The organism is Devosia sp. CN2-171 (assembly GCF_049354815.1).
Taxonomy (GTDB): domain Bacteria; phylum Pseudomonadota; class Alphaproteobacteria; order Rhizobiales; family Devosiaceae; genus Devosia_A.
Genome location: NZ_CP186479.1, coordinates 2,024,085 through 2,138,074, shown reverse-complemented (window position 1 = coordinate 2,138,074; position 113,990 = coordinate 2,024,085). Strand labels below are relative to the sequence as shown.

The 113,990-nt window shown below is 65.5% G+C and carries 104 protein-coding genes, 2 pseudogenes and 3 riboswitches (2 of these 109 cut by a window edge); of the genes and pseudogenes, 49 read left to right on the top strand and 57 right to left on the bottom strand.

Annotated elements, in window-relative coordinates:
* The 6 genes from ACOYW5_RS10540 to ACOYW5_RS10515 form a co-directional block, all read right to left on the bottom strand.
* Positions 1-175, bottom strand: the beginning of a protein-coding gene (locus tag ACOYW5_RS10540) for an acetamidase/formamidase family protein (RefSeq protein ID WP_423069207.1). It extends 764 nt beyond the left edge of the window; the window shows 175 of its 939 coding nt (coding positions 1-175); it begins with the start codon at positions 173-175; the stop codon falls past the left edge of the window.
* 12 nt (positions 176-187) lie between these two features.
* Entirely contained in the window at positions 188-1,252 is a 1,065-nt protein-coding gene (locus ACOYW5_RS10535) for an ABC transporter ATP-binding protein (RefSeq protein WP_423069441.1), read from the bottom strand.
* 5 nt (positions 1,253-1,257) lie between these two features.
* Positions 1,258-2,367: an ABC transporter ATP-binding protein gene (locus ACOYW5_RS10530; RefSeq protein ID WP_423069206.1), complete on the bottom strand. Its 1,110-nt coding sequence runs from the start codon at positions 2,365-2,367 to the stop codon at positions 1,258-1,260.
* Positions 2,368-2,381: 14 nt separating this feature from the next.
* Positions 2,382-3,284, bottom strand: a complete 903-nt coding sequence (locus ACOYW5_RS10525) for an ABC transporter permease (RefSeq protein ID WP_423069205.1) — start codon at positions 3,282-3,284, stop codon at positions 2,382-2,384.
* A 10-nt stretch (positions 3,285-3,294) separates the two neighbouring features.
* Positions 3,295-4,251 (bottom strand): ABC transporter permease, encoded by a 957-nt coding sequence (locus ACOYW5_RS10520; RefSeq protein ID WP_423069204.1) that lies wholly within the window; start codon positions 4,249-4,251, stop codon positions 3,295-3,297.
* A gap of 69 nt (positions 4,252-4,320) precedes the next feature.
* Positions 4,321-5,910, bottom strand: coding sequence for an ABC transporter substrate-binding protein (locus ACOYW5_RS10515; RefSeq protein ID WP_423069203.1), 1,590 nt, complete (start codon positions 5,908-5,910; stop codon positions 4,321-4,323).
* A 372-nt stretch (positions 5,911-6,282) separates the two neighbouring features.
* Between ACOYW5_RS10515 and ACOYW5_RS10510 the strand changes: the two genes are divergently transcribed.
* The 12 genes and pseudogenes from ACOYW5_RS10510 to ACOYW5_RS10455 all read left to right on the top strand — a co-directional run.
* Complete coding sequence (locus tag ACOYW5_RS10510; RefSeq protein ID WP_423069202.1) at positions 6,283-7,686, top strand: amidase; 1,404 nt, start codon at positions 6,283-6,285, stop codon at positions 7,684-7,686.
* An 11-nt stretch (positions 7,687-7,697) separates the two neighbouring features.
* Positions 7,698-9,101, top strand: a complete 1,404-nt coding sequence (locus tag ACOYW5_RS10505; RefSeq protein ID WP_423069201.1) for an amidase — start codon at positions 7,698-7,700, stop codon at positions 9,099-9,101.
* Between the two features lie 20 nt (positions 9,102-9,121).
* On the top strand, positions 9,122-10,525 hold the full coding sequence (locus tag ACOYW5_RS10500; protein ID WP_423069200.1) for an amidase: 1,404 nt from the start codon (positions 9,122-9,124) through the stop codon (positions 10,523-10,525).
* A 284-nt stretch (positions 10,526-10,809) separates the two neighbouring features.
* Positions 10,810-10,917, top strand: a riboswitch (guanidine-I (ykkC/yxkD leader).
* 59 nt (positions 10,918-10,976) lie between these two features.
* Positions 10,977-12,542 carry an ABC transporter substrate-binding protein gene (locus ACOYW5_RS10495; protein ID WP_423069199.1) on the top strand — a complete coding sequence of 522 codons (1,566 nt, stop codon included), beginning with the start codon at positions 10,977-10,979 and terminating at the stop codon, positions 12,540-12,542.
* 56 nt (positions 12,543-12,598) lie between these two features.
* Positions 12,599-13,555: an MBL fold metallo-hydrolase gene (locus ACOYW5_RS10490; RefSeq protein WP_423069198.1), complete on the top strand. Its 957-nt coding sequence runs from the start codon at positions 12,599-12,601 to the stop codon at positions 13,553-13,555.
* A gap of 144 nt (positions 13,556-13,699) precedes the next feature.
* Positions 13,700-13,806: riboswitch (guanidine-I (ykkC/yxkD leader) on the top strand.
* Between the two features lie 78 nt (positions 13,807-13,884).
* Entirely contained in the window at positions 13,885-14,952 is a 1,068-nt protein-coding gene (locus tag ACOYW5_RS10485) for a putative urea ABC transporter substrate-binding protein (protein ID WP_423069197.1), read from the top strand.
* Positions 14,953-15,111: 159 nt separating this feature from the next.
* Entirely contained in the window at positions 15,112-15,930 is an 819-nt protein-coding gene (locus ACOYW5_RS10480) for an ABC transporter permease (RefSeq protein WP_423069196.1), read from the top strand.
* Entirely contained in the window at positions 15,927-16,751 is an 825-nt protein-coding gene (locus tag ACOYW5_RS10475; protein ID WP_423069195.1) for an ABC transporter ATP-binding protein, read from the top strand. The genes ACOYW5_RS10480 and ACOYW5_RS10475 overlap by 4 nt, the downstream gene beginning before the upstream one ends.
* Positions 16,748-17,563: an urea amidolyase associated protein UAAP1 gene (locus tag ACOYW5_RS10470; protein ID WP_423069194.1), complete on the top strand. Its 816-nt coding sequence runs from the start codon at positions 16,748-16,750 to the stop codon at positions 17,561-17,563. The genes ACOYW5_RS10475 and ACOYW5_RS10470 overlap by 4 nt, the downstream gene beginning before the upstream one ends.
* Positions 17,564-17,565: 2 nt before the next feature.
* Positions 17,566-18,186, top strand: a complete 621-nt coding sequence (locus tag ACOYW5_RS10465) for an urea amidolyase associated protein UAAP2 (RefSeq protein ID WP_423069193.1) — start codon at positions 17,566-17,568, stop codon at positions 18,184-18,186.
* Positions 18,186-21,707 carry an urea carboxylase gene (gene uca / locus ACOYW5_RS10460; protein ID WP_423069192.1) on the top strand — a complete coding sequence of 1,174 codons (3,522 nt, stop codon included), beginning with the start codon at positions 18,186-18,188 and terminating at the stop codon, positions 21,705-21,707. The genes ACOYW5_RS10465 and uca overlap by 1 nt, the downstream gene beginning before the upstream one ends.
* Positions 21,708-21,733: 26 nt before the next feature.
* Positions 21,734-22,123: pseudogene (locus ACOYW5_RS10455) on the top strand (allophanate hydrolase-related protein); the annotation flags it as partial.
* Positions 22,124-22,199: 76 nt separating this feature from the next.
* Here ACOYW5_RS10455 and ACOYW5_RS10450 read toward each other — a convergent pair.
* Both ACOYW5_RS10450 and ACOYW5_RS10445 read right to left on the bottom strand, forming a co-directional pair.
* Positions 22,200-23,786, bottom strand: a complete 1,587-nt coding sequence (locus ACOYW5_RS10450; RefSeq protein WP_423069191.1) for an amidase — start codon at positions 23,784-23,786, stop codon at positions 22,200-22,202.
* Between the two features lie 70 nt (positions 23,787-23,856).
* Positions 23,857-24,555 (bottom strand): cysteine hydrolase, encoded by a 699-nt coding sequence (locus ACOYW5_RS10445; RefSeq protein ID WP_423069190.1) that lies wholly within the window; start codon positions 24,553-24,555, stop codon positions 23,857-23,859.
* Positions 24,556-24,889: 334 nt separating this feature from the next.
* On the opposite strand from ACOYW5_RS10445, the gene ACOYW5_RS10440 reads away from it, so the two are divergent.
* Together ACOYW5_RS10440 and ACOYW5_RS10435 are read left to right on the top strand one after the other, a co-directional pair.
* A complete protein-coding gene (locus ACOYW5_RS10440) occupies positions 24,890-25,936 on the top strand; it encodes a substrate-binding domain-containing protein (protein ID WP_423069189.1) in 1,047 nt (348 codons plus the stop codon).
* Positions 25,937-26,153: 217 nt separating this feature from the next.
* A complete protein-coding gene (locus tag ACOYW5_RS10435) occupies positions 26,154-26,564 on the top strand; it encodes a MarR family winged helix-turn-helix transcriptional regulator (protein ID WP_423069440.1) in 411 nt (136 codons plus the stop codon).
* 41 nt (positions 26,565-26,605) lie between these two features.
* On the opposite strand, the gene ACOYW5_RS10430 is transcribed toward ACOYW5_RS10435, so the two are convergent.
* From ACOYW5_RS10430 to ACOYW5_RS10390, 9 genes are all read right to left on the bottom strand, one after another.
* Positions 26,606-27,595 (bottom strand): ABC transporter permease, encoded by a 990-nt coding sequence (locus ACOYW5_RS10430; protein WP_423069188.1) that lies wholly within the window; start codon positions 27,593-27,595, stop codon positions 26,606-26,608.
* 1 nt (position 27,596) lies between these two features.
* Positions 27,597-28,451, bottom strand: coding sequence for an ABC transporter permease (locus ACOYW5_RS10425; protein ID WP_423069187.1), 855 nt, complete (start codon positions 28,449-28,451; stop codon positions 27,597-27,599).
* A 12-nt stretch (positions 28,452-28,463) separates the two neighbouring features.
* On the bottom strand, positions 28,464-30,224 hold the full coding sequence (locus ACOYW5_RS10420) for an oligopeptide/dipeptide ABC transporter ATP-binding protein (protein ID WP_423069186.1): 1,761 nt from the start codon (positions 30,222-30,224) through the stop codon (positions 28,464-28,466).
* A gap of 74 nt (positions 30,225-30,298) precedes the next feature.
* Positions 30,299-30,402, bottom strand: a riboswitch (guanidine-I (ykkC/yxkD leader).
* Between the two features lie 119 nt (positions 30,403-30,521).
* Complete coding sequence (locus ACOYW5_RS10415) at positions 30,522-31,703, bottom strand: Gfo/Idh/MocA family protein (RefSeq protein ID WP_423069185.1); 1,182 nt, start codon at positions 31,701-31,703, stop codon at positions 30,522-30,524.
* On the bottom strand, positions 31,704-32,684 hold the full coding sequence (locus tag ACOYW5_RS10410) for an ABC transporter permease (RefSeq protein ID WP_423069184.1): 981 nt from the start codon (positions 32,682-32,684) through the stop codon (positions 31,704-31,706). It lies immediately after the preceding gene.
* A complete protein-coding gene (locus tag ACOYW5_RS10405; protein WP_423069183.1) occupies positions 32,681-33,655 on the bottom strand; it encodes an ABC transporter permease in 975 nt (324 codons plus the stop codon). The genes ACOYW5_RS10410 and ACOYW5_RS10405 overlap by 4 nt, the downstream gene beginning before the upstream one ends.
* Positions 33,652-35,175 (bottom strand): sugar ABC transporter ATP-binding protein, encoded by a 1,524-nt coding sequence (locus ACOYW5_RS10400; RefSeq protein WP_423069182.1) that lies wholly within the window; start codon positions 35,173-35,175, stop codon positions 33,652-33,654. Before ACOYW5_RS10400 ends, ACOYW5_RS10405 begins: the two co-directional genes overlap by 4 nt.
* 74 nt (positions 35,176-35,249) lie before the next feature.
* Positions 35,250-36,287 carry a substrate-binding domain-containing protein gene (locus tag ACOYW5_RS10395; protein ID WP_423069181.1) on the bottom strand — a complete coding sequence of 346 codons (1,038 nt, stop codon included), beginning with the start codon at positions 36,285-36,287 and terminating at the stop codon, positions 35,250-35,252.
* A 42-nt stretch (positions 36,288-36,329) separates the two neighbouring features.
* Positions 36,330-37,244 (bottom strand): sugar phosphate isomerase/epimerase family protein, encoded by a 915-nt coding sequence (locus ACOYW5_RS10390; protein WP_423069180.1) that lies wholly within the window; start codon positions 37,242-37,244, stop codon positions 36,330-36,332.
* Between the two features lie 230 nt (positions 37,245-37,474).
* Between ACOYW5_RS10390 and ACOYW5_RS10385 the strand changes: the two genes are divergently transcribed.
* Complete coding sequence (locus tag ACOYW5_RS10385; RefSeq protein WP_423069179.1) at positions 37,475-38,524, top strand: aldo/keto reductase; 1,050 nt, start codon at positions 37,475-37,477, stop codon at positions 38,522-38,524.
* A 6-nt stretch (positions 38,525-38,530) separates the two neighbouring features.
* Here the strand turns inward: ACOYW5_RS10385 and ACOYW5_RS10380 are convergent, their stop codons facing one another.
* The 15 genes from ACOYW5_RS10380 to ACOYW5_RS10310 form a co-directional block, all read right to left on the bottom strand.
* Positions 38,531-39,337: an alpha/beta fold hydrolase gene (locus ACOYW5_RS10380; RefSeq protein WP_423069178.1), complete on the bottom strand. Its 807-nt coding sequence runs from the start codon at positions 39,335-39,337 to the stop codon at positions 38,531-38,533.
* A 105-nt stretch (positions 39,338-39,442) separates the two neighbouring features.
* The gene (locus tag ACOYW5_RS10375) at positions 39,443-40,240 is read right to left on the bottom strand and encodes a HugZ family protein (protein ID WP_423069177.1); all 798 of its coding nucleotides are present in this window, start codon (positions 40,238-40,240) and stop codon (positions 39,443-39,445) included.
* Between the two features lie 15 nt (positions 40,241-40,255).
* Positions 40,256-41,437, bottom strand: coding sequence for a TonB family protein (locus tag ACOYW5_RS10370; RefSeq protein ID WP_423069176.1), 1,182 nt, complete (start codon positions 41,435-41,437; stop codon positions 40,256-40,258).
* A 2-nt stretch (positions 41,438-41,439) separates the two neighbouring features.
* Positions 41,440-41,874, bottom strand: a complete 435-nt coding sequence (locus ACOYW5_RS10365; protein ID WP_423069175.1) for an ExbD/TolR family protein — start codon at positions 41,872-41,874, stop codon at positions 41,440-41,442.
* On the bottom strand, positions 41,874-42,590 hold the full coding sequence (gene tolQ / locus ACOYW5_RS10360; protein WP_423069174.1) for a protein TolQ: 717 nt from the start codon (positions 42,588-42,590) through the stop codon (positions 41,874-41,876). The genes ACOYW5_RS10365 and tolQ overlap by 1 nt, the downstream gene beginning before the upstream one ends.
* A complete protein-coding gene (locus tag ACOYW5_RS10355) occupies positions 42,590-43,015 on the bottom strand; it encodes a hypothetical protein (RefSeq protein ID WP_423069173.1) in 426 nt (141 codons plus the stop codon). The genes tolQ and ACOYW5_RS10355 overlap by 1 nt, the downstream gene beginning before the upstream one ends.
* Positions 43,016-43,024: 9 nt before the next feature.
* Positions 43,025-43,225, bottom strand: a complete 201-nt coding sequence (hemP, locus tag ACOYW5_RS10350; RefSeq protein WP_423069172.1) for a hemin uptake protein HemP — start codon at positions 43,223-43,225, stop codon at positions 43,025-43,027.
* A 127-nt stretch (positions 43,226-43,352) separates the two neighbouring features.
* Positions 43,353-44,444: a VWA domain-containing protein gene (locus ACOYW5_RS10345; RefSeq protein WP_423069171.1), complete on the bottom strand. Its 1,092-nt coding sequence runs from the start codon at positions 44,442-44,444 to the stop codon at positions 43,353-43,355.
* A 15-nt stretch (positions 44,445-44,459) separates the two neighbouring features.
* Positions 44,460-45,392 carry a DUF58 domain-containing protein gene (locus ACOYW5_RS10340; RefSeq protein ID WP_423069170.1) on the bottom strand — a complete coding sequence of 311 codons (933 nt, stop codon included), beginning with the start codon at positions 45,390-45,392 and terminating at the stop codon, positions 44,460-44,462.
* Positions 45,367-46,386: an AAA family ATPase gene (locus ACOYW5_RS10335; protein ID WP_423069169.1), complete on the bottom strand. Its 1,020-nt coding sequence runs from the start codon at positions 46,384-46,386 to the stop codon at positions 45,367-45,369. Before ACOYW5_RS10335 ends, ACOYW5_RS10340 begins: the two co-directional genes overlap by 26 nt.
* Positions 46,387-46,414: 28 nt before the next feature.
* Complete coding sequence (locus tag ACOYW5_RS10330) at positions 46,415-47,440, bottom strand: S1C family serine protease (RefSeq protein WP_423069168.1); 1,026 nt, start codon at positions 47,438-47,440, stop codon at positions 46,415-46,417.
* Positions 47,441-47,575: 135 nt separating this feature from the next.
* Positions 47,576-48,817 (bottom strand): OpgC family protein, encoded by a 1,242-nt coding sequence (locus ACOYW5_RS10325; RefSeq protein ID WP_423069167.1) that lies wholly within the window; start codon positions 48,815-48,817, stop codon positions 47,576-47,578.
* Positions 48,804-50,549: a glucans biosynthesis glucosyltransferase MdoH gene (gene mdoH, locus ACOYW5_RS10320; RefSeq protein WP_423069166.1), complete on the bottom strand. Its 1,746-nt coding sequence runs from the start codon at positions 50,547-50,549 to the stop codon at positions 48,804-48,806. Before mdoH ends, ACOYW5_RS10325 begins: the two co-directional genes overlap by 14 nt.
* A 27-nt stretch (positions 50,550-50,576) precedes the next feature.
* On the bottom strand, positions 50,577-50,720 hold the full coding sequence (locus ACOYW5_RS10315; RefSeq protein ID WP_423069165.1) for a hypothetical protein: 144 nt from the start codon (positions 50,718-50,720) through the stop codon (positions 50,577-50,579).
* Complete coding sequence (locus ACOYW5_RS10310) at positions 50,717-52,315, bottom strand: glucan biosynthesis protein (RefSeq protein ID WP_423069164.1); 1,599 nt, start codon at positions 52,313-52,315, stop codon at positions 50,717-50,719. Before ACOYW5_RS10310 ends, ACOYW5_RS10315 begins: the two co-directional genes overlap by 4 nt.
* Positions 52,316-52,476: 161 nt before the next feature.
* On the opposite strand from ACOYW5_RS10310, the gene ACOYW5_RS10305 reads away from it, so the two are divergent.
* From ACOYW5_RS10305 to recQ, 10 genes and pseudogenes are all read left to right on the top strand, one after another.
* Positions 52,477-53,637: a hypothetical protein gene (locus ACOYW5_RS10305; protein WP_423069163.1), complete on the top strand. Its 1,161-nt coding sequence runs from the start codon at positions 52,477-52,479 to the stop codon at positions 53,635-53,637.
* Positions 53,630-54,229, top strand: a complete 600-nt coding sequence (locus ACOYW5_RS10300; RefSeq protein ID WP_423069162.1) for a hypothetical protein — start codon at positions 53,630-53,632, stop codon at positions 54,227-54,229. The genes ACOYW5_RS10305 and ACOYW5_RS10300 overlap by 8 nt, the downstream gene beginning before the upstream one ends.
* A gap of 80 nt (positions 54,230-54,309) precedes the next feature.
* Positions 54,310-54,855 carry an SRPBCC domain-containing protein gene (locus ACOYW5_RS10295; RefSeq protein ID WP_423069161.1) on the top strand — a complete coding sequence of 182 codons (546 nt, stop codon included), beginning with the start codon at positions 54,310-54,312 and terminating at the stop codon, positions 54,853-54,855.
* A gap of 11 nt (positions 54,856-54,866) precedes the next feature.
* Positions 54,867-55,676, top strand: coding sequence for an alpha/beta fold hydrolase (locus ACOYW5_RS10290; protein ID WP_423069160.1), 810 nt, complete (start codon positions 54,867-54,869; stop codon positions 55,674-55,676).
* The gene (locus tag ACOYW5_RS10285) at positions 55,673-56,032 is read left to right on the top strand and encodes an ArsR/SmtB family transcription factor (RefSeq protein WP_423069159.1); all 360 of its coding nucleotides are present in this window, start codon (positions 55,673-55,675) and stop codon (positions 56,030-56,032) included. Before ACOYW5_RS10290 ends, ACOYW5_RS10285 begins: the two co-directional genes overlap by 4 nt.
* 96 nt (positions 56,033-56,128) lie before the next feature.
* Complete coding sequence (locus ACOYW5_RS10280; protein WP_423069158.1) at positions 56,129-56,800, top strand: SRPBCC domain-containing protein; 672 nt, start codon at positions 56,129-56,131, stop codon at positions 56,798-56,800.
* Positions 56,801-57,301: an SRPBCC domain-containing protein gene (locus ACOYW5_RS10275; protein WP_423069157.1), complete on the top strand. Its 501-nt coding sequence runs from the start codon at positions 56,801-56,803 to the stop codon at positions 57,299-57,301.
* Positions 57,302-57,324: 23 nt separating this feature from the next.
* Positions 57,325-57,630: pseudogene (locus ACOYW5_RS10270) on the top strand (YdeI/OmpD-associated family protein); the annotation flags it as partial.
* Positions 57,631-57,875: 245 nt separating this feature from the next.
* Positions 57,876-58,763 (top strand): alpha/beta fold hydrolase, encoded by an 888-nt coding sequence (locus ACOYW5_RS10265; protein WP_423069156.1) that lies wholly within the window; start codon positions 57,876-57,878, stop codon positions 58,761-58,763.
* A gap of 316 nt (positions 58,764-59,079) precedes the next feature.
* A complete protein-coding gene (recQ, locus tag ACOYW5_RS10260) occupies positions 59,080-60,906 on the top strand; it encodes a DNA helicase RecQ (RefSeq protein WP_423069155.1) in 1,827 nt (608 codons plus the stop codon).
* Between the two features lie 194 nt (positions 60,907-61,100).
* Here the strand turns inward: recQ and hrpB are convergent, their stop codons facing one another.
* The 10 genes from hrpB to ACOYW5_RS10210 form a co-directional block, all read right to left on the bottom strand.
* A complete protein-coding gene (gene hrpB / locus ACOYW5_RS10255) occupies positions 61,101-63,545 on the bottom strand; it encodes an ATP-dependent helicase HrpB (protein ID WP_423069154.1) in 2,445 nt (814 codons plus the stop codon).
* Between the two features lie 42 nt (positions 63,546-63,587).
* A complete protein-coding gene (locus tag ACOYW5_RS10250) occupies positions 63,588-64,472 on the bottom strand; it encodes a PAS domain-containing protein (protein ID WP_423069153.1) in 885 nt (294 codons plus the stop codon).
* Positions 64,473-64,556: 84 nt separating this feature from the next.
* Positions 64,557-67,034 carry a putative bifunctional diguanylate cyclase/phosphodiesterase gene (locus tag ACOYW5_RS10245; RefSeq protein ID WP_423069152.1) on the bottom strand — a complete coding sequence of 826 codons (2,478 nt, stop codon included), beginning with the start codon at positions 67,032-67,034 and terminating at the stop codon, positions 64,557-64,559.
* A 142-nt stretch (positions 67,035-67,176) separates the two neighbouring features.
* Positions 67,177-68,421: an aminopeptidase gene (locus ACOYW5_RS10240; protein WP_423069151.1), complete on the bottom strand. Its 1,245-nt coding sequence runs from the start codon at positions 68,419-68,421 to the stop codon at positions 67,177-67,179.
* A gap of 242 nt (positions 68,422-68,663) precedes the next feature.
* Complete coding sequence (gene sthA, locus ACOYW5_RS10235; RefSeq protein ID WP_423069150.1) at positions 68,664-70,085, bottom strand: Si-specific NAD(P)(+) transhydrogenase; 1,422 nt, start codon at positions 70,083-70,085, stop codon at positions 68,664-68,666.
* Positions 70,086-70,225: 140 nt separating this feature from the next.
* Positions 70,226-71,146 (bottom strand): polyphosphate kinase 2, encoded by a 921-nt coding sequence (gene ppk2, locus ACOYW5_RS10230; protein ID WP_423069149.1) that lies wholly within the window; start codon positions 71,144-71,146, stop codon positions 70,226-70,228.
* Positions 71,147-71,284: 138 nt separating this feature from the next.
* The gene (locus ACOYW5_RS10225; RefSeq protein ID WP_423069148.1) at positions 71,285-73,048 is read right to left on the bottom strand and encodes an adenylate/guanylate cyclase domain-containing protein; all 1,764 of its coding nucleotides are present in this window, start codon (positions 73,046-73,048) and stop codon (positions 71,285-71,287) included.
* Between the two features lie 75 nt (positions 73,049-73,123).
* Positions 73,124-73,534 carry a cupin domain-containing protein gene (locus tag ACOYW5_RS10220; protein ID WP_423069147.1) on the bottom strand — a complete coding sequence of 137 codons (411 nt, stop codon included), beginning with the start codon at positions 73,532-73,534 and terminating at the stop codon, positions 73,124-73,126.
* Position 73,535: 1 nt separating this feature from the next.
* On the bottom strand, positions 73,536-74,375 hold the full coding sequence (locus tag ACOYW5_RS10215; RefSeq protein ID WP_423069146.1) for a phosphoenolpyruvate hydrolase family protein: 840 nt from the start codon (positions 74,373-74,375) through the stop codon (positions 73,536-73,538).
* Positions 74,376-74,383: 8 nt separating this feature from the next.
* Entirely contained in the window at positions 74,384-75,571 is a 1,188-nt protein-coding gene (locus tag ACOYW5_RS10210) for a Tm-1-like ATP-binding domain-containing protein (protein WP_423069145.1), read from the bottom strand.
* Between the two features lie 133 nt (positions 75,572-75,704).
* On the opposite strand from ACOYW5_RS10210, the gene ACOYW5_RS10205 reads away from it, so the two are divergent.
* The 11 genes from ACOYW5_RS10205 to ACOYW5_RS10155 all read left to right on the top strand — a co-directional run bounded on the left by ACOYW5_RS10205 (position 75,705) and on the right by ACOYW5_RS10155 (position 86,825).
* Positions 75,705-76,337: a TetR/AcrR family transcriptional regulator gene (locus tag ACOYW5_RS10205; protein ID WP_423069144.1), complete on the top strand. Its 633-nt coding sequence runs from the start codon at positions 75,705-75,707 to the stop codon at positions 76,335-76,337.
* Positions 76,338-76,669: 332 nt separating this feature from the next.
* A complete protein-coding gene (locus ACOYW5_RS10200) occupies positions 76,670-77,974 on the top strand; it encodes an ABC transporter substrate-binding protein (protein ID WP_423069143.1) in 1,305 nt (434 codons plus the stop codon).
* Between the two features lie 82 nt (positions 77,975-78,056).
* On the top strand, positions 78,057-78,947 hold the full coding sequence (locus ACOYW5_RS10195) for a carbohydrate ABC transporter permease (RefSeq protein WP_423069142.1): 891 nt from the start codon (positions 78,057-78,059) through the stop codon (positions 78,945-78,947).
* Position 78,948: 1 nt separating this feature from the next.
* Positions 78,949-79,908 (top strand): carbohydrate ABC transporter permease, encoded by a 960-nt coding sequence (locus ACOYW5_RS10190; RefSeq protein WP_423069141.1) that lies wholly within the window; start codon positions 78,949-78,951, stop codon positions 79,906-79,908.
* Positions 79,905-80,132, top strand: coding sequence for a hypothetical protein (locus tag ACOYW5_RS10185; protein ID WP_423069140.1), 228 nt, complete (start codon positions 79,905-79,907; stop codon positions 80,130-80,132). The genes ACOYW5_RS10190 and ACOYW5_RS10185 overlap by 4 nt, the downstream gene beginning before the upstream one ends.
* Complete coding sequence (locus tag ACOYW5_RS10180; protein ID WP_423069139.1) at positions 80,125-81,231, top strand: ABC transporter ATP-binding protein; 1,107 nt, start codon at positions 80,125-80,127, stop codon at positions 81,229-81,231. The genes ACOYW5_RS10185 and ACOYW5_RS10180 overlap by 8 nt, the downstream gene beginning before the upstream one ends.
* Positions 81,232-81,233: 2 nt before the next feature.
* Positions 81,234-82,307 (top strand): ABC transporter ATP-binding protein, encoded by a 1,074-nt coding sequence (locus ACOYW5_RS10175; protein ID WP_423069138.1) that lies wholly within the window; start codon positions 81,234-81,236, stop codon positions 82,305-82,307.
* Between the two features lie 104 nt (positions 82,308-82,411).
* On the top strand, positions 82,412-83,458 hold the full coding sequence (locus tag ACOYW5_RS10170; RefSeq protein WP_423069137.1) for a TIM barrel protein: 1,047 nt from the start codon (positions 82,412-82,414) through the stop codon (positions 83,456-83,458).
* Positions 83,459-83,611: 153 nt separating this feature from the next.
* A complete protein-coding gene (locus ACOYW5_RS10165; RefSeq protein ID WP_423069136.1) occupies positions 83,612-84,745 on the top strand; it encodes a Gfo/Idh/MocA family protein in 1,134 nt (377 codons plus the stop codon).
* Positions 84,730-85,593: a sugar phosphate isomerase/epimerase family protein gene (locus ACOYW5_RS10160; RefSeq protein WP_423069135.1), complete on the top strand. Its 864-nt coding sequence runs from the start codon at positions 84,730-84,732 to the stop codon at positions 85,591-85,593. The genes ACOYW5_RS10165 and ACOYW5_RS10160 overlap by 16 nt, the downstream gene beginning before the upstream one ends.
* Before the next feature lie 218 nt (positions 85,594-85,811).
* Complete coding sequence (locus ACOYW5_RS10155) at positions 85,812-86,825, top strand: lactonase family protein (protein WP_423069134.1); 1,014 nt, start codon at positions 85,812-85,814, stop codon at positions 86,823-86,825.
* Between the two features lie 215 nt (positions 86,826-87,040).
* Here ACOYW5_RS10155 and ACOYW5_RS10150 read toward each other — a convergent pair whose 3' ends face one another.
* Positions 87,041-88,243 (bottom strand): MFS transporter, encoded by a 1,203-nt coding sequence (locus ACOYW5_RS10150; RefSeq protein WP_423069133.1) that lies wholly within the window; start codon positions 88,241-88,243, stop codon positions 87,041-87,043.
* 243 nt (positions 88,244-88,486) lie between these two features.
* Between ACOYW5_RS10150 and ACOYW5_RS10145 the strand changes: the two genes are divergently transcribed.
* The gene (locus tag ACOYW5_RS10145; RefSeq protein WP_423069132.1) at positions 88,487-88,861 is read left to right on the top strand and encodes a hypothetical protein; all 375 of its coding nucleotides are present in this window, start codon (positions 88,487-88,489) and stop codon (positions 88,859-88,861) included.
* A gap of 5 nt (positions 88,862-88,866) precedes the next feature.
* Here ACOYW5_RS10145 and ACOYW5_RS10140 read toward each other — a convergent pair whose 3' ends face one another.
* From ACOYW5_RS10140 to ACOYW5_RS10120, 5 genes are all read right to left on the bottom strand, one after another.
* Positions 88,867-89,784: a catechol 1,2-dioxygenase gene (locus ACOYW5_RS10140; protein WP_423069131.1), complete on the bottom strand. Its 918-nt coding sequence runs from the start codon at positions 89,782-89,784 to the stop codon at positions 88,867-88,869.
* A 296-nt stretch (positions 89,785-90,080) separates the two neighbouring features.
* Positions 90,081-90,965 carry a hypothetical protein gene (locus ACOYW5_RS10135; RefSeq protein ID WP_423069130.1) on the bottom strand — a complete coding sequence of 295 codons (885 nt, stop codon included), beginning with the start codon at positions 90,963-90,965 and terminating at the stop codon, positions 90,081-90,083.
* Complete coding sequence (locus ACOYW5_RS10130; RefSeq protein ID WP_423069129.1) at positions 90,962-91,843, bottom strand: ABC transporter ATP-binding protein; 882 nt, start codon at positions 91,841-91,843, stop codon at positions 90,962-90,964. The genes ACOYW5_RS10135 and ACOYW5_RS10130 overlap by 4 nt, the downstream gene beginning before the upstream one ends.
* A complete protein-coding gene (locus ACOYW5_RS10125) occupies positions 91,836-92,195 on the bottom strand; it encodes a GntR family transcriptional regulator (protein WP_423069128.1) in 360 nt (119 codons plus the stop codon). Before ACOYW5_RS10125 ends, ACOYW5_RS10130 begins: the two co-directional genes overlap by 8 nt.
* Positions 92,196-92,501: 306 nt before the next feature.
* The gene (locus ACOYW5_RS10120) at positions 92,502-93,542 is read right to left on the bottom strand and encodes a threonine aldolase family protein (protein WP_423069127.1); all 1,041 of its coding nucleotides are present in this window, start codon (positions 93,540-93,542) and stop codon (positions 92,502-92,504) included.
* A 139-nt stretch (positions 93,543-93,681) separates the two neighbouring features.
* On the opposite strand from ACOYW5_RS10120, the gene ACOYW5_RS10115 reads away from it, so the two are divergent.
* Positions 93,682-94,683 (top strand): zinc-binding alcohol dehydrogenase family protein, encoded by a 1,002-nt coding sequence (locus ACOYW5_RS10115; RefSeq protein ID WP_423069126.1) that lies wholly within the window; start codon positions 93,682-93,684, stop codon positions 94,681-94,683.
* A gap of 176 nt (positions 94,684-94,859) precedes the next feature.
* Here ACOYW5_RS10115 and ACOYW5_RS10110 read toward each other — a convergent pair whose 3' ends face one another.
* Positions 94,860-95,627, bottom strand: coding sequence for an alpha/beta hydrolase (locus ACOYW5_RS10110; protein ID WP_423069125.1), 768 nt, complete (start codon positions 95,625-95,627; stop codon positions 94,860-94,862).
* Between the two features lie 112 nt (positions 95,628-95,739).
* On the opposite strand from ACOYW5_RS10110, the gene ACOYW5_RS10105 reads away from it, so the two are divergent.
* Entirely contained in the window at positions 95,740-96,021 is a 282-nt protein-coding gene (locus tag ACOYW5_RS10105) for a hypothetical protein (RefSeq protein ID WP_423069124.1), read from the top strand.
* On the top strand, positions 96,018-96,671 hold the full coding sequence (locus ACOYW5_RS10100; RefSeq protein ID WP_423069123.1) for a helix-turn-helix domain-containing protein: 654 nt from the start codon (positions 96,018-96,020) through the stop codon (positions 96,669-96,671). Before ACOYW5_RS10105 ends, ACOYW5_RS10100 begins: the two co-directional genes overlap by 4 nt.
* Here ACOYW5_RS10100 and ACOYW5_RS10095 read toward each other — a convergent pair.
* Positions 96,658-96,870 carry a hypothetical protein gene (locus ACOYW5_RS10095; protein ID WP_423069122.1) on the bottom strand — a complete coding sequence of 71 codons (213 nt, stop codon included), beginning with the start codon at positions 96,868-96,870 and terminating at the stop codon, positions 96,658-96,660. The genes ACOYW5_RS10100 and ACOYW5_RS10095 overlap by 14 nt on opposite strands.
* A 244-nt stretch (positions 96,871-97,114) precedes the next feature.
* Here ACOYW5_RS10095 and ACOYW5_RS10090 point away from each other — a divergent pair, with 244 nt between their 5' ends.
* The 4 genes from ACOYW5_RS10090 to ACOYW5_RS10075 all read left to right on the top strand — a co-directional run bounded on the left by ACOYW5_RS10090 (position 97,115) and on the right by ACOYW5_RS10075 (position 99,374).
* Positions 97,115-97,657 (top strand): DUF924 family protein, encoded by a 543-nt coding sequence (locus ACOYW5_RS10090; protein WP_423069121.1) that lies wholly within the window; start codon positions 97,115-97,117, stop codon positions 97,655-97,657.
* Positions 97,658-97,802: 145 nt separating this feature from the next.
* Complete coding sequence (locus ACOYW5_RS10085) at positions 97,803-98,153, top strand: hypothetical protein (RefSeq protein ID WP_423069120.1); 351 nt, start codon at positions 97,803-97,805, stop codon at positions 98,151-98,153.
* Positions 98,154-98,310: 157 nt separating this feature from the next.
* Entirely contained in the window at positions 98,311-98,934 is a 624-nt protein-coding gene (locus tag ACOYW5_RS10080; RefSeq protein WP_423069119.1) for a LysE family translocator, read from the top strand.
* A gap of 89 nt (positions 98,935-99,023) precedes the next feature.
* A complete protein-coding gene (locus ACOYW5_RS10075) occupies positions 99,024-99,374 on the top strand; it encodes a DUF2200 domain-containing protein (protein WP_423069118.1) in 351 nt (116 codons plus the stop codon).
* A 4-nt stretch (positions 99,375-99,378) separates the two neighbouring features.
* On the opposite strand, the gene ACOYW5_RS10070 is transcribed toward ACOYW5_RS10075, so the two are convergent.
* Complete coding sequence (locus ACOYW5_RS10070) at positions 99,379-100,296, bottom strand: sugar kinase (protein WP_423069117.1); 918 nt, start codon at positions 100,294-100,296, stop codon at positions 99,379-99,381.
* Between the two features lie 183 nt (positions 100,297-100,479).
* Here ACOYW5_RS10070 and ACOYW5_RS10065 point away from each other — a divergent pair, with 183 nt between their 5' ends.
* A complete protein-coding gene (locus ACOYW5_RS10065) occupies positions 100,480-101,958 on the top strand; it encodes a mannitol dehydrogenase family protein (RefSeq protein WP_423069116.1) in 1,479 nt (492 codons plus the stop codon).
* Between the two features lie 177 nt (positions 101,959-102,135).
* On the opposite strand, the gene ACOYW5_RS10060 is transcribed toward ACOYW5_RS10065, so the two are convergent.
* The 6 genes from ACOYW5_RS10060 to ppk2 (ACOYW5_RS10035) form a co-directional block, all read right to left on the bottom strand.
* A complete protein-coding gene (locus ACOYW5_RS10060) occupies positions 102,136-103,299 on the bottom strand; it encodes an iron-containing alcohol dehydrogenase (protein ID WP_423069115.1) in 1,164 nt (387 codons plus the stop codon).
* A complete protein-coding gene (locus tag ACOYW5_RS10055; RefSeq protein WP_423069114.1) occupies positions 103,296-104,678 on the bottom strand; it encodes an aldehyde dehydrogenase family protein in 1,383 nt (460 codons plus the stop codon). The genes ACOYW5_RS10060 and ACOYW5_RS10055 overlap by 4 nt, the downstream gene beginning before the upstream one ends.
* Positions 104,679-104,707: 29 nt before the next feature.
* Complete coding sequence (locus ACOYW5_RS10050; RefSeq protein ID WP_423069113.1) at positions 104,708-106,069, bottom strand: glutamine synthetase family protein; 1,362 nt, start codon at positions 106,067-106,069, stop codon at positions 104,708-104,710.
* A gap of 71 nt (positions 106,070-106,140) precedes the next feature.
* Positions 106,141-107,664: an amino acid permease gene (locus tag ACOYW5_RS10045; protein ID WP_423069112.1), complete on the bottom strand. Its 1,524-nt coding sequence runs from the start codon at positions 107,662-107,664 to the stop codon at positions 106,141-106,143.
* Positions 107,664-108,500 (bottom strand): N-formylglutamate amidohydrolase, encoded by an 837-nt coding sequence (locus ACOYW5_RS10040; RefSeq protein WP_423069439.1) that lies wholly within the window; start codon positions 108,498-108,500, stop codon positions 107,664-107,666. The genes ACOYW5_RS10045 and ACOYW5_RS10040 overlap by 1 nt, the downstream gene beginning before the upstream one ends.
* 123 nt (positions 108,501-108,623) lie before the next feature.
* Complete coding sequence (ppk2, locus tag ACOYW5_RS10035) at positions 108,624-109,481, bottom strand: polyphosphate kinase 2 (protein WP_423069111.1); 858 nt, start codon at positions 109,479-109,481, stop codon at positions 108,624-108,626.
* 102 nt (positions 109,482-109,583) lie between these two features.
* Between ppk2 (ACOYW5_RS10035) and ACOYW5_RS10030 the strand changes: the two genes are divergently transcribed.
* From ACOYW5_RS10030 to pstA, 4 genes are all read left to right on the top strand, one after another.
* Entirely contained in the window at positions 109,584-110,864 is a 1,281-nt protein-coding gene (locus ACOYW5_RS10030; protein ID WP_423069110.1) for an ATP-binding protein, read from the top strand.
* A gap of 208 nt (positions 110,865-111,072) precedes the next feature.
* Complete coding sequence (locus tag ACOYW5_RS10025; protein WP_423069109.1) at positions 111,073-112,095, top strand: PstS family phosphate ABC transporter substrate-binding protein; 1,023 nt, start codon at positions 111,073-111,075, stop codon at positions 112,093-112,095.
* A gap of 78 nt (positions 112,096-112,173) precedes the next feature.
* Entirely contained in the window at positions 112,174-113,643 is a 1,470-nt protein-coding gene (pstC, locus tag ACOYW5_RS10020) for a phosphate ABC transporter permease subunit PstC (RefSeq protein WP_423069108.1), read from the top strand.
* Positions 113,640-113,990, top strand: the beginning of a protein-coding gene (gene pstA / locus ACOYW5_RS10015) for a phosphate ABC transporter permease PstA (protein WP_423069107.1). It continues 969 nt past the right edge of the window; the window shows 351 of its 1,320 coding nt (coding positions 1-351); its start codon is at positions 113,640-113,642; the stop codon falls past the right edge of the window. The genes pstC and pstA overlap by 4 nt, the downstream gene beginning before the upstream one ends.

The following is a 113,990-nucleotide window of genomic DNA, read 5'->3' as shown; positions in this document are numbered from 1 at the left end:
CGAGCGCCGGCGGGACATGGAATTTCGAACGGTCCGGCACGGTGTTGGGCGTGCCGGTGACGGTGTCGATGGTGACGGTGTCGCCGCTCTTGACGACCAGCGCCGGCGCCTGCGTGGCGTCGAAATAGCCCCAGTGGACGGTGTCGACGCTGGGGAGGAGGTGGTGTTCGGTCATGGTGGTTCCGGATCAGGCGAGGACGGGGGCCGCGGGGATGCCCGGCTCAAAGGCGAGGAGCCCACGGACGACGCTGACCCTGATGCAACGGGCCATGTGGTTGCGGCCGTCGGTGATCTCGGCGGGCATTTCCTTGCTGCAATCGGGGCCGGCATATTTGCAGCGTGGCGCGAAGCTGCAGCCATCGGGCAGGGCGCGGAGATCGGGTGGGGTGCCGGCGATCGCCTCGAGCGGCTGGGACCGGTCCTGATCCTTGATGGTCGAGCTCAGCATGGCCCGCGTGTAGGGGTGCTCGGGCCGCATCAGCACGTCGCGGGCATCGCCATATTCGATGATGCGGCCGGCATACATTACCGCGACCTTGTCGGCAATCTGGGCGGCGACGCCGAGATCGTGGGTGACGAAGATCATCGACATGCCCATCTCGCGCTGGAGCTTTCTAAGCAGCACCAGCACCTGGATCTGCACCGAGGCATCGAGCGCGGTCGTGGGCTCGTCCGCGAGCAGCAGCGAGGGGCGGCACGATAGCGCCACCGCGATCATGGCGCGCTGGCGCAACCCGCCGGAGAGCTCATGCGGATAGGCCTTGAGCCGGCGCTCGGGCGAGGGGACGCGGACCAGCTCGAGCAGTTCGAGGGCGCGCTTCCAGCCAGCGTCGCGATCGACCTTTTCGTGCCGCATCACCGTTTCTGCGATCTGGTCGCCGATGGTGTAGAGCGGATCGAGCGCGGTCATCGGCTCCTGGAAGATCATCGAGACGGTCGAGCCGCGCAGTTCCGACATCTGCTTGTCGGTGGCGGCCATGATGTCGTGCTCGCCGACGCGCATTTCGCCGGAAATGCGTGTGCGCTTCTTGGGGTGGAGCTGCAGCAGCGAACGCATCATCACCGACTTGCCGGAGCCGGATTCGCCGATGACGCAGAGCACCTCGCCCTTCTTCAGCTCGAACGAGACGCCGTTGACGGCCTTGACCGTCGCCTCGCGGGAAACGAAGCGGACCTCGAGGTCCTTCACCTTCACATAGGCATCGGGCTTATCGTTCTGGGCTTCGACCTGGGAGAGGTCCGGGGAGCGCATCTCGTTCATCTCATCTCTCCTTGCCAGAGCGGGAGCTGTCTCGTGTCGGGGTTGGGGGCCTTGGAGTGGCCCGAGCCGGCATGGACCATGTGGCAGGCCGCGAGATGCTCGCCCGGATCGGCGCGCAAGGAGTCCCCGAGCGACGGCATCTTCGACATGCAGACGTCCTCGACATGGGGGCAGCGGGTGTGGAAGCGGCAGCCCGAGGGTGGGTTGACCGGGTTGGGCGGGTCTCCCGCCAGCGGCGCGGCCTCGACCCGTTCGTCCGGATCCATCGACAGCCGGCAGGCGAGCAGGGCCTGGGTATAGGGGTGCTTGGGGTCCTCGTAGATCTTGTCGACGGGACCGATCTCGACCACCTGGCCGAGATACATCACCAGCACGCGGTCGGAGATGTACTTCACCACGTGCAGGTCGTGCGAGATGAAGATGTAGGTGAGGTTGAGCTGTTCCTTGAGGTCCCCGAGTAGGTTCAGCACCTGCGCTTCGACCGATTTGTCGAGCGCCGACACGGCCTCGTCGAGGATGAGCAGGCGCGGGTCGAGCGCCAGGGCGCGGGCGATGTTGACGCGCTGCTTCTGCCCGCCCGAAAGCTCGTGCGGGTAGCGCTGGCCGAAACGCTCGGCCTTGAGGCCGACCTTTTCGAGCAGCGCCCGCGCCTGTTCCTTGGCGGCCTTCGTGCTGGCGCCCTGCACCTTGGGGCCGTAGGCGATCGAGGATTCGATGGGGAGGCGCGGGTTCAGCGACGAATAGCTGTCCTGGAACACCATCTGCAGCGAACGGCGCAGGCCATCGAGCGAGGTGCCGGTCTTTTCGCCCACCGCCTCGCCATCGAGAACCAGGTGCCCTTCGTCCTTGTCGATGAGGTACATCAGGAGCCGCGCCAGCGTGGACTTGCCGCAGCCCGATTCACCCACGATGCCGAGCGTCTCGCCCTTCAGCACATAGAAGGAGATGTCGTCGACCGCTTTTACCTCGGCGACCTTCTTGTTGAGCAGGCCCGCCCGGATCGGGAAGTACTTCTTGATGTTCTCGACGATCAGCATCGGCTGGGCCGGCCCGCCGCGATCGCGCGGGTCAGGGCCGGTCTGGGTCGCTTCGATCACGTCAGTCATGGAGCTGTCTCCCGTTACGCTTTGACGTCCATGGCCTGACGCAGGCCATCGGAGACGAGGTTGAAGGCGATCGAGGTGATGAGGATGGCGACGCCCGGAAGCGCGGTGACCAGCGGCTGCACGTAGATCGACTGGCGGAGGGTGGAGAGCATCAGGCCCCAGTCGGCGGTGGGGGGCGACACACCGAGGCCGAGGAAGCTGAGGCCGGAAGCGAGGATGATCGAGATCGAAACCAGGGTGGACGAGTAGACCAGCACCGGCGACAGCACGTTGATCAGCACGTGGGTGAAGAGGATCGAGATCGTCGACGCCCCGCTGGCGCGGGCCGCATCGACGAAATCGAGGCTGCGGACCTGGCTGGTGGCAGTCTCGGCGACCCGGCAGATCGGCGGGATCAGCACGACGGTGAGGGTGATCATCTGGTTGCCGATGCCGCCGCCGAGGCTGCCGGCAATGGCGACGGCCAGCAGCACCGAGGGGAAGGCGAAGAAGATGTCCATGGTGCGCATGATCACCATGTTGACCTTGCCGCCGTAGTAGCCGGCGACGACGCCGAAGCCGCCGCCGATCAGGGTGGCGAACAGCACCGGCAGGATGCCCATCATCAGCGACACGCGTCCGCCCCAGAGCAGGCGGCTCAGCATGTCGCGGCCCTGCTCGTCGGTACCGAGCAGGTATTTCTTGTAGCCGATCGGCCGCAGCCGGTTGGCCATGCTGGATTTCTCGGGATCCATCGGCGCCAGCCACGGCGCAAAGACCGCGAGCATCACGATGACGATGATCAGAGCGAGGCAGAACAGCGTGACATAGTCGTAGCGCAACCGGCTCCAGACATTGCCCCAGTAGCCGCGCACCTTGGAGGAGGGAGAGGCCTGGGCACCGTCGACCTTGATGCTACCAGCAGGAATATCGGTCATTGCTCTTGCCTCAGATGCGTTTGATGCGCGGGTCGACCACCGACTGGATCAAGTCGACGACGAGGTTGATGAGGACGAACACCGTGGCGAGGACGAGGATGGTGCCCTGCAGCAGCGGGATGTCGCGGGTGAGGATCGCCTTGTTGAGGAGGAACCCGGTGCCCGGCCAGGTGAACACGGTCTCCACCAGCACCGAGCCACCGATCAGGTAGCCGAGCTGGAGCCCGAGCATGGCGATCGCCGAGGGCATGATGTTGCGCACCGCATGGGTGATGATGGCGAACTCGCTCAGCCCCTTGGCGCGCAATGTCTGGATGAAATCCTGGTTGAGGATTTCGCTGAGCGAGGAGCGCGTCGTGCGGGTCATGATGGCGAGCGGCGGCAGCGCCAAGGCGATGATCGGCATCACCGCGAACTTGAAGTCGTTCCAGTCGAAATAGTTGAAGGTGTCCGAGCCGCCGGACCCCATGCCGGTCGCCGGCAGCCAGTTGAGGTTCACCGCGAACAGGATCACCAGCACCACAGCCAGCCAGAAGGTCGGGACCGAGATGCCGAAGACCGCGATGGCCGTCACCAGCCGGTCGACGACGCCGCCCTGCCGGGTCGCCGCGATGATGCCCAGCACCATCGAGAGGATGAAGGCCAGCACCACCGAGATCAGCGCCACGATGATGGTGTTGGAAAAGGCCCGGAACACCTCGCCGGCAACCGGCATGTTATTGGCGATGGACATGCCGAAATCGCCGTTCAGCACACGCCACAGCCACAGCACGTACTGGATCACCACCGGCTGATCGAGCCCGTAATAGGCGCGGAGCCGCGCTACGTCCTCGGGGTTGGCATCGGGCCGCACGAGGTTCTGGACCGGGTCGCCCGGCGCGATCTGCACGAGTGCGAAGCAGATCACCGTGACGCCGAACAGGATCGGAATGGTCATCACGAGACGACGTAGCGCGTAGAGCCACAAGGCGAAATCTCCCGGCTGGATATGGAACGGGGTGCCGCGGGCGCCATGGCGCCCGCGGACTAGTCGGGATCAGGGATTGACGACGATCGGCGTCAGGTCCTGGAACCAGCTCTGTGCCTGAACGAAGCCCGAAAGCTTGGGCGACAGGGCGCGCGGGTTGAGGTCGTGGGCGATGAACAGCTCAGGCGCATCGGCCATGATGGTGTCGTTCATCTTGGTGAGGATGACGTCGCGCTTGGCCTGGTCGAACTCGGCCATGGCCTCGTTGCCGAGCTTGTCGACTTCCTCGTTCTTGTAGAAACCCCAGTTGCAGCAGCTCGGCGGCGCGTAGGCGGTCATCCACTTCTTGAGGATGCCCTGGCTGGCATCGATCGGCGCCATCGAGAAGTTGATTCCGTCGAACTCGGACTTGTCGGCGCCGCCGAGGAACACGCCGATCAGAGCGTTCCAGTCCATCGGGATCAGCTCGACCTCGAAGCCCGCCTCGTCGAGCTGTTCCTTGACCAGCTCGTTCATCGGCAGCGGCTGCATCTGGCCCGAGCCGGAGGTGGAGATGCCGATCTTGATCTTGCACGGCATGCAGCCGGCCTCGGTCAGCAGCGCCTTGGCGCCTTCCGGATCGTACTCATAAATCGGCGGGCTGCCGTACCAGGGTTGGCTCTCGATCAGCGTGTTGTAGCCGGCCGTGGCGACGCCTTGGAGCATATCGACCATGTCCTGCCGGTTGATCGCCATGTTGGCGGCCTGCCGAACCCTGAGGTCGGCGAATGGGCCCTTGTCGACGCGCAGCAGGTAGTCCCAGTTGTGCGGGTAGGGCACGGTGACGATCTGCATTCCGGCGGCGGTGAGCGCCGGGATAGTGTCGGGCGAGGGCGCCTCGACGAAATCCACCTGGCCCGAGAGGAGGGCCGCGGCGCGGGTCGAGGCTTCCGGCATCGGCAGCAGCACCAGCCGGTCGTGCTTGGGGATACGGTCGGGGTTCCAGTACTCGGCGTTCTTGACCAGTTCGAGCCGCTCGTGCGGCACCAGCTTGTCGAACTTGTAGGGGCCTGTGCCCGCCGGGTGCTCGGCATACTTGACGTAGTCGTTGCCAGCCGCTTCGACCCCGCAATTGGAGATCATGTAGAACATGGCGAGGTCGTAGGGCAGCAGCGACGCCGGGGTCTTGGACGTGATCTTGATGGTGTAGTCGTCGACCTTCTCGACCTTGGCGACGTTTACGACGCCCGAGCCCTGCATGCCGGCATGGCGGGCATTGAACTGCGGCGCGTCGGAGTCCTGCACGCGGGCGAAATTCCACACCGCGGAGTCGGCGTTCCACGGGCAGCCGTCATGGAACTTCACGCCCTCGCGCAGGTGATAGGTCCAGAGCAGGTTGTTGGTGGGGTCCACTTCCCAGCTGGTGGCGAGGCCAGGGACGATATCGGCGGCCTTGTCGGAACTCGACAGGTCCCACAGCGCCAGCGCGTCGTACATGGTATAGCCGGCGAAACGATAGCCCTCGTAGCCTTGGTCGGGGGCGCCGGTCCAATCGGGGATATCGGCTGCCGACATGGCGACGCGCAGCACCGTCTCCTGGGCGAAGGCGGAGCCTGCAACGCCGGCCGCGACGGCCAAGGCCGCTGCCGCTAGCACGCCTCGCAGTTTGAGTGACTTCATAATGCATCCTTCCTGCATGCGGACGCGCCCTTGTTCGGGCGCTACGAAGGGAACGGTGCAAGGGGTGTGCCAGCGTTGTCAGCCATAAGGGCAATCCCGGATCGCTGACGCTTAAATATTAGAAAAACCAAGCATCTTGGCATGGTGGATGGCTGCCATGCAGATTCCGAATGTGTTCGGATCGAGTAAGAGCTTCGTTCCTGGGCAGGTTTGGAACGGTCGTAACGCTCAACAAACGGGCAGCGTGGCTAGTATTTCTACTTTTGATATTATCGTTTTCAAATATCAGAAAGGACTGTATATGTGAGTGATGCGGTTGGCGCGCTGGCCCTGGCCGCGATCGTTCTCTCACGGTAATACCAAGGCCATCCGATGTCCCAGCCCGCCGACCTTCACTATGCCTCGCTGCTAGAGGTTTCGGGGTTGCTTGCCTCGCGCGCGCTCTCGCCAGTGGAGCTGACAGAGGCGATGCTCGACCGCATCGGCAAGGTCGACAGCTCGCTCCACTCTTATCTGTCGGTGACGAGCCAGAGTGCGCTCGACGAGGCGAAGATCGCCGAGAGCGAGATCGCGGCGGGGCGCCATCGCGGCCCGCTGCACGGCGTGCCGATCGCGATCAAGGACCTGTTCTGGACCAAGGGCGTGCCCTCGACCTTCGGCTCGGTGGCCTACAAGGATTTCATCGCCAATCAGGACGCGACGATCGTCCATCGCCTGAAGATGGCGGGCGCGGTGATCCTCGGGCGGCTGCACCTGCATGAAGGGGCGTTCGGCGAGCACCATCCGGCGCTCGACAAGTGCCTCAACCCGTGGAACGCCGACTACTGGCCGGGCGGCTCGTCCTCCGGTTCCGGGGCGGCGACAGCGGCGGGGCTGTGCTTTGCCTCGCTCGGCACCGACACCGGCGGCTCGATCCGCTTCCCCTCGGCGGCCAATGGCGTCACCGGGCTGAAAGTCACCTGGGGGCGGACCAGCCGCTACGGCGTGTTCCCGCTGGCGGATTCGCTCGACACCATCGGGCCGATGGCGCGCGATGCGGCCGATACCGCCGCGATGCTCGCGGCCTTCGCCGGACCGGACCCGAGCGATCCGACGTCGCTGACGGCGCCGGTGCCCGACTATCTCGCGGCGCTCGATGGCATTCTGGGCGCCCGAGGTGTGCGGATCGGCGTCGACGAGAGCTACATCGAGACCGGCGTCGATGCCGAGACCGTGGCGGCGATCCGCGCCGCGATCGAGGTGTTCCGCGATCTCGGCGCCACCATCGTGCCGATGCGGGTGCCCGACCGGCGCGCTGCGACAGAAGGGCAGATGATGATCACCGACACCGAGAGCTTCAGCTTCCACAAGCCGGTTTACGAGGCCGATCCGAGCAAATTCGGACCGCAACTCGCCAAGGCCATGGAGCGGGGACGGAGCTACGACCCGCTGACCCTGGCCAAGGCGTACATCACCCGCGACCGCTTCAAGGGTGAACTGTTGCGGGCGTTTGAGGGCATCGATGCCATCGCCTCGCCGGTCTATCCCATGGTCGGCGCCCGCTATGACGAGATGGACGGTCACCTGGCCGACCTGGTCAACTTCCTCGGCTTTACCTCGCCCTACAACGTCTCCGGCAGCCCCTCTATCACCTTCCCGGTCGGCCTCGCCAAGGTCGGCATGCCCATCGGCATGCAGCTGATCGGCCCGCATCTGAGCGAGGCCGGCCTGCTGAAGACCGCGCACGCGTTCCAGCAGGCGACCGACTGGCATTTGAAGCGCCCGCCCCTCAACTGAGAGTTCTGCCCATGCTCGATACCAGCAACATTCCCTTCATGGCGCTGACCGACGTCGCCGCCGGCATCAAGTCCGGCGCGCTGTCGCCGGTGACGCTGACCGAGACCATGCTGGCCCGCATCGCCCAGGTGGACACGGAACTGCACAGCTTCCTCAATGTCACCTCCGAGGCGGCGCTGGTGCAGGCACGGCGGGCCGAGACCGAGATCCGGTCCGGCCGCTATCGCGGGCCGCTGCATGGCGTGCCGATCGCCATCAAGGATCTGTTTTTCACGAGGGGCGTGCCGGCGACGTTCGGCTCGCTCGCCTACAAGGATTTCGTCTCCGACTACTCGGCCACCGTCGTCGACCGGCTCGAAGCCGCGGGCGCCATCATTCTCGGGCGGCTGGCCCTGCATGAGGGGGCGCTGGCCGAGCACCATCCGCATTTCGGCGCCCCGCCGCGGCATCCCTATGTCGCCGGCTACTGGCCAGGCGGCTCGTCTTCGGGCTCCGGCGTCGCGACGGCGGCGGGGCTCTGCTTTGCCTCGCTCGGCTCCGATACCGGCGGCTCGATCCGCTTCCCTTCGGCCACCAATGGCCTGACCGGACTGAAGCCAACCTGGGGCCGGGTCAGCCGCTACGGCGTCTTCACCCTCGCCGACACCCTCGATTCCGTTGGCCCGATGTGCCGTTCAGCCGCCGATGCCGCGGCGGTGTTCGACGTGATTGCCGGCCATGACATGAACGATCCGACCAGCCTCAAGGCGCCGGTGCCCGGTTATCTCGATGCGCTCGAAGGCATCTGGGGCGCGCGCGACCTCAGGATCGGTGTCGACTGGAATTATATCGCCGACGAGGTAGACCCCGAGCTGGTTCAGGCGATCCGCGAGGCGCTCGCTGTGTTCGAGAGCATCGGTGGTCGCGTCGTGCCGATCAGGCTGCCCAAGCTGGATGCTGTCGTCCGCTCGCAACGGCTGATCATGGAAACCGAGTGCGCCCGCTATCACGAGGCGTACTATCGGGCCAACCCCGAAGGGTTCGGCAAGCTGGCCGAGGTGATCGAGCGTGGCTTCACCCATCGGGCGGTCGATGTCGCTGCCGCCTATATCGAGAAGGACCGCTTCAGGGGGGTGCTCGCTGAGATCTTCGAGCAGGTCGACGTGATTCCGGCGCCGATCATGCCGTGGGTGGGGATGAAGTACGACGAACTCGACAAACTGTTCGAGCGCATCCCGCTCTTCGGCCGCTTCGGTGGCGTCTACAACATGGCCGGCGTGCCGACCATCACCTTCCCGGTCGGCATCAACCAGATCGGCCTGCCGCTCGCGATGCAACTGATCGGCACGCATCTCAGCGAAGCCACCCTGTTCAGGGCCGCCCATGCCTACCAGCAGGCGACCGACTGGCACCTGCGCCGCCCCACGCTTTCCTGACGAACCCATAGGAGCCCGCCATGGCTTTAGACGACATCCATTTCCAGCCGCTGACCACGGTCGCCAAGCACATCGCCGACCGCGACATCTCGCCCATCGAGGTGACCGAGGCGATCCTCACCCGCATCGAGAACTACGATCAGGGGCTGAAGAGCTACACCACCGTAACGGCCGACGTGGCGATGGAGCAGGCGAAGAAGGCCGAGGTCGAGATCATGAAGGGCATCTATCGCGGGGTGATGCACGGCATCCCGATCGCGGTGAAGGATCTCTGCTATACCAAGGGCATCACCACAACCGGCGGCATGTCGATCTATCGCGACTTCAAGCCCGACCATGATGCGACCGTGGTGACCAAACTCGCCGACGCCGGCTCGGTGCTCTTGGGCAAGCTGCACATGACCGAAGGCGCGACGCTCGAACATCACCCGGAATTTCCCGAGCCGGTGAACCCGTGGAAGAAGGACCTGTGGGTGGGCGTGTCGTCGTCCGGATCGGGCGTCGCGACGGCCGCCGGCCTCACCTATGCAGCGATCGGCTCCGACACCGGCGGCTCGATCCGCTTCCCGTCGGCGGCGAACGGCCTGACGGGCGTGAAGCCGACCTGGGGCCGCATCAGCCGCTTCGGCATCTTCGACCTCGCGGCGACCTTCGATCATCTGGGGCCGATGGCCCGCTCGGCCGCTGACGCTGCGGCGATGCTGCAGACCCTGGCGGGCTGGGACCCGAAGGATTCTACCTCTCTGTCGACCCCGGTGCCGGACTACCTGGCGGAGCTGCAGGGCGTCTACGGTGCCCGTGGCGTCAAGATCGGGCTCGACTGGGACTATGTGGCCACGGATGCCGATCCAGTCACCATAGGCTTCATCAAGGATGCCGTGGCCGTGCTCGAAGAGATCGGGGCGCTGACGACGCCAGTGAAATTCCCCGACCAGGCTCCGTTACTGAAAATGAACATGGCCGCCACCATGGCCGAAACCGCGGCTCATCACGCTGCCACCTATCCGAGCCGGGCTGACGAGTACGGTCCGTCGATCAGGGCGATGATCGATCAGGGTCGCAGCGCCGACCCCGTGGCGATGGGGCAGGCCATTATCGAGCGCTACAAGTTCCGCGGCGCGGTGCTGCGCATGTTCGATGATATCGAGGTGTTCATCATGCCGGTGTTCAAGCTCGGCACCCCGACCTGGAGCGAAATGCGGGCCCAGGTGGCCGAGAGCTTCGACATCATCGGCAAGTTCACCTCGCCCTTCAACGCCACGGGCACGCCGACGGTGACCCTGCCTGTTGGCTATACCGACGATGGCCGCCCGGTCGCGATGCAGCTGGCCGGCGGCCCGGGTTCGGAAGCGCTGCTGCTCAAGGTGGCGCACGCCTACCAGATGGCGACCGACTGGCACACGCGCCGCCCGCCGGGGTTCTGAGCCCTCCCGGACCTATTCCTGACGCCGCGTCTCTCGGCGGCAAACTGGCACCCGGTGAGAGCCGGGTGTTCTTTCATCCTCAGCTGGGCGCGGCACCAAGGAGGATAAAGCCAGCTCGGCATACAACAGACCAGAACGTGCCTCACAAATGTGCAGTTTCTTGCGTGCGCATATTTACTAGCCATTTGTTGCCAGCATTGCCATCCACCTGCGTCGTAAATCCAAGCAATTCCAATCTCTTACCCGTTCCATGTCGCTGGCATGACCCTTGCATCGTCCTCCCCGAGACTGGTGGCTAGGGTTCCGGCGCTGATCGCGTGTCTGGTCCGAGAGCTGCCACCGGCGGACACCACAGTCCGCCGGACGCACGGCGGGACAAAAGCCCGGGAGACCTCGTAAGCCAAGGGATTGGCGACGATGGTCCGTCAATCCCTGTTCAAGGGAGCGACTCATGTCGTCAACAATGAAACCATTCAGCCAGAAGTCATCCGCTCAACTCACGGGCCGGCTGCTTGCCGGCGCCGCACTTCTCGCTATTGCCATGTCCGCCGGCGCGGTTCAGGCGCAGGAAACCCTGCGCCTGCCGATCGCCACAGATTTCGACTCGTTCGACCCCGACAACGCCTTCGAGATGGACGGCCTCGCCGCCATCAACAATGTCTACGAGGGTCTCGTCGAATATGTGCCGGGTAGCGCCGAAATCCGCGGCCTCCTCGCCAAGGACTGGACCATCTCGGAAGATGGCCTCACCTACACGTTCAACCTCGTCGAAGGCGCCACCTTCCACGACGGCACGCCGTTCAACGCTGCGGCGGTGAAAACCTCGTTCGAGCGCCGCCGCGACAGCGAGTTGATCCTCAGCTACTTCCTGTGGAACGTGAAGGAGATCGCCGCGCCCGACGACAAGACCGTCGTCATCACGCTCGGTATGCCGCAGCCCTCGCTGCTCGACAGCCTCGCGAGCCCGTGGGGTCCCAAGGTGATCAGCCCCAAGGCGCTGGCCGACAATGGCGGCGGCAAGGCAGCCGGCGCCTGGCTCGACACCAATGCCGCCGGCACCGGACCGTTCAAGCTCACCAGCTTCGAACGCGGCCAGGGCTATACGCTCGAGCGCTACGACGGCTACTACGGCAAGGCGCCGTACTTCTCGACCATCGAGCTGCCGCTGGTGCCCGATATCGGCCAGCAGGTGCTGAACCTCCAGGCGCAGGAAACCGACGCTGTCCCTGCCAACTACCCGTGGGCCCAGCTCGCCTCCCTTCCGCCCGATCTCGAGGCAACTGCGGCGCCGAGCACGTCGGAAATCATCGGCTTCGTGAAGCCGACCGGACCGCTCACCGACGCCGAAATCCTCAAGGCCTTCCTCACCGCCATCAACCCGGCGACCTGGGTTGCGGACGCCTTCGGCGCCTATGGCCATCCGGCCAAGTCGGTCTATCCGGAGGCGATGCTCGATCCGGTCACCCCGGTCGTGTTCCCTGACGATATCGAGGCCGCCAAGGCCACGGTCACCGCCAAGGGCCCGGTCACCCTCACCATCGGCATCAGCACCGAAGAGTCGAACGCCCTCGGCCGCGTCGGTGACCTGCTGGTGGCGCAGCTTGCCAGCATTGGCATCAACGCCACGGTCACCATCCTGCCGCAGGGCGCCGCATTCGGGCTCAAGGACAATCCGGATGGCCCCGATTTCTACATCGGCAAGCTGACCCCGGATGCACTCCATCCCGAGAACCAGTCCGGCATCTTCTTTGCCTCCGGCGCGCCGATCAACTTCTACGGCCGTGGCCTGCCGGAAGCCGATGCACTGTTGCAGGAAGCGGGCGCGCTGACCGACATCACCGCCCGCAACGCCCTCTACGAAAAGGCCGGCCACCTCTATTTCGACAATGGCCTCTTCATCCCGCTGGTCGGCGTGGACGACGTGGTGGTCGCCCCCAAGGGACTGGTCGATCTCGACCTCCGCGCCGCCTATGCCCCGGGCAACATCGACTACGGCTCGGTGCGCTGGGCGGAGTGACATTTCGGGGCGGCTGTAAACGGTCGCCCCTTTCTCATCTACCAAGCGGAGGCACCATGCCGACCAAGACGGACATCGTCCGCCAACCCTTCGTGCCGAAACTGCGCGTTTCGCACATCAACGACTATCTGATCTGCTTCTATGACGGCCGCGAGATCGCGGACTATCCGGACTGGATCAAGGGCAACATCGACATGAAGCTCGGTGTCTGCAACTACGTGCTGCATCGCGGCGACAGCGCCATCGTCTTCGACACCATGGTCTATGGCGAGCAGATGGAGGCCATCGACGCCTATATGCGCGAGATGAGGATCAAGCATGTCTCGGTGATCAACTCGCACTGGGACTGCGACCACATCGCGGGCAACTACCTCTACAAGAACGCCGACATCATCGCGACCAACCGCACCCGCTGGAAGCTGCAGGCCTATGCCCCGCAGATGCTGAGCGGCGAGATCTGGGGCGCGGGCGATCCGAACTATCCCGGTGTCAAGGAAGTGGTGCTGCCCAACCGCACGTTCGACGGGCGGATGACGGTGTGGCTGAAGGATCTGCAGATCGAGCTGATCGAGACCTTCGTCCACCAGCTCGGCCACCTGGTCGCCTATCTGCCCAAGGACAAGATCCTGCTTGCCGCCGATGCGGTGGAGGACACGGTGACGTTCAATACGCCGGCCATGACGAGCGAAATCGCGGCGCAGATCATGACCTACCGCTCGCTGCTGGCGATGGACGCCAAGGCTCTCTACCCCTGCCACGGCCGCTTCGAGGTGATCGATGGCGGCGGCTACACGCAGGAGTTCACCGAGGCGATCCTCGACTACAACATCCAGTTGCTGAAGCGGAAGGACGAGCCGGACTATCTGACCTCCCCGCTCGAGAGCTTCATCCAGCCCTGGATCGATCGCGGCGTTCTCGCCATGCATGAGCCCTATCGCTGGCTGCACGGGAACAACGTCACCCTGATCGACAAGTCCTATGGCGGCCGTTCGACGCCAGATATCCCGGAGTGACGGCCCCGCGGGCACTGCCTACCGAATAATCACCTCGCACGCCGAATCCTCAGGCGAGAAACACACCGGCAAGCGACGATCCTGCCAAGGCCATGAAATACAAGCATTTCCTCGTCTGGCACGTCGCTTGCTCAAATGTATGCAGAGATTAGGGGCTAGGGTTCCGGCGCTTGATGCGTGTCTGGTCCGAGAGCACCCACCGGAGCGGGAGACATCCCTCCGGGACACGGCGGGACAAAAGCCCGGGAGACCTCGTAAGCCAAGGGATTGGCAGGACGGGTCTTAACGCGCCCAAGCCAATCCCCAAAGTCGACAACAGGGGATTGCGTATGAAGTTCACCAGACTCGTTTCCGCCCTCGCCCTCGCGGCCCTTGCCGCCGGCTCCGCGACTTTTGCCGCGGCCGAGGAAAAGACCGATTTCAAAGTCGCTTGGTCGATCTATGTCGGCTGGATGCCCTGGGGCTACGCGGCCGACACCGGCATCGTCAAGAAGTGGGCCGACAAGTACGGCATCACCATCGAGGTCACCCAGTTCAACGACTATGTGGAGTCGATGAACCAGTACACCGCCGGCGCCTATGACGCGGTGACTCTGACCAACATGGACGGCCTCTCGATCCCCGCCGCCGGCGGCGTCGACACTACCGCCGTCATCATCGGCGATTTCTCGGCCGGCAACGACGCGGTGATTTTGAAGGACAAGACCGCGCTCGCCGACATCAAGGGCCAGCCGGTGAACCTCGTCGAGTTCTCGGTCAGCCACTACCTGCTCGCCCGGGCGCTGGAGTCGGTCGGGATGACCGAGCGCGACGTCAATGTCGTCAACACCTCCGACCCGGACATGGTCGGCGCGTTCCAGACGCCTGATGTCACCGCCATGGTCACCTGGAACCCGATGGTGTCGGAGATCCTCGACCTGCCCGGCGCGACCAGCGTCTTCGACAGCTCGATGATCCCGGGCGAGATCATCGACATGATGGTCGCCAATTCCGAGACGCTGAAGGACAACCCGAACTTCGGCAAGGCGCTGGCCGGCATCTGGTACGACACGATGGCGATCATGACCGCCAATGACGACACCGGCGCCGCCGCCCGCGCCGCCATGGGCGCCGCTTCAGGCACCGATCAGGTGGGCTTCGAAGCCCAGCTGGCGGCGACCAAGCTGTTTCCGACGCCCGCCGAGGCCGTGACCTTCACCGACAGCCCCGAACTCAAGACCACCATGGACAAGGTCCGCACCTTCCTCTTCGACAAGGGGCTCTTGGGCTCGGGCGCGCCGTCGGCCGACGTGATCGGCATCGAACTGCCATCGGGCGAAGTGCTGGGCGATGCCAACAACATCAAGCTCAGGTTCACCAGCACGTACATGAAAGAGGCTGCGGCGGGGACGCTGTAATTTTCCGCGCCAACTGCCCCACCTTCATCCGGGCTTCGCCCACGTTCTCCCATCAAGGGAGAAGGCCCGACTGTCGCCTCTCGGCGATCGCCTTCTCCCCTTGTGGGAGAAGGTGCCCGAAGGGCGGATGAGGGGTGAGCCACCCGAACGGATCTGTCGATGCGCCTGATCAACCTCAAGCCGAGCCGAATGAACCAGCTCTTGCTGGCGCTGGCGCCGTTCGTGCTGCTTGCCGTGGCCTACGCGCTAGGCTCGGCGGCGCGGCTGGCCGAGAATCCGAGCGACAAGCTGCTGCCGGCGCTGGCCTCACTCGCCGATGCGATCAACCGCATGGCCTTCGTCGCCGATCCGCGCACCGGCGAATACCTGCTCTGGTCCGATACGCTCGCGAGCCTCGGCCGCCTGTTCGCGGCCCTCGGTATCTCCACGGTGATCGCGCTCGTCTTCGGCATGATCATCGGCATGTTCCCCTATGTCCGGGCCCTGCTGGCGCCGTTCTTCGCCGCCATCTCGATGGTGCCGCCGCTGGCGCTCCTGCCGATCCTCTTCATCGTCATGGGCCTGGGCGAGTCATCGAAGATCACGCTCATCGTCATTGGCGTCGCCCCGATCATGATCCGCGACCTCGCGCTCAAGGTGATGGAGCTGCCGCGCGAGCAGACCGTCAAAGCCGAGACGCTGGGCGGCAATTCCTGGCAGATCGCGCTGCGCGTGGTGCTGCCGCAAATCCTGCCGCGGCTGATCACCTGCCTTCGCCTGCAGCTCGGCCCGGCCTGGTTGTTCCTCATCGCCGCCGAGGCCATCTCGGCCGATAGCGGGCTCGGCTACCGCATCTTCCTCGTCCGCCGCTACCTGTCGATGGACGTGATCTTCCCCTACGTCATCTGGATTACGCTGCTCGCCGTGCTCACCAACGTGGTGCTCGACTGGCTGCGCATCCGCGTCTTCCCGTGGTCCGAAGTGGGGAGGGCGTCATGATCGTCGTCGACAATGTCTGGAAAGAGTATGGCGACCAGATCGTCCTCGAGAAGGTGTCGCTCACCATCGAGGATCGCGCCTTCGTCGCTCTGGTCGGTCCGTCGGGCTGCGGCAAGACCACATTCCTGAAGCTGCTGCTCGGCGAAGAGCAGGCAACGCAGGGCTCGATCACGCTCGACGGCAAGCCGCTGGCCTCCGAGCCCGGCCCGGATCGCGGCGTCGTCTTCCAGCGCTATTCGGTGTTTCCGCACCTGACCGTCCTCGGCAACGTGCTGCTCGGCAAGGAGTTCGAAGCCTCGCGCTTCCGCGCCCGCCTGGTCGGCCCGGCCCGTCGCGAGGCCATCGAAGAAGCGCGCGGGCTGATCGCCGAAGTCGGCTTGTCCGGGTCCGAGGACAAGTACCCGGCCCAGCTCTCGGGCGGCATGCAGCAGCGGCTTGCCCTGGCGCAGGCGCTGATCATGAAGCCGCGCGTGCTGCTGCTCGATGAGCCCTTCGGCGCACTCGATCCCGGCATCCGCGCCGAAATCCACGTGCTAATGCGGCGGCTGTGGAACGAGACCAACCTCACCGTGGTGATGGTGACACACGACATGCGCGAGGCCTTCACGTTGGGCACCCGCGTCATCGCCTTCGAGCGGCCCCGCGACCGGCCCGACGAGCGCGAGCGCTATGGCGCCTCATTGAGCCGCGACATCGAGGTCTGGCCGCCGCGCCGCGCCGGCCTCGTTGACCCAGACAGCCCCGATCAGGACGACCTGATCAAACCAGCGGGCTCCCCCCAGGACGACCTGGTTCCCGTACCTCAAGGAGCCCCGGCATGAGCCGAACGCCTGAACAGATCGCCGCCGATCGCGCGCGCTACGAAGCGCACCAGCGGGCTGGCCTCGCCTTCGCCACCAAGGCCTTGCCCGAGGCGAGCCCGCTGCCCGCCGTCCCGCTGAGCGCCGACAGCATCATCGCCACCGAAACTGTCGCGGGCGGCTGGTACTGGTCGACGCCGCTGCGCAAGGGCGAGGCATTGCGCATCGCCCAGCTCCATGGCCCGGCCTCGGTAGCGCTCGTCTGCTGGAGCGCCAAGGATACGAGCGAACGGCTGAACCTACCGGACACCGTGAAGGTGCAATGGGACACCCGCGTGCAGAAGGGTCGCGTGCTCTTCTCCGACATGGGCCGCGTGCTGCTCTCGGTCACCGAGGATTCCTCGGGCGGCGCACACGACGTGCTGCTCGGCGGCTCCACCGCTGCCGCCAATGCCGCCAAGTACCCGGGCGCCACGACCCGCAACACGCGCGACAACCTCGTCCTTGCGGCTGGCAAGCTCGGGCTTTCGCGCAGGGACATTCCGATGGCGCTCACGCTCTTCGCGCCGGTCCGCGTCTCCGACGACGACGGCCACTTCGCCTGGCAGCCCGGCCTCCTCAACGGCGGCGACTATGTCGACCTGCGGGCCGAGATGGACCTGCTGGTCGCAGTATCGAACTGCCCTCACCCGCTCGATCCCAACCCCGACTATGCGCCGAACCCAGTCGAGATAACGCGTTATCGCGCCAATGTCGCCGCCGACGATCTCAGCCGCACCGCCACCGCCGAAGCCGTTCGCGGCTTCGAGAACAACGCCCGCGCGGAGGCCTGATCATGCGCAGCGCAGAGAACGCCATCCAGTCGCATTTCATCCCCGCCGAGGCCCCATGGTCGGGCGTCGTCCGCAAGGGCCAGACCATTCGCATCATCGACAGCGAGGGTCAGCAGGCCATCGACACGATCTTCTACGCGGCAGGCGATTTCGCCGAACGCTACAGCGCGCAGGACACGCTGCGCATCCAGGGATCGGCCTATGTCGGCGTCGGCACCAAGGTCGTGTCCAACGAGGGCAATGTGATGCTCACCGTGGTCGCCGATACCTGCGGCCGCCACGACACCATGGCCGGCGCCTGCTCGTGCGAGAGCAACACCGTGCGCTTCGGCCACGAGACCCGCTACCTCCACGCCTGCCGCGATAACTTCGTGCTCGAAGTCACCAAGCACGGCATGACCAAGCGGGACATCGTCCCCAACATCAACTTCTTCATGAACGTGCCGATCTCCCCCTCGGGCGAGATGACAATCGTCGATGGGCTCTCAAAGCCCGGGGACTATGTCGAGCTCGTCGCCGAAATGGACGTCCTCTGCGTCATCTCCAACTGCCCCCAGATCAACAACCCCTGCAACGGGTTCAATCCCACGCCGATCCAGGTCCTGGTCTGGGACGCTGAGTGATGTTCACAAAAGTCCTCATTGCCAACCGCGGCGAGATCGCGGTGCGGGTCATTCGTACGCTCAAGCGGATGGGCATCGCCTCGGTCGCGGTCTATTCCGACGCGGATCGCTTCACCAAGGCGGTGCAGCTCGCCGATGAAGCGGTGCGTCTCGGCCCGGCGCCGGCCGCCGAGAGCTATCTGAACGTCGACGCCGTCATCGCCGCCTGCAAGGCGACGGGCGCGCAGGCCGTGCATCCCGGCTACGGGTTCCTCTCCGAGAACACCGCATTCGCCCGCCGGCTCGAAGCCGAAGGCATCACTTTCATCGGCCCGACGCCTGAGAATATCGAGGCCTTCGGGCTGAAGCACACGGCCCGCGAGCTGGCCGAGACCAACGGCGTGCCCTTGCTGCCCGGCACCGGCCTCCTCGCCACGCTCGACGAGGCGGTGGCCGCGGCCGAAACCGTCGGCTATCCGGTGATGCTGAAATCCACCGCCGGTGGTGGTGGCATCGGCATGTCGCTCTGCGCCGATGCCCCGGCGCTCATCGCCGCCTTCGAGGGCGTGCAGCGCACTGCCCGCGCCAGCTTCGGCGATGCCCGCGTCTATCTCGAGCGCTTCGTCTCCGACGCCCGCCATGTCGAAGTGCAGCTGTTCGGCGACGGCAAGGGCAAGGTGATCGCGCTCGGCGAGCGCGATTGCTCGCTGCAGCGCCGTAACCAGAAGGTGGTCGAGGAAACACCGGCGCCCGGCCTCTCTGCCACCGTCCGCTATCGCCTCCACGAGGCGGCCACCAATCTTGGCCGCGCCGTCGGCTATCGCTCGGCGGGCACGGTCGAGTTCATCTACGATCCGGTGCGCGAGGAGTTCTACTTCCTCGAGGTCAACACCCGCCTCCAGGTCGAGCACCCGGTCACCGAAGCCGTGTTCGGCATCGACCTTGTCGAATGGATGATCCGCCAGGCCGCCGGCGAGGACGTGATCCCGGCCACGCCGCTTTCGCCACGCGGCACGGCGATGGAAGTCCGGCTCTATGCCGAAATCCCGCATGCCAACTTCCAGCCTAGCGCCGGCCTGCTCACTGAGGTGAAGTTCGGGGATGCGCGCGTCGATACGTGGGTCGAGACCGGCACCGAGGTCACCAGCTTTTACGACCCGATGCTGGCGAAAATCATCGTCGCGGCCGACGATCGCCCCGCTGCGATCGAGAAGCTGCGTTCGGCACTGGCCGAGACCAGCGTCTCCGGCATCGAGACGAACCTGCAGTATCTGCGCGCCATCGCCGCGTCTGACCTGCTGGCATCGGGCAAGGTCGCTACCACCGCGCTCCGCAGCTTCGCCTTCACCCCCGATGTCATAGAGGTCATCGTCCCCGGCGCGCAGTCCTCGCTGCAGGAACTGCCCGGGCGCCTCGGCCTCTGGCATGTCGGCGTGCCGCCATCGGGCCCGATGGATGAGCGCAGTTTCCGCCACGCCAACCGCCTGGTCGGCAATGCCGACGAAACCGCGGCGCTCGAACTCACAGTGTCCGGTCCGACGCTCCGCTTCCACGCCCCGGCCACCATCGCACTCGCCGGCGCGAATATGCCGATGAAGCTCGATGGGACGCCACTGCCGCACAACGAAGCCGTTGCGATCGGCGCCGGTCAGATCCTGAGCATCGGCACCATCGACGGCCCGGGCCAGCGATCATACCTTGCTATCTCAGGGGGCATCGCCGCCCCCGAAGTGCTCGGCTCACGGGCCACCTTCGCGCTCGGAAAGTTCGGCGGCCACGCTACCGGCACACTTCGAGCCGGTGAAGTGCTGCACCTCGCCCGCACTCCTCAGACCGCCAAAGCCACCGACGACCCCGCCCCGCTCATCCGCGAGTGGCAGGTGGGCGTTCTCTATGGTCCGCATGGCGCACCAGATTTCTTCCTCACCGAGGACATCGAGACACTGTTCTCCACGGCCTATGAGGTCCATTTCAACTCGGCCCGCACCGGCGTTCGCCTCATCGGTCCCGCGCCGAAATGGGCGCGCACCGATGGCGGCGAGGCGGGGCTGCATCCGTCCAACCTGCACGACAACGCCTATGCCATCGGCGCTATCGACTTCACCGGCGACATGCCGATCATCCTCGGTCCCGATGGCCCGAGCCTCGGCGGCTTCGTCTGCCCGGCGGTGATGGCACGCGACGAACTGTGGAAGCTCGGCCAGTTCAAGCCTGGCGACACCATCCGCTTCGTTCCCGTCGCACGCCCCGACGACGTGATCGCCGGTCCGGCGATCCACCGGCCCAGCGAAGCCGGCTCGGCGATCGTCGGACATGCCGACAATGGCCCCGTCCCGGTCGTCTACCGGCGGCAGGGCGACGACAACCTGCTGGTCGAGTACGGCCCGATGGCGCTTGATCTGGCGCTGCGGCTGCGCGTGCATCTGTTGATGCAGGCGGTCAAGGACAGTCCGGGCATCGGCGCCATCGACCTGACCCCCGGCATCCGCTCGCTGCAGATCCACTACGACGGCACGACCCTCACCCGGAACCGGTTGCTCGGACATCTCGGCGAGATCGAGCAATCTCTGCCCCGGCCGGAAGATGTCACGGTCCCCTCCCGCATCGTCCACCTGCCGCTGAGCTGGAACGATCCGGAAGCGCAGCTGGCGATGAGAAAGTACCAGGAACTGGTGCGCCCCAACGCGCCGTGGTGCCCGGACAACATCGAGTTCATCCGCCGCATCAACGGCCTGCCGGATATCGAGGCGGTCAAGGAGACCATCTTCGACGCCAGCTATCTCGTCCTCGGCCTCGGCGACGTCTATCTCGGCGCCCCGGTCGCGACCCCGATGGATCCGCGCCACCGGCTCGTCACCACCAAATACAACCCGGCCCGCACCTGGACTCCCGAGAACGCCGTCGGCATCGGCGGGGCATACATGTGCATCTACGGCATGGAAGGTCCGGGCGGCTACCAGCTGTTCGGCCGCACCATCCAGGTGTGGAACACCTGGCGGCGCACTCCGGCCTTCGACAAGTCGCCGTGGCTGCTCGATTTCTTCGACCAGATCCGCTTCTTCCCGGTCAGCCATGACGAGCTGACGGAGGCGCGCGAAAGCTTTCCGCATGGCGGCTATCCGGTGAAGATCGAGGAGACGAAACTCTCCTATGCCGACTATGCCGCCGAGCTTGCACGCAATGCCGGCAGTATCGCCGCGTTCAAACACACCCAGCAATCGGCGTTCGAGACAGAGCGCCAGCGCTGGAAGGACGAGGGGCTCGACAGCTTCGTCGCCGACGAGGGCGCAAGCGCGTCGGACACCAGCGAAATCCCCTCGGGCCATTTCGGCGTCGCCAGCACCGTGCCCGGCAATATCTGGAAGATCCTGGTCGAGGACGGCGCCCATGTCGAAGCCGGCCAGCCCGTCGCCATCATCGAATCCATGAAGATGGAAATCACCGTCACCGCCCACGCCGCCGGTGCAGTCCGCGATGTCCGCGCCGGTCCCGGCCGCAACGTCAAGACCGGCGACGTCATCATCGTACTCGAGGAGAACTGAGCATGTCCGACACGCAGACCGACCTGTTGCCGATCGTCGTGGTGGGCGCCCACCTGAGCGGCATGCCGCTGAACCCGCAGCTCACGACGCCGGGCGGGCAACTGGTGAAGAAGTGCAAGACGGCTGGGGACTACCGGCTCTTCGCACTGCCCAACACCACCCCGCCCAAGCCCGGCCTCGTGCGCGAGCCCGGCTTTGCCGGACCAGGCCTCGAAGTCGAGGTCTGGGCCCTCCCGCCCGCGGCGTTCGGCCAGTTCGTCGCCGCCATCCCGGCGCCGCTCGGCATCGGCAAGGTGTCGCTCGACGATGGGAGTTCCGTCTCGGGCTTCCTCTGCGAAGCGCACGCACTGGCCGGGGCCGAGGAGATAACCAGCTTCGGCGGCTGGCGCGCGTTCATCGCGGAGAAGGCGCGGTGAGCGTGTTTGCGTTGATCGGCTGCTTTCTCACGGCCCTGCGCGACAGACTCTATGCGCGCAGGGGAATGCGACGCCTTTAGGCGTCGTTGGCTGCCGGCACCGGGTACGGCGTCTCCACCAGTTGCGGCACGATGCGGTGGTGGGTTGCCTGCTCGTAGTCGTAGGCGAAGGCGAGGAGCTCCGCCTCGCTCCACATCTTGCCCACGAAGATCAGCGCGAACGGCGCACCGTTTGCGTATTGCCCCGCCGGCACCGTGACACCCGGCAGTCCGGCGATGTTGATCTCCGACACCGTGGTCGCGAGATACTCCGCCTTCTCGAAAATCCCCGGCAGCGGGCCTTCCGACTGCGGGAAGACCAGTCCATCAAGCTGGTTGTCGGCCATCACCTTGTTGAACAGCTTGAGGTAGGCCGTGCGAGCCGCATGGAACTCACTCAGGTCCGGCGGCAGCGTCGGATCCACGAGTGACTTCTGCACTATTGGGCTGCCCTCGGTCAGCTTGGCGAACGTTCCTTCCGGACCGAACGGATCGGACGGCAGCATGGCCGCCAGCCCCTTGAACGAGGTCGCCGCGACGCCCGGCCCCATCCGGCGCAGAAAATTCTCGAAATCGTGGATGATCGACTCCAGCCCGCGAGAATCGAACCCCGCAGCGCCCTTCGCGAGCGACGCGAATTCAGTGCCGGCGAAAGGGTCCTCGACCAGCACAGCGCCGCGCGCCTTCAGTTCCTCGATCGCAGACGCATAGAGCTTGGCCGTTTCCTCGGCCACCGGCTTCGTGCGCCAGCCGGCGCCGTAGAGGCCGAGCCGCTTGCCCTTCAGCGCCGTGTCCGAGAGCAGCGAGGCGTAGCCGCCCTCGGGCAGGTTGCCGATTGCCGCGACAGTCTTGGGGTCGGCGGGGGTGTAACCGGCGAGCACATCTAGCAGCAGCGCCGCGTCACGGACGGTGCGCGCATGCGGGCCGACCACGTCGCGGGTCGAGCCGGCGAGCGGGGCGACGCCGGTATTGGGGATCAGCGCGAAAGTCGGCTTCACCGAGATCAGGCTCTGCGCCGCGCCCGGGTTCTGGATCGAGCCGCCGGTTTCCTCCGCAAGGCCGACGACGGCGAAGCTCGCAGAGATGGCGGTGCCGGTGCCGCTGGAGCTGGCGCCCGGAGCGATGTCGCGATTGACAGCGTTATAGGTCGGGCCGTCCCAGCTGGTATTGGCGCGGGCGCCGTCATAGCTGAAAGCCGGGATATTGGTCTTGCCCAGGATCACCGCGCCCGCCGCCTTCAAGCGCGCCACCACCGGCGCATCGACACCGGGCATGAGGTCGAAGCCGCCGGCGAGGCTCGAGAGCGGGGCCCAGCCGCCGGTCGACGGCAGGCCCACCATGTCCATGGCCTCCTTCACCACCACCGGCACACCGTCCAGCGGCCCGATGACCGTCCCATTCGCCCGCCGCGCATCGGCGGCGCGTGCGTCGGCCAGCGCGTCCGGGCTCATGAAGGTGAAGGCGTTGTAGTACGGCTCATACTTCTCGATGCGCGCGAGGTGCGCTGCCGTCAGCTGCTCCGATGTGAACGTGCCCGCGGCAAAGCCGGCCTGTACGTCGGCGATGGTCAGTTCGGTGACGTCGATCTCGGCCGTGGTGACGACCGGCTGGGCGAGCGCGTTCATGCTGAAACTCCGGAAATGGGAAAAGGAGGGGCCGGCCCCGGTGGGGAGGGCCGGCCCGGGCCGCTGGGGGTCAGGCCGCGGCCTTGACGGCGGATTTCTCGATCAGGTCGAGCAGGTACGGGGTGTCCATCACGTCGGCGAAGATCGTGTACATGCTGATCAGCGTGCCGAGATGTTCTTCGTCCGACAGCGTCGCGTTGGCGTCGGACATGAAGATCACCTTGTAGCCCATCTGCAGGGCGTCACGGGCCGTGCTTTCGCAGCAGCAATTGGTCAGCGTGCCCGAAATGATCAGCGTGTCGATGCCCTTCTGCTTGAGGATCGCATCCATGTCGCAGGTCTCGGGGATCAGGGCCGAGAAGCGGGTCTTGTCGACGATGATGTCGCCCGCCTTCACCTCCATGCGCGGATCGACTTGCCAGTCCGGCTTACCGGCCGCCATCGTCTCCTGCGCGTCGCGCTGGCTCGGCGGCAGGGTGGCGAACCAGTATTCCCAGCTGTGTTTTTCGCCGAGGTCGTAGGTGTAGCGGGTGAAGACGTTCACCCCGCCCGCCTGCCGCACTGCCTCGGAGATGGTGTTGATCGTCCCATAGATCTCGCGCGTCATCGGCACTTCGATCGGCGCGCCGACCTCGACGAAGCCGACCTGCATATCGACGCAGACATGGGCCACCTTGTTCATATCGAGGGAGCTGTAGATGTGGTCGCTGCCGTTGCGCAGCTTGCGCATGCGCTCGACGATATGGCCGGGAAGGGTGACGTTGTGCATCAGAGTATCCTCTCGTGCTTCAGGAAAAGTCTCGGTTCAGGAGAGATGGAGGCCACTCTCGGCCTCTCGTCGGCTGACCGCGAGGGCGTGCGGCTCCTCGGCGTCCATCGCGAGTCTCCAATTGATATCATCGCCGATAGTCAAATATGAAAATATCAACAATGCAAGTGGAGTCTTCACGCTGGTTGTGCCTGATCCTTAGGCATGTTGACCATTCGATCAAAAAAGCATCAATCGTTTGACAAGCGGTTTACGAGCGTTCAGTGTGCCCCGTCGCCACGAACCGTATGATCGTTCGCGCGGCAAGTTTCGTGGACTGCTTGCGGAGGGGTGCATGAAAGTCGGGATGCTGCATCCGAGAAGCGGAATCGCCGGAATGTGGGCTCCGGCCATGGATGCCGCCGCCATGCTGGGCGCCGCCGAAATCAACGCCAACGGCGGGATCCTCGGCGAAGAGGTGGAGATCGTCTTCGGCGATTGCGGCTTCACCCTCGATGTCGCGCTGAACGCCGTTGATACGCTGATCGAGATGGAAGGCGTGGATGCCATCGTCGGCAGCCACACGTCGAACCTGCGCGATGCGATCAGCCGCCAGGTCAGCGCCCGTCTGCCCTACATCTACACCTCGCAATACGAGGGCATCGCGGTCGGGCCATCGACCGTCGCCATCGGCTCGACCGATGGTGAACTGCTCGGCCCATCCCTGAACTGGCTCAAGACCGAGAAGCAGGCCGACCGCTATTTCTTTGTCGGCAACGACTACATCTGGCCACGCATGGCCCTCGGCACCACCAAGCGGGTGCTGCGCCAGCAGAACTCCGACCTCGTCGGCGCAGCCCTGGTGCCGACGCAGCCGCAGGATTTCACGAATCTGATCCGCCAGATCGCCCGTTCGGGGGCGCAGGTCGTGGTGCAGGCGCTGGTCGGGCAATGTTCGGTCGAGTTCAACCGCGCCTTCGCAGCTGCCGGGCTCGATCAGAAAATGCTGCGCTTCGGTCTCATCGTCGATGAGACCGTGGTATGCAACATCGGCGCAGACGCGACGACCAATCTCTTCACGGCATCGAGCTACTTCGCCGTTCAGCACTCGCGGCGGAATGACAGTTTCCTCGAGCGCTACCACGAGGCCTTCGGCGCCCTTGCGCCGCCGGTCTCGGCCGGCAGCGTGAGTATCTACGAGGGCCTGCACGTACTGGCGGGCCTCGCGAGCGACCTCAGGACGCTGGACAGCCGCGCGCTGGCCCGCGAACTGACCCGGCCGATGTCGCGCCCGCTGGCCCGGCACATGCTCGAGGACAAGCCGATCGGCGTGAAGCCGCCGGTCTATCTCGGCGAGGCCGATGGCGCGACCCTCCAGGTGGTCGCGCAGCTGCAGCACTGACGCCGCTGCCGGATCCCGCAATTTAGTTGCATCGGCAATATTGTCAGACTGAAGTCGTAGTGATATGCACGCGCCAATGACGGCGTGCGGTGATTCCGCACGCCAGACTCGGCGCAACTCTCGCTCACCTCCTGTTCAAAGGTCGGAACGCGAGTGGCGCATCCTGCGTTACTTGAACTGAAGACTATTGAAAATACGGGAGGACGAGTTGGCACAGATGCGGATGAAGGATCAGCTGGCCTACATGATCGCCAGCATCAACCGGCAGCTCGAAGCCGAGCTCGAGGAGCGTCTGCGCCCGGGCGGCGTGCCGATCGAGCAGTATCGCATCCTCGAAGTGCTCGATGCGAGCGAGCCGGCGGCGATGGGCGAGATCGCCCAGCAATCGCTGATCGAAGCGCCGACCCTCACCAAGATCGTCGACAAGATGGTGGCCGAGGGCCTCGTCTATCGGGCGCCCGACCCGAACGACCGCCGCCGCGTCCTCATTCTCACCGCCCCGGGCGGCAAGGCCCTGTTCAAGCGCCTGCGCGGCGTCTCGACGGCCCAGGAACAGCGCATCGTCGACCTGCTGGAGGGCGACAAGGCCGCCGCGCTGCGGGATCTGCTGAAAGAGCTCATCCAGTAGGCGCAAGTCGCTCTTGATCCCCCACAACCGGGGAAGATCAGTCAGAGCGCGATCCGCGGATCGGCGACCGACTGCAGCACTTCCACCAGCATGGTGACGAGGATGTAGAACGCCCCGAACACCATGGCGATGCCGAGCACGGCCGGCAGGTCGGAGCTTCCGAAGGATTGCACGGTGTAGAGCCCAAGCCCCGGCCACGAGAAGATGCGCTCGACGATCAAGAGGTTCCCGTAGAGCAGGCCGACTTGCAGCCCGAGCATGGCGAGCGGTGCAGAGGCAGCGTTACGCAGGCCGTGGCGGAAGAAGATGCGGCCGCCGCTGAGGCCCTTGCCGCGCGCCGTGCGGATGTAAGGCTGGCGCATCACATCGACGAGCGCGGAGTTGAGCGCCCGCCCAACGCCAATGGCGATCGGCACCGATAGCGCCAGCCCGGGCAGCACCATGTGCCAGATCGCATTGAGCGAGATATCCGGCCGCCCGAGCAGCAGTCCATCGAGGACGAAGAAGCCGGTGGGTCCGGTGAAGCGGCGGATATCGAGGCGCCCGCTGCCCGGGAACCAGCCGAGCTTGAACCACAGGAAATAGGCCAGCAGCAGCGCTGTCAGGAAGATCGGGAACGAGCCCGCCGCCAGCATGCCGAGCCGTACGCCGCCCGAGCGGGCCATCGTCGTCTGCGCAAACGCAAGGAGGAAGGCGAAGCTAGTGCCGAGCAGCATGGCAAAGACGATCAGCTCGAGCGAGGCCGGGCCGTATTTCAGCACGTCGGCCGCGATGGGCTGGCGGGTGCGGATCGAGGTACCGAGATCGCCCTGGGCGAGGCGGCTCATGAACTGCCCGTATTGGACCAGCAATGGCTGGTCGAGGCCGAGTTCGGTGCGGATGCGCTCGATCGTTTCGACGGGCGCGGAAGGGCCGGCAAGGGCGCGGGCCGGGTCGGCCGGGATGATCGCTTGCAGGCAGAAGACGATGAAGCTCATCACCACGAGGACGAGGACGAGGCCGCCGAGGCGTTTGGCGAGATAGGGCAGCATGTCATGCACCTCGAAGGGCGGAGCGGATGCCGTCGCCGGCGAGGTTGGCAAGGATCGACATCACGAAGATCACCAGCGCCGGGATGATCGGCAGCCACCAGTAAGCGGTGAGGCTGTCGACCGAGCGCGAGGTCATGGCGCCAAGCTCGGGCGCCGGGGCAGGGAGGCCGAGGCCGAGGAAAGAAATCACCGACAGCGTGAGGATGATGTTGGCGACATCGAGCGTCGCCGCGACCGCCAGAGCGGGAATGGCGCCCGGCAACAGGTAGCGGAACATCAGGCGCGGGCCCTTCACCCCGGCGATACGCGCCGCCTCGACATGCGGCCGGGCGCGGATGCGGCGGACTTCGTCGCGGGCCATGCGCGCATACCAGGGCCACCAGAAGATGGTGATGGCGATCATGGTGTTGACGAGGCCGGGACCGAGCGCTGCGACCACGGCGAGCGCGATCAGCGTCGAGGGGAGGACGAGGAACAGCTCGACCACGCGCTGCAGCAACGTATCGACCCAGCCGCCGACCATCCCGGCGAAGACTCCGATCACCGTACCGATGACCAGCGCGATGCCGATGACGGCGAGGCCCGGTAGCCAGGTGTAGCGCACGCCGAGGACGACGCGCGAGAACAGGTCGCGCCCGATCTCGTCGGTGCCGAACCAGTGCGCCGCGTCCGGCGGCAGGTAGGCGGCGGCGACCCGCAACATGGGATCGTAGGGCACGAAGAACGGGCCGAAGATGGCGATGAGCGTGATGACGAGCACACCGGCAAGGCCGATGCGCTCGAGCCAGCCGACGCGGCGGAGCCAGGCGAAGGCGGGTGGGGTCGTGGGGGCGGAATGTTCGGTTGCGAGGGCCATTGTCGGTCTCGGTCAGCTGGCGAGCCGCGGCACGGCGCCGACCAGCATTTTCGTGTAGGGCGCCCGTGGTGCGGAAATCACCTGGTCTGGCTCGCCGATCTCGACGAGATGGCCCTTCTCCAGTACCGCGATGCGATCGGCGATCAGCCGGGCCGCGGCGAGGTCGTGGGTGACGAACAGCATGGCCATGCCCATGCTGCGGCGGAGACTCCCGAGGAGGTTCAGCGTCTGCGCCGCGAGCGACACGTCCATGGCGCTGATCGGCTCGTCACAGAGCAGCAGCTTTGGCGGCACGACCACCGCACGCGCCACGGTGATGCGCTGGCATTGGCCGCCCGAGAGTTCGCTCGGCAGCGCGTGCTGCAGCGCCGGATCGACACCGACCAGCTTCAGCGCCTCGGCAATCTTCTTGTCCTGCTCGTGCCGGCTGAGGCCGAGCGGGCGGAGGCGATCGCGGATCTGTTCTCCCACCGTGAGCCAGGGCGTTAGCGCGGCCACGGCGTCCTGAAACACCACTTGCGGCGGGATACCGCCGAACCACGAGACGTCGCCCTCGTCGGGGGCGAGGAGCCCCGCCGCGATGCGGAGCAGGGTCGATTTGCCCGAGCCGCTTTCGCCCACCAGCGCGACGCACTCGCCCTGCTGGATGCGGAGGTCGATGCCGGCGAGCACCTGGGTCTGACGGGCCGGACGCAGGAGCCCGCGCTTCGGGCCGAAGCTCTTCTTGATGTGGTAGAGCTCGAGGGCATTGGCTTCGCCGGCTGTCGCGGGCGGCCATGCTGGAGCTTCCCGCACCCGGGCCATCAGGTCGGGCACCCGATTGGACTGGAAGCACGCGACCTGCCGCCCATCCTGCCGGCGCACGAGGTCGGGCCGGCGCTCGGAACACTCGGCTTCGGCCAGGGGGCAGCGGGTGACGTAGCTGCAGTGCGCGCCGCTCGGCCGCGCTCGCAGCTGCTCCGAGGCGAGCGTGCCGAGCTGGCGGCTGCGATCGGAATCGAGGTCGAAGCGAGCCGAGAGCAGGCCCGCCGAGTACGGGTGCGACGGCGCGGCGATCAGCGCACGCGTATCGCCGACTTCGGCGACCCGCCCGCCATAGAGCACCATCACCCGGTCGGCGAGTTCCGCCGCGACGGCGAGATCGTGGGTGATGAACAGGGTGGCGGTGTTGTGCTCGCGGGCGAGATCGCGGAGCAGGGCGAGGATCTGCGCCTGCACGGTGACGTCGAGCGCCGTCGTCGGTTCGTCGGCGATCAGCACGCGGGGGCGGGCCGCCATGCTCATCGCAATCAACACGCGCTGGCGCTGGCCGCCGGACAGGCGGTGCGGCATGTCGGCGGCGATGCGCCTGGGGTCGGGCAGGCCGGTGCGGGCCAGCCACTCGAGCACTTCGTCGGCGCCGAGCCCGCTCTCGCGCAACTGCGCGCCGATGCTCATTGTCGGGTTGAGTGCACCCATCGGATCCTGCGGCACGGCGCGGACGAGACTGCGGCGGATATCGCGCAACTCATGCGGCTTCGCGCCGACGATCTCACGACCGGCTAGCCGGATGCTGCCGGAGACATCGGGCTGCGCCTCGTCGGGGAGGAGGCCCTGCAGGGTGAGTCCGATGGTGGATTTGCCCGAGCCGCTTTCGCCCACCAGCGCGACGACTTCGCCGGGGGCGAGATCGAAGTCGATCCCGTCGAGCACGGTGTTGGCGCGGCCGTCGCGGCTCAACCGGACGTGGAGGCCGCGGATGGAAAGAACGGGGACCTCGGATACGGTAGACATCGCTGGAAGAGTCATTGCTCCCTCAGGTTGAGGGATGACGAGACGCTGCGCTCGCCAATCCCTTGGCTAACGAGGTCTCCCGGGCTTTTGTCCCGCCGTGCACCTGGCGGGATGTCTCTCCCGGCCAGTGGCAGCTCTCGGACCAGACGCTTTCGCCGGAACCCTAGCCGCCAACTCGGAACCAGTGATGCAATCCGCGTGCCAGCGGCTTTGGCGGCGGTTTTCCGCGGCTCAACGGCTCCGACCGACAAGGATCATGCCGAGTTTATCGGCAACGCTGGTCAAAGATTGGGCGCGTCAGCTGCCGAGTTCGGTCCAGGCACCACTGGCAGCCGCCGACCGCACTGCTGCATTGACGAAGCGGACGCCGCGGGCACCGGCGCGGACATCCGGGACGAGCGCGACGAGTCTTGGGTCGGGCGTCTCGCCCGAACGGTGGGCGCGGATGATGGCGGCGGCGTCGCGGTAGTAGTTGGCGAAGGCCTCGATATAGCCCTCCGGATGCGCAGCCGGCATGCGCGAGGCGCGCTGGGCTTCGGGACCGGAACCGGCGCCGCCACGGATGATGGTGCGGCTCTCCTCGCCATAGCGCGAGAAGCGCAGTTCCTCGGGGCGGCCGCCGTACCACTCTAGCCCGGCTTTATCGCCATAGATGCGAACGGAGAGGTCGTTGTAATGGCCGGGCGAGGTCTGGCTGGCGACGAGCGTGCCGCGCACTCCATCGCTCCAGCGCATCAGCACATGGGCGTTGTCGTCGAGGCGGCGGCCCGGCACGGCGGTGAAGAGGTCGGCCGCCACCGCCTCGGCATCGAGGCCTGAGGCGAAGGCGGCGAGGTTGAAAGCGTGGACGCCGATATCGGCGAGAACTGCCGATTCGCCCGCCCGCGCCGGGTCGGTGCGCCATTCGGCCTGCTTGTTGCCATCGGCATCGACGGGGAGCGTCAGCCAGTCCTGGATGTAGCTGGCATGCACCGAGACCAGCCGACCCAATTCGCCGGCCGCAACCATCTCGCGGGCCTGCCGCACCATGGCGTAGCCGGTGTTGTTGAGCGTCACGAGCAGCTTGCGATTGAGGCGATCGGCCAGTGCCACCAGCGCCTCGGCTTCGGGCAGCGTCGCCGACAGCGGCTTGTCGCAGATGACGTCGATGCCGGCTTCGAGGAAGGTCGTGGCGATGGGCGCATGCAGGTGGTTCGGCGTCACGATCACCACCGCTTCGATGCCGTCGGCGCGCTTGGCCTCGGCTTCGGCCATCTGCCGGCAATCGGCATAGCTGCGATCGGGCGCGATACCGATTTCCGCTGCCGACACCGCTGCGTTCTCCGGGTCCGACGAAAGCGCACCGGCGACGAGGCTGATCTGGTCGTCGAGGCGCATGGCGAAGCGATGCACGGCGCCGATGAAGGCGTTGCGCCCACCGCCCACCATGCCGACGCGCAGTTTCTCGGCGGCGCGGCCGTCGGCCGTTGCGTAGACCATTCAGCGGTCCTCGATAATGCGGAGATAGGCGGCGGTGACGAAGAGGATGATCAGCCCGAAGATGATCATCCGGGCCCCCTCGGGGATCTGGAGGATCGTCAGGATCGTGGTGATCACGCGGAGGATCAGCGCCCCCACGATAGTGCCGACATAGCCGCCACGCCCACCGAAGATCGAGGTGCCGCCGATGACGGTCGCGGCAACGGCGGGCAGCAGCAGCGGCTCGGCCAGCGTCAGCGAGGCGGCCTTGATCAGCCCGATATAGAGCATGCCGGTGATGCCCGCGAGAATGCTGGAGCTGACATAGAGCGTCAGGATCACCTGCCAGTATTTGACGCCCGAGAGGCGTGATGCTTTCTCGTTGTCGCCTACCGCGTAGAGCAGGCGGCCGAAGCCGGTGTAGCGCAGGGTGAAGATGATCAGCGCCGCCAGCGGCACGAATACCAAGAGCGAATTCGGCACGCCGTAGCTGAGGCCCGTGCCGAGCCACTTCAGCCAATCCGGCACGAGGAAGCCGGTGGCGATCACGGTGCGCTGGTAGACCTGCAGGCTACCGAAGGCGACGAGCCCGGTGCCGAGCGTCATGATCAGCGGATGCACGCGGAAGATGCCGACGCCGATGCCGTTGGCGAGCCCAACAAGGATAGCCGGCAGCATGGCGAGCGCAAAGGCAACGGCCGGATCGTTGTGCACCACCTGCGTCGTCAGCACGAACGCGCTGACCGTCGCGACCGTGCCGACCGACATGTCGATACCGCCGGTCAGCATCGTCATGGTCTGGCAGCCGGCGAGCAGCGCCAGCGGAATGGCGAACTGGATCGTGCTGGCGATCCACCGCGCATTGACGATGCCCGGCTGCATGATCTGGAGGAACGCGACCAGCGCGGCGAGCAGGATCACCAGCGGCACGATCGGATAATCGCTCATGAAGCGCTTGAGGCGGCGGCCGAACGAAACCGGGGCAGGGGCAACCATGGTCATGGCGAGCGTGCCCTCATGGCAAGGAAGGCGCCGAGCATCACCACCACCACCATGATGGTGCCCTCGACGATGGTGGCGACATTGGGATCGACGGAGAGCAGTGTGAGATCGGTCCGCACCAGCCGCAGCACGAACACCGCAACGATCGGGCCGACGAGACCACCGCGCCCACCGCCGAGCACGACTCCGCCGAGAACGACCGCCGCGACGCTGGCGAGGAGGTAGGGGCCGGGGATCGGTGCGCCGATGCCAGTGCTCATGGTCAGGGACAGCCCACCCATCGCGGCGAAGAGCCCGGCGAGCGCGTAGGCCGCGATCTTGGTGCGCGCTACCGGCACGCCGCTGCGATAGGCGGCGAGTTCGTTCGAGCCGATGGCGTAGATCGAAAGCCCGAGGCGCGAACGCTTCAGCGGGATCCAGACGAGGGCGAGGCAGGCGATCAGGAGGATCAGCGCGCTGGGAATCCAGGCCGTAATCTCTGGCGGCACACCGGGGATTGGCAGCGTGCCGACGACCGTCGCCTTCAGCCACAGTGCCGCGCCGCCGCCGGGTGAGGCGAGGATCAGCAGCGCCACGCCCTGGAACACGAACAGCATGGCGAGGGTCACGACGATGTCGGGTACCCGCGTCACGACGATCAGGATGCCGTTGACTGCACCGAGGCAGACGCCGAGCGCCAGCACCAGCGGCACGACGAGGATAGCGAACTCCTCGCTCGCCCCGTTCATCAGCACGGCGGCGGTGACGCTGGTCACCGCCATCATCGAAGCGACCGAGAGATCGATACCGCCCGCGATGACGACGATCGCCTGCGCCGCGACCGCAAAGGCATAGGGCAGCACGGCGCGCACCAGCGAGCCGAAGTCGTTGGCGCCGTAGTGAGGCTGGATGATGCGGGTGGCGATGAACAGCAGTATGAACAGCACGCAGAGGCCGATCACCCAGCTGTTGCGGCGGATGAAGGCGCTCATGGCGCCGCTCCTGTGCCGGGTGCTGCCAATACCCCGACATCGGCGGCATCCCGCGCGAGGCCGTAGGCGGCCCGCGTCAGCGCCGCTTCATCGGCGATTTCCACCGGCATCACATCTACGACCCTGCCGCCAAAGATGACGATGACGCGGTCGCAGGCCAGCTGAATTTCCGCGAGCTCGGAGGTGTAGAACAGCACCGACTTGCCCTGGTTGGCCAGCTCGCGCATCAGCCCGTAGATCTGCTGTTTGGTACCCACGTCGATGCCGCGGGTCGGATCGAAACAGAGCACCGTGCGCGCGTCCGCCGCGATCCAGCGGGCGATTGTTACCTTCTGCTGGTTGCCGCCCGAGAGCCGCTGGGCCTCGCGCTGGGCACGGGTGTCGATCTGCAGCCGGCCGATGGCCTCGCCGACCACCGAACGCTCGCGTCCGAGATTGATCGGCCCCCAGCGCCTGACCGGCGCGCTGAACGGCAGGGCGATGTTCTCGCGCACCGAGCGATGCATCAGCAGCGCTTCGCTGCGGTCGCCCGGCACATAGGCGAGCCCTTCGTCGATGGCATCGCGCGGATGGCTGAAGCTGACCCGCTTGCCGTCGACCTCGATGGTCCCGCCGGCCGGCTTGATGGCGCCGGCGAGCGCGGCGAACAGCTCGTCCTGCCCCTGGCCCTCGAGCGCGACGACGCCGGCCACCTCGCCATTGTGGAGATCGAACGACACATCGTGGAGCTTGGTGCCGAGCCGCAGGTTCCGCACGCTGAGCCGTGGCTGCGCCTCGGTGACTCGCGCAGCGCTGATCGACCCTTCAGCGCGGCGGCGCTCGATCTTTTCGCCGAGCATCAGCTCGACGATCTTTTCCTCGATGCCGGGCACGATATCGACGACGCCGACCGTCTCGCCGTCCCGCAGCACCGTGGCCCGGTCGCAGAGCGCGGCGATTTCGACGAAGCGGTGCGAAATGAAGATGACGGACCGGCCGGTCTTGCTCTGCGCCTTCACCACCTCGAGCACGCGTTCGGCGAGGTTGGCGGGGAGCGCGGCGGTCATCTCGTCGAGCAGCAGCACATCGGGCTCGACGGCGAGCGCGCGGGCGAGATCGAGCACACGCTGGATGGCGAGCGGCACATCGCGCGCCGTCGTGCCGAGGTCGAGGTCGTCGACCCCGAGTTCCTTCACCCAGCCACGAAAGGCCTCGACCGGCGTGCGCGTGAGCCTCAAGTTCTGCAGCACGTCGAGATCGGGGATCAGTGAGGGTTCCTGGTACACCGGCACCAGCCCGGCGCGGCGCGCTTCGGCCGGCGAGCCGACCTGCGTCTCCACCCCGCGCAGCAGCATGCGGCCGGCGGTCGGCTTGATCGCTCCGGTGAGGATTTTGACCAGCGTGGATTTGCCGGCGCCGTTGGCGCCCATGAGCGCGTGAACTTCGCCCGGCCGAACCTGCAGCGATGCGTCGCGCAGCGCCACCACGGCACCGTAAGTCTTGGCGACGCCCGTGGCGTCGAGAAGCGATTCCGTCGTCACGCGGCCCCCGGATACTGAAAGGGGAGGGACGAGGGCTGCCCGTCGTCTCTCCCCAAAGGCGTCATCAGGTTAGCTTACTCGCCCGGGCCCTTGCAGGCGACGATCTGTTCCTTGGTGTAGGTGGTCCAGCCCGGGATCGAGATCGACACCGGCCATTCGGGGCTCAGCGACGGATCGGCGGCTGCCTTGAGCTGGGCCTTGCCCGCGTCGGTCACGTTCTCCCACAGCGAGGGGTCGACCAGCACGGACTGGCTGGCCGGCTTCTGGCCGTTGAGGATCTGCAGCGCCAGCGTCACGCCTGCACCACCCACGGAACCCGGATTGGTGACCGCCGCGCCCTTGAGGCCTTCGACCGAGTTGAGCTGGCCGACGAAACCCGCGTTATCGGCGCCGACCACCGGTACCAGCGGCGCACCGGATTCAACCAGCGCGTCGACGATGACGTTGTCGATGCCCGAGGTCCAGATGCCATCGAACGGAATGCCCGTGGCGATGTAGTCGAGGATTTGCTGCTTGCCCTGGTCCTGCTGCCAGCCAGTGAACGTCTCCTGGGCGACCTTCACGTCCGGGAACTCGGCGAGGGCCTTCTTGAAGCCGCGGTCGCGGTCGGTATCGGCCGAAGCGCCGGCAGCGCCGCGCATGTAGACCACGCTACCCTTGCCGCCCATCTGCTCGAACAGCCACTTGGCGCCGAGATAGGCATACTGTTCCTGGTTGTTCTGCAGGATGTAGGCGGTCGGCTCGGTGACGTTCTGGTCGACGACCACCACGACGATGCCCGCCGCGCTGGCTTCAGCGAGCGCCGCCTGGATGCCGGCCGGATCGGACGGGTTGACGACGATGGCGTTGACCTTGGCGCTGATCAGGTTGCGGATGTCTTCGAGCTGGCCGGCCGCGTCGGTGTTGCGGTGGGCGATGTTGAGCGACGAGACTTCACCCGAGGCGAGAGCTTGCGCCTTGATCGAGCAGATCATTTCCTCGCGCCAGCCGTTGCCGGCCACCGTGTTCGAGACGCCGATGGTGTACGGACCCGCTGCGAAGGCGCTCGGCGCCGCCGCAAGGGTAGTGCCGGCCAGCAGAACGGGCAGAATAGTCTTCAGTGAAATACGCATGAGTATAGTCTCCTCCCAAAAACTCGCGTTGTCAGATTGCCGTTACTTTACATACGGCTGCAAGATATCCCTCGCGAGCAGGAATCCTCGCTTCACTTTTCCGTCGGTCCCCTCGAAGCGCCGATCTTCGTGCTCGATGATGACAGGACCATCATAGCCGACGCGATAGAGCGCCGAAAAGAACTCGCCCCAGTTGACCTCGCCGAGCCCCGGCATGCGCGGCACCTGCCAGCCCATGCCGGCCGACATGATGCCATTCTCGTAGAGCCCGTCGCGGTCGATCATCAGGTCCTTGGCGTGGACATGGCGCATATGCGCACCGAACTCGCGGATGAAGCGGCCCTGATCGATCATCTGCCAGACGAGGTGCGATGGATCGAAATTCATGCCGATCGCGCCATCCCAGGTGTCGAGGATGCGGCGCCAGATCTTCGGCGAATAGGCGATATTGTGCCCGCCCGGCCATTCGTCGTGGCTGAAGATCATCGGGCAGTTCTCGAAGGCGAGTTGCACGCCCTCGGCCTTGGCGTGGGCGATGATCGCTGGCCAGACTTTCTCGGCATCGGCCCAGTTCTCGTCGAGCGTCTTCTTGGCATCGCCGCCGCAGAACGTGTTGACCAGCCCGACACCCATCTTGGCCGCAGCGCTGATCACCAGCTTCAGGTGATCGGCCACGGCCGTACGGTGGCTTGCATCGGGATGCAGCGGATTGGGGTAATAGCCGAGCGCCGAAATCCCGATGCCCTTGGCAGTGAGCCCGGCCGTGATGTCCTTGCCCTCGGCGGCCGAGAGATTGGCGACATCGATATGGCTGGTACCGGCATAGCGGCGCGTCGGGCCTGAACTGCGGGGCCAGCAGGCGATCTCCAGCGCCTCGAACCCAACCGAGCGCGACCAGTCCGCGACCGCATCGAGCGATGTGTCGGCAAACGGCGCGGTCAGGATACCAAGCTTCATGGACGTCCCCCCTGTTTCCGTTCCCTCACGCAGCGGTCATGCCGACTGCAACGGATTTTGCTATCTTCAGCAATGTGAAGGGCTTGGCAATACGACCATCGAGGCGACACCGGTCAGACACGAGCCGGCCTGACCTTCGACTGATGGACCGCTTTACGTGCGCGCCGCGGTCATGTTCCATCGCGCCCGGACGGCGCGGCCTGCGTTTCGCGTCGCGTGGAGGATAATCGATGAAGTACCGCTATCTCGGCCGTTCCGGCTTGCTCGTTTCGCGCCTGTGCCTGGGCACCATGACCTTCGGCAACACCCAGTGGGGCTGCGACCAGGAAGGCTCGAGCGCAATCGTCAAGAAGTTCATCGAGGGCGGCGGCAACTTCATCGACACCGCCAACAGCTACTCGAACGGCGAGTCCGAGAAGATGCTGGGCGTGGCGCTCAAGGACTACGACCGCGAGCACCTCGTCGTCGCCACCAAGTGCTGGTTCCCGTCCGACAAGGCAATCACCGCCCGCGGCCTCAGCCGGAAGAACATCGTCGAGGCCTGCGAGGCGAGCCTCAAGCGGCTCGATACCGATTATATCGACCTCTACCAATTCCACGGGCCAGACCCCTACACCCCGATCGAGGAGAGCCTCCGCGCCGCCGACGACCTGATCCGCGCCGGCAAGATCCGCTATCTCGGCTGTTCCAATTTCTATGGCTTCCAGATCGCCAAGACCAACGGCGTCGCCGCGCTCAAGGGCTATGAGCCGCTGGTTTCGGCGCAGCATCTCTACAACCTCGTCCGCCGCGACATCGAGCGCGAGATCCTGCCCGCCTGCGACGACCAGGGCCTCGCCATGATCTGCTGGAGCCCGCTCGCCGCCGGTATGCTGACCGGCAAATATCGCGGCGACGACAAGCCGGATGAGAAGTCCCGCATCGGCATCCAGGCCGCCATCACGCTGCCGCGCTACTGGTTTGAGGATTCGCTCAAGATGATCGACCTCGTCGTCGAGACGGCGAAGGACCTCGGCAAGACCCCGAGCCAGGTCGCGCTCAGCTGGCTCTTCGGCGACAAGCGCGTCACCGCCGCCATCATCGGCGCCCGTCGTGTCGAGCAGGTCGAAGAGAACATGCTGGCCGGCGATTTCGACCTGCCCGAGGATATCAGGCAGAAGCTCACCGACGCCATGCCGCTGAAACTCGGCTACCCCTACGAGTGGATGAACATCAACCTGCCCGGCACGTTCGGCCAGGCCGAGTTCGAACCCCCGCACGCCAACCGGTTGCCGCTGTAACCGGCGCTAGGGATTCAGCGAGTCCAGCCAGTCCACCACCACCGCGGTGAACTGGGCTGGCCGCTGGACCGGGGCGAAGTGGCTGACGCCGCCGAGCATCATCAGTCCGGCCCGCGGCAGCGTCCGCGCCAGGTACTCGGCATGCTCGGGCCGGATGAACTCGTCGAACTCTGCCTGCACCACCAGCACCGGCACGTCGATTTCCGCCAGGTTCCCGGCCGAATAGCTTGGCTGAGTGCGCTGCATCACGCCCAGCGCTTCGCTGAACTCGTCGAACCGCTCCGGCGTCGGCGACAGCGCCGCATAGTCCGCCTTGTGGCGCGTGAGGCAGCGCCCGATCCGCTCCGTGAACTCGAACGGATGCGTGCCGGTTTCGTCGACATTGCAGGCAAAGAACAACACCCCGCTCACCCGCTCGCGCTGTTTCCGGGCCATGGCGAGTCCGGTGCAGGCGCCGTCGCTCCACCCGATGATCGGCGCGCTTTCGACCTGTCGCGCGTCCATCACCGCCAGCACATCGTCTGCCAGCTGGACATAGCTGAACGGCCGCCCATCCCAGCTGCTGCGTCCATGTCCGCGACTGTCGATAACAATCACCCGCCGGCCGTTTTCGACCAGCACCGGAACCTGGTGTCCCCAGTTGCCGGCATTGCCCATGCCGCCATGCAGGAGGATCACTGGCGCCCCGGCTCCGTAGCTCGCCGACCAGATGCGAGCACCGTCCGTCTCGGTGAAACCGGCTATATCCGTCGCAGGGAGCGCAGGCGCCCCTGCCGCCGCGAACTGCTCGAGCGTGTCATCGCGAAATTCCATGCCTCAACGTCCTCCGACCGGCTGCCTGGCGCAACTGGTCGAACGAGACGAAGGCCATTCGACAGCTGGAAATACGACCTGAGCCAGAACATCGGCGGACGCAGCCTAGTGGCCGGCGCGCGCGTCCTTGAGCGGTCGGTCGAGACCCCGGCGGGCTTCGCCGGCCATGCGGACCAGGGTCATGTGCATGTCGTGGCTGGAGGTGAGTTCGGTCTCGAACCACACCCGCCGGATGTCGTCGCCATCGACGATATCGATACCCTCGGCATCGATGCCGCAGAGCCGCCAGTTGCCTGCCGGGGCCTTGGCGAAATACTCGGCGTACATCGCCACCGCTTCGGCGTGGTCGTCGTTCATGTGCTCGACTGCATCAGCTTCCGCCGCTGCCAGTTCCGGACTGGCCGGGTTGGCATTGATCAGGTCGGCTCGGGTCAGGTCGAACGCCTTGCCGAACCCGGCATTGAGCGCTGCGCTCTGCACCTCGAGCCGGAAGTAGCGGAAGTCGGGCAGGCTCGAATAGAGCTCGGCCTTCTGCTGGTGGCAGAGGTAGCGGTGGTCGACGCGCTTGTGCTCGTCGCTGTCGCGCTCGATCTCATGTGCCTCGCAGGCGATGGTGATGCGGGCATGCGCCAGCGGATCGCCCTTGCCGGGTGTGCCGACCAGCAACGAGCAGCGCGGATCAGCGAGCAGCGCCGGAGTGTGTGCGGCGAGCCTCGAGGTCAGGATCACCGGCGTCCCGTCGATATCGGTGGAGAGCCCGACGCGCGTCGCGATCGGCCAGCCGGTGCCTGGCGCAACGGTCGCCAGCACCCCTGAACGCGCCGTGCGGATCAGCCCCTTGGCCTGCCGCACCGCTTCCGGCGTCGTCGCCTGCCGCACGTCCTTCTTGTCCTCGTCCTGCATCGCGCTCTCCGAAGCCTACTTCTTGAAATAAACGGGCACGGTGAAAGCCCAGCTCGATCGTCCGGCCGCCTCGGGAATGGGCGGGAACGGCGCTGCGCGGTTCACCGCTGCAACGGCCGCGTCGTCCAGCACGCCGTTTCCCGAACTCCGCGCCAGGGCAACCTTCGACACGTTACCACCGGAACCAACGACAAAGCTCACTAACGCTTCGCCATCCTTGCCCTTTGCCTTGGCCGGGTATCTTGCCGCGCGGGTGACCTTGGCCTGCACGAGGCCTGGGTACTTGCTGGCCGCAGCACTGCCGCCATTATCCTTCTTGCCCTTGCCACCGCCGGATTTGGAACTTGCCGCCGCGTCGGCTTCGGCATTGCCGCCGTTGCCGAGATTAGCCTGCTTGCTCGGTGCCTGCTTCTGCGGCTTGGCTTCGGCCGGCTTCTTGGAAGGCTCGGCCTTCTTCTTGGATTGCTCTTTAGGCTTGGGCTCCGCCTGCTTCGGCTCGGCCGGCTCCTCCACCGGTTTCCGCACGATGCGGGGCAGGGGTACCGGCACGGCCTCGGCCGTTTCCTCGACTTCCGCTATCGTCGGCGAGAGGTTTGCTTCCTGTACCGGCTTGATCGCCTCGACCGGTTTTGCCAGCGTCTCGGGCAGCTTCTGGACCGGCTCGGGAGGAGTGAGTTCGCTGATCGAAGCCGTCCGCAATTGCTCGAGTGGGTCGGACCGCGATGGCTTCACCGTATCCACGACGATGGTTGCGGCCTCGCTCGTCACCTGGGGGATCGCGGCCGCGATCGGTTGTCTCGTCTCGGTGGCGGCAGTCAGCACCACCGCCGAAACCAGTTCGTCCGTCTCACTGGTCTCGGCCGCAGCAGGCGCTGCAGCGACTTCCTGCTCAGCTTCCGCCACCTTCTTGGGTAGCGCGATGTCTGCCGTTTCCGCCACATCCGCGGTCACTTGCTGCGCCTCGACCACCTCTGGCACGTCCATGGCCTCATGGTCTTCGCCGGCCGAAACCAGGTTCCGGTTCGTCTGCGTCACCACTTCGCTCGGCTCGGTCGAAACCATGTCCATCGAGATGACGCTGACCGAGACCGACTCCGCGTCGGCTTCATCGACCACCGGCGGCATGTTCAACGCCGCCCAGGCCCCGGCGATGAGGCCGAGGTGGATGAGCGCCGATGCCGCCATGGCCTTGCGCATCGTCAGCCCTCGCGCTGCCGCGTGATGAGGCCGATGCGCGCATAGCCTTCACCCGACAGCGCGCCCATCACTTCCATGATGAGCCCGTAATCGGCATCCGCGTCACCGCGGAGGTAGATGCGCTGTTCCTTGCCCGCTTCACCGGCTTCGGTCGCGACGGAAGCGAGCAGCGTATCGACCGTGATCTGGTCCTCGCCGAGATAGATCTCGCCCTTGGCATTGATTGAGACGGTCAGCGGTTTGGCCGTATCGACTTTCAGTTCCGGCGCGCTGGTCTGCGGCAGGTCGATGGGCACGCCGGTCGCGAGCAGCGGCGCCGTGACCATGAACACGATCAGCAGCACCAGCATCACGTCGACCAGCGGCGTCACGTTGATATCGCCGATCGGCGCGCGTCCACCGCGCCGCCCACGTCCGCCCTGCAGCGAAATGCTCATCAGCCGTTCCCCCTGGCGTCGAGCTGGCGGGAGAGGAGGACCGAGACACGATCCGCGAAGGCTTCGAAGCGCGCGATGATCCGCCCGGAATCGCTCGAGAGCTTGTTGTAGGCGATCACCGCCGGAATGGCCGCGAGGAGGCCGAGGGCGGTGGCGAACAGCGCCTCGGCGATACCCGGCGCCACGACCGCAAGGCTTGTCGACTTGGCGGCGGCAATCGAGGTGAAGGCATTCATGATGCCCCACACCGTACCGAAGAGGCCGATGAACGGGGCAGCGCTGCCGACCGTGGCGAGCAACCCCAGGTTCCGGTCGAGTTTCTCGCTCTCCGCCGCAACCGTCGTATCGAGCACGATGCGTATGCGCGCCTGCAGGCCCGCGGCGTTGGCCGCATTGTCGGCATGCGAGCCGTTCCACTCTTCCATCGCGGCGGCGAACAGCGCGCCCAGCCCCTGGCGCGGTCTGTCCTTGATGCGGGTATAGATCGCACCGAGCGGCTCGCCGGAGGCGAATACCCTGTCGAAGCTCTTCATCTCCCGCCGCGCCTGCGCATAGGCAGCGGCCTTGGCGATGATCACCGCCCAGCAGGCGATCGAGGCGAACAGCAGCCCCAGCATCACCGATTTCACCACCCAGTCCGCCTGCACGAACAGGGCGAACATCGACATGTCGTGGGCCGCCGCGATCGGCTGGATGCTCTCGACCACCGTCTCCATCAGACGCCGAACTCCACCGCGTCGAGGCGCGACACGGTGCTCAGCGCCGCGTAGCAGACCTTGGGGTCGAGCCCTTCGCCGTCGCAGGCGGTGATGTCGTTGATCAGCACCCGGCTCAGCGTCTCGCAGCCGATCTCGCCAATGTCGAACTGCAGCACGCGCGTCTTGCCGTCGGGCATGGCCTTGAACTCGAGCGACACCAGCCGCTCGATGCTGCCGCCGGTACCGAACAGCGCAATCTCGAAGGCCGAGCGCGTCACTTCGGTGCCGAGCTTGTTGGTGGCGAGGAAGGTGACGCGGCAGCCGGTCTCGCTCGGGGTCAGTGCGTTCAGTTCGAGCGCAAGGCCGGGCGCCGGGGGGCTCTCCTGCGCCAGCACCGGGGAGGCGGCCAGCGCCGCTGTGACGATCAGGGGGGCGAGGCGCAAGGCCATCTCCTATTTGTTGAGGACAAGCTTGCCCTGCCGCGTGGTGCGCAGGCGGTAGGTCTGGCCCTGGTGGACGATGGTGATCTCGTTGCTCGAGCCGAACAGCTGCTCCGTGGTGAACACCGGTTGCCCCGCCGGCACGTCCAGCGGCACCGCTTGGTTCGGTAGCGCTGCTATCTCCCGCTGATCCTGCATCCGCACCTTGCTCACCCGCCCGATCGTCCGTCTTAAAAGATGATTGTGATTATCATAATTTGGCGGAGGCGCAAGCGCGACAAAGTGGCGAAGCGCCCTGCGCCCCGCACATCGCTTCGAGTATTAGGGGAGGGGGCGCTGCCTAGGCGATGCGCCCGAACCACCAAAGCGAGAGGCCCGCGGCCAGTGCCGCCAGCAGCGCGCCGGCGCCGGCGAAGAGGAAGGCGATCTCCGTCAGCTTCTTCTCACTGATCAAACGGGTGGAGAGCGACTTGTAGACCTCGGTCAGGTCCGTCGCGCTCGTCGCCGCGTAATACTCGCCCTCGGTCGCGTCGGCGATCGCCTGCAGCGTCGTCTCGTCGAGCTGCGCCCGCATCGAGCGGCCGCCGAAATCGACCACGTCGCCGCTCGCCGAGCCGAAGCCGACCGTATAGACCTTGACCCCATAGTCACCCGCGAGCCGCCCCGCCGCCAGCGGATCCGGTCCTGTCGTGGTAGCGCCATCGGTGAGCAGGATCACCACCGCGCTGTCGTACGAGCCCGGCTCGACCGGCATGTGGGTCTTCGGTTCCTTCGCCGAGAGCAGCGCATCCGGAGTCGGCTGGGTCGTCTGGCCAGGTTGATCGAAGGCCCCGCCGAAACTGAAGCTCGGCAGCCCCAGCCCGTCGCGCGGATCGCCGTCGATGTCGAAATCCTCCTCGGGGAAGATGGTCTTCAGCGCCACCAGCACGCCCGATCCGACCGCCGTACCGCGCCTGAGGTCGAACGCATCGATCGCGTTGTACAGCGCCTCGCGGTCGACGGTTGGGGCCTGTACCAGCACCGCCGCCGAAGCGAAGGCGACGATGCCGACCTGCACATCGGCCGGCTGGCTGCGGATGAATTCCTTCGCGGCGATCTGCGACGCTACGATGCGCGAAGGCTCGACGTCGCGGGCGCGCATCGAGCCGGAAACATCCATCGAGAGGATCACGGTTGCCCGGGCCGACGCTAGTTCCACCACCGCCGCCGGGCGGGCGACTGCGACGATCAGCACCGTGATCGCAGCAAGGAACAGGGCGGGGGGCACATGCCGGCGCCAGCCGACCGACTTGCCCATGGCCTGCTTGACCAGCGCCAGGTTGGCGTAGCGCACGGCGGCCCTCTTGCGCCGCCTGAGCAGCAAGACATAGGCCGCAACCAGCAGCGGCACGAGGAGCAACAGCCACAGCATATCCATCCAGATGAAAGTCATGTCGTCACCCGCCGTCTATCCGCCTGCCGCCGCCGGCAAGCCGCCACCCGCACCGAGCCGCGACTGCACCTTGCGCATGTTGGCAAAGCGCAGCACGGCAGCGACCAGGTCGTCCGTCGTTGAAAGTTCGAGCACGTCGAGCCCCGCCGCCGCGAAGGCATCCATCAGGGCTTGCTCGTTCCGTTCCGCCACCGCCGCGAACCGTCGCCGGAACCGCTTGTCCACCGTATCGACGAACATCTGCTCGCCGGTCTCGGCATCCTGGAACAGCAGCATGCCGATGTCGGGCAGCGCCATGTCGAGCGGATCGAGCAGGCGCACCGCGATCCCCTCGTGGCGCTGGCTGAGCTGGAACAGGCCGGTCTCCCAGCCGGGCTTGGAGACGAAATCGGAGACGACGAAGCAGATCGAGCGGCGCCGGATCACGCTCAGCGCCCGGCCGAGGAAGGCGTTGAGGTCGGTCTCCGGCGAGCGCAGCAGGCGCGGATTGGTCATTACTTTATCGAGGACATGCAGGATGTGCCGCCGCCCCGCATGCGGCGGGATCACGAGGTCCGACTGCCCGTTGAAGAGGATGGCGCCAACCTTGTTGCCCTGCCGGGCGAGGAGGCGCGACACGACCGCGGTGAACTCGGTCAGCACCTGGCGCTTGGTGATCTCGGTCGAGCCGAAATCCACCGACGGCGAGAGGTCGAGCAGGAACCACGCCGTGACGTCGCGGTCCTCATTGTAGACCCGCACATGCGGCACCTGCGTGCGCGCCGTCACGTTCCAGTCAATGTGACGTACATCGTCATGCGCCTGGTATTCGCGCAGGTCGGCGAAATCGAGCCCGAAGCCGCGGAACAGCGTGCGATAGTCGCCCTGCAGCAATCCGTCGAGCCGGCGGATCACCGTCCATTCGAGGCGGCCGAGGAGCTTCTCAGCCTGTCGCGGCGATGCGGACATGCGCCTCCAGGGGTTTTTCGGGGGCGGGAACGGCCTTGAGCACCTGCGCGACGATGTCGTCGGGGGTGATCGATTCCGAGATCGCTTCGTAGCTCAGCACCAGCCGGTGCCGCATCACGTCGCCGATCACGTCGATCACATCCTCGGGCAGCACGTATTCGCGGCCGCGCAGGAACGCGAGCGCCCGTCCGGCCTCGATCATGCTGATCGTCGCGCGCGGGCTGGCGCCATAAGTGATGAAGCGCTGCATGTCGCCGAGACCCACGGAAGCGGGATTGCGTGTCGCTGCCACCACCTTCACCGCGAAGGTGATCAGCGACGGATCGACGAACAGCTTGTGGCACTTGGCCTGCAGCGCGACGAGTTGCTCGGTGGTCGCCACTCGCGTCACCGCCTGCATGAGGCCGGTGACGCGCGAGACGATGACGAATTCCTCCTCTTCGCTCGGATAGCCGACGAGGACCTTCATCATGAACCGGTCGACCTGCGCCTCGGGCAGCGGATAGGTGCCCTCGGTCTCGATCGGATTCTGGGTCGCCATGACGACGAACGGGTTGGGCACCTTGTGGGTTTCGCCCGCAATGGTGACCTGGCGCTCCTGCATCACTTCGAGCAGTGCGCTCTGCACCTTGGCCGGCGCGCGGTTGATTTCGTCGGCAAGCAGCAGGTTGCAGAACACCGGGCCCAGCGAAGTGGTGAAATCACCGGACTTCTGGCTGTAGATGCGGGTGCCGACGAGATCGGACGGCACGAGATCCGGCGTGAACTGCACGCGCTTGAACTGGCCGCCGATCGCCTCGGCCAGCGTGTTGACTGTGAGCGTCTTGGCGAGGCCCGGCACGCCCTCGACCAACAGGTGCCCCTTGGCGAGCAATGCGACCAGCACCCGTTCGAGGAAATGGTCCTGTCCGACCACGACCTTCTTCACCTCGTAGAGCACCTGTTCCATCAGCGAGGCGACGGCGGCGCCGGAGTCCTTCGATGTGTCGTCCATTTTCTCCGTCGGGGTTGGGGTTACTGGGCTAAAGCGGATTCTCTCCTGCCGCGCCGGCGGCGGTTTCGATCGGCACGGCGAAGCCGATACCGGCAAAGGTGCGAAGTCCGGATGGGTTGAGGATGGCGGTAACGATCCCCACCACCTCGCCACTGGCATTGACCAGCGGGCCGCCGGAATTGCCGGGATTGGCCGCCGCGTCGAACTGGATCAGGTGCTCGAGCTTGGTCTGGCCCTCCTGCGCGAAGGCGCGCTCGAGGCCGGAGACAACCCCCGCCGAGGCCGAGGGGCCGATACCGAACGGAAAGCCGACGGCCACCACCGTATCGCCGGGCACGAGGCTGGTGCTTTCGGTCAGCGTCGCCGGAACGAGCTCATCCGGGAGATCGAACGGCCGGATGATCGCGAGATCGCTGTCCGGGCGAGCGCCGACCAGCATGGCGCGCGACTCGGTGCCGTCGGCAAAGGTGACGCGCAAAGTCTTCGCCGCCGCAGCGACGTGGAGGTTGGTGAGGATAGTGCCCTGGTCGTCGATCACGACGCCGGTGCCGACGGCGGTGAACTGCTCGTGGAAGTCCTCTTCGAGCTTGCCGCCCGGCGGATTCTCGGCAGTCGGCTTGTCCGGCTCGCCTGGTTTTGCGGCGGTCGGCTCATCCGCCGTGTCGTCATAGCCGTCGACCCGAACGACCGAGGGAATGATCGTGGCGAAGGCCCGCGACTCGACCGACGGGCCCTGCGGCCGTTCGTCGACAACCTTGTTCACCGCGTTGGTGAACTGCCAGTCGGAGATGCGCTGCGGGTCGGGAGCGATGAAATCGTAGGTGCCGATGAGCAGCAGGGTCACCAGCGCGCCGAGGCCAACGAGAACCGGACCCTGGTGCTTGCCGTAGAGTCCGCGCCACCACGTTCCAGCGCGTTGCCGCAGCGTCGGACCTGGCTCGCTGCCCGGCAGATCGACATAGACGGGATCGACGCCGTTAGGTGCCGTCCATGCTGAGCCTTGTTCGGCTCTGGGCTTTTGTGACCGACTATAGAGCGGTCGCCGTCTCGCCATCAAACGCTCCCGCGCTCGAGTACAGGCAGTCCCCTCCCTCAGGTCATTGAAAGGCTAGTTGAGCCGCAACACCGCTGCCAAGTGCAAAAGCGACGGTTATGCAACGCTCTCTGAAAAGTGAGGGGAAACTTCCCCTCAACTGCCCTGCAACTTACCTGGTACGGCTGCCGCGGCGCGGTGCATTTCCTGAGTACACGTAAGCACATAGGCGAGTCCGACGAGCAGCGTCAGGCCACTGCCGAGCAGCAGCGTATCGAGCCAGAAGTCGGCCTCGATCCCGTCCTTGACCGCCTGCAGCAAAAGGCTGAGCACGGTCCCCACCGCGAACACGGCGAGTCCCTGCCGGCCCATCAGCCGCAGCGGGGTGAGCCACTTGCTTTCCGCCAGCTGCCGCACCCCGCCCAATGAGGCGAAGACGTAGAACAGCGCCAGCGCATGCAGCAGCCGGGGTAGGGCGAGGAAGGTCTTGTCGAACCAGGTGATGTAGAACGGCAGGCCCACGCCACTGAGCCAGCCCAGCGTTTGCAGCCCGGCGCTGCCGATCGGCTTGATCTTGAGCCAGGCGAGGACGAACAGCACGAACGCCGCGCAGGCGCCGAACAGCCACGGGCTGCGCGGCACGAAGCGCTTGCCCTGCTTCATGGCCATGCCCGAGAGGAGGCCGATGACGAACAGCAGCTGCCACGACAGCGGGTTGAAGAACCAGCCGCCCGGCACCGGATAGTTCGGAAAGTTGAGCCGGAACTGCCCCGCCACGACCCAGACGGCGATCGAGCCGATCAGCGTCCGGCCCGGCCAGCGGAGGCCGAGGACGATCACCGCCGGCGTCACCAGCAGCAGCGTCATGTAGAGCGGCAGGATATTGAGATAGCCGAGCTGATGCGTCAGCAGCGGCAGCCCGATCATCGTCGCGAGCGGGTTCGAGAACAGCGGCGCCAGATTGTTCTTGCCGAGGAGGTCATAGAGCCCGAACCACAGCGCCGCCCCGGCAAAGATGCCGAGCGCGATCATCGTGATCGTGAGATGGACGAAATAGAGCTGCCGTGCCCGCGCCCACACCTTGGCGATCGCCGGCCACAGCGGCCCGGTGATGAACCGGCCGGTATAGGCGAGCCCAGCCGCCAGCCCTGACATGAAGACGAAGGCTTCCGCCGCATCGGAGAAGCCGAAATTGCGGCTGGTGAAATTCTCCCATGCGGTGCCCGGCACGTGATTGATGAAGATCATCAGCAGTGCCAGCCCGCGGAACATGTCGAGCCGTGCGTCGCGGCCGGGAGCAATGCCGGCGCGGTTCGCCGCCATGGGCAGTTCGAGCCAGCCCTTGACGCGCTCGCTGAGCGGTGCGCGGGCGAGTGTGGCGGTGTCAGGCGTGGACATGCGCCACTCCGGTAGCTGCACCCTCGGCTAGCGCAGGGCCGTGCTGCGTCCAGCTCAGGTAGATGCGCTGCTGCTCTGTTATCACCGGGGCGGTCTGCGACTCGCTCGGGGTCACGAACAGGAAGGGCTGCCGCCCCTCGCGCGCGCTGTTGGAGGTCCAGGAGATCAGCACCGGCGCAAAGATCGCCGGCAGGCCGACCGGCAGCAGCCACGGCACCAGTTCGCGCGCAAAGCAGATGCCGATGGCGATCACGGCGGCGCCCGCGACCATCACCCACCAGCTCGCAGCAAAGGCCAGCGACAGGCTGACCCGGCTCTCCGACCGGTTGGTCGCCGGCCAGCCGCCATCGAGCCCGAGCAGGATCTCGGTCACCGCCTTGGTCTGGAAGCACAGCATGATCGGCGCCAGCAGCGTCGAGACGAGAATCTCGGTCAGCACCGACAGCCCGGCGCGCAGCGTGCCGCCGAAAGCGCGGTTGCGGCCTGAAAGTGTCGAGCGGAACAGGATCAGCAGCTTGGGCAGGAGCAGCACCACGGCCACGGCAACCGCCAGCACCCAGATCCCCGTCTCGTCGTCGCGCCACCAGTATCGGCCAGGTAGCGCCGCCGAGAGAATGCTGGCCGCCAGCAGCGTCAGCCACAGCGGCGAGGCCATGTAGGCCATGATGCCCTGGACGAAGGTGAACCGGCTCCAGAACTTGAGGCCCGGCGCATCCAGCAGCCGCCGGTGCTGCAGGTTGCCCTGGCACCAGCGCCGATCGCGCTTGGCATATTCGATGAGGTTCTCCGGCCCTTCTTCGTAGGAACCGGTGAGATAGGGGTCGACCTCGACCTTCCAGCCGGCCCGCGACAAGAGCGCCGCCTCGACATAGTCGTGGCTAAGGATGTGCCCGCCCGCCGGCGGCTTGCCCGACAGCACCGGCAGCCCGCAGCTCGCCGCAAAGGCCTGTACCCGGACGATGGCGTTGTGGCCCCAGTACGGACCCTCCTCGCCCTGCATCTGCGCCGTGCCGCGAGCGAAATAGGGGGAGAGGTAGGCCGCCGAGAACTGCATCAGCCGGCCGAACATCGAATGCGCATGGATCACCTCCGGCACGGACTGCAGCAGCCCGAGCCGCTTGTCGGCCTCCATGCGCTTGACCATCGTCCGGATGGTTGCCCCGTCCATCAGACTGTCGGCATCGAGGATCAGCGCGAACTCATAGGCCGCGCCGGACCGCGAGATGAAGTCCTCGATATTGCCGGCCTTCTTGCCGATATTGCGCTCGCGCCGGCGATAGAACACCCGGCCCTCGGCCAGCGGCTCCTTCAGCAGTTGGGCGAACCACACCAGCTCTTCGGCCGCGACCTCGTCGCGATTGGTATCGGAGAGGATGGCGAAGTGGAATTTCTCGGCGATCCCGAGCGCCACGAGGCTGCGGTTCATCGCGGCGACGCGCGAGAAGCTGGCGGCCGCATCCTCGTTGTAAATCGGCATGAGGATGGCCGTCATCGCTTCGGGCGGGGTCTCGTCCAGTTCCTGTCGCGGCATGCGGGTCAGCGCGCCGAGGACGCCCGCCGTACCGCCCCACACCAGCCAGAACCCGGTCATGACGAACAGCGCGGTGCGGAGGACGTCGAGGAAGTTCGTGCCGTCGCTGCCGATGAAGCGCATGTAGAGCCAGCCCGCTCCGAGGCTGATAAGCCCGGATACGGTCAGTGCCACGACGCGGATACGATGCGCCGGTGCCATTGGTCTGGCTCCGTCAACCGCCATGGGTCAGAAGCGGGGCAGGGCCGCGGCGAAGACCGCGCGCAGTGCCGAGAACAGCGAGTTGCGGCGCCGCTCCAGCACCTGCTTGGGCATCGACATGGGAGCATCGGGCAGGGCGCCCGAGAACAGCGTAGAATTGTCGTGCTTCATGCCTGCCCTCGCCACTGATAGAGCCACGTCTCGCTGATTGTCTTGCCGGCATTGGCGATGCTGGCGCTGAGTTCCACGGTTGCGTCGCCCTCGATCATCACGTCGAGCGCCAGCCGCCAGGCGCCATTCGCCTCGATGCGGCTGAGCGCGCTCGAGACGATTTCGCCGGCGCTGGTCGTCGCGGCGATCTCGAGCTTGGCGTCGGGTGCCACGTCCTTGAGCGCGCCGCCGGCGAAGTCGATGACGAACTTCCTGAGCTTCTCGTCGTTCTCGACGCCTGACACGCCGCCCTGGCCGGCGCGCGTCTCGACCACATGGGCCAGCGGTGCGTCGTCCTTGGGGCTGAGGTCACCCCAGATCAGGCGATAGTGGAACTCGCGGCTTTCGCCGGCCTTGATCGGCTCGGCCGGAATCCAGAAGGCAACGATATTGTCCTCGGCCTCCAGCTGGCTCGGCGCTTCCACCAGCCGCACGTGGCCCTGGCCCCAGTCGCCCACCGGCTCGATCCGGGCCGAGGGCCGGCGCTCGTAATGCGCCCCGGCATCCTGGTAGGTCTCGAAGCTCCGGTCGCGCTGGTAGAGCCCGAAGGCGCGCGGGTTGTTTTCCCACAGGTACGAATTGCCGAGCAGTTCGGTATTGTTGAGCGGACGCCAGAACACCTGGCCGTCGGCGCGCTCGACGATCAGCCCGTTGCTGTCATGCACCTGCGGCCTGTAGTCGTCGAAGCGCGAGCGGTTGGTCTCGGCGAACAGGAACATCGAGGTCAGCGGTGCCACCCCGATTTCGGCCAGATCGGCGCGGAAGTTGAGCCGCGTCGTCACGTCGATGATGGTTTCCTGCTGAGCATCGCTCGGCGGCGTGATCTCGAAGCGATAGGCCCCGGTGACGCTCGGGCCCTCGAGGCTCGCATAGAGCACCAGCGGCTTGCCCTCGGTGGGGCGCTCGAGCCAGAAGTTCGAAAAGCGCGGGAACTCCTCGGCGCCCTGTCCCCACGAGTTGATGGCGAGACCGCGGGCGCTGAGCCCATAGATATTGTTGCGGCCCAGCGCGCGGAAATAGCTCGAGCCGAGGAACGAGACGAGCTCGTCCATCTTCTCGGCCTCGTTGAGCGGGTAGTTGATGCGCACGCCGGCGATGCCAGGAAAGGCCTCGGCATCCGCATCGGCCTTCATCGTGGCGTCGTAGAACATGAAGTCGGCATTGGAGAAATCGAACGGCAGTGCCTTGCCTTCGGCGACCTCGAACACGCCGACCGGCTCCTTGAACAGCCAGCCCATCGGGAAGGCATGCACCTGGAAGCCGGAATTGTTGTCGATCCAGCGCGCATGCTGCGGATCGAACTGGATCTTGCGGTACTTGTCGTAATCGAGGCCGGCGAAGAGCTTCGGCAGCTCGGGCACGGCGGCGTTGAACGGCTCGCCCGCCTGTTTGAGCATCCTCGCGGTCAGGACGTCGAAATCGAACGTCTCGCCGCTGTCGGCGTCCTGGGCGAACGCAACGCGAGTTAGGGAAGTGGTGGAAAGCAGGGCCGCGGTTGCCGCGGCGGCCTGAATAAAAGCTCGTCGACCGAGCCGATGAGGAAGTGTGGTCGTCATACGCTTACGCTGAGGGAGGGCTCGGGCACCAAAACACGAAGTCGGCAACGCCGTGGAGCCACGAAAGTTGTCGCATGGCAGATATGCATGTCCCGAATGGATATGATTTCGCCGCAATACGTTACGAGTTCTGGCCGTTTCCAGACCCCACGGATCGACAGATGAGCGACGTCGTCGCTTTACGCTCCCCGAAGAGCTTGCCGCTCGAGGCGGTACTCATCCTCGTTCCCGTCGTGCTTGCGCTCGCGGGGCTGGTGATCCGCTATGCAGGATACGCCGCAACGGTTCCCGATGCGTCGCTCGCAAACTTCGCGGACGGCATGTGCCGGTGGGATTGCGACTGGTACGTCAAGCTCGCCGAGCGCGGCTATGACGGCTTCCCGACGCCGACCCTGATCAACGCCGGCAACTGGGCCTTCTTCCCGCTCTATCCAATGCTCGTCGCGATCGCGAAGGCCCTTACCGGGCTCGACACCATCGTCGCGGCTACGGGCCTCTCCATCCTCCTGTGCATCGGCTCGGCCCGTGTCGCCTGGCCGCTGCTCGGCCGCGACCTGCGCGCCTACAGCCTGTTCTCGGCCTTCCTCGTCGCCGGCCCATTCTCGATCTGGTTCACCACCTTTTATACCGAGGTGCTGTTCCTGTTCTTGACCACCTGCGTCTTCGCCGCACTGGAAAGGCGCCGCTTCGTCCTCGCCGGCATCTTCGCGGCGCTGCTGTCCGCGACCCGCATCGTCGGCTGCTTCATCGTCTTCGCCATCGTCATCGAGCTCTGGCGCGCCCATCGCGAAGCTGGCGGCACCTGGCGGGACGTCATCCCTGGCGTGCTGAAGCGCCCCGACTGGCTGCTCGCCATCTTCATCGCCCCGTTGGGGCTCTTCGCCTACATGCTGTTCCTGCATCTCCGGATCGGCGATGCGATCGCCTTCAGCCACGTGCAGCGCGCCTGGGCCCGGCCGTCCGGCCTGCCACCAATGTTCCTCTACGATGCACTGTTCGATCCGGCTCCCGGCGCCGCCCTGCCGACGTTCTCGCAGCAGCTCGCGTTGGGGACGCTCGTCGGCTACGGCCTCGCCATCACGCTGCTCGTCCGCCGGCAGTTCGGCATGGGCATCTTCGCGCTGCTCTGCCTCACTGCGCCCCTCTTTGCCGGCATGGCCTCGATGCTGCGGTTCACCGCGGGACTCGCGCCGCTCGCCATTCAGTTCTGCCGGCTGCTGGCCTCGAGGCGCTGGCTCTTCGCCATCGCGCTGCTCGTCTTCCTCGCCGGGGGTTACTTCACCACCATCGGCTGGCTCACCGGATATCTCAGCCTTGTCTAGCGCCCTCCGCACCGGCACTTACGTCCTTGTCGGGCTCATCGCCCTGTTCGAACTCGCCGTATTCTGGCTGATGCTGCACCCGAACGTGTCGCCCGACTTCCGCGCCTACTACATCGATAAGACCACGACGTGCCTCAACCAGCCGGTTGCGGGAACCTACACGCTGGGCGCGACCATCGACTTCACCTCCGCCGGTGGCGCCATCGCCAAGCCGATCCGCGTCTGCGGCTGGGAGGGTCCGGTGGGTGACGGCAATCATGCCGTCGGCACCAGTTCGCGCCTCCGCTTCGTTTACACCGAACCCGCCGTCCCTGCGGTTCTAAAGCTGTCCATGCAGGCGGTGAAGAAGGACGGCCAGCCGACGCAGCGCGTCGAGCTCGTCTTCAACGGCGTGCTCATCGACACCGTCACGGTCTCCGCCGACCCACCGCAGAATTTTGCCGTCGCCATTCCGCCTGGGCTGGCCGCTGCCGCCAATGGCCGCGTCGAACTCGAGCTCCGCTTCCCAGATTCCGTCCGGATGGGCGACAACGATCCGGACAACCGGCGCCGTTCCATCAAGCTGCTCTCCGCCGCCCTGCTGCCCGCCTGAACGTTCATTTAACCGAACGGTTGACAAGCATCCTTGCGTGCAGTATTCAACCATACAGTTAATAACCGTAAGGTTCAGAAATGGACAGCATCGAGAGCATCAAAGGGCGAGAGCCGAACCTGGCAAGCGTCGAGACGCCGGCCGGCGAGGCGGTCATCGTGATCCGCCGCAGCTTCGCCGCTCCGCGCGCGCTGGTCTGGCGCTGCTACACCGACCCCGCCCATCTCGTGCAGTTCTGGGGCCCCAAGGGCGCCAGCAATCCGGTCAGCGATCTCGACCTCCGCGTCGGTGGTCACTGGCGCCAGGTGATGCGCTTCGCCTCGGGCAACGAGTACGGCTACACCAGCGCCTATCTCGAGATCACCCCGCCGGAGCGGCTGGTCTGGCGTGATGCGCCCGACGCCTACCGCTTCGGCGACGAGCTGCCGCCGCCCAACATGGTCACCGAAATGACGCTCGGCGAAGTCGCGGGCCGCACCACGCTCACCGTCATTGTCCGCTTCACCTCGCTTGTCGCCCGCGACGAGGCCGTCAGCCACGGCTTCGCGACCACAGTGCTGCAGGCCAGCGACAAGCTGGACGTCTATCTCGAAACCCTTGCCGCAGGCGCGGCCACACAAAGCTGAGGAGCCTTCCGATGAACACCGTGATCTCCGCCGACGGCACCACCATCGCCTATGACGTCTATGGCCAGGGCGAGCCCGTCATCCTTGTCGAAGGCGCCTTCTGCGGCCGTCATTTCGGGCCCAGCAACAAGCTCGCTGCCGAACTCGGCAAGCACTTCCGCGTCTATCACTACGACCGCCGTGCCCGCGGCGACTCCTCGCCCTCGACCGACTACAGCGTCGAGCGCGAGTTGGAAGACCTGCGCGCCCTGATCGATGTCGCCGGCGGCAAGCCCGCGCTCATCGGTTTCTCCTCCGGAGCCTGCCTCGCCATCGAGGCCGCAGCGGCCGGTCTCCCCATTAGCCGCCTCGCCTTCTACGAGCCGCCCTACATGGTCGGCCCCAAGGCCCGGAAAGTTCCCGCCGGCTTCGAGCAGGATGTGCAAAGGCTCGTCGCCGAGGGCAAGAACGGCGACGCCGTCGCCTACTTCATGACCAAGCTGATCGGCATGCCGTCGATCTTCCTCCTGCCCATGAAGCTCACCAGGATGTGGCCGACGCTCGCCGCACAGGCGCCGAGCCTCCCCTTCGACATGGCGGCGGTGAACGGCTTCGCCCCACCCGAGACTCGGATGCAGTCCATCCGCGTACCCGCGCTCGGCATCTATGGTTCGAAGACCATGCCGGTGCTCAAGGACTCGACCACGCTCTGCGCCAACACCATCCGCGGCGCCGATCTGGTCGTGCTCCCGGGCCAGACTCACGAAGTGAAGGCCGAGGCCATCGCGCCGACGCTGATCGACTTCTTCAACGGCGTGCCCTCGCGCCTCGCAGCCGAATGACCGAGACTCACATGGCCGACCACCTCTCCCAGACGCTCTCCGCTCTCGCCGACCCGACCCGTCGCGGCATCCTCGCCCGGCTGGCCCAGGGCGAGGCGACGGTCGGCGAACTGGCGGCACCGTACGACATGTCGATGGCCGCCGTATCCAAGCACCTGAAGGTGCTGGAGAAGGCCGGGCTGATCTCGCGTGGCAAGGAAGCCCAGTGGCGTCCCTGCCGGCTCGAAGCCGCCCCGATGGCCGAAGTCGCCGACTGGGTCGAGAACTACCGCCGTTTCTGGGACGAAAGCCTCGATCGCCTGGGCGATTACCTCGCCCAACTGCAGAAGGGAGAGCCTGGCGGCCCGAAGAACTAGCCGGCGCGAGCGCGCTCAGCAAAAGTTGCAGACTCTTGCGGTTCGAGAGCGCGACCACTTAGGAACGCCGGCGATCGGGCGGCTGGGCCGCGAAAAATGGAACGACCAAAGGTCATCGCGCTTTCGGAGATCGTCCGGCAGCGCCACGGCGAAGCTTTGCGCCGCACCCGGCTGCAATCCGAAACCGCACACTGGTTCGTCATCTACTGGCGATTTTGGGAGGAAAGCCTCGATCGCCTCGCCGATTACCTGAAGGAACTAAAGGAGAGAGAAATGCCTATCGACAACCTGAAGATCGAAGCCCCCGCCGACGAACCCATCGTCGTCGCCACCCGTGATTTCGCTGCGCCGCGCCGTCTTGTCTGGAAGGTGATGACCGAGCCGGAGCACGTGGCCCGCTGGTGGGGCACCGAGGGACAGAAGAACGTCATCACCTCGTTCGACGTCCGCCCCGGCGGCAAATGGCGCGTCGAGTCGCATGATCCCAGCGGCAACGTCTACATCTTCATCGGCGAGTATCGCGAGGTGAATGAGCCCGAGAAGTTCGTCTGGACCTTCGGCATGGAGAACATGTTCTTCGGCAAGACGCTGGTCGAGACCCACACCTTTGAGGCAGATGGCGACATCACCCACTACAAGTCCGTCTCGAACTACGACAGCATCGAGGATCGTGACGGCATGGTCGCCTCCGGCATGGAAATCGGCATGCGCCACGGCTTCCGCGTGATGGACGAACTGCTGATCGAACTCGCCCAGAAGGCCGACTAAATGCTCCCCGATCTCGCAACCATCCCCGACGACCGCCACCTCGAGATCGAGCGCATCTTCGATGCTCCGCGCGAACTCGTCTGGCTGGCCTTCTCGGACCCCTATCATCTGAGCCAGTGGTGGGGCCCCAAGGGCTTCACCAACCCGGTCTGCGAGATCGACCTGCGCCCCGGCGGCCGGTGGCACCATGTGATGCGCGGGCCGGACGGGCGCGACTACCCGGCGGATAGCGTGTTCCTCGAAGTTACCCCGCCCGAACGGATCGTCTACCGCAACGCCCAGCTCGACGACGCGGTATTCGAGGGCAACCCACCCCCGAGCTTCCTACGGGTCATCACCTTCAGCGATATCGGCAACGGCCGCACCCGGCTGACGCTCGACGCCTATTTCGACACCGCCGCCAACAAGGACGCCGTCACCCGCCGCGGCTTCCGCGAAGGCGTGCTGGAAAGCTACGACAAGCTCGCCGCCCACCTCAGCACCCTTGGAGGAGAGAAGTGAAGTTCACCGCCAACATCCACCAGATGGGCAACAATACCGGTATCGACGTGCCCACCGAGGTGCGCGACGCCCTCGCCGGCGGCAAGAACCCGCTCGTCCGCGTCACGCTCGCCGGGCACACTTGGGGCAGCAAGATCGCCACCATGGGCGACAGGCTGCTGATCGGCGTCAGCGCCGACATCCGCAAGATCACCGGCGTCAAAGGCGGCGAGACCCACGAGGTCGAGGTCCTGCTCGACGACAAGCCCCGCATCGTCGAGGCCCCCGGCGACCTGCAGGCCGCCCTCGACGCCGACCCCGTCGCCAAAGCCGCCTGGGACAAGCTCGCCCCGAGCCACAAGAAGGCCCACGTCACCGCCATCGAAGGCGCCAAGGCGCCGGAGACGACTACGCCGCGTGCAGAAGGCCGTCGAAATGCTGACCCAAGGCTAACTCACCGGCCTCTCCTCTTACTCCCCCCGCGGGGCGGGGGAGGTGCCGGCACGGCCGGCGCAGGGGGCCGCACTCTCTCAGTTCATCAACCACCGCCGCCCCTCACCGGGGACTGGCGAAGCCATACCCGAAAGGAACCACCATGCTCAGACGCACCGTGCTTGCCATCACCCTCATCGCCGGCTTTGCTCTCGCACTGCCGGCCACTGCCCAGCAAGGAGCCACACAGATGCCCACCCCCACCAAGTCCGGCTACGTTCCCGTCGCCGGCGGCCAAGTCTACTTCGCCACCTATGGCGCGGGATCCCCGCTCGTCCTGCTGCACGGCGGCCTGATGACCATCGAGGCTTTCGGCCCCCTCCTCCCCAAGCTCGCCGAAACCCGCGAAGTGATCGCCATCGAGGCACAGGGCCACGGCCGCACCGGTCCGCTCGACCGCCCCATGAGCTTCGACAACATGGCCGCCGACGTCGCCGAGGTCATCAAATCGCTCGGCTACGACAAGGTCGATATCGTCGGCTACTCGATGGGGGGCACCATCGGCCTGCGCCTCGCGCTTGCCCATCCCGAACTGGTCGACCGCCTGGTCATAGCCTCGGCGCCCTTCGCCTATTCCGGCTGGCACGACTACAATCAGCAGGGCATGCGCTCGCTCAATGCGAGCCTGGCCGAGAGCATGAAGGGCTCCCCGCTCTACGAGGGCTTCGCCGCCGTGAACCCGGACCCCGAGGTCAACTTCCCCAAGCTGCTCGACCAGATGACCTACATGGGTCGGGACTACGACTATTCGGCCGATGTCCCGAAGCTCGCCGTTCCGACCCAGCTGATCTACGGCGACTGGGACGCGGTCCGCACCAGCCACGTTGCCAGGTTCTTCGAGCTGCTCGGCGGCGGCCTGCAGGATGCGCTCTGGGACGGCTCTGGTATGAACGCCAACCGCCTCGCCATCCTCCCGGGCGTCACCCACTACACCATGATGACCGAGCCCAGGCTGGCTGCGACGGCGCTCGAGTTCCTCGATCAGGAGTGACAGCGGCAACAAGCGGCTGCAACCACTGCTCTCTCAGTCGTCATCCGCGGACTTGATCCGCGGACCCACGCGATGCCGCGATATCCCTGGGTGCCCGGGTCAAGCCCGGGCATGACGGCGGGAGGGGCACAATCTCGCCTCACCAACAGCTGTCATCCCTGCGAAGGCAGGGATCCAACTCTCCGCCAGCGCGGGCTGCGAAATGGATCCCCGCCTTCGCAGGGATGACAATCGGTATTGTGGTCGCATCGTGGGCTCCCTCATCACCCCGAACAAACCCTTGACCCCACCCACCGCCATCCGACTCTATGCCCCCATGCTTGAGTCGCTGTTCGACACCCCGCACGATCCGGCGGAAATTCTCCGCACGGTGTTCGGCCACCAGTCTTTCCGTGGCCAGCAGGAAGATGTCGTGCGCCATGTGTCGGGCGGCGGTGACGCGGTTGTCCTCTTCCCCACCGGCGCCGGCAAGTCGATGTGCTACCAGGTGCCGGCGCTGGCCCGCAAAGGCGTCGGCATTGTGGTCTCCCCCCTCATCGCGCTGATGCGCGACCAGGTCGAAGCCCTGCGCCAGGCCGGCGTCAATGCCGCGACCCTCAATTCCTCGATCAGCTCAGAAGAATCCTCGAAGACCTTCCGCGACCTCAAGTCCGGCAAGCTCGACCTGCTCTATGTGGCGCCCGAGCGCATGGTGCTGCCCGGCTTCAAATCGATGATGCAGGGCGTGCCGATCTCGCTGATCGCCATCGACGAGGCGCATTGCGTTTCGCAGTGGGGCCACGACTTCCGCCCCGAGTATCGCGAGCTCACCAACCTCGCCGCCGACTATCCCGGCGTGCCCCGTATCGCGCTCACCGCCACCGCCGATCCCACCACGCGCGAAGACATCATCGAGCGCCTCGGGTTGACCGATGCGCGGGTCTTCACCACCAGCTTCGATCGCCCCAATATCAGCTATTCGATCGTCGAGCGCGACAATGCCCGCTCGCAGCTGAAGAGCTTCCTCGCCCGCCACAAGGGCAATTCCGGCATCGTCTATTGCCTGAGCCGCGCCAAGGTCGACACCACCGCCGAGTGGCTCAACAAGGAGGGCATTCGCGCACTGCCCTACCATGCTGGCATGAACGCCAAGGAGCGCAGCGCCAACCAGGACGCGTTTCTCAAGGAAGAGTCGCTCTGCCTAGTCGCTACGGTCGCTTTCGGCATGGGCATCGACAAGCCCGACGTGCGCTACGTCGCCCACATGGACCTGCCTTCGAGCATCGAGGCCTACTACCAGGAAACCGGCCGCGCCGGTCGCGACGGTCTGCCGGCCGAAGCCTGGATGTGCTACGGCATGAGCGACGTCGCCCAGCGCCGCCGCATGATCGACGAGGGCAACGCGCCGGACGAAGTGAAGCGTGTCGAGCACCGCAAGCTCACCGCGCTCCTCGCCGTCTGCGAGACCCCCGAATGCCGCCGCAAATCCATCCTCGCCCATTTCGGCGAGGCCCATGCCGGCGGCTGCGGCAACTGCGACACCTGCCTCTCGCCCGTCGAGACCTGGGACGGCTCGGACGCCGCCATCAAGGCCCTCGCTGCCGTCTATCGCACCGGCCAACGCTTCGGCGCCGGCCACATCATCGACGTCCTGACCGGGAAGGTGACCGACAAGGTCACCCAGTTCAGCCATCAGGATCAGCCGGTGTTCGGGCAGGGCAAGGACCTCGACCAGCGCTCCTGGCAATCGGTGTTCCGCCAGCTCACGGCCATGGGCCTCATCACCGTCGACCACGCCTTCGGCGCCCTCCACCTCGCCGAGGACGCCCGCGCCGTGTTCAAGGGCGAACGCAAGATCACCTTCCGCCGCGATCGCCCTCGCAAGGCCACCGAAACCCGGAGGGCGCTGCAGAATGCCGTCGCGCTGCCTGGCCCGGCGCAAGCCCTGTTCGATGCGCTCCGCGCCGAGCGCGCGACAATCGCCAAGGCCCAGGGCGTGCCGCCCTACGTGGTGTTCCACGACACGACGCTGCGCGAAATGGCCATGGACCGCCCCCAGACCATGGCCGAGCTGGCGACCATTTCCGGCGTGGGCGAGAGCAAGCTCAAGCGCTATGGCGCCGAGTTCCTGGCAGTGCTGAAGGCCGCAGGACGGGCTGAATAGCTAGCACTTCCAACCGGCCGTCATCCCGGCGAAAGCCGGGACCCACTGCTCCGACGGCCAAACAGGTGCCGACCCATCCGGTCTTTCACGGCATGGTCGGCGAGATCGCGCGGGTGGATGGCGCTGAGCACTGGGTCCCGGCTTTCGCCGGGATGACGGCCGGTGACTGCAGCGGCAACCAAGTACCACGCCTCTCACGTCCCCCTTGGCTTCGCCCGTGCCGTCGCCACTGCCTCCACCGGATTCTCCGGCCAATAATGCCGCGGATACCGCCCCTTCAGATCCTTCGCTACGTCCTTCCAGCTGCCGCGCCAGAAGCCCGGCAGGTCGCGCGTCGTCTGGATCGGCCGGTGCGCCGGTGACAGCAGCACCAGCAGTAGCGGCACTTTCCCGCCTGCAACGCTCGGGTGTTTGTCGAGCCCGAAGAGCTCCTGCACCCGTACCTCGAGCGCCGGCCCGTTCTCCGCCCCATAATCGATCGGCAGCCGCGATCCCGACGGCGCATCGAAATGCGATGGCAGCAGGCGCTCCATCTCCTGCCGCTTTCCCCACGGCAGCAACCCCTCGAGCGCCCTGGCGAGATCGTCGGCACTGATCTCGCTCAGCGCCGTCTTGCCGGTGATACCAGGCACCAGCCACTCCACATCCGCCGCCAGCCCCGCATCCGACAGGTCGGGCCACTCCTCGCCGATCGTCGCCCGCAGATAGCTCGCCCGCTCGCGTAACGCCTTCTGCTCCTTCGTCCACGGCAACGGCCCGATCCCGAGCCCGGCGATCCCTTCCGCCAATGCCTGCGCCGCGGCCCCGGCATCGGCAATCGCCACCGGCGCCTCGTCAAGCCGCAGCGCCCCGAGCCTCCGCACCCGCCGCGCCCGCACGCCTTTCACGCTGCGGTCGAACGCCATCACCGTCTCGTCGACGATCTGGCTTGCGAACAATTCCTCGATCGTCGCCCTTGTGATCGCCACCGCTGCCCGGATCCGCCCCGTCGCCGCCGCGCCCGTCACGTCGGCCACGACGAGATAGGGCGCCGCCGCCAGCGCGTCCGTCTCATCGAGGCTGGCCTGCCGACCATTGGCCAGCCGATACCGCCCACGCGCCCCTGCCTGCTGCGCCACCCGGTCGGGATAGGCCCGCGCCAGATGCCGCCCCACTTCGCCGCCAGTGCCGGTATTGCCGACCATCTGCGCCCAGCGCCGGGCCAGCCCATGCGCTTCATCCGCCCGCTTGCTACGCTCGCGCCGGAACCGGTCGAGCCGGTGGGCGAGATCGGTGCCGTCCCCGCCGAGCCCGCGCTCACTCAGCAGCACCGCGAGCTCCGCCGCCGCCAATGCATCGTCCTCCTCCGCCGCGCGGTGGATCATGTGCCCGAGCCGCGGATGCAGCGGCAACCGCGCCAGCGCCTTGCCTTCGCTGGTGATCCGGCCCTCGACGTCGAGCGCCTCGAGCCCCCTCAGCAGCCCGACCGCCTCGTTCCACGCCGGTCCCGGCGGCGGATCGAGAAATCTCAGCTGCGCCGGATCGGTCACTCCCCAGCCGGCAAGGTCGAGCGCCAGCCCCGACAGGTCCGCTTCGAGCATTTCTGGCGCATCGAACGCCTGTAGCGCCGCGTGCTGCCCCTCGGCCCACAGCCGATAGCAGACGCCTGGCTCGACGCGACCCGCACGCCCCCGCCGCTGGTCCGCCGCAGCCCGCGACACTTTTCGCGTTTCGAGCACCGTCAGCCCGGTCGCCGGCTCGTAGGCGGGTGCACGCCGCAGCCCCGAGTCGACCACGATCCGTACGCCCTCGATGGTCAGCGAGGTCTCGGCGATCGAGGTTGCCAGCACCACCTTGCGCCGCCCTTTCGGCGCCGGCTGCACGGCGCGATCCTGCTCCTCCGGCGTCAACTGGCCGTAGAGCGGTGCGATCTCGACATCCCCGGGCACCCGGCCCGCGAGCCGCTCCGCCACCCGCGAAATCTCGGCCTGGCCCGGCAGGAACACCAGCGCCGAGCCCGGTTGTTCCCGCAGCGCCTCGAGCACCACGCTCGTCACCTGATCCTCGATCCGCGCCTGCGGATCGCGATCCCGCCAGATCGTCTCGACCGGAAACGCCCGCCCCTCGGATACCACCACCGGCGCGCCATCGAGCAGTTCCGCCACCCGCGCCCCGTCGATCGTCGCCGACATGACGAGCACGCGTAGATCGTCCCGCAGCGCCCCGGCATCGAGCGCCAGCGCCAGGCCGAGGTCGGCATCGAGGCTGCGCTCGTGGAATTCGTCGAACAGCACCGCGGCCACGCCCTTGAGCTCCGGATCGTCGAGGATCATCCGGGTGAACACACCCTCGGTCACCACCTCGATCCGAGTCTTCGCACTGACCTTTGCGTCGAGCCTTACCCGATAGCCGACGGTCGCGCCGACCTCTTGCCCCAGCGTCTGCGCCATCCGCCGCGCCGCCGCCCGCGCCGACAGCCGCCGCGGCTCCAGCATCACGATCTTGCCGTCGCCGCGCCACGGCGCATCGAGCAAGGCCAGCGGCACCCGGGTCGTCTTGCCCGCCCCCGGCGGCGCGACCAGCACGGCATAGGGCCCGGCCGCAAGTGCGAGTTTCAGCCCGGGCAGGGCCTCGTCGATGGGAAGGGGCGGCAGGTTCATGCCGCTTCAATCGGGGAAAACGCGGGGCGCATCAAGCGCCGATCACACGACCTGCTTGAGCATATCGAGGAGGCCGCCGTCGAAGCCTTCCATCACCTGAGGCGCTGCCGCCGCACCCTTGACCGTCGCGATCTCGGACCAGCCGATGGCCATGGTGAGCCCGCCCACCTTGCGGTCGGAGACGAACCACGGTGCGATCACCGTGGCGAACTGCACCGGGGCTCCGGTCGTCGGGCTGGTAAAGGTGCGCCTGGTCTTGATCGTCTGGCCCTTGAGCGCTGCCTCATACTCGGCAGCCTGCTCGGCCGGGGTCTCGGGAAAGAGCTGCTGCAGGGTCTTCCCCACCACTTCGCGCCGTTCGACGAACCGGTGTGCCTTGAGCCAGTGGACCGAGCAGTCCATCACGCGCAGCCTGTCGTCGAGGACGACGATCGGCGCGGGCAGGGCGCCGACGAGATCCTGCACCAGCTGCAGCCGGCCTTCGTTCCTGAGCTCGGCCTCCATGTCGGCCGTGACGTCGCGGCTGAGGCCGAACAATTCCGTCACCCGCCCGTCGCGGACTCGCAGGTCGGCTATGGTCTCGAGCATCCGCGTCTGGCCGTCGCGACGCTCGATCCGCAGCCGGCAGCGGAAGCCGCGCCGGTCCTGCAGCGATTGTGCGATCAGCATCAGCAGCTTGCCGCGATCTTCGGCACAATAGAGCTTCACCATGTCCTGCAGCGGCACCGCTCCGTCGGCGGCGAGGCCATAAACCTCCACCAGTTGCGGCGAGAGCAGCACCGTGCCGGGGAAGATGATCTTCCACTGCCCGAAGCCCTCGTGCTGCTCGAGCAGCTGCAGGGCGCGCTCGGCGTCGGCAATGGCCGGCACTGGCTCGATCAGCGCGAGTGACTCCGACGAAGTGGCTATCAGCTGTTTGTCGAACATTTCGGCCCGGGGCAGCGGGGGTTATTGCGTAGGGACGCTAGCCCGGCGCCGGTTAAACTTTGGTTCGCGTCATGAAGCTAAGCGTCAAGCCCGGTTCTGCCAGACTTCGGCGTGCCGTTCTGGTGTGGGGAGGCCCGCCCGCGCTAGTTCAAGTGCCGCCCCGGCCGGGACTGGCGGGCTAAAGAGATACCCTTGTGCTTCGTTGCAGCCTTCGGCCCTGAGGAGCAGCAACTGTTCCCAGGTCTCGACGCCCTCGGCAGTAACCCGGGTCTTGAGAGAACGGCCGAGACCGATGATCGCCCTGACGATGGCGTGCGAGCCCTCGGCTTCCGGCAGATCGGCGACGAAGGAGCGGTCGATCTTGATCTTGTCGAACGGGAAACGGCGCAGATAGCTCAGCGACGAGTAGCCGGTGCCGAAATCGTCGAGCGCCACGCGGATGCCGAGCCGGTGCAATTCCCCGAGCGCCGCCAGCGCCTCGGCGTTCTCGCTCAGCAGCACCGTCTCGGTGATCTCGAGTTCCAGCCGCTCCGGCGCGAGCCCGTTGCGCTGCAGCGTATCGGTCACGAGGCCGACGATGGCGTGGCTGCGGAATTGCACGGCGGACATGTTCACCGCCAGCGACACGGCGGCCGGCCATTTCGCGGCCTCGCGGCAGGCCGTCTCCAGCACGAAGAGCCCGATCTCGTCGATCAGCCCGCTCTCCTCGGCCAGCGGGATGAACTCCATCGGCGACACCGGCCCGCGCTTCGGGCAGGTCCAGCGCAGCAGCGCCTCGAACCCGACCAGCTGGCCGCTCCCGACCTCGACCTGCGGCTGGTAGACGACGGACAGTTCGCCCCGTCCGAGCGCCAGTGACAGGTCGCGCTTCATCTCGCGGCGCTGCCGCAGCGCCTCGTCCATCGCCGCCTCGAAGAAGCGATAGTCGCGGCCCTTGTTGGCCTTGACCCGATAGAGAGCGAGATCGGCAGCATGCAGCAGGCTGTCGCCGCTCCGGCCGTCGCGCGGCGCCATCGAGATGCCGATGCTGGCGCCGATATGGACGGTCTCGCCCTCGAGTGAGAAGGGTTTTGTAATTGCGCCGAGAATGGCCTGCGCCAGCTGCGCCGCCTCGTCGGGGTGTTTGGCCCGCAGCAGCACGGCGAATTCGTCGCCGCCGAGCCGGGCCGTGAGGCCGCGGCGATCGGTGCTGGCGCGCAGCCGCCCGGCCACGGCGCGCAGCAATGCGTCACCGGCCAGGTGCCCCATCGAGTCGTTGATCTGCTTGAAGTCGTCGAGGTCGATCGACAGCACCGCGAGGCTATGGTCCCCAAGCCCGGCGAGCGCCGTATCGAGCTCCTCCTGGAAATGGTTGCGGTTGGGCAGGCCCGTCAGCGTGTCGTGCCGCGCCAGGTGTGTGATCTCGTCGGCATTGTGCTTGGCCTCGGTGACATCGCGCGACGAGGTGAGGAGGCGCGCCACCCGGCCCGCATCGTCGTAAATCGGCGAGACCGAGAAGTCCCACCAGCGCGGCTTGCCCTTGGCAGTCGGCCCGTAAAGCGTCTGGCGCACAGTGCGTCCTTCGCGCGCCGCTGCGATTGCGCTCGCCACTGCGGGCTTCACTGTGTCGGGCCAGAACGTCTCGAACGGCTGTCCGCGGATCCGGTCGAAGTCCGCGACCTCCATGATCTTCATGCCAGGCCCGTTCATGAAGATCAGCCGGCCTTCCGCGTCGAGCACCTCGATCGCCATGGTGCTGGCTTCGAGGATCGAGCGGGCAAAGGTCTCGCTCTCGCGCAGCGCCGCCTCGGCCATGCGCCGGTCGTGAATGTCCTCGAGCGTGCCGTACCAGCGGATGATCGCGCCTTGCTTGTTGCGCCGGGGGGCCGCGCGGGCCCGCATCCAGCGGTACTCGCCACTCTTGAGCCTGATCCGGTATTCGACGTCGACAGGCTCGCCTGAGCGCAGTGCCGCTCCCCAGTTTTCAAGCGTCGGAGCAAGGTCGTCGGGGTGGAGAGCGCGCGCCCAGCCCTGGCCAAGCGTTTCCTCGGCCGTGATCTCGACCATCTCGAGCCAGCGCGGGCCGAACTCGATGATATTGCCCTCGGCGTCCGCCAGCCACGGCACCTCGGGATTGAGCGCGACCGCGTTGCGGTAATGGTCCTCGCTCTCGCGCAGCGCCTTCTCGGCACGCCGCGTGCGGGTGACATCCTGCACGATCACCTGGACTTCGTTGACCCCGGCTGGGAAATGCGTCGCGCTGAATTCGCGAATCTCATTGCCGCGCGGCTCACCGCGAAAGCTGAACGCGCCCGATTTGCCACTTCGCACCGCCGCATGCAGCCTGCGCCGCACCCGGGCCCGATCTCCCGGATGCAGCCGCGCCAGCGCGTTGGCCAGTGGCACGCCCTGGTTGAGCGCTTCGCCACGGGTGGTGGTGGTGGAGTGATAGACTCGGTCCGTGGGCGCATGCCAGGTCCACACCGAAATGCCGACCTTGTCGCCGATCTGGCGCAACAGTTCGGCCGCGGCCTCTTCGTTGCCGCGACCCCTGCTGTCGGGCTCGCCTGCTCGTTTCGACATAGGACCCTCTACCTCGCCCCGATGCTATGCAGCGGAACAAGCCAAAGGATTAATCGCGGGGTGCTGAAATCCCCGCAAGCCAGTGACAACTGCGCCGATGGTTAAGGCATGATGAGCGCAAGGTTAGGTTTTGCCCGTTACTTCAGGCCCATTCGCCCTTGCGCATCACCGGAACTTTGCTGCCGTCGGACTTGATCCCGTCGATATCGATCTGGTCGGAGCCGATCATCCAGTCGATATGGATCAGGCTCTTGTTGCCGCCGCGCGCCGCGATCTCATCGGGCGTCATCTTCGTGCCGTTGATGAAGCAGTCGGCGTAACACTGGCCGAGCGCGATGTGGCTCGCCGCGTTTTCATCGAACAGCGTGTTGTAGAACAGCACGCCCGACTTGCTGATCGGCGACGAATGCGGCACTAGCGCCACTTCGCCGAGCCGGCGCGAGCCCTCGTCGGTGTCGAGCACCTTCTGCAGCACCGCCTCGCCCTTCGATGCCTTGGCTTCGACGATCCGCCCGCCCTCGAACTTCACCTCGATATCGGCGATCAGCGTGCCGTTGTGGCTGAGCGGCTTGGTCGAGCGCACATAGCCCGACACGCGCTGGCTGTGCGGGGTGGTGAACACCTCTTCGGTCGGGATGTTCGGGTTGCAGGTAATGCCGTTCTTCGCCTCCGAGGCGCCGCCCTTCCAGCGATGCTCGTCGGCGAGGCCGATGGTCAGGTCCGTGCCCGGGCCGGTATAGTGCAGGGCGGAGAAGGCATGCCCGTTGAGCCAGGTCCAGCGCTCCTTGAGCCGGGCGTTGTGCGCCTTCCACTCGGCGATCGGATCGTCCCGGTCGACGCGCGACGCGGCAAAGATCGCCTCGGCCAGCATGCCGATCGCCACCTCCTCCTCGTCGTCGGGGAAGACCAGCTTGGCCCAGGCCGGGTTGGGGTAGGAAACGATGTTCCAGTTGATGTCGAAGCCAGTGATCTTTTCGAGCGCCGGGCGGTAGGCCATCGACGTCGCGCGATTGGCGCGCGCCACCTTGGCCGGATCCTGCGTCGCGAGCATCATCGGGTTGTCGCCAGAAATCGCGAGGCGCGCCGCATTGCCGTCGAACGCCTTGGCCATGCCTTCGAAAAGCCAGCCCGGCGCCTTGTCGAAGCTCGCGTCCGCCGCGTAGCGATAGCGGTTGAGAGTGATCTCCTCGTCCGAAAAGACCGGCTGCACGATGCCGGCCCCGGCCTTGTAGGCATGCTCGGTGATCTTGCGCACCAGCGGCAGCGCCGACATCGGCGCCGTCATCACCAGATCCTGCCCCGGCTGAAGCTGCAGACCTACCTTGATCGCGACTTCGGCGAGTCGGTCGAGTTTGACGGGATCGATGGGGTTCTTGCCCTGAGCCATTGGAAAACCTTCGCAAAAATGGGGTGAGAACCCTTACCCCTCGCCTCCTCCTGCTTCAAGCGCACCAGTTGGCTGAGATCGTCCTCGCGCTCCATCCGCGTCCCCAGGCCCAGCGCCCAGGCTCGCAGGAAGATTTCGACCGAGGGATCCAGCATCGTCCATCTCCGTGGTGTTTACGGAAATGGTCGAACGGGGAAGGGGTGGGATCGACAGTGGCCCGGTGTGCTTGGGGCGCCCCACGCTCAGTTGATTGCGCTGGCCCCGCCCACATCCCGCCCCGGCATGCGGTTGAACGCATCGAGCGCTGCGATCTTGTACGCCTCGGCCAGCGTCGGATAGTTGAACGCGTTCTCGACGAAGTAGTCGACCGTACCCTTCAGATTGAGCACCGCCTGGCCGATGTGGACCAGTTCCGTCGCACCCTCGCCGATAATGTGCGCCCCCAGCAGTCGCCGGGTCTTCAGCGAGAAGATCAGCTTCATCATCCCGCCCTGCAGTCCCATGATGTGGCCGCGCGACGTCTCGCGGAACCGGGCGATGCCGCACTCGTAGGGAATGTTCTTGGCCTTCACTTCGGCCTCGGTGAGGCCCACGGTCGAGATCTCCGGCACGGCATAGATGCCGTAAGGGAAATACTCGGGGGCAGGGGGCATCGGCGCGCCGAAAGCGTGGCAGGCGGCAATCCGTCCCTGTTCCATCGACGTCGAAGCCAGCGAGGGAAAGCCGATCACGTCGCCCGCCGCATAGATATGCGGCACCGTGGTCTGGAACGTCTTGGCGTCCACCTTGAGCCGGCCGCGGTCGTCCGCCTCGAGCCCGCAGGTCTCGAGCCCTAGCCCGGCGGTCGCGCCAACCCGGCCGGCCGCGTAGAGCAGCATTTCGGTGCGGATCTTCCGCCCGTCGCTCAGCGTCGACACCGTCCAGCCCTGGTTGTCGATCTCCACCGTCTCGACCTTGACCCCGAGCCGCAGCTGCATGCCGCGCTTCCTGAGCTCGTGCACGAACTCCTCGATGATCTCGCGATCGATGAACTCGAGGAACTGCTCGCGCGGTTCGACCAGCGTCACCGGCACGTCCATCGCTGAAAAGATCGTCGCGTATTCGAGCCCGATCACGCCCGCGCCGACCACGGTCAGGCTCTTGGGCACACGCGGATCCGAGGCAACATTGTCGCTGTCGAACACGCTCGTCTCGTTGAACGGGATGTGCCTGGGCCGATAGGGCGCCGTGCCCACCGCGATCACCGCATTCGCAAAGCCGAAGCTGTACTCGCTGTCGCCGCCGTTCTTCACCGCGATGGTGTGCGGATCGACGAACCGTGCCTTGCCGGCCACCGTGCGCACGCCATTGCGGGCGAACTGGTGCTCCAGGACGTCGATCTCGTGATCGAGCGTCATCCGCAGCCGCGCGCCGAGATCCTTGCCCTCGATGTCTTTTTTCACGCGATAGGCGAGCCCGTAGAAGCCGCGCTCACGCCAGCCCGAAAGGTTCAGCACCGTCTCGCGCAAGGTCTTCGATGGAATCGTGCCGGTATGCACCGACACCCCGCCGACGCGCAGCCGGTTCTCCACCACCAGCACGCTTCGACCGATCTTGGCCGCCTGGATCGCAGCCCGCCGACCCGCCGGCCCCGAGCCGATGACAATGAGATCGTAATTTTCCATGTGCAGTCCCCCGACGCGACATTTGCACGGGTTACGTGAAGCTCACATGGCGGAGTGCGCATGGCGGGGATGTGCGGTGGGCAGTGGTGCCTCCTCATCCCCCCTACGCAGCGGGGGAGGATCAAGAAGGAGCCAACCCCTCAATAAACCTCCGGCACATACAACTCCGGGCTCACCGCGTGCCGCACATAGTCCGGGTGCCGCACGCGCGGCGGCAGCTCGACGTCCTGCTTGGGCACATCGCCATACTCCACCTGTGAAAGCAGGTGCGCGATCATGTTGAGCCGCGCGCGCTTCTTGTCCACCGCCTGCACCACCCACCACGGCGCTTCCTCGGTATGGGTGCGGTCGAACATCTCTTCCTTGGCGCGGGTATAGTCTTCCCAGTGCACCCGGCTTTCGAGGTCCATGGGGCTGAGCTTCCACTGCTTCAGCGGATCATGTAGGCGCATCTTGAACCGGAATTCCTGCTCCTCGTCGGTGATCGAGAACCAGTATTTGACGAGGATGATGCCGGAGCGGACCAGCATGCGCTCGAACTCGGGCACGGTGCGGAAGAACTCCTCGAGCTCGTCCTTGGTGCAGAACCCCATCACCCGCTCGACGCCGGCGCGGTTGTACCAGCTTCGATCGAACATCACCATTTCGCCCGCCGTCGGCAGGTGCGGCACGTAGCGCTGGAAATACCACTGGTGCCGCTCGCGTTCGGTCGGCGCCGGCAGCGCCACGACGCGCGCCACGCGCGGATTGAGCCGCTGCGTCACGCGCTTGATCGCGCCGCCCTTGCCAGCGGAGTCGCGACCCTCGAACAGCACGACCATTTTAAGCTTCTTGTAGGCGACCCAGTCCTGCAGCTTCACCAGCTCGTGCTGCAGGCGGAACAACTCGCGGAAATACACCTTTCGGTCGAGCGTATCGGTGCCCGGCCCTTCCATGCCGTCGGCGACCATCTCGTCGAGACGGTCGTCCTCCATCTGCATTTCCAGCTCTTCGTCGAAATCGTCGGCGATCGCCTGCTTGATCCGTTCGACTTCAGCGGGGTTCCGGTTGTCGTCGTTCATCGTGCGCGTCCCTGTTTTCTGGCCGCGAGGGGTGCCCTGCCGATGTGAAGCTAATGTGACAGGACGGTGAAGGTTCTTGCGGGTCGGCCTCGAAGGTGTCCCACCCACAGATGTCATCCCTGCGAAGGCAATAGTCGCCTACGCCTCCGCCAGCCCCGCCAGCTTCAGCCCATCGAGCACCGCCACCAATCGCGTCGGATCGCGCTGCGGCTGGCCATCCCAGATCAGCTTGGCCGTGACGCCCGGCGACAGCTTCTTCAGCGTCGCGAGATAGCGCTTGGCCTCGTCCATGCGGCCCAGATGCGCATTGGCTGCCGCCAGCATCCAGTAGGTGCAGACAAAGCTCGAATTGGCCGTGAGGCTGCGCTTGGCCCAGGTCAGCGCCTCCTCGTATTCGCCGCGGATCATGTGCGCATGCGCAATCGCCGTCATCGGCCAGTGCGCGCCATCCAGCGAGGGGCTGAGCCGGATCGCATGCTCGCTATAGGCGATGGCGTCGTCGAGGCTACCGAGGTGCAACTGCGCGATGCCGGCAAAGATCATCACGTCGAGATTGTTCGGATTGAGCTTCACCGCCCTGCGACTGAGCTCTAGGCCCAGGTCGTAGTCCTTGAGGTTGTGGATCAGCATCATCGAGCAAAGGCTGAGGATCACCGCGTCATCGCGGGCGTTGGCGAGCGCCTTCTCGACCAGCTCGATGCCGCGCTGGTAGTCGTCCACCCCGATCGCCGGCCAGCCCTGCGCCGCCCGGTGCAGCATGGCGTTGCCGGCATAGACGAGATAGCTCGGATTATTCGGCTCGAGCCCGATGGCGCGCAGCAGCAGCCGGATGGCATCGGCATTGGACGCTTCGGTCTGCGCCAGGTGCATGGGGAGGGCGCGGAGATAGAGGTCGTAGGCCTCGACGCTGTCCGGCCGCTCGCGGCGCGAACGCTCGATCTCGGCCCAGCGGATGGTGGGCTCGACCAGCGAGGCGACCGTGGCGGTGATCCGGTCCTGGAAGTCGAACACGTCTTCGAGCGTGCCGTCGAACCTGTCGGCCCAGAGGTGCGCGCCGGTGGTCGCGTCGATCAGCTGCGCCGTGATGCGCAAGCGCTCGCGAGCCCGCCGCACGCTACCCTCGAGCAGGTAGCGCACCCCCAGTTCCTTCGCCACCTGGCGAACGTCGACCGCGCGGCCCTTGTAAACGAAGCTCGAATTGCGGGCGATGACGGCGAAATCCTTGAACCGGCTGAGCGCGGTGATGATGTCTTCGACCACCCCGTCGGCGAAGTACTCCTCTTCGCTGTCCCCGCTCATATTGTCGAACGGCAGCACCGCGACCGACGGCCGGCGCGGCGTCACCGGCCCGAACTCGCGGCCCTTGGGCGCTTCGGCGCCTTCCGCCAGCACTTCGTAGACGCGCACCGGGCGGGGAATGTTCTTGAGGTCGCGCTCACCCATGTCGAGGAAGCCGACCTTCATCCGGTCGCGCACCTCCTCGAACACCTTGCCCGAAATATAGATGCCGCCCGGATCGGCGATCTGCTGCAACCGCGCCGCGATGTTGATGCCGTCGCCATAGATGTGCGCGTCGTCATGCACCACATCGCCCTGGTTGATGCCGATGCGGAACACGAGGCGCCGGGCCGGGGGCGTGTCGGCATTGCGCTCGACCATCATCGCCTGCATGGCGAGCCCGGCCTCGACGGCGGAGACAATGGAACCGAACTCCGCGACAAGTCCGTCGCCGGCCAAATCGACGACGCGCCCGCCGTGCTTTTGCAACAGCTGGATCACGGCGACCTGGTGGCCCTTGAGGGCTGCGACGGTCCCGGCTTCGTCAATGCTTACCAGCGCGCTGTATCCCGCAACATCAGCGCACAGCACTGCCACGAGACGGCGCGACAAAACCTGTTCCATATCCGCGTCCTAGGCGGAACGATCGCCCTCTGTCCAAGGGTAAATCCTTGCAGCGTTACTTGGAAGTGGAAACCGCTACTGGCCTTTCGGGATAAGGCGGAAATCCGGCAGGTCGCGCAAGACCAGTTCCGGGCCGGCCGGCGAATAGACGACGAACAGCTGCATCGGCTTGTCGCCGGTGTTGAGCGTTGAATGAAACCGGCTTTCCGGAACGAACACGGTGCACCCCGGCCCGACCTTCTGCGTCACCGGCACGCCCTCGGGCGTCTCCACCATCTGCTCACCCTCGCCGGCGATGACGAAGATGATCTCCTCGGCCCCCGGATGGTTGTGCCGGCTATGCCCCTGACCCGGCGGCAGATCCACCACGCCGCCCGAGAATCGCTGCGCCCCATTCACCTCCGGCGCCACCGTCAGCGCCAGCCGTCCCCAATCGAACCCGAACGCGCTGACATCGCGCGGATAGACGAAGTTGTTCTCGGCCATGTCAGTTATCCCCCGTCCTCAACCCCTTGAACCCCTCGACCTGGTGCTTGATCGCCACCTCCACCGGCAGCCGCTCCATCGAGCTCGCGCCGTAGAACCCGTGGCAGCCCTTGACCCGGTCGAGCACGAATTTCGCATCCTCCGGCATGGCGATCGGCCCGCCATGGCAGAGGACGATCACATCCGGCTTCACCGCCTTCGCCGCCGTTGCGATCGCTTCGATCTCGGCACAGCACGTGTCCAGCGACTTTGCCGCCGTGGCCCCGATGGCGCCGCCGGTCGTCACCCCCATGTGCGCCACGATGATATCGGCCCCGACGCCGGCCATGGCTTTGGCTTCATCCGGGTTGAACACATAGGGTGTTGTCAGCAGATCGAGTTTTCGCGCCTCGGCGATCATGTCGACCTCGAGCCCGTAGCCCATGCCTGTCTCCTCGAAGCTGACCCGCATCACCCCATCGAACAGCCCGATGGTGGGGAAGTTCTGCACCCCCGAGAAACCCATGGCTTTGAGTTCGGCGAGGAACTGCGGCATCAGCACGAACGGGTCGGTGCCATTGACGCCGGCCAGTACCGGTGTGCGCTTCACCACCGGCAGCACTTCGCGTGCCATGTCCTTGACGATCTCGTTGGCATTGCCATAGGCGAGCAGCCCCGCCGCCGAGCCCCGCCCGGCCATGCGATAGCGCCCCGAATTGTAGATGATGATGAGGTCGATGCCCCCGGCTTCTTCGGCCTTGGCCGAAATGCCGGTGCCGGCTCCGCCGCCGACAATGGGCACGCCGCGCGTCACCATGTCATGGAATTTCCTCAGGATTTCGGCGCGGGCAATCGCTGCCATGTGGGCTCCTATGCTGCGATTTCGGTGTAAGCGGCGACGGCAGCCGCCGCGAATTCGGGGTCGTTGATATGGCAGTCGAGAGTGATGAGGCGCCGGTTGCCGTTCCACTGCACCGTGCGCTGGACGGCGTTGAACAGTTCGGCGTCCGCCTCGGCATCGCGGAACGGTCCGCCCTCGGTGTCGATCGCCGACAGCCCTCGCAGCGGCAGCAGGAACCGCACCTGTCCCTCGCAGGCATTGAGCTTGCCACCGATCCATTCCCCGATCGCCCGGCATTCATCCGCCGTCGTGCGCATCAGGGTGACATTGTCGTTGTGCGAATAGAACAGCCGGGCGGAGAAGCGCTCGGGCACTGTGGACGGCGCCCAGAAATTGACCATGTCGCACGCGCCGACCGAGCCGACATAGGGCACCCGGGTCCGCGCGATAGCATCGAGCCGCTCCGGCCCAGCCGGCAGCACCCCGCCGATCAGGTAATCCGCGACTTCGGTGGTGGTGATGTCGATGACGGCAGTGATCAGCCCGGAATCGACCAGCATTTCCATCGTCTTGCCACCCGTGCCGGTCGCGTGGAACACCAGCGGCTCAATGGCCCCCGCCATCAGCTCGACGATCTGCGTAACCGCCGGTGTCGTCACCCCGAACATAGTGAACCCCACGGCCCGCTTGGTGGCCGGTGGAACTGGCTCCTCGCTCGCGCTCATGCCGGCGATCGCCTGCGCGGCATTCGACAATATAACGCGTGATATCCGATTGAGCCCGGCGAGGTCGGTAATCGAGGGCATCATCATGATGTCGCTGACCCCGACATAGGGCGACACCTCACCCGACGCCAATGTCGATACCATGATTTTCGGCAAACCGATCCGCAGCTTACGCATCCCGGCCGTGATGATCGACGTGCCGCCACCGCCGCCGATCCCAACGATCCCCGCTACATCATCACGTGTTATGATGAAGTTGGCAAAGGCCTCTGCCATCCCCGCCACAGCAACCCCTCGGTCGGTGACCTCCAGCAGTCCCGGAGCCCCGAAAGTTGCCACCTCAGCCGCCGCGATCTCGGGCGGAATGGTCGGCGTGCGAATGCCAACGTCGACGACAAGCGGATCGCCGCCGAGCGCACGAATACGCTCGGCGAGAAAGGCGAGTTCCTCTCCCTTCGTGTCGGCCGTGCCGACCACGTAGATGCGCTTCATCGGCGCTCCCTCCGGCGCTCTTTGTGCAATTGCAGACGTCTCCTCCCGTCCGCATTGCCGGCGCCATTGCCCCAGTCATTGCAGACCCCGGGCCTCATTGCAAAGAGTTTTGAGATGTGCGTATCATTTCGATATGGACGTCTCAGATACCGAGGATCTGCAACCGATCGAGCCGCGCGGCGCCAGGGCCCGCACGCGGAAACTGATGTTGCAGACCGCCATCGCACTCATGCAGCGCGGCGAGACGCCGTCGGTCAGCGACGTCGCCGAAGCGGCGGCGGTTTCGCGCGCCACGGCCTATCGCTACTTTCCGAGCCAGGCCGCACTGGTCCACGCCGTGGTCGACGAAGCCCTCGGGCCCATCCTCGATTGGCGCAGTGATAGTGCCGATCCGGAGGCGCGGGTGCAGCAATTGCTGACGCTAACCATGCCGCGCGTTGCCGAGTTCGAGGCCACCTTCAAGGCGGCGCTGAAGCTGTCGCTCGAGCAGTGGGCCCAGCGCCGGGCTGGTACATTTGGCGCTGAACCGCCGTTCAAGCGCGGTCATCGCGTCGATCTGCTGCAAATGGCGATAGCGCCACTCAAGAATAAACTGCCTGAAGCCAAGTTCCAGCGTCTGGCCAAGGCCCTGTCGTTGGTCTACGGCCTCGAAGTCCTTATTGTTCTCAAAGACTTGTGGGGGCTTGAGATGGCTGAGATGCGGGACGTTGCTGGCTGGGCCGCCTCGGCGCTGGTGCGCGCTGCAGTTGCCGAGGCAGGTGCTTGATCTGTCAGGGAGAAACAATTTTCCCAATCTGAGTTTCGACTGGAGAAAATGCTAGCATGTTAGCTTGACGTCACTGGCAAAACATAGACACACTACTGCCAGCACGACGATCGGAGGGAGGATCAAGTGCGACGGGCGCTGAGGGGCGCCGCAGCCGGATGCCTTGGGAGAGGCAGGCCGGCACACCGGAAACATTCCGACGTCGCGACCAAAACGACCGGCTATTTCGGGCTTGGGAGAGCTTTGCCGGTTCGCTGCTGAATGCCCCCGGCACTGAGGAGGGGCGCGGACCGGTCTCGCAACCGGTCCACGAGCGCTAGAGGGAGGACCATATGCGCGTTCTAGGGAAAGGCATGCTGGCCGGTCTCGGCCTGATGCTTGCGTCGAGCACGTCTGTGCTCGCGCAGGAACTGACTATTCTTTGGGCGGAATGGGATCCGGCCAATTACCTGCAGGAACTCGTCAATGAGTACCCGGGTGCGAAGGTCACCGTGGAAACCGTTCCGTGGCCGGACTTCCAGACCAAGGCCTTCACCGAGTTCAACGCCCAGGGCTCGGCCTATGACCTCGTGGTCGGCGACAGCCAGTGGCTGGGTGCCGGCTCGACGCAGGGGCACTATGTCGACCTGACGGACTTTGTCGCTCAGCACAACCTGACCACGGCAATGGCTCCGGCAACCATGAAGTACTACTCGGAATATCCGGGTGGCTCGGGCAAATACTGGGCGGTTCCGCTCGAGGGTGATGCTCTCGGCTGGGCCTATCGGAAGGATTGGTTCGAAAATCCGGACGAGATGGCGGCTTTCAAGGCGAAGTACGGCTACGACCTTGCCGTGCCGCAGACCTGGCAGCAGCTGCTCGATATCGCCGAATTCTTCACGCGTCCCGACAAGAATATGTACGGAGCCGCGATCTACACGATGAACGCGGGCGACGCCATCGTCATGGGCGTCGAGAACTCGGTCTTTGCCTATGGCGGCTCGTTCGGCGACTATGCCACCTACAAGGTGACTGGCGAGCTCAATTCCGAGAAGTCGGTGAAGGCGCTCGAGGACTATCGCAAGCTCTTCACCTACAACCCGCCGGGCTGGGGCAACGCGTTCTTCGTCGAAACCAACACCGCGTTTGCCCAAGGGCAGGCGGCGATGGCGATGAACTACTTCGCCTTCTTCCCCTCGTTGATCAACGAGGCCACCAATCCCTATGCCAAGTCGACCGGCTTCTTCGCGAACCCCAAGGGGCCGAACGGCGATGACTTCGCGGCTTTGGGCGGGCAGGGCATCTCGATCGTGAGCTACAGCCAGAATCAGGATGAGGCGAAGAAGTTCCTCGAGTGGTTCATCTTGCCCGAGACCCAGAAGCGCTGGGCCGAGCTCGGTGGCTACACCTGCGATGCCAAGCTGCTCGAGAGCCCCGAGTTCCGCAACGCCACGCCGTACAACGAAGCGTTCTACCAGACCATGTTCAAAGTCCGCGACTTCTGGGCGCTGCCTGAATATGCCGAACTCCTCACCGAGGCCGCCGACACCTTCTACCCCTATGTGGTGGACGGAAAGGGCACGGCCAAGGAGACCCTCGACAAGCTGGCGGCCACCTGGGTCGATACGCTCAAGTCGGCCGGCTACGCGGCCGAGTGACGGGTGACGAAACGTCCGGGGAGGCGGCGCTTGCCCGCCTCCCCGGATTCTCAAGCGGGGGACTCTGGCCTTGGATAAGTTGATGACAACGCTCGATCCAAAGACGCGCGCGGCGACGCGCGGATGGAGCGACATCACCATTCGGAACCTGTTCATCATCCCGACGGTGGGGTTCCTGATCGTCTTCAATGTCTTCCCGCTGCTCTATTCGCTCGGGTTCTCTTTCACCGACTTCAAGGCGTCGAGCAAAGCCGCAGCCAATTTCGTCGGCTTCAAGAACTATGCCGACGTGCTCGCCGATCCGGTCATCTGGCGGACCTTCACAACGACCCTGTGGTACGTCATCGTCTCGGTCACGGGCCAGTTCATCGTCGGCTTCGGACTGGCGCTGCTGCTCAATCGCCCCATCCCTTTCAAGGGCCTCATCACGACGCTGCTGCTCTTGCCGATGATGCTGTCGCCGGTCGTGGTCGGCCTGTTCTGGAAGCTCATCTACGACCCCTCGTGGGGCATCCTCAATTACGTCCTCGGCCTGGGCAAGGTGGCCTGGCTCACCGACCCCAACCTCGCGCTCTATGCGGTCGCGATCACCGACATCTGGATGTGGTCGCCTTTCGTGATGCTGCTCTCGCTCGCCGGTCTCAGCGCCGTGCCCAAGCACCTGTACGAGGCCGCCTCGATCGATCGCGCCGGCCGGTTCTACACCTTCTTCCGCATCACCCTGCCTCTGGTCGCGCCGATCCTGCTGATCGCGGTGATCTTCCGGACCATGGAAGCCTTCAAGACCTTCGACATTGCCTTCGTGATGACCGGCCAGCCGGCGGCGGAGCTGATCTCCTCGCGCCTCTACAAGATGGCGTTCCAGCAGTGGCAGACGGGGCCGTCCTCGGCGCTGGCCTACATCATCCTGATCATGGTGCTGTGCATCACCAACATCTACGTCAAGTACCTGAACAAGGCCAAGGAGCGCTGAGATGGCTGTCGTATCAACGCGCGCCGGACGCATCGGCAACCGCCTCGCGATCGCGGCGGTGATCGTCATCACGCTGATCTTTCTGTCGCCGATCTACTGGATCACCTCGACGGCCTTCAAGCCGCTGCTGCTTTCGACCACGGTGCCGCCCACGATCGTGTTCGAGCCGCAGGTGACCCCGTTCGTGAAGCTGTTCGTCAAGCGCGCCCAGCTCACCGCACCGGTGGACCAGGCTACCTTTGACGCCGCCCCCTGGTGGGAGCAGCTCGTGCTCGCCGGCGGCGAGCGGTTGTCGCGCAACGGCCAAGGCGACGTGGTCTACTCGGCCTATCCCGACCGCTTCGTCAATTCGCTGATCATCGCCATCACCTCGACACTCCTCGCGGTCTCGATGGGCACCATCACCGCCTACGGCTTCTCGCGCTTCCGCGTGAAGGGCGAGGCGGACCTGCTGTTCTTCATCCTTTCGACGCGCATGCTGCCGCCGATCGTCGTCGCCATCCCAATGTTCCTCATGTACCGCGCCGTCGGGCTCAACGACACGCATCTGGGGCTCATATTGCTCTACACCGCGTTCAACGTGTCGTTCGCGGTCTGGCTGATGAAAGGGTTCATCGACGAGATACCCAGGGAGTACGAGGAAGCGGCGCTGGTCGACGGCTACACGCGCATGCAGGCCTTCTTCAAGATCGTGCTGCCCGAAGCCGCGACCGGCATCGCGGCCACCGCCGTGTTCTGCTTCATCACTGCGTGGAACGAGTACGCCTTCGCCCTGATCCTCACCAACCGACGGGCCCAGACGGCGCCGCCGTTCATTCCGAGTCAGATCGGCACGGGCTTGCAGGACTGGACGGTCATCGCCGCCGGCACCGTGCTCTTCCTGCTCCCGGTCGCCATTTTCACCTTCCTGCTCCGCAATCACCTGCTGCGTGGCATGAGCTTCGGGGCGATCCGCAAGTGAACATCCGCGACTTCAACCAGAAGATCCTCAACCCCGGCTCTATGACCTTCATGGTCGTCGGCATCCTGTTGCTCTGCCAGCCCTGGGTGGAGGTGCTGCACCAGTGGAGCGTGCTGGTCATGTTGGTAGGCCTCATCGGCTTCAACTTCTCCGTCCACATTCCGCCGCCCGAAAAGAAGCTGATCGACGAGGCTGACCCGGCCCACGGAGGCCCCCATGGCTGAGATCGAGCTCAGGCACGTCCAGAAGCACTTCGGCCCCGTCCACGTCATCAAGGACGTCAACCTGACGGTGAAGGATCGCGAGTTCGTCGTCTTTCTTGGCCCTTCCGGTTGCGGCAAGACCACGACGCTGCGCGCCATCGCCGGCCTCGAGGACATTGGCTCCGGCGAGATCCTCCTCGACGGCAAGCCGATCCAGGACCTGCGGGCCGCCGATCGCGACATCGCCTTCGTCTTCCAGAACTACGCGCTCTATCCCCATTTCACCGTCTACGAGAACCTCGCCTTCCCGCTTCGTGCTGTCGGCACCGCAAAGGCCGAAGTAGACCAGACCGTGCGTTCGGTCGCCAAATCGCTCGGCATCACCCACCTGCTCAACGCCCGCCCGTCCGCCCTTTCCGGCGGCGACATGCAGCGCGTCGCCATCGGCCGCGCCCTGGTGCGGCGCCCCAAGGCGCTGCTGCTCGACGAACCGATCGGCTCGCTCGATGCCAAGCTCCGCGAGACCATGCGCGTCGAGCTCAAGCGCCTGCACTACGAAAACGGCTCGACCTCGATCTATGTCACCCACGACCAGGTCGAAGCCATGTCGCTCGCCGACCGCATCGTGGTGATGAACGACGGCGTGCTGCAGCAGGTCGGCACGCCGACCGAGGTCTACCTCTATCCGGCCAACCTGTTCGTCGCCCAGTTCATCGGTTCGCCGGTGATGAACATCGCCGCGACCCGAGTCAGCGAGGCCGACGGCGAGGCGCAGATCGCGCTTGATGGGGCGAGCTTCGGTCTGCCCCGCGAACTGCTCGGCATGCTCGAGCAGAAGAAGGCCGTGGCCGACCTGTCGCTCGGCGTGCGCCCCGAAGGCGTGCTGGTCAGTCGCGACCAGAAGCCAGGCTACCGGCCGGCCGAAGCTCACATCATCCAGCCGTTCGGTGGCTTCGATATCGTCGACCTCAAGTTCGGCGAACGAACCCTGCGCGCCCGCACCACCTCTGGCTATGTCGACAAGGTAGGCACCCAGGTGTTCGCCCGCATCGATCCGGCCCAGGCCCATTTCTTCGACAGCACGTCCGGCGCTTCGCTCGGCATCCGGCTGGGGAACTGATCATGGCGCGCATCCGTCTCGAGAACATCTCCAAGAATTTCGGCAGTCACACCGCCGTTGAGGACCTCGATCTCGACATCGCCAACGGCGAGTTCTTCGTGCTGCTCGGCCCTACCGGCGCGGGGAAGACCACCACATTGCGCATGATCGCCGGGCTGGAAAAGCCGACGGTCGGCAGCATCTGGATCAATGAGGCCAACGTCAACGCGTGGGGGCCGGCCGAGCGCGACGTCGCGCTGGTGCTGCAGCAATACTCGCTCTATCCGCGCCTCACCGTGCGCGAGAATCTCGCCTTCCCGCTACGCTCCCGCATCCGCAAGTTCAGCGAAGCCGAGATCGACAAGCGCATCGATTACGCGTCGACTACCCTCCGCATCACCCATCTGCTCGACCGCAAGACCGACCGCCTCTCGGGCGGCGAAATGCAACGCGTTTCCATCGGTCGGGCCATCGTGCGCGAACCGCAAGTCTTCCTGATGGATGAGCCGCTGTCGGCGCTCGACGCCAAGCTCCGCGAGGCCCTCCGGTCCGAACTCAAGGATCTGCAGATGCGGCTGGGCGCCACCTTCATCTTCGTTACCCATGACCAGGTCGAAGCCATGACCATGGGCGACCGCATCGCGGTGATGCATAACGGCAAGATCGTCCAGGTCGGCCGCCCGCAGGAGGTCTACTCCAATCCCCGCAACACCTTCGTTGCGAGCTTTGTGGGGTCCCCCGCCATCAACCTGGTGCACGGTCACGTTGTCGGCAACGCCGCGATCTTTGCCGACAAGGCGGCCAACCTGCCGCTCGCCGGTAATCCTGCGGGCGAGGGTGCCATGACCTTCGGCATCCGCCCCGAGGACATCGAAGTCGCCTCCGGCGCCCCGGTCGAAGCCAAGATCCACGACATCGAGAACCACGGCATCGAGAAGATCGTCACCCTGCGCGTCGGCGACGACCTGCTCCGCGCCGCCGTTCCGGCCCGTGTCGAAGTCAAGGTCGAAGAAGCCGTCCGCTTCGGCTGGAACCCCGACAAGGTGATGCTCTTCGACGCCCAGACCGGCCTGAACTTGAGGCACAAGGCGGCGTGATACCCTCCCCCGCATACGGGGGAGGGGACCGGCGAAGCCGGTGGAGGGGGCGACCAAAAGCGCCGCATTTGATCAAGCAATAATCCCTCGGGGAGGAGGGGGCCATGGCGAACAACTACCCCAAACTGCACAACGCAACCTGGCCCGGCGTCGTCGGCAAAGGCGCACCCGGGGCCGAACCGATCATCGGTCTCGATACCCTCCTCAAGCTCACTGCCAATGCTGAGGTCGATGGCCAGAGGTTTGACGGCGTCGATCTCTGGCTCGCCGATCCGCATATCTCAATCGACTCCGATTTCGATGCCGTGCGCCGCAAGGCCGATGACATCGCCAGTTACGGCCTCAAGGTCGGCAGCTTCGTTGCCCCCATCTGGGCCGGCGCCGGCGGCGGCTCGGCCATGGGCGACGCCGATGACGTCAAACGCTTCCTTTCCCAGGTGAGAAAGGCCTGCCAGATCGGCAAGCAGATGCGCGAGATCGGCATCCGTCCCACCGGTGGCGTGCGCATCGATAGCTCTGTCGGCGTCGAGGAATGGGACAAGGACCCCGAGGGCAACACCAAGAAGATCGCCAACACCTTCCGCGAAGCCGGCAAGATCGCCCGGGATCACGGCGAGTACATCGTCGCCGAAGGCGAGATCTGCTGGGGCGGCATGCACTCCTGGCGCGAGAACGTAAAGCTGCTCGAAATGGTCGGCATGCCGGGCGTCGTCGGCTACCAGGCTGACATGGCGCATTCGATGCTGTTCGTCCTCGGCGCCAATGCCGAGAAGGACCGCATCCTGCCCAGGGATTTCGAGTGGAGCGACAAAGCCGCGCTCGATGCCGCCTACCACAAGGTCGCCGACGCGCTCCGCCCCTGGACGCTCGATTTCCACGTCGCCCAGAACGACGGCACCACCTTCGGCTCGGGCGATCACGAAAAGACCGGCCGCCACTGCCAGATCGACGATCCGAACGGCCGGCTCGATGTCACCAAGCACGCCGGCTACTGGCTCAGGAACAACAACGGCACCCTCACCCGCATGATGCGCCACATCTGCTGGGACGGCTGCATGTTCCCCAATGCCGTGATGGAAAAGCAGGAGACCTGGAACAAGGTCCTCGCCGCCATGCTCAAAGTCCGCGAAGCGCACGGCTGGTGGGAGTAGGCGCGTGGTGGCCACCTCTCTAACCTTCCCCCGGTGTCATCCCAGCGAAAGCGGGGACCCAACTCACCGCAGGCGCTGACCGATGGATGGGTCCCAGCTTTCGCTGGGATGACATCCTGGGTTGTGCGACTGCCGTTCCCAAGGACCAAGTAAATGACCAAGCTCCTCAACATCGGCATGATCGGCTACGGCTTCATGGCCCGCTGCCATTCCCATGCCTGGGCCTCCGTTTCCCACTTCTTCGACACCGGCTATCGCCCCGTCCTCAAGGCCGTCGCGGCCCGCAACGACAGCAAGGTGCGCCGCTTCGCCGAGCAGTGGGGCTATGAGAGCGTCGAGCATGACTGGCGCGCGCTGATCGAGCGCAAGGATATCGACGCCATCGATATCTGTGTGCCCAACGACCTTCACGCCGAGATCGCGATCGCCGCGGCTGCGGCCGGCAAGATGGTGCTGACCGAAAAGCCGCTCGCCCGCACCGCCGCCGAAGGCCTGCCGATGGTCGAGGCGGTCGAGAAGGCCGGCGTCCCCAACCTCGTCTGGTACAATTACCGCCGCATCCCGGCGGTCACGCTGATCCACAACCTCGTCGCCGACGGCAAGCTCGGCCGCATCTTCCACTACCGTTCGAAATTCCTGCAGGATTGGACCATCTCGCCCGACGTGCCGCAGGGCGGGCAGGGCACTTGGCGCCTCGACGTCGAAGCCGCCGGTTCCGGCGTCACCGGCGACCTCATCTCGCACTGCCTCGACAGCGCCATCTGGATCAACGGCGGCATCTCCTCGCTCACCGCGATGACCGAAACCTTCGTCAAGGAGCGCACCCACGCCGAAACCGGCAAGAAGCAGGCGGTGGGCATCGACGACGCTGCGGCAGTGCTGGCCCGCTTCGCCAACGGCTCGCTCGGCACTTTCGAGAGCACCCGCTACGCCCGCGGCCACAAGGCGGCCTACACGCTCGAGATCAACGGCGAAAAGGGCTCGCTCGCCTGGGACCTGCACGACATGAACCGCGTGCAGTATTTCGATCACTCCGTCGAAGGCCAGCTGCGCGGCTGGACCAACATCCTCGTCACCGACGGCGACCACCCCTATCTCGGCAAGTGGTGGGTCCCCGGCCTCATCATCGGCTTCGAACACAGCTTCACCCACACCGCCGCCGATTTCCTCGAGGGGCTGAAGACGGGCAAGCCGGCCGCCCCGACGTTCCGGGATGCGCTCGAGACCAACAAGCTCTGCGACGCGATCATCGCGTCCGGTCAAAGCGGGCAGTGGGTGAACACTTGAAACTCGGCTTCGATCTCCTGCTCTGGACCACCCACGTTACCGACGAGCATTGGCCCATCATCGAGCGCCTCAAGGCCACCGGTTATGATGGCGTCGAGGTACCGATGTTCGAGGGCACGCCCGATCACTACGAGCGCCTCGGCCGCCGCCTGCGCCAGATCGGCCTCGGCGCCACCGGCATCGGCGTCATGCCGGGCGGCGGCAAATCCGCCGTCTCGCCCGACTTGGCGGAACGCGCCGCCGCCCTGACCCATCTCCACTGGCTGACCGATTGCACCGCCGCGCTCGGCGGCACGCTCGCCGCCGGCCCATTCCACCAGCCGCTCGGCGAGTTCACCGGCCGTGGCCCCACCGCCGACGAGAAGGCGCGCGTCCGCGACGTCCACAAGCAGGCCGCACAATATGCGGCGAGGCAGGGCGTCGCCCTCTCGGTCGAACCGCTCAACCGCTTCGAGTGCTACTTCCTCAACTCGGCCGGGCAGGCCGCCGAACTGGTAAGGGCCGTCGACGAGCCGAACTACGGCTATCTCTACGACACCTTCCACTTCAACATCGAAGAGAACTCGATCACCGACGTGATCCCGGCGACGATCCGTGAGATCAACCACGTCCACATCTCCGAGAACAATCGCGGCGTCCCCGGCGCCGGCCACATCGATTTCCAGTCGGTGTTCGATGCCCTGAAACGCGCCGGCTACGACGGCTGGATGACCATCGAAGCTTTCGGGTCGGCCCTGCCGGACCTCGCCGCCGCCACCAAGATCTGGCGGCCCTTGTTCGGCAGCGAGGCCGAGGTCTACGAGAAGGGCTTCAAGCTCATGCGCGAGGGGTGGGACAGGGCGCGCTGACTGACTGATAGAGACGGCCCCCTCCCATCCTCCCCCATAAAGGGGGAGGTGCCGTTCCCTGCTTAGGGCACAATCGAAGACAGAAGCTCGACTCTTCACCTCCCCCTTAAAGGGGGAGGATGGGAGGGGACCGTCTCTCGGCCATGCCACCTTCCGCCCACTTCCCCTAACCTGATGACTCCCCTAAACCTTCCTCCCTACCTGAGGAGGACTCCCGCATGCCCAAGCTCAATCTGCTCTCCGGCTCCTATACCGGTCCCGGCGGCGCCGGCCTCAAGCTGTTGAGCTTCGACACCTCAACCGGCGCTTTCGAGCTGGTTCGCGAGTATCCCGGCACGCCCGATGTCTCCTGGATCGCCTTCGCCCCTTCGACCAGCACCGTCTACGTCACCGACGAGATGGCCGAAAAGGTCGGCGCCTTCACCCTCTCCGCCGATCTCGGCACTGCCACCCCGCTCGGCTACCAGCCCACCGGCGCCAAGTACCCCTGCTACATTCGGTTGAGCCCCAAGGGCACCAAGCTCGCCACCGCCAACTACGGCGACGACTCGGTCCCCGTCTTCAACCTCGATGCCACTACCGGCGCACTGAAAGCCGAGCCGACCGTGCTGCGCAGCGCGCACGCGCACGATGCCGGCCACGCCCATTGGACCCGGTGGTCGCCCGAGGCCGATCGCCTCTACACCGTCGATCTCGGCCACGACGAAGTGCGCTTCTACCCGTATGCCGGCGGTAGCCTCGGCACCGAGCCGGTCATCGCCTTCTCGGCACCGAAGGGCGCCGGCCCGCGCCACCTCGCCTTCCACCCCAACGGCAAGTTCGCCTATCTCTGGACCGAGTACGCCAACGTCCTCACCGCGCTCGCCCGCCACCCCGACGGCACGCTCACGCCGATCAACGCGCTCTCGGCGCTCCCGCCGGAGTTCAACGACAAGTCCTTCGGCGCCCACATCGAGATCAGCCCGAAGGGTGACGCGGTCTATGTCTCGAACCGCGGCCACAACTCGATCGCAGTGTTCGGCATCGCCGCCGACGGCAGCATCAGCCTCAAGCAGATCGTCTCCTGCGGCGGTGATTGGCCCCGCTTCTTCATCCTGCTCGGCAGCCACCTCATCGTCGCCAACCAGAACAGCGAGGACCTCGTCACCTTCGACGTGGCAGCGGATGGCACGCTGAAAGCCAACGGCCAGGTGTTCAAGCTGCAAAAGCCGGTGGCGCTGCTGCCGCTGTGATGCGGGAGGTTGGCAGGAACCGGCTCGTTCCGCCTCACCCCCTCCCGACCTCCCCCATCAAGGGGGAGGTGCCGGCCGGAGTATGGGGCATGATCCTGCCAACGCGCCGCCCCCACCTCCCCCTTGATGGGGGAGGCAACCGAAGCTTGTGAGCGCAGCGAACTAGCGCAGGTCGGAGGGGGTGGAGCCAAGCGCACCGCGCGACGAGTCGCCCCCTACCGCACCTTCCCCATATCCGGCAAAAACACCGTCAGCAGTCCGGCCAGGGGCAGGAACGAGCAGAGCCAGAACACGTATTCGATGCTGGTGACGTCGGCGAGCGCCCCGAGCGCTGCCGCGGCAATACCGCCGGCGCCGAAGGCGAAGCCGAAGAATATCCCTGCGATCATCCCGACCCGGCCCGGCATCAGCTCCTGCGCGAACACCACGATCGCCGAGAAGGCCGACGAGAAGATCAGCCCGATGATGACAGTCAGGATCACCGTCCAGGTGAGGTCGGCATAGGGCAGGGCCAGCGTGAACGGCAGCACGCCGAGGATCGAGAACCAGATCACGAACTTGGCGCCGAACCGGTCGCCGATCGGCCCGCCCAGGAACACGCCGAGCGCCGAGGCGCCGAGATAGACGAACAGCAGGAGCTGCGCGTCCTGCACGCCGACTTGGAATTTGTCGATCAGGAAGAACGTGTAATAGCTCGAGAGGCTGGCCATGTAAGCGTTCTTGGTCAGCGTCAGGATGGTCAGCACACCCAGCGCGATCATCGTCGTGCGCTTGTCGAAGATCAGCGCTGTGCTCGCCGGTGCCCGGCCCGCATTGGCCCGCCGATGCTCGGCATACCAGCGTCCGACGCGGCTCAGGATCACTATGCCGACGAGCGAGCCGATGGCAAAGAGGCTGACGCTCCACTGTCCGCGCGGCAGCACGATGAAAGCCGCGAGCAGCGGCCCGATGGCCGAGCCGGCATTGCCGCCCACCTGGAACAGCGATTGCGCCAGGCCATGCCGCCCGCCCGAAGCAAGCCGCGCCACGCGGCTCGATTCCGGATGGAAGATGGCTGAGCCGAGGCCGACAAAGGCCGAACCGAGCACCAGCAGCCAGTAGCTGTTGGCAAAGCCGAGGACCAATAGGCCCACGAGGCTGGACGCCATGCCGACCGGCAGCGAATAGGGCAGCGGCCGCTTGTCCGTATACATGCCGATCGCCGGCTGCAGCAGCGAGGCGACGCATTGGAACGTGAAGGTCAGGAGCCCGATCTGCACATAGTCGAGCCCGTAGTTTTCCTTGAGGATCGGATAGATCGCCGAGATCAGCGACTGCATGATGTCGTTGATCAGGTGTCCGGCGGAAACCGCGAGTATCACCCAGAACGTGGTCTTGCTGGCGACGGAATTCGCCGGTGCCGCAGCTGCGACGGTCATTGCTGAGTATCCGGAAATAGAATGGCCGGCGTGCCGGCTGAACAGGCCCAACGACTAACATGTCAGCATGGAGCTGTCGTTAGCATTCAAGTCGATTTCCGTTCGGCTGAACCGGGTTTTGGAGCCCACATCTCTAGGTCCGCTAGGGGCTTTGGTCCCTATCTGCGACGCAGCGCAAACGCGCTAACATTTCAGTCGGCCACTCTTATCAGAACACGGGGAAAACCCCGGAAGGGTGGAGCTATGCTGCTGCATGTTCTCGCGAGGCTTCCGCTCGGCTGGAAGCTGCTTGGTGCCTTCCTTGCATCCGGCGTTTTGTGGCTGGTCATCCTGTGGGGCGCCGCCTCACTGGCGACCAGCGCCTCACTGGTCGATGTCCTCTCCAATGCCAAGGCCTATGCGCCGCCGCCCTGCCACAGTCGCGTTTGCGTACTGTCGGGCCCGGGTGGCCTGGTCAATCTCTGGACCAGCCACGTCGATCGCAACCTGGCGCTTGGCCGGACCTTCGTGGTCAAGGGCGTCTGTGCCAGTGCCTGCATGATCGCAGCACGACGGGCGGATGCGACTATGCTGCCCGGCGCCATGCTGGTCCCGCACCAGGTCACGACCTGGAACTAGCGACGTCAGCCGACGACGACCTTAGCCAGGTTGCCGGCGGGATCGCGGGTCTCGATGCCCTCGTTGGTGTCCGCATAGCCGGCGCCGATAGCGGTCAGCCGGTCGCGGACCGCCTGCAGCGCCGCGGCATCCGGCACCACGATGTGGAACCAGCGCAGCCCGGCCGAGCCCTTGAGCGCCTGCGCAGCATTGGGGCCGGACCAGATGTTGAAGGCGATGGTGTGCGGCGGATAGTCGAGCCCCAGATCGCCCATGCCGAAGCGCCGCATGATGAACAGCCCGCCGAAGCCGATGCCGTCGCGATAGAAGCGCATCGCCAGTTCGAGATCGTTCACATGCAGGTGGATGTGCCCGATGCGCGTCCCCTCGGGCATGGCCGGCGGCACGGTCTTGATATCGTCGAGCTCGCCCAGGAGGTCGTCGACATCGATGGCCTCGCGGCCCGAATGCGGCGAGCCATCGACGGTCCTGACATAGAACCCGTCCTCGCCGTCGCCGATGACCCCGCGCCACGGCGTCTCGAAGGTAATCTCGATGCCGTTATTGTCGTAGTCCCATAGGTAGATCGCTTCCGACACCAGATGATCGGTCGGCGAAATGCGGACGCGCCGCATCAGCGCGCGCACCACCATCTCGGCGAGCGCCTTGCGGGTCGGGACGTGGATGGCGACGTGATAAAGTCCGAGCGAGCGCTCTGGGAAGGGCTTGGTCGCGCCGAGTTCCAGCGTGATCAGCTCCTTGCCGCCGGCACCCAGATGCAGCGCCTCGGCATCCTCGGAAATGAGCTCGAGCCCGACGACATCGCGCCACACCGCCAGCGCGCTGGTGCGATCGGTAACGCCGATCCGGACGGCACCGAGCCTGGTCGTGAGCGGAAGGACGGGAGCCGACCTGACGGCGGCCTGGGATTCAACGGTAATCATGATACGCCCCCTGCGGCGGAATTATCTTGCTGGGGACGAATATAGGACGGAGCCGTGCCGGTCACCATCGCCGGGCGTTGTCATGCAGTCGATACTGATGTGCAAGAATGGGGCGGTTCTTGTCGTAGATTGCATACCGAAGCGTATGCTGAGGCAGACGGCCCCCTCCCGGCCTCCCCCCCATAAAGAGGGAGGTGAAGAGTCGGGGCTGTGATCTTCGATTGTGCCACGGACACCGAGAGAGCACCTCCCCCTTTATGGGGGAGGATGGGAGGGGGCCGTCTGTCTCGGCTCCATTACGTCGCCACGTTCCGCCGCCGATACTCGCTCGCGGCATAAACCAGCAGCGCCGCGACGATCAGCCCGCCCCCCAGCTGCGTAAAGTCGACCGTCGCGGCGAAGCGGCTGAGCGTGCCGGCCGCGTCGAACGGCCCGGGCCGGAACAACGCATCGGTCAGCAAGTCCCGGTCGATCGAGAAGTCGGCCCGCCGGCGCAGGTAGCTGAGGAAGTACCCAGCCTCCGGGCCGGTGTCGCGCAACACCAGATTCTCGGCGAGGCCGACGAGTCCCGGGATCAGGAACGCGAGGGGGATCGACCAGCGCCGGAACAGCGTCGAGAGCAGCCCGACCCAGGCGAAGAACGGAGCGTACCAGAGCAGCGCCAGGACGAGGTAGCCGAGGTCGAAGGTCGCGACATTCGCCGCCGTGCCGAGATAGGTCATCGGGCTCGGCAACTCGAAACCGGGCACGGTCAGCACCATGATGAGCGTGCCGATGAACACCACGAGCCCGCTCAGCATGGCCGCGGCAAAGATGAGCGCGGGAAACAGCGTCATCCCCGCGGTCATCTTCGAGGCCAGCATCTTGAAGTCCGATTGCGGCATCGACTTCCAGAACAGCATGGAATTGTTGCGGTTGTCGGCGCTGAAGGCATCGGCGAAGTAGAAGAACAGCGCCACCAGCAGATACAACATCCACAGCCCGCTGAGCGCGAGGAAGCCGAACTCGAAGCCCTTGGCGCCGGTTATTGCGCCGACCTTCTGGATGGCCTCATAGCGGCCGAAGGTGACCCCCGACAGCATGAAGATCGTCATGAGCGCGAGGATAATCCCCGGCGCATAAAAGAACGCGCCGCGGTGCTCGAGGAATTCGCGCCGGACGAGGGCAACCATCGACTTCATTTGGCACCGCGCTGCATGAGGGCGACGAACAGGTCGCTGAGGGTGGGCGTCGAGACCTCGCCGAAAGCGGACAGCGCCTCGCGGTCTACTCCGTCGAACACCATGGCCGTCTGTCCGAACCGGGTCTCCGAATAGATCGGGCCGAGCGCCTCGGCGGCGGCGACCTGGTCTGGTTTCACGAGCACCTGGCTGAACTTGGTCGAGACCGTCTCCATCTGCATGTGGAGGATCAGTTCGCCCTCGCGGATGAACATGATGTCGCTGAGCATGAACTCGATCTCGTCCACCTGGTGGGTGGTGATGAGGAGCGTGCGCTCCTCGGTCATGTAGTCCTCGAGGAGCCGCCGGTAAAAGCGCTTGCGATAGGTGATGTCGAGCCCGAGTGTCGGCTCGTCGAGCACCAGGAGCTTGGCGTTGATCGCCATCACCACGGCGAGGTGAAGCTGCGCGATCATGCCCTTCGAAAGGTTCTTGATCTTGGCTTCCATCTTCACGTCCGTACCTTCGAGGAAGCCGCGGGCTTTGTGCGGATCGAAGCTCGGATGAATGTTGCTGAGGAGCGCGAACAGCTCTCGCACCCTGAGGAAGCGCGGCAGGCTCGCGACGTCCGAGATGAAGGCGACGTTCTCCATCAGCTTGGCGCGCTTCTCAAACGGATCCTCGCCCAGCACCCGCACCGTCCCCTCATACGAGGTGAGGCCGAGCAGCGCATTCAGCGTGGTGGTCTTGCCGGCACCGTTGTGTCCGACGAGGCCGTAGATCCGCCCCGGCGGGATGTCGAAATCGAGCCCGTGGAGGATTTCGGTGCGGCCGAAATGCTTGCGGAGGCCGCGCGCCGAGACGATCGGAGCAGGCGTGGTTTGAGCCAGATCATTCATCTTTACCGCCTTGTTTCAGCAACTGTTCGAGATCGAGTCCGAGGGCGCCGATGCGTGCGACGACGCGTGGCCACTCCTCGCTGAGAAATTTCTGCCGCTCATGAGCAAGCAGCTTTTCGCGCCCGCCATCGGCCACATACATGCCCATGCCCCGGCGCGATTCCACCGCGCCGATATCGACGAGCGACTGGAACGCCCGCGTCACCGTCAGAGGATTCACCGACAATTCGCCCGCGATCTGCCGCACCGATGGCAGCGCCTCGCCTTCCTTGGCCGTCTGGCTGAGGATCATGTCCGCAATCCTTTCGCTGATCTGCACGAAGATCGGCTGGCTGTCGTTGAACTGGTTCATTCGCATGCCTTGGTAGTGTGCTAGTTATGTAGCACACTAAAATCGCAACGCAAGCGAAATCGCCACCGGAGCGTTTCCGGCGTGAGATTGTCGTATTGGAGCATGCAGTTTCGACAGGTACTGGGAGGCACATTGTAGCCACCCCCACCAGCTGTCATCTCAGCGAAAGCTGGGATCCAACTTACCGCCAGCACCAGCTTGGCGTTTCATCACCGTCATCCCTGGGCTTGACCCGGGGACCCAGCCATATCCCATAGGTCCCCGGGTCAAGCCCGCGGATGACGCCTGAGAGACTTAGCCCGTGCTTTACCGCACCAGTTCGAGGAACCGAGCCACTTCCGCCTCACCCGTCGTCCAACTCGTCACCAGCCGCACGACCTCTTCACCCGCACCGAGCGACACCCCCGTGCCCTCCGCCGGCCATTCGTAGAGCGAGCCACCAGCATCGCGTACCCGCGCAATCGCCGCCTTGGGCAGCACAGCGAACACCTCATTTGCCGCGTTCTCCCAGGCCAGCCGCGCCGCCCCGTTCCCGCGCAACCCGGCGCGCAACTGCTCGGCCCGCGCATTCGCAGTACCCGCCCAGCGCAGCCAGTTGCCGTCGCTGAGATAAGCCTCGAACTGTGCCGCGACGAACCGCGCCTTGCTGAACGTATGCCCGGCCCGCTGCCGGCGCTGCTCCATGTCGGCGAACAGCCCCGGCTTGAAGCAGACGATCGCCTCAGCCGCCCAGCAGCCATTCTTGGTGCCGCCGAACGACAGGAAATCCACGCCCGCCTTCCAGGTGATCTCCGCCGGCGTCACGCCCAGGGCCGCGACCGCGTTGCCGAACCGCGCGCCATCCATATGCACGGCGAGCCCTCGGCCCCTGGCCACCCGCGACAGCTCCGTCACCTCAGCGACCGAGTAGACCGTGCCCCATTCCGTCGCGTTGGTGAGGCTCAGCGCCACCGGCACACTCCGCCCGCCATCTGGGTGCCGCGCCAGCGCCGCAGCCAGCGTGCCGGCATCGACCTTGCCCAGCGGGCTTGTCACGTCGATCAGCTTCATCCCGCCCGACTGGAACTCGGTCGCCCCGCTCTCGTCGCTCTGGATATGCGCATCCTTAGCGCAAAACACCACGCCGCCCGGCCGGCTCAAAGCCGCCAGCCCTAGCGAGTTCGACGCCGTACCGGTCGCCGTGAACCAGATCTCGACCGGCGTCTCGAATACCTCGGCGAACAGCCCCGTCACCCGCTTGGTCAGCGCATCACTGCCATAGGCCGGCGCCGCCCCGTCATTGGCCCGCACCAGTGCCGCCATCACCTGCGGCGTCGCCCCGGCCCAGTTATCGCTCGCAAAATTCACGTCAGTATCCCCGTCAAAAAAGCCCGACGCTCCTAGCACGCGGTCGCCAATGAGTCCTCATCGGGAACGCGCCACCATCGACCATTGGCGACTAGCATGTTAGTTCCGCCCCGCTATGATCCGGCCAAAAGGAGACCCCATGCGAGCCATTTCCTGCGTCGCGCCGAACCAGCTGGCGCTGATCGAGATTCCACGTCCGGAGCTGAAGCCGGGTTGGGTCCGCGTTGCCATCAGGCACATCGGCATCTGCGGCACCGACTACCACATCTTCGAGGGCAACTTTCCCTACTTCGAGTACCCGCGCGTCATCGGCCACGAGCTGAGCGGCACCGTCGTCGATCCCAACGGCTCGGCGCTGAAGGCCGGCGAGAACGTCGTCATTAACCCCTATCTCAACTGCGGTGAATGCCCGGCCTGCCTTGAGGGCAAGACCAATTGCTGCGAGACGCTGAAGGTCATCGGCGTCCACGCCCCCGGCGGCATGGCCGAAGAGATCATCATGCCGGCCGGCAACCTCTATCCCGCCGGTGAGATGAGTCTCCGCGATGCGGCCATGGTCGAGTTCCTCGCCATCGGCGCCCACGCCATCCGCCGCACTACCGAGTTGAAGCCCGGCTCACGTGCCCTCGTCGTCGGTTCCGGCCCCATCGGCCTCGGTGTCGCCTATTTCGCGAAGATCGCCGGCGCCGAGGTCACCGTTGTCGATGCCGCGCCCGACAAGATCGAGGCGACGCGCTCGCTCGGCTTCACCACCTTCTCGCCCACCGAACTCGAGGGCGCCGATTTCGCTGCCCGCCGCCGTACCGGCTTCGACGCCGTGTTCGATTCCACCGGCTCGATTAGGGCGATGAACGCCTCGATCTTCCATGCCCGCAACGGCGGCGCCTACACGCTGGTCGGCGTCATCAAGGGCGATCTGGTCTTCCCCGATAGTGAAGTGCACCGGCGCGAACTCACCATCCGCGGCTCGCGCAATGCCACCCGGCAGGATTTCGAGCACGTCATGGCCTCGATGGTATCAGGTCAGATCGCCACCGACCGCCTCGCCACGCACCAAACCTCGCTCGACGATGTCCCCAACACCATGCCCGCCTGGGCCCACGACCGCACCGGGCTGATCAAGGCGATCGTGACGGTTTGAAGTCTGCGCCGGCCTCTCCGTGATCCTCCCCCGCGGGGCGGGGGAGGGGCTTCGAACCCGTCCCGCCGGGCAAATCGCTCCAGTGGAGCGATTTGAGGTGAGAAGGCCTTGAGAGCATGCTTGAAAGGCCCGCGCAGCCGGTAGAGGGGGCGGCCACAATCACCGCCCGCTCGTTGCTACTTCCCGGCCGCCTTCGCCGCCGTCTCGATCAGCTCGGCCGTCTCGGCCGCATGCGCGATGAACGCCAGGTGCCCCCCCTCGACTTCCTGCACGGTCGCCTTGGCGCGGCCCGACATAGCCTTCTGGGCGTCGGGCGGGATGACGAGGTCGCCCTTGGCCAGTTGGTACCAGGCCGGCTTGTCCTTCCATGCCGCCACGGTCAGCGGCGTGCTGCCGCCCTTGAGCGAGATCGGCACCTGCGAATCGCGCATGAACTCGGCATCCGCCGCGGGCAGGGCATCGGCGAAGCCCGGCACATAGGCGCCCTCGTTGAAGAAGGCGAACCCGTCCGCGCCGATATCGAACGGCGGCGGATGCGCCGGATCCTGAGGGATGAGGCCGAACGGCGATTCCCCGACATCCGGCACGAAGGCCTCGACATAGACGAGGCCCACCACCTTCTCGTGGTCGCCGGACTCGGTGATCACCGCGCCGCCATAGGAGTGGCCGACCAGAATTGCCGGCCCGTCCAGCCGGTCGAGCACGCGGTCGGTCGCCGCCACGTCGTCCTCGAGCGAGGTCAGCGGGTTCTGAACGATGCGGACGTTGTAGCCGTCCTTCTTGAGGATCTCGTAGATCGGCCGCCAACCCGAGCCGTCGGCCCAGGCGCCGTGCACGAGCACGATATTCTTGACCCCGATATCCTGGGCGGCCGCCCCGCCGATATCGGCCATCATCGCGGTGGCCGCGACGAGGCCGAGCGCCGTACTGCGTAGAAACGTCATGACTGCACTCCCGTTACGTTGCGGGGGCACACTGCCAAGCAGCGCCTGTGGGGCGCTTGTACAAATCCATCGTTCTTGTACGAAAGTGACTAGTACATTTCCGAGCAATGCTATGAAGAACGAAATCGTGCCTAGTATTGCGGCAGAACGCCCGGTCTTGCCCTACATCAAGATGATCCACGAGGGTCGGGTGCTGGCCGTGCACGCCTCGAGCCCCGCCAGTGGCACCGACCTCACCGTGCCCAGTTTCGGCATCGGCGCCGCGTTCATGGTCGCCGTCCAGCTCGCACCCATGGAGGCCGATATCTGGCGCAACGGCCGCCACCTCGGGCGCCACGCCAGCGATCCGGCGAGCTGCAGTTCTTCGACCTGCGCAACAACTGGCGCGCCGTGATCCATCCGCCCTATGACAGCATGAACCTGCGCGTGTCGCTGGAGCTTCTGGCCGAAGCCGCCAACCTCGATGTCGAGGCGCTGGTGTTCGAGCCCCCGAGCTTCGCCCCAGGCCGCGTCGATCCCACCATGCTGGGCCTCGCCCGCGCCCTGGTGCCCGCCTTCAGCCGTCCGGGCGAGCTCAGCGGGCTGTTCGTCGATCGCGTGCTGCTCGCCATCGCGACGCATCTCGTCCAGGCCTATAGCGGTCCCGATCCGGCCCACACGCTCGCGCGTCCGAAGGCCGGCCTCGCGCCGTGGCAGCAGCGCCGTGTCGCCCACATGCTGCTCGATCAGCTCGATGTCGATGTGTCGCTCGCGCAGCTGGCCGCCGATTGTGGGCTTTCGACCGGCCACTTCGCCCGCGCTTTTCGGGTGTCGTTCGGCCTGCCGCCGCACCGCTGGCTATTGCGCGAGCGGGTGCGCCGTGCCGCCCAGCTGCTGACCACCACTGATCAGCCCGTCGACGAGATTGCCCTTGCCTGCGGCTTCGTCGACCAGAGCCACTTGAGCCGCGTTTTCCGCAAGATGATGGACATGCCGCCGGCATCGTGGCGCCGGTCGAGGCGCACCGACGGTGGCTCGGTTCTCGGTGCGCTCAGCCCCGGCTGATCAGCCTGTTGGGCGTCACGTCGAGCTCGATCTCTTCCATGCCGAGTAGCCGCGCCACCACTTCGGGCGACTCCTTCACCACGTGGACACCCGACACCGTATCGATCTTGGTATCGCGCAGGCCCTTCACCACGGCCACCACGTGCTCGGGGTTGATGTAGATGCTGCCTTCCGGCGTATCGAGCTTCACCAGCCGCATTCGTCTCTCCTGTCAGGGGCATATCCGAACGCACGCCGCCGGATGACATTTTGCCCTCGCCATGGGAAAGGAAGGGTGAAGGTCTCTTCTTCATCCTCCCCGTTTATGGGGGACTTCGAGCCGTCCCGTAGGGCAAATCGCTCCGGTGGAGCGATTTGAGGGGAGAAGGCCATGAGAGCTACGCTCGAATGGCTGGGGAGGGGGGCCGTCTCTCTCGGTTGATCTCTCAACAAGCGAGCCCGCAATGCAAACCGCCGATGACGTCCTCACCTTCTGGTTCATCGATCACGACCGCAGCCACTGGTTCGGCGGCGGCCCCGCTTTCGATGCCGAACTCACCGAGAAGTTCGCCGATACCCACGCCGCCGTCGCCCGCGGCGAAGCCTGGCGCTGGCGGTCAACACCGGATGGACGCCTCGCCGAGATCATCGTCCTCGATCAGTTCTCCCGCCAGATTCATCGCGGCGACGGCAAGGCGTTCGCCTTCGATCCGATGGCCCTGGTGCTGGCGCAGGAAGCGGTGGCGGGCGGCCACGATCTTGCCGTCGAGCACGGTCGCCGCATGTTCTTCTACCTGCCCTACATGCACTCGGAATCGCTCGTCATTCACGAGGAGTGCCTTCGCCTGCATCAGGCGCTCGGCATCGAGGAGGGCATCCAGTACGAGCTGGCTCACCAGGAGGTCCTGCGTCGCTTCGGCCGCTACCCCCGCCGCAACGAACCGCTCGGCCGCATTTCGACACCTGAGGAAGTGGCGTACTGCGCCTCCGAGGAGGGCAGGTGGTGATGGAATACCTCGCTCGCTGACCCTGAAAGTCATATGACGACTTATGAATATTCGGTGAACTCGGCGGTCCGAACCGGTTCAGTCAGCTCGCACTAATGCTCCCACACCAGCAGGCAACAGGTGCCTGCCACATGGAGTGTGGATTATGTTTGAACGTCTCAACCGCCTTGCCCGCCCGGCCTTCGCCGCTGTCGCTCTCTCCCTGGTTGCCGTTTCGGCGCCGGCCATCGCCGAGCAGAAGCACGACAAGCTCATTTTCGAGGATCACGACTACGACGACTACGACTGCCAGAGCGTCAAGCAGGCGATCCGCTTCCTCAAGAAGCGCAACTACAAGATGATCGAAAAGCTCGAGAAGGAGGCCGAGGAGGGCATCTACCTGTTCTCCGCCAAGAAGAAGAACCAGGAGCACGTCTTCATCCCCTACTACATCACCTACGACGCCTGCGATCGCGAGATCGTCAGCCGCACGCCGATCAAGGAAGAGAAGATGTAAGGGCCGCTGCCCATCGAGCACTGCTCCCCGCCCGACCGCGCCAAGCGGGGGCGAGGGGCAGGCACAATCAACCGACGCCCACCGGCACGGCCGGCCCGGCTTGACCCGGCCGGCAACTCCCGTTCAACTCGCGCCAGTTCACTCGCGCGAGCCCACAATGGATCACTTCCTCCCGCTCTTCGCCATTCTCGGCGCCCTGCTGCTTGGCGCTATCAGCCCCGGCCCGAGCTTCGTCTTCGTCGTCCGCACAGCCGTCGCCCAGTCGCGCACCGAGGGCCTCGCGGCCGCGCTCGGCATGGGCGTCGGCGCCATGATCTACGGCGCTCTCGCTGTGCTCGGCCTGCGCACCCTTATGCAGGATGGCGGCTTGCTGTTCACCGGCCTCAAGGTCGCCGGCGGCCTCTACCTGCTCTATCTCGCCTGGAAGATCTGGAGCCACGCCGCCGATCCCATCACCGTCGAGACCTCCGGTAGCGCTGCCGCCAATCCCGGCCGCGCCTTCGCCCTCGGCCTCCTCACCCAGCTCTCCAATCCCAAGATCGTCGCAGTCTTCGGCGCTGTCTTTGCCGCCCTGCTGCCGGCCAACCCGGAGCCTTGGCTCTACTGGGCCCTGCCGCCGCTAATCTTTCTGCAGGAAACCCTCTGGTACGCCATCGTTGCCCTCGCCTTCTCGTCCTCGAAGCCCCGCGCCCTCTATCTCGGCGCCAAACTCTGGGTCGACCGCGCCGCCGCCGCCTTCATCGGCGTGCTGGGGGTAAGACTGATCATCGAGGCGCCGTAGTGCCCCTCAGTCGTCATCCGCGGGCTTGACCCGCGGACCCATGCGATGCTGCTGTTTCCACCGCACCTGTGCCGGCCGGAGGAGCATGCATGGACAATCACCGCGTCTACGCAATCAGCGTCGCCAGCGTCTATCCGCTCTACATCGCCAAGGCGGAGAAGAAGGGGCGCACCAAGGCCGAGGTCGACCAAATCCTCTGCTGGCTCACCGGCCACAGCCCAAAGTCGCTCGACGATGTCCTGGCGAACAAGACCAACCTCGAGGACTTCTTCGCCCGGGCGCCCAAGCTCAATCCGGCACGCTTGCTGATCACCGGCGTCGTCTGCGGCGTCCGCGTCGAAAACATCGAAGAACCGACGATGCGCGAGATCCGCTACATGGACAAACTCATCGATGAGCTCGCCAGGGGCAAGGCAATGGAGAAAATCCTGCGCGGCTAGGGGGCTAGATCCCCCGCACCAGCGCGGGATCGACCAGCGCGCCCTTGTGGCCGATCACCACGCCCGCGACGCGGTGCGCCCGCTCGGCCGCTTCCACCGGCGACAGCCCCCGCGCCCGCCCGCTCAGGTAGCCGCCGTTGAAGGAGTCGCCGGCACCGGTGGCATCCACCACCTTTTCCGCCCTCGGCGCCGGCACATATTGGCGTACGCCGTCGGCCGTGGCGACGAAGGCCGGCTTGCCGCCATCCTTAGCCACCACTTCCTGCGCCCCGAGCTTCAGGTAGCGCTCCGCCGTCGCCTCGGGCGAGGCGTCGCCGAACAGCGGTGCTTCGTCGGTATGCGTGGGCAAGACGATATCGGCGATCGAGGCAGCCGCGGTCAGCGTCGAGGCCATGATGCGTGGGCTTGTCCACAGCGCCGGCCTCAAGTTGGTGTCGAACACTACCGTCGCGCCGGCATCGCGCGCCTTGACGATCGTGCGCATCAGCTTGCCGCGCGCCCGGGGCGCGAGGATCGCCATGGTGATGCCGGAGAAATAGACCGTATCGGCGCCCACCACCGCCGCTTCCAGCGCCTCGACATCGTCAGCCAGCTGCTTTGCCGCCGATTGGCCGCGCCAGTAGGTGAAGTGCCGGTCGCCCTCGTGCTGGTGGATCAGGTAGAGCCCGGGCCGCCGGTTGGGGATCGTCTGGATCCGGTCGGTGCCGATCCCCGCCTTGGCGATGAAGGCACGCATCTCGCCCGAATACATGTCGTCGCCGAGTGCGGTGACATAGTCGACCTGCCACTCATCCGGCAGCAGTGCCTTGGCGTACCAGGCGGTGTTCAGCGTGTCGCCGGCATAGCCCAGGCGATATGTGCCGCCCTCGCCGCCAGACATTTCGATCATGGCTTCGCCGATACTCACGAACCGCTTGGTCACGCCGGACTTTCCCCTCAACACTCCCACGCTTATGCCGGGGATATCGGCCCTGTGCAACCGGGTGGTATGGCAGTTCACGGGCGCCTTCGGTATTGAGGGTGGACACTCTCTTATCCTCCCCCGCGGGGCGGGGGAGGTGCTGGCAAAGCCGGCGGAGGGGGGTGCGTTGTCTCGAGGGAACTCATGCCACGTCTTTCAGCCTCCGAAATCCGTTCAAAGTCCATTAATGAGCGTTCAGTTTTGCTCCCCAACTACGACAGGTCTTCTGTCACACCCGGCATCGTCCACCTCGGCATTGGCGCCTTCCATCGCGCCCACATGGCCGCTTATGTCGATAGCCTGCTCAAGGACAACCCGAGCTGGGGCATCATCGGCGCTTCGCTCCGCCGACCCGATACGCGCGATGCCCTGGCGCCGCAGGATTTCCTCTACACCCTCGCCATCCGCGATGCTTCGGGCACCAAATGCCGCCTCATCGGCTCCATCCTCGATGTGCTCGACGCCAGTACGCAACGCGCCCAACTCATTGAAACCATGGCGAATCCGGCGATCCGCATCGTCTCGCTGACGGTCACCGAAAAGGGCTATTGCCACGATCCCTCGACCGGCGAGCTCGACGAAAACCACCCCGACATCGTCCATGATCTCGCCCATCCGGACGAGCCCATCAGCGCCGCCGGCATCATCGTCGCCGCGCTGGCGCTCCGTCAGCAGCGCGGACTTATCCCCTTCACCGTCATGAGCTGCGATAATCTCCCCTCGAACGGCAAGACTGCCCGCCGCATTGTCCGCCGCTTCGCTCAATTGCGGGCAGGGAGTACGGAACTGACGAACTACGTTCAGTCCGTCAGTTTCCCCTCGACGATGATCGACCGGATCGTCCCCGCAACGACCGATGCAGACCGTGAAATCGTCAATGAAATCATCGGCCTGGAAGATGCCTGGCCGATCATGACCGAGCCCTTCACCCAGTGGGTGATCGAGGACGATTTCCCCGCCGGCCGCCCACCCTTCGAGACCGTCGGCGCCCAGCTGGTGGAGGATGTCGAGCCCTTCGAGCTGATGAAGCTCAGGATGCTCAACGGCTCCCACTCCACCATGGCCTATCTCGGCTACCTCTCGGGCTATCAATACGTCAACGAAGCCATCGCTGACCCCGGAATTCTGAAGCTCATTCATGGGCTTATGACCGACGAGGTAATGGCGACGCTCCCCATGCCACGCGCCACCCTCGAAGCCTATCGCGACCAGCTGCTCGCCCGTTTTGCCAACCCGGCCCTCAAGCACCGCACCTGGCAGATCGCCATGGACGGCACCCAGAAACTTCCCCAGCGCCTCCTCGGCACCATCCGCGATCGCCTCGAAAAGGGCCTGCCAGTCCAACGCCTTACCCTCGGCGTCGCCGCCTGGATGCGCTACGTCACCGGCATCGACGAGGAGGGCAACCCCATCGATGTGAAGGACCCCCACGCCTCACGGCTCCGCGCCATCGCCGATGGGGCAGGGCGTGACGCGGAGAAGCTGGCGAGCGGGCTGCTGGCCGTTCAGGAAGTGTTCGGCACCGATTTGCCTGGGAATACCGCGTTCACAGATCCGGTGACCAAGCACGTGAAATCGCTGCTGGAGTCAGGAGCAAAGGCAACGGTGTCCGCACTGTCGTAGCCCCACCCACCAGTCCTCATCCCGGCGAAAGCCGGGACCCATCGCTCGGACGGTTGGGGTTAGGCATGACAGCGCCGATCCATTACCGAAGGGTCGGCACCGGCATCGCGCGCCGAAGCACCGAGCACTGGGTCCCGGCTTTCGCCGGGATGACGGTAGGTGTCGGAGGCAGCAACCCTAAAGCCGCCCGTCCATCGCCCGGTCGAAGATCTCCAGCGCCAGCGCCTTGGTCAGCTCCACCGGATTGCCGCCCGCTGTCGGGTCGACGATGGCCATATCGCCGATCAGCTCGCGCCTCTCGCTGCCCACCCTGAAGTCGGCCAGCGTATTGGGAACATTGAGCTTTGCACGCAATGCGTTGATCGCCCTGAGGAACGCATCGAAGCTCGGCGCCAGCCCGCAATAGGCCGCGAGCCGCGCGATCTTGGCCTCGATCGCATCGCGGTTGGCCACCAGCACATAGGGCATGAACACGGCATTGGTCATGCCGTGGTGCGTATCGTAGAGCGCCCCGACCGGGTGGCTCAACGAGTGGATGGCGCCCAGCCCCTTTTGGAACGCCGTCGCGCCCATGGCCGCCGCGCTCATCAAATGCCCACGTGCTTCGATATCGTTGGGGTTGGCAACAACCTTGGGCAGGTTCTCGAGCGCCAGCCGCACCCCTTCCACCGCAATGCCATCGGCCAGCGGGTGATACCCCTTGGCGCAATAGGCCTCGAGGCAATGCGCCAGCGCATCGAACCCGGTGCCTACGGTGATGAAGGTCGGCATGCCCACGGTCAGCTCGGGGTCAGCGATTACCACCTTGGGCATCATCAGCGGGTGGAAGATCACCTTCTTGGTGTGCGTTGTCTCATCGGTGATGACGCCGGCCCGGCCCACTTCCGAGCCCGTACCGGCCGTCGTCGGCACCGCAACGATCGGGAAAATCCCCTTGGGGTCGGCCCGCGTCCACCAGTCGCCAATATCCTCGAAATCCCACATCGGTCGGGTCTGGCCGGCCATGAAGGCGATGACCTTGCCGGTATCGAGCCCAGAGCCGCCGCCGAAGGCGATCACGCCATCATGCCCGCCCGCGCGCAGCACCTCGATGCCGGCCGCGACATTGGCCGAAATCGGGTTCGGCTTCACATCGGCGAACACGCCGACCTCATAGCCCGCGTTGCGCAGCAGCTTCAGCGTATTCTGCGTCACCGGCAGGTTCACCAGCCCCGCATCGGTCACCAGCAGCGGCTTGGTAATGCCCGCCGTCTTCAGCGCCTCGGGCAGCTCCGCAATCCGCCCTGCGCCGAACTTCACCGCGGTCGGATAATTCCAGTTGGCCTTGGTCATGACGCTCAAACTTTCCTTAGGTGATAGCTCTTGGGCTGCGTCAGGTTGGCGTAGCCGATTTCGCTCAGCGCGCCGCCCTTGCCGGTCTCCTTTACCCCGGTCCAGACCAGTGCCGGATCGAGATAGTCGCAGCGGTTGGCGAATACGGTGCCGGTCTCGACCTTCGAACCGATCTTCGCCGCCGCTTCGAGATCCTCGGTCCAGATCGAAGCCGTCAGCCCGTACGGGCTGTCGTTCATCAGTTCGATCGCCTCGGCGTCGTCGCGCACCTTCATGAGGCCGACCACCGGGCCGAAGCTCTCCTCGCGCATGACAGCCATCTGGTGGTTCACGTCGGTCAGCACCTCCGGTGCGAGATAGGGCGAGCCATCGACATCGCGGCTGTCCTTCCAGTTGAGATGCGACTTGGCGCCCTTGCGCAGCGCTTCGAGCGTCTGCCCGCGGACGAGGTCGGCGAACCGGCCAGTCGCCATCGGTCCGACCACGGTGTCGGCCTCGAGCGGGTGGCCGAGCGTCCAGCCCCGTGCTGCCTCGACGAAATCCTTGACGAACCGGTCATAGATCGACGCGTGCACATAGATGCGCTCGACGCCACAGCAGCTCTGCCCGGAGTTGAAGAACGACCCGTCGACCAGGTTCTCGGCAGCGTACGAGATATTGGCATCCGCCCGGACGTAGGCCGGATCCTTGCCACCGAGCTCCAGTCCCAGCGTTGCAAACGTGCCGGCGGCCGCGCGCTCGATCCGACGTCCACCTTCCACCGAGCCGGTGAAATTGACGTGGTCGATCGACCCCGAGCCGATCAGTTTTTCCGTATCGGCATGGTTGAGTACGAGGTTCTGGAACAGCCCGTCCGGCAGCCCGGCCGCCTTAAAGGCCTCGGCGAAGCGCTCGCCCACCAGCAGCGTCTGCGACGCGTGCTTGAGGATCACCGCGTTGCCTGCCATCAGTGCCGGCACGATCGAGTTGACCGCCGTGAGATAGGGATAGTTCCACGGCGCGATCACCATCACCGTGCCCAGCGGCTCGCGCGCGATCCAGCGCTCGAAACCCGCCTTCTCCGGTCGCACCGATGGCTTGAGGCTCTCCTCGGCGATGCCGATCATGTGCCGCGAGCGCTCTTCGACGCCGCGCTTCTCGCCGCCATAGCGCACCGGCCGGCCCATCTGCCAGGCGAGTTCCGGCACGATCTCGTCGTTCTTTCCGATAAGCGCATCGAGGAAGTGCTCGAGGAACTTCACCCGCTCCTTAACGGTGATCTCACCCCAAACCTCGCGCGCCCGGCGCGTCTTCGACACCGCCGCAGCAATCTGCGCATCCGTCGCCACCGGTCGCTCGGCATAAACCCGCCCGTCGATCGGCGAGACGATCTGGACCTTGTCGGTCATTGGTCACCCATTGTGTTGCTGGCGGAGTTCTAGCTGCGCTCGAAGCCGCGCTTCAACTCCCAATCGGTGACGCGGCGATCGTATTCGAACTGTTCCCAGTTGCCGGTATGGACATAGTGCCCGATCACCGGCTCACCGAACGCCTCCTCGAGCATCTTGGACCCCTGCATCGCGGCGATGGCGTCGCGCAGGGTCTTGTGCACTTCGCGGAGCTTTCCGGTGACATAGGCGTCACCGCTGAAGGCCGGCTCCAGCGTCAGCTTGTCCTCGACCCCCTTCAGCCCCGCCGCGATCAGGGCCGCATAGGCGAGATAGGGGTTGAGGTCGGCGCCACCGATCCGGCACTCGACGCGCACGCCCTTGGTGTTCTCGCCGCAGAGCCGGAACCCGGCCGTGCGGTTGTCCGACGACCAGATCGCCTTGGTCGGCGCGAACGTGCCGGCCTGGAAGCGCTTGTAGGAGTTGATGTAGGGCGCAAGGAAATAGGTGATGTCGCCGGCATAGGTCAGCAGCCCCTGCATGAACTGCTTCATCAGTTCCGACATGCCGAGCTTGTCCTTGGCATCGATGAAGGCGTTCTTGCCGGCTTTGGCGAGGCTCATGTGGATGTGGCTCGACGAGCCTGCGAGCCCAAAGTCCCACTTCGCCATGAAGGTCACCGCCTTTCCCTGCGCGAAGGCGATCTCCTTGATGGCGTTCTTCATCACCACATGCCGGTCCGCCATGGTAAGCGCATCGGCATACTTGACGTTGATCTCTTCCTGTCCCGGGCCCCACTCGCCCTTCGAGTTCTCGACCGGAATACCCGAAGCCTGCAGCTGCTTCCGAACCGCGCGCATCACCCCTTCTTCCTTGGTGGTCTGGAAGATGTGGTAGTCCTCGATGTAGTAGCCGGCGGTCGTGAGGTTCTTGTAGCCCTTGTCCCACGCCGAGCGGAAACCCTCGTCGAACAGGTAGAACTCAAGTTCGGAGGCGAAATTCGCCGTCAGTCCGAGCTTCTCCAGCCGCTTGAGCTGTGCCTTGAGGATGGCGCGCGGCGAATGCGGGATCGGTTCGTGATGATGGTGATCGACGAGGTCGGCGAGGATGACCGCCGTGCCTTCGAGCCAGGCGGCCTTCATCAGCGTGCCGATATCAGGCTTCATGACGAAATCGCCGTAGCCCTTGGCCCAGTTGGCCGCCTCGTAGCCGGGCACCGGCTCCATGTCGATGTCGTTGGCGAGGAGATAGTCGCAGCCATGCGTCTCGTCGATCGCGCCATCGAGAAAGAATTCGGCCTGGAAGCGCTTGCCGATCAGCCGCCCCTGCATGTCCGGAAAGGCGACCAGCACCGTATCGATGGTCCCGGCCTTCACGTCGGCTTTGAGCTGGTCAAGCGAATACGCGGCCATGGCTTACTCCCTGTAGTTTTTTTGGCGTGTTGGTTGGGGAGCCGCACGCTGGGGCGCGGCTCCCGTGCTCGCTACTGCTTGGCGTGTTCCAGCGCGAACTCTTCCTCCGGCGAGAGAATGAGCTTGTGCCGGCCGACGAGGGCGAAATAGACGATGCCCACCGCACACCAGACGATCACCCAGATGACGCCGCGGAAGAAGTTCGGGTCCTGCACCTGGTAGCCGAGCGTCACCGCCGCGATGATGACGGTCAGCACCGCGCCGGGAATGCCGACCGGGCTGCGGAACGGCCGCTCGATATTGGGCAGCTTGCGCCGCAGGATGACGAAGCTGATCGCCTGCGCGATGTAGCTCAGCATCGCGCCGAACACCGCCATGTTGAGCAGCACCGAGCCGATGATGTCGTCACCCAGCTGAGTCTCCCCGGCACCACCGCCGCCGTTGACGAACCAGATCACCAGCATGACGCCGAGGCCGAGCAGCGAGCCCGCGATCATCGCCACATGCGGCGTCTTATACTTCGGGTGCGTCACCGAGAGCGCCGACGGGAAGTAACCCGCGCGGCTCAGCGAATAGACCTGGCGGCCCTGCGCATAGAGGATGGTGTGGAACGACGCCACGAGGCCGATCAGGGCCACGATGCCGAAGGCCGAGGCGGCCCAGCCCACATCCGGGAACATGGCGCGGATACCGTCGAGCGCCGGCTCGAGCGACGAACCGAGAGCAAACGAGCCAACCCCGGCGATCGAGGGATTGAGCAGCACGACGAGGAACGCCGAGAGCGCCAGCGTCGCAAAGCCAAGCATGATGCCGCGCGGCATGTCGCGCTTCGGATCGACCGATTCTTCCGCTGCCAGCGGCACCTGCTCGATGGCGAGGAATAGCCACACCGCGAAGGGCAGGGTGGCGAGCACGCCGCCAAAGCCCTTGGGGAACCACTCGCCGCCGCCTTCCGGCAGCTCCGAGCCATCCGGTGCGATGTTCAGCGCCCAGCGCGAGAAGTCGATGTGCCCAAAAGCGCTGATGTAGAAGAAGGCGAGACCGGCCAGCGAAATCAGCGTGACGGCGAGGGTCACCTTGTAGCTCAGCGCCACGCCGTAAATGTTGAGCGCCAGGAAGATCGCGTAGAACACGATCCATAAGATTGGATAAAGCGCCGTATCGAGCCCGGTGATCGAGCCGAAATAGGCCGAAATGAACGTACAGATCACCGCCGGGGTGAGCACGTATTCGACGTTCTCGAACAGGCCCGTGACGAACCCGCCCCAGGGTCCCATCGAGGTGCGGGCGAACGAGTAGGCGGCACCGGTGTGCGGTAGCGCCGGGCTCATCTCGGCGATCGAGAAGGTGAGGCCCAGATACATGATGGCGATGATGATGCCGGCGACCAGCATGCCGCCCCAGCCGCCGGTGGCGAAGCCGAAGTTCCAGCCCGAGAAGTGGCCCGAGATCACCGCGCCGACGCCCAGCGCCCAGAGCGACCAGATGCCCGCATATCGTTCCAAGCCGCGCTTGGCGAAATAGTCTTTGTCGCGGGTGGCGTATTTCACGCCCCCCGCCTGCGTGCCCGTGGCACTAGACGGTATGTCAGCCATCAAACCCTCCTGTGAACTGACGTGTCCTGGTCGGTCGGCGATGTAGCCGTTGCACCGCCGCGCGCCCCAAGTGCGGCTTCGAGGCAACGGGCCAGCCGGGCAGCCCAGCGGGCCACCCCTTCTGGTTCGAGAATTTCGTCGTGGCGGATTTCGATCATCGTCGCTTCGAGCCCGCGATCCTCGCCATGGTGCTCGAGCGTGTAGGTGACCCCGTTCAGCGCCGAATAGGGCTGGTTCCAGCCCACGTTGAGCTCGGCGTCCTCCGCCACCAGCGCGTCCCGTAGCGCTGCGGTGAAGCGGTCGTCATGCGCATGGATGAGCCCGATCGGCCAAGGCCGCGGCACGTCCTTGTAGACCGGGGTGAACGAGTGGACGGTGACCAGCACCGTTTCGATTCCAGCCGCTTTACGCCCGTCCAGCACCCCTTCGAGCGCCAGATGGAACGGCTCGTGAAAAGCACCGATCCGCCTCGCGCGCTCGTTGTCCCCAATGCCCTTGTTGCCCGGGATTTCGGTGCGCTCGGAGGTGATCGGGATCAGGTCCGGCGCGTCGTGTCGCCGGTTGCAGTCGATGACCAGCCGGCTCACCGTCGAGGCGACCAGCGGCGCGTCGAGCAGATCGCTCAGCTGCAGCGCCACCGCCATCGCGCCCGGATCCCAGGCGACATGCATGAGCCGCTGGTGCGGCGTCAGCCCCAGGTCGCCATAAGGCTCGGGGAAGCGGTTCGAGGCGTGGTCACAGGCCAGCACGAAGGGCGAGTGCCCCTCGGCGTTGAATACCAGCACTGGCGGCACGACGCTCACCTCTCGGCTCGCGTCGAACTGGTGCCCCACCATACTGACCCCTACGGGGCGTTCCGGCCCCCAGGCCTCGCCCCTGTTGTTCACGTTTCGCCGGCCTCCGGCACAAAACGTTAACAGTCAGTTGACGGGGTTTTGACCGATTGGTCAATCCATCCGCTACATCTCGCTGTGGGTGTTCATGAAGGCCTTGGGCGTCAGCAGGATATTCTCGTCCACGGTGCCGATCAGCTTGTTGTCCTTGCCCTCGAAATCGAGTGCGTGCAGCACCGAGCGCATCAGCGCCAGCCGGCCGCGCTGCTTGTCGTTGTTGAACACGATCCGCCACGGCGCATGCTCGGAATGGGTGGCTTCCAGCATGTGGTTGCGCGCTTTCGAATAGTCATCGAAGCGCCGCAGCGCCTCGAGGTCGATCGGGGAGAGTTTCCAGATTTTCAGCGGATCATGGCGGCGGTCGTGGAAGCGCTTGAGCTGCATCTCGCGCCCGATTGTCAGCCAGAACTTGAACAGGTGGATGCCGTCGCGCACCAGCATCTTCTCGAAATCGGGGACTTCCCCGAGGAACTGCGCCGTCTGCTCCGGCGTGCAGAACCCCATCACCGGCTCAACCCCGGCCCGGTTGTACCAGGAGCGGTCGAACAGCACCTGCTCGCCCGCGGCCGGCATCCAGTCGACATAGCGCTGGAAGTACCACTGCGTCCTCTCCCGGTCCGACGGCTTGGGCAGGGCGACCGCCATATTGAAGCGCGGGTTGAGGTTCTCAAGATAGGTCGCGATCGCGCCACCCTTGCCGGCGGCATCGCGCCCCTCGAAGACGATCACGATGCGCTTGCCGCTCTTGGCCTGATCCTGCTGCAGCAGCGCCAGCTGCCGCTGCACCTGCAGCATTTCGGCCTCGTACGTGTCGTCGTCGAGCTTCTCGTCATAGGGGAAGCCGCCCGACGTCAGCGCCTTCTTCTTGATCGCGCGGGGCAGGACGGGATCGTCGAGATCGAAGTTCTCGAGCGTGTCGGGCATTTTATGCAACTCTCCGTCCTGTCATGACCGTGTCACAACCGTGCTATGAACACCCCCATCTGGCAAGGCGGCCGAATCGTTCCGGCGCCGAAGGAATGGCAGATGGTTGACGAAGCCCAGCGCGGAGTGGCCGGATTGAACTGGCTCGACACATTGCGATCGCGCCTCTACGGCCGACTGCTGCTCCTCCTTGCCGTCGCCCTGGTGTTCATGACCATGGCCGGGCTCGACGCCATCCCGGTCTGGATCGGGGCGCTTGCCTACGCCGCGATCGTCGCCCTTGCCGCGCTCGTTCCCGAAACGACCGACTCCGATACCGGCGTCGTCTCCGCCACCGCGCAGGGGCAGCTTGCCTTCGCCGATGCGCTGCGCCATTTCGCCGATGCGCTGCCCGATCCGGCCATCGTGCTCGATGCCCGCAGCGTCATCTTCCACGTCAACCAGCAGGCCATCCGGCACTTCCCCGGCGTGGTCGCAGGCAGTCCGATCGCCTTCACTCTGCGCTTTCCGCAGCTGCTCGCCGCAATCGAGGCGGCCCGGCTCGGCGCCGCGCAGACCATCGAGCTGCACCATACCGTGCCCAACGAGACCTGGTATCGCGCCACCATCTCACCCCTGGTGCCTGAAGGCGGCGACCATCACGGCATCCTCGTCATCACGCTGCAGAGCCTCACTGAGTCCAAGCGCCTCGAGTCGTTGCGCACCGATTTCATCGCAAATGCCAGCCACGAGCTGCGCACCCCGCTGACCTCGCTGGTCGGCTTCATCGATACGCTGCTCGGACCGGCCGCCAACGACAAGGCGGCGCGCGAGCGCTTCCTCGGTCTCATGCGTGGCCAGGCCTCGCGGATGTCGAAGCTGATCGAGGACCTGCTGTCGCTGAGCCGCATAGAGATGCGCCAGCACGTTCGCCCAACCGCCCCCGTCGACCTTGGCCCCCTGCTGCGCGAAGTGGCCGAGGGCCTTCAGACCCAGGCCGCCGAGACCAAGTCGCGGCTCGAGGTCACCGTGCCGGAGTCACCGGTCATCGTCAGCGGCGATCGCGATGAGCTTTACGAGGTGTTCGAGAACCTGCTCGAGAACGCCATCAAATACGGTGCCGACGGGGACACCATCGAAATCACGCTGACCCCCGAAACCCGGCGCTCGGGCTTTGATGCGCTGGTCTCGGTCGTCGATCACGGTGCCGGCGTTGCCGAAGAGCATGTGCCGCGCCTGACCGAGCGGTTCTATCGCGTCGATGCGGATACGAGCCGCAAGAAAAAGGGCACCGGCCTGGGCCTCGCCATCGTCAAGCACATCGTCACCCGCCACCACGGCCTGCTCAGCATCAAGAGCCAGCCGGGGCAGGGGACTCGCGTGGACGTGCTTCTCCGAAAATGACGGACGGTGACCTTTCCACAGGCCGGCCATCGAGTTCTGAGAAATAGACCATACGGTTCAATGGTCTAGCATGTCACAAAAGTGCAATCCCGCTGTCATAAAACCTTGTGACAACGCCCATAGGTTCCGCCTTGCAGACAGGGCGGCCGGAGGTTCCGGGGCCCGCCAGAAGGGCCTCAAGGCCATCCTTCCGAAAGGGAAAGACATCATGAAGATTGCAGTTTTCGCGAGCGCTGCGGTAATCGCGCTTGCCGCTGGCCTTGGTGCCGCAGCGGCGCGCGACCAAGTTCAGGTCGCCGGTTCGTCCACCGTTCTCCCGTACGCCAAGATCGTCGCCGAGTCGTTCGGCGAAGCCTTCCCGGACTTCAAGACCCCGGTCGTCGAGTCCGGTGGTTCGGGCGCTGGCATCAAGCAGTTCTGTGAAGGCGTCGGCGAGGACAAGATCGACATCGCCAACTCCTCGCGCGCCATGAAGGCCGATGAGCTCGAGAGCTGCAAGACTAATGGCGTCGCCGAGGTCGAGGAAGTCAAGATCGGCTACGACGGCATCGTCTTCGCCTCCGACATCGCCGGCCCGGATTTCGCTTTCGCCCCGGCCGACATCTACAAGGCTCTCGCGGCCCAAGTGCTGGTTGACGGCAAGCTCGTCGCCAACCCCTACACCAAGTGGTCCGAAGTGAACGCGGCCTTCCCCGAGTGGGATATCGCCGCCTACATCCCGGGAGAAAAGCACGGCACTCGTGAAGTCTTCGAGACCAAGGTTCTCGAGGCTGGTTGCGACAAGGAGGCCCTGACGGCCGCCGGCGTCGCTGAAGACGCCCTGTTCGATACCTGCGTTGCGGTCCGGAAGGATGGCAAGGCCGTGGACATCGACGGCGATTACACCGAGACCCTCGCTCGCATCGACAGCAACAAGACCGGTATCGGCGTGTTCGGCCTCTCGTTCTACGAGAACAATGCCGACAAGCTGAAGGTCGCGACCGTCGGTGGCGTCGTCCCCTCGACCGAGTCGATCTCCTCGGGTGAGTACCCCGTCTCGCGTCCGCTCTACTTTTACGTCAAGAAGGCCCATATCGGCGTCATCCCGGGCCTCAAGGAATACGTGGACTTCTTCATCTCCGACGACATGATCGGCCCGGACTCGCCGCTGGCCGAGTATGGTCTGGTCGCTGCTCCCGATGCCGAGCGTGAAGAGATCCGCGCCAAGTTCGAAGCTGGCACTGCCCTCTAAGTCTACCAAAGGCGCGGGCTACGGCCCGCGCCACTTCCGCCTCCGGGCGGTTCTAGTAAGTGTTCAAACGAGGCACCGATGTCCGCAGGTTGGCTGGTCGCAATAATTCTTGGAATTGGCGCCCTCGCATATTTCTTCTCCGCCCAGCGTGCGCGCCTCCAGCGCGACCAGGTGGATCGCGCCAAGGAAGTGCCGCACTCCCTGCCGCTCTATCACGGCTGGTTTGCATTCCTCATCTCGACGCTCCCCGCCCTGATTGTCTTCCTGATCCTCAGCGCCGTGTCCAACGGTCTGATCGAGAACCGGGTCAGCGCCGAAGTCGGCACCCACGTGCCCGACACCGCCGCCGCCAGCCTTCAGATCGGCATCGTCCACAATGCCGCCGGCGCGCTCTCGCGCCTTGGCCTCACCGGCGGAGATGTTCCCGCGACCTATGCCACGCTGCGCGACCAGGCCTCGTCCGCCGGCATCACCATGCCCGATAGCGGCGAGGACTACATGGTCCCGCTCGCCGCCGGCGTGAACGAAGATGCCAATGCCCACCGCCTGCTGATCCAGGGCCTCACCCTGCTGCTGTCGATCGCTGGCGCCGTCTTCGCCTACTCTCGCATCAGGATCCGCCTGCGGGCCCGTAACGAGGTCGAGCGCATCGTCCTCTGGGCCCTGCTCGGCGCCTCGAGCGTCGCGGTTCTCACCACCGTGGGCATCGTGCTCTCGATGCTGGGCGAGACGATCCACTTCTTCTCCGATATCAACCCGCTGAACTTCTTCTTCGGCACCGTCTGGGACCCGCGCTTCGCCGCGGCCGGCTCCGGCGGCTCGGAAGGCCAGTTCGGCCTCATCCCGCTGCTCGCCGGCACGCTCTACATCGCCCTGGTCTCGATGCTGTTTGCCGTGCCGGTCGGCCTCATGGCTGCGGTCTACATGGGCGAATATGCGAGCCCCCGGGTCCGCTCGACGGTCAAGCCGCTGCTCGAACTGCTCGCCGGTATCCCCACCATCGTCTACGGCATCTTCGCCGTGGTGACGCTCGGGCCCTTCTTCCGCGATCTCTCGGCGGCACTCGCCGGCGGCTTTGCATTCATCCAGGCCCAGTCGGTGTTCACCGCCGGCATCGTGATGGGCGTGATGCTGATCCCGGTGGTCTCCTCGCTCTCCGATGACGTGATTACCGCCGTGCCCCGCGCCATGCGCGACGGCTCGCTGGCGCTCGGCGCCACCCGGTCGGAAACCATCCGCAAGGTGATCCTTCCCGCCGCGCTCCCCGGCATTGTCGGCGCACTGCTGCTCACCGCCTCGCGCGCCATCGGCGAAACCATGATCGTGGTGCTCGCCGCCGGTGTCGCCGCCCGCCTCAGCGCCAACCCCTTCGAGGCGATGACCACCATCACGGTGAAGATCGTCAACCAGCTGACCGGCGACCTCGAGTTCAACTCGCCGCAGACCCTCGTCGCCTTCGCTCTGGGCCTGACCCTCTTCGTCATCACCCTCGGCATGAACGTCTACGCGCTCTACATCGTGCGCAAGTATCGGGAGCAGTACGAATGACCGACGCCGCCCTGCCTCACAGCGCCGTCGCCACCGGCACCGCTTCGCGCCGCGACTTCGGCCTGAAGCGCCGGCACGCCGCCGAAGCCCGCTTCCGCTTCTACGGCATCGCCGCCATCGTCATCGGCCTCGGCTTCCTCGCCATCCTGCTCTTTTCGATCATCTCGAAGGGCTACACGTCCTTCGTCCAGACCTCGATCACCGTGCCGGTCGAGTTCAGTGCCGAGATCATCGACAAGGACAACGAGCGCGCCACCAACCCGCGCGTCCTCATCTCGGCCAACTACCCCGTTGTTGCCCGCAATGCCCTGGCCAAGGCGCTTGGTATCTCACCCGACGACAAGGCG

Excerpts from the sequence above, each read along its gene's own strand:
- ACOYW5_RS10535 (WP_423069441.1), bottom strand. The coding sequence starts at position 1,252 with ATGCGCTCCCCGGACCTCTCCCAGGTCGAAGCCCAGAACGATAAGCCC.
- ACOYW5_RS10530 (WP_423069206.1), bottom strand. The coding sequence starts at position 2,367 with ATGACTGACGTGATCGAAGCGACCCAGACCGGCCCTGACCCGCGCGAT.
- ACOYW5_RS10525 (WP_423069205.1), bottom strand. The coding sequence starts at position 3,284 with ATGACCGATATTCCTGCTGGTAGCATCAAGGTCGACGGTGCCCAGGCC.
- ACOYW5_RS10515 (WP_423069203.1), bottom strand. The coding sequence starts at position 5,910 with ATGAAGTCACTCAAACTGCGAGGCGTGCTAGCGGCAGCGGCCTTGGCC.
- ACOYW5_RS10510 (WP_423069202.1), top strand. The coding sequence starts at position 6,283 with ATGTCCCAGCCCGCCGACCTTCACTATGCCTCGCTGCTAGAGGTTTCG.
- ACOYW5_RS10505 (WP_423069201.1), top strand. The coding sequence starts at position 7,698 with ATGCTCGATACCAGCAACATTCCCTTCATGGCGCTGACCGACGTCGCC.
- ACOYW5_RS10500 (WP_423069200.1), top strand. The coding sequence starts at position 9,122 with ATGGCTTTAGACGACATCCATTTCCAGCCGCTGACCACGGTCGCCAAG.
- ACOYW5_RS10495 (WP_423069199.1), top strand. The coding sequence starts at position 10,977 with ATGTCGTCAACAATGAAACCATTCAGCCAGAAGTCATCCGCTCAACTC.
- ACOYW5_RS10490 (WP_423069198.1), top strand. The coding sequence starts at position 12,599 with ATGCCGACCAAGACGGACATCGTCCGCCAACCCTTCGTGCCGAAACTG.
- ACOYW5_RS10485 (WP_423069197.1), top strand. The coding sequence starts at position 13,885 with ATGAAGTTCACCAGACTCGTTTCCGCCCTCGCCCTCGCGGCCCTTGCC.
- ACOYW5_RS10480 (WP_423069196.1), top strand. The coding sequence starts at position 15,112 with ATGCGCCTGATCAACCTCAAGCCGAGCCGAATGAACCAGCTCTTGCTG.
- ACOYW5_RS10475 (WP_423069195.1), top strand. The coding sequence starts at position 15,927 with ATGATCGTCGTCGACAATGTCTGGAAAGAGTATGGCGACCAGATCGTC.
- ACOYW5_RS10470 (WP_423069194.1), top strand. The coding sequence starts at position 16,748 with ATGAGCCGAACGCCTGAACAGATCGCCGCCGATCGCGCGCGCTACGAA.
- ACOYW5_RS10465 (WP_423069193.1), top strand. The coding sequence starts at position 17,566 with ATGCGCAGCGCAGAGAACGCCATCCAGTCGCATTTCATCCCCGCCGAG.
- uca (WP_423069192.1), top strand. The coding sequence starts at position 18,186 with ATGTTCACAAAAGTCCTCATTGCCAACCGCGGCGAGATCGCGGTGCGG.
- ACOYW5_RS10450 (WP_423069191.1), bottom strand. The coding sequence starts at position 23,786 with ATGAACGCGCTCGCCCAGCCGGTCGTCACCACGGCCGAGATCGACGTC.
- ACOYW5_RS10445 (WP_423069190.1), bottom strand. The coding sequence starts at position 24,555 with ATGCACAACGTCACCCTTCCCGGCCATATCGTCGAGCGCATGCGCAAG.
- ACOYW5_RS10440 (WP_423069189.1), top strand. The coding sequence starts at position 24,890 with ATGAAAGTCGGGATGCTGCATCCGAGAAGCGGAATCGCCGGAATGTGG.
- ACOYW5_RS10435 (WP_423069440.1), top strand. The coding sequence starts at position 26,154 with ATGCGGATGAAGGATCAGCTGGCCTACATGATCGCCAGCATCAACCGG.
- ACOYW5_RS10430 (WP_423069188.1), bottom strand. The coding sequence starts at position 27,595 with ATGCTGCCCTATCTCGCCAAACGCCTCGGCGGCCTCGTCCTCGTCCTC.
- ACOYW5_RS10425 (WP_423069187.1), bottom strand. The coding sequence starts at position 28,451 with ATGGCCCTCGCAACCGAACATTCCGCCCCCACGACCCCACCCGCCTTC.
- ACOYW5_RS10420 (WP_423069186.1), bottom strand. The coding sequence starts at position 30,224 with ATGTCTACCGTATCCGAGGTCCCCGTTCTTTCCATCCGCGGCCTCCAC.
- ACOYW5_RS10415 (WP_423069185.1), bottom strand. The coding sequence starts at position 31,703 with ATGGTCTACGCAACGGCCGACGGCCGCGCCGCCGAGAAACTGCGCGTC.
- ACOYW5_RS10410 (WP_423069184.1), bottom strand. The coding sequence starts at position 32,684 with ATGACCATGGTTGCCCCTGCCCCGGTTTCGTTCGGCCGCCGCCTCAAG.
- ACOYW5_RS10405 (WP_423069183.1), bottom strand. The coding sequence starts at position 33,655 with ATGAGCGCCTTCATCCGCCGCAACAGCTGGGTGATCGGCCTCTGCGTG.
- ACOYW5_RS10395 (WP_423069181.1), bottom strand. The coding sequence starts at position 36,287 with ATGCGTATTTCACTGAAGACTATTCTGCCCGTTCTGCTGGCCGGCACT.
- ACOYW5_RS10390 (WP_423069180.1), bottom strand. The coding sequence starts at position 37,244 with ATGAAGCTTGGTATCCTGACCGCGCCGTTTGCCGACACATCGCTCGAT.
- ACOYW5_RS10385 (WP_423069179.1), top strand. The coding sequence starts at position 37,475 with ATGAAGTACCGCTATCTCGGCCGTTCCGGCTTGCTCGTTTCGCGCCTG.
- ACOYW5_RS10380 (WP_423069178.1), bottom strand. The coding sequence starts at position 39,337 with ATGGAATTTCGCGATGACACGCTCGAGCAGTTCGCGGCGGCAGGGGCG.
- ACOYW5_RS10375 (WP_423069177.1), bottom strand. The coding sequence starts at position 40,240 with ATGCAGGACGAGGACAAGAAGGACGTGCGGCAGGCGACGACGCCGGAA.
- ACOYW5_RS10370 (WP_423069176.1), bottom strand. The coding sequence starts at position 41,437 with ATGCGCAAGGCCATGGCGGCATCGGCGCTCATCCACCTCGGCCTCATC.
- ACOYW5_RS10365 (WP_423069175.1), bottom strand. The coding sequence starts at position 41,874 with ATGAGCATTTCGCTGCAGGGCGGACGTGGGCGGCGCGGTGGACGCGCG.
- tolQ (WP_423069174.1), bottom strand. The coding sequence starts at position 42,590 with ATGGAGACGGTGGTCGAGAGCATCCAGCCGATCGCGGCGGCCCACGAC.
- ACOYW5_RS10345 (WP_423069171.1), bottom strand. The coding sequence starts at position 44,444 with ATGACTTTCATCTGGATGGATATGCTGTGGCTGTTGCTCCTCGTGCCG.
- ACOYW5_RS10340 (WP_423069170.1), bottom strand. The coding sequence starts at position 45,392 with ATGTCCGCATCGCCGCGACAGGCTGAGAAGCTCCTCGGCCGCCTCGAA.
- ACOYW5_RS10335 (WP_423069169.1), bottom strand. The coding sequence starts at position 46,386 with ATGGACGACACATCGAAGGACTCCGGCGCCGCCGTCGCCTCGCTGATG.
- ACOYW5_RS10330 (WP_423069168.1), bottom strand. The coding sequence starts at position 47,440 with ATGGCGAGACGGCGACCGCTCTATAGTCGGTCACAAAAGCCCAGAGCC.
- ACOYW5_RS10325 (WP_423069167.1), bottom strand. The coding sequence starts at position 48,817 with ATGTCCACGCCTGACACCGCCACACTCGCCCGCGCACCGCTCAGCGAG.
- mdoH (WP_423069166.1), bottom strand. The coding sequence starts at position 50,549 with ATGGCACCGGCGCATCGTATCCGCGTCGTGGCACTGACCGTATCCGGG.
- ACOYW5_RS10315 (WP_423069165.1), bottom strand. The coding sequence starts at position 50,720 with ATGAAGCACGACAATTCTACGCTGTTCTCGGGCGCCCTGCCCGATGCT.
- ACOYW5_RS10310 (WP_423069164.1), bottom strand. The coding sequence starts at position 52,315 with ATGACGACCACACTTCCTCATCGGCTCGGTCGACGAGCTTTTATTCAG.
- ACOYW5_RS10305 (WP_423069163.1), top strand. The coding sequence starts at position 52,477 with ATGAGCGACGTCGTCGCTTTACGCTCCCCGAAGAGCTTGCCGCTCGAG.
- ACOYW5_RS10295 (WP_423069161.1), top strand. The coding sequence starts at position 54,310 with ATGGACAGCATCGAGAGCATCAAAGGGCGAGAGCCGAACCTGGCAAGC.
- ACOYW5_RS10290 (WP_423069160.1), top strand. The coding sequence starts at position 54,867 with ATGAACACCGTGATCTCCGCCGACGGCACCACCATCGCCTATGACGTC.
- ACOYW5_RS10285 (WP_423069159.1), top strand. The coding sequence starts at position 55,673 with ATGACCGAGACTCACATGGCCGACCACCTCTCCCAGACGCTCTCCGCT.
- ACOYW5_RS10280 (WP_423069158.1), top strand. The coding sequence starts at position 56,129 with ATGGAACGACCAAAGGTCATCGCGCTTTCGGAGATCGTCCGGCAGCGC.
- ACOYW5_RS10275 (WP_423069157.1), top strand. The coding sequence starts at position 56,801 with ATGCTCCCCGATCTCGCAACCATCCCCGACGACCGCCACCTCGAGATC.
- ACOYW5_RS10265 (WP_423069156.1), top strand. The coding sequence starts at position 57,876 with ATGCTCAGACGCACCGTGCTTGCCATCACCCTCATCGCCGGCTTTGCT.
- recQ (WP_423069155.1), top strand. The coding sequence starts at position 59,080 with ATGCTTGAGTCGCTGTTCGACACCCCGCACGATCCGGCGGAAATTCTC.
- hrpB (WP_423069154.1), bottom strand. The coding sequence starts at position 63,545 with ATGAACCTGCCGCCCCTTCCCATCGACGAGGCCCTGCCCGGGCTGAAA.
- ACOYW5_RS10250 (WP_423069153.1), bottom strand. The coding sequence starts at position 64,472 with ATGTTCGACAAACAGCTGATAGCCACTTCGTCGGAGTCACTCGCGCTG.
- ACOYW5_RS10245 (WP_423069152.1), bottom strand. The coding sequence starts at position 67,034 with ATGTCGAAACGAGCAGGCGAGCCCGACAGCAGGGGTCGCGGCAACGAA.
- ACOYW5_RS10240 (WP_423069151.1), bottom strand. The coding sequence starts at position 68,421 with ATGGCTCAGGGCAAGAACCCCATCGATCCCGTCAAACTCGACCGACTC.
- sthA (WP_423069150.1), bottom strand. The coding sequence starts at position 70,085 with ATGGAAAATTACGATCTCATTGTCATCGGCTCGGGGCCGGCGGGTCGG.
- ppk2 (WP_423069149.1), bottom strand. The coding sequence starts at position 71,146 with ATGAACGACGACAACCGGAACCCCGCTGAAGTCGAACGGATCAAGCAG.
- ACOYW5_RS10225 (WP_423069148.1), bottom strand. The coding sequence starts at position 73,048 with ATGGAACAGGTTTTGTCGCGCCGTCTCGTGGCAGTGCTGTGCGCTGAT.
- ACOYW5_RS10220 (WP_423069147.1), bottom strand. The coding sequence starts at position 73,534 with ATGGCCGAGAACAACTTCGTCTATCCGCGCGATGTCAGCGCGTTCGGG.
- ACOYW5_RS10215 (WP_423069146.1), bottom strand. The coding sequence starts at position 74,375 with ATGGCAGCGATTGCCCGCGCCGAAATCCTGAGGAAATTCCATGACATG.
- ACOYW5_RS10210 (WP_423069145.1), bottom strand. The coding sequence starts at position 75,571 with ATGAAGCGCATCTACGTGGTCGGCACGGCCGACACGAAGGGAGAGGAA.
- ACOYW5_RS10205 (WP_423069144.1), top strand. The coding sequence starts at position 75,705 with ATGGACGTCTCAGATACCGAGGATCTGCAACCGATCGAGCCGCGCGGC.
- ACOYW5_RS10200 (WP_423069143.1), top strand. The coding sequence starts at position 76,670 with ATGCGCGTTCTAGGGAAAGGCATGCTGGCCGGTCTCGGCCTGATGCTT.
- ACOYW5_RS10195 (WP_423069142.1), top strand. The coding sequence starts at position 78,057 with ATGACAACGCTCGATCCAAAGACGCGCGCGGCGACGCGCGGATGGAGC.
- ACOYW5_RS10190 (WP_423069141.1), top strand. The coding sequence starts at position 78,949 with ATGGCTGTCGTATCAACGCGCGCCGGACGCATCGGCAACCGCCTCGCG.
- ACOYW5_RS10180 (WP_423069139.1), top strand. The coding sequence starts at position 80,125 with ATGGCTGAGATCGAGCTCAGGCACGTCCAGAAGCACTTCGGCCCCGTC.
- ACOYW5_RS10175 (WP_423069138.1), top strand. The coding sequence starts at position 81,234 with ATGGCGCGCATCCGTCTCGAGAACATCTCCAAGAATTTCGGCAGTCAC.
- ACOYW5_RS10170 (WP_423069137.1), top strand. The coding sequence starts at position 82,412 with ATGGCGAACAACTACCCCAAACTGCACAACGCAACCTGGCCCGGCGTC.
- ACOYW5_RS10165 (WP_423069136.1), top strand. The coding sequence starts at position 83,612 with ATGACCAAGCTCCTCAACATCGGCATGATCGGCTACGGCTTCATGGCC.
- ACOYW5_RS10155 (WP_423069134.1), top strand. The coding sequence starts at position 85,812 with ATGCCCAAGCTCAATCTGCTCTCCGGCTCCTATACCGGTCCCGGCGGC.
- ACOYW5_RS10150 (WP_423069133.1), bottom strand. The coding sequence starts at position 88,243 with ATGACCGTCGCAGCTGCGGCACCGGCGAATTCCGTCGCCAGCAAGACC.
- ACOYW5_RS10145 (WP_423069132.1), top strand. The coding sequence starts at position 88,487 with ATGCTGCTGCATGTTCTCGCGAGGCTTCCGCTCGGCTGGAAGCTGCTT.
- ACOYW5_RS10140 (WP_423069131.1), bottom strand. The coding sequence starts at position 89,784 with ATGATTACCGTTGAATCCCAGGCCGCCGTCAGGTCGGCTCCCGTCCTT.
- ACOYW5_RS10135 (WP_423069130.1), bottom strand. The coding sequence starts at position 90,965 with ATGAAGTCGATGGTTGCCCTCGTCCGGCGCGAATTCCTCGAGCACCGC.
- ACOYW5_RS10130 (WP_423069129.1), bottom strand. The coding sequence starts at position 91,843 with ATGAATGATCTGGCTCAAACCACGCCTGCTCCGATCGTCTCGGCGCGC.
- ACOYW5_RS10125 (WP_423069128.1), bottom strand. The coding sequence starts at position 92,195 with ATGAACCAGTTCAACGACAGCCAGCCGATCTTCGTGCAGATCAGCGAA.
- ACOYW5_RS10115 (WP_423069126.1), top strand. The coding sequence starts at position 93,682 with ATGCGAGCCATTTCCTGCGTCGCGCCGAACCAGCTGGCGCTGATCGAG.
- ACOYW5_RS10110 (WP_423069125.1), bottom strand. The coding sequence starts at position 95,627 with ATGACGTTTCTACGCAGTACGGCGCTCGGCCTCGTCGCGGCCACCGCG.
- ACOYW5_RS10105 (WP_423069124.1), top strand. The coding sequence starts at position 95,740 with ATGAAGAACGAAATCGTGCCTAGTATTGCGGCAGAACGCCCGGTCTTG.
- ACOYW5_RS10095 (WP_423069122.1), bottom strand. The coding sequence starts at position 96,870 with ATGCGGCTGGTGAAGCTCGATACGCCGGAAGGCAGCATCTACATCAAC.
- ACOYW5_RS10090 (WP_423069121.1), top strand. The coding sequence starts at position 97,115 with ATGCAAACCGCCGATGACGTCCTCACCTTCTGGTTCATCGATCACGAC.
- ACOYW5_RS10085 (WP_423069120.1), top strand. The coding sequence starts at position 97,803 with ATGTTTGAACGTCTCAACCGCCTTGCCCGCCCGGCCTTCGCCGCTGTC.
- ACOYW5_RS10080 (WP_423069119.1), top strand. The coding sequence starts at position 98,311 with ATGGATCACTTCCTCCCGCTCTTCGCCATTCTCGGCGCCCTGCTGCTT.
- ACOYW5_RS10075 (WP_423069118.1), top strand. The coding sequence starts at position 99,024 with ATGGACAATCACCGCGTCTACGCAATCAGCGTCGCCAGCGTCTATCCG.
- ACOYW5_RS10065 (WP_423069116.1), top strand. The coding sequence starts at position 100,480 with ATGCCACGTCTTTCAGCCTCCGAAATCCGTTCAAAGTCCATTAATGAG.
- ACOYW5_RS10055 (WP_423069114.1), bottom strand. The coding sequence starts at position 104,678 with ATGACCGACAAGGTCCAGATCGTCTCGCCGATCGACGGGCGGGTTTAT.
- ACOYW5_RS10050 (WP_423069113.1), bottom strand. The coding sequence starts at position 106,069 with ATGGCCGCGTATTCGCTTGACCAGCTCAAAGCCGACGTGAAGGCCGGG.
- ACOYW5_RS10045 (WP_423069112.1), bottom strand. The coding sequence starts at position 107,664 with ATGGCTGACATACCGTCTAGTGCCACGGGCACGCAGGCGGGGGGCGTG.
- ACOYW5_RS10040 (WP_423069439.1), bottom strand. The coding sequence starts at position 108,500 with ATGGTGGGGCACCAGTTCGACGCGAGCCGAGAGGTGAGCGTCGTGCCG.
- ppk2 (WP_423069111.1), bottom strand. The coding sequence starts at position 109,481 with ATGCCCGACACGCTCGAGAACTTCGATCTCGACGATCCCGTCCTGCCC.
- ACOYW5_RS10030 (WP_423069110.1), top strand. The coding sequence starts at position 109,584 with ATGGTTGACGAAGCCCAGCGCGGAGTGGCCGGATTGAACTGGCTCGAC.
- ACOYW5_RS10025 (WP_423069109.1), top strand. The coding sequence starts at position 111,073 with ATGAAGATTGCAGTTTTCGCGAGCGCTGCGGTAATCGCGCTTGCCGCT.
- pstC (WP_423069108.1), top strand. The coding sequence starts at position 112,174 with ATGTCCGCAGGTTGGCTGGTCGCAATAATTCTTGGAATTGGCGCCCTC.